This window comes from Gillisella terrae (genome assembly GCF_004801395.1).
Classification (GTDB): domain Bacteria; phylum Pseudomonadota; class Alphaproteobacteria; order Rhizobiales; family Rhizobiaceae; genus Allorhizobium; species Allorhizobium terrae.
Window position 1 is genome coordinate 57,672 of the sequence record NZ_SSOA01000003.1, and the last position, 115,343, is coordinate 173,014.

102 protein-coding genes, 3 tRNA genes, 3 pseudogenes, 1 CRISPR repeat array and 1 riboswitch (2 of these 110 cut by a window edge) are annotated in these 115,343 nt (G+C 54.1%); of the genes and pseudogenes, 46 read left to right on the forward strand and 62 right to left on the reverse strand.

The features are described 5' to 3' along the window. Positions 1–32, forward strand: partial view of a methionyl-tRNA formyltransferase gene (gene fmt / locus E6C51_RS07500; RefSeq protein WP_190235536.1) — the 3' portion only. Its footprint begins 904 nt before the window's first position; 32 of the gene's 936 nt are visible here — the last part of the coding sequence; its start codon lies beyond the left edge, outside the window; the stop codon is at positions 30–32. After that, positions 32–826: a tRNA pseudouridine(38-40) synthase TruA gene (gene truA, locus E6C51_RS07505; RefSeq protein ID WP_190235537.1), complete on the forward strand. Its 795-nt coding sequence runs from the start codon at positions 32–34 to the stop codon at positions 824–826. The genes fmt and truA overlap by 1 nt, the downstream gene beginning before the upstream one ends. Here truA and E6C51_RS07510 read toward each other — a convergent pair. The 3 genes from E6C51_RS07510 to dapD form a co-directional block, all read right to left on the reverse strand. Beyond that, the gene (locus E6C51_RS07510; protein ID WP_190235538.1) at positions 813–1,409 is read right to left on the reverse strand and encodes a hypothetical protein; all 597 of its coding nucleotides are present in this window, start codon (positions 1,407–1,409) and stop codon (positions 813–815) included. The two genes, truA and E6C51_RS07510, sit on opposite strands and share 14 nt — an antisense overlap. After that, positions 1,396–2,610: a succinyl-diaminopimelate desuccinylase gene (dapE, locus tag E6C51_RS07515; RefSeq protein ID WP_190235539.1), complete on the reverse strand. Its 1,215-nt coding sequence runs from the start codon at positions 2,608–2,610 to the stop codon at positions 1,396–1,398. Before dapE ends, E6C51_RS07510 begins: the two co-directional genes overlap by 14 nt. A 92-nt stretch (positions 2,611–2,702) precedes the next feature. Next, entirely contained in the window at positions 2,703–3,560 is an 858-nt protein-coding gene (gene dapD, locus E6C51_RS07520; protein WP_146932067.1) for a 2,3,4,5-tetrahydropyridine-2,6-dicarboxylate N-succinyltransferase, read from the reverse strand. Between the two features lie 249 nt (positions 3,561–3,809). On the opposite strand from dapD, the gene E6C51_RS07525 reads away from it, so the two are divergent. Further along, on the forward strand, positions 3,810–4,700 hold the full coding sequence (locus tag E6C51_RS07525; RefSeq protein ID WP_407920785.1) for an LOG family protein: 891 nt from the start codon (positions 3,810–3,812) through the stop codon (positions 4,698–4,700). Positions 4,701–4,789: 89 nt separating this feature from the next. Here E6C51_RS07525 and apaG read toward each other — a convergent pair whose 3' ends face one another. Beyond that, a complete protein-coding gene (gene apaG / locus E6C51_RS07530) occupies positions 4,790–5,182 on the reverse strand; it encodes a Co2+/Mg2+ efflux protein ApaG (RefSeq protein ID WP_146932735.1) in 393 nt (130 codons plus the stop codon). A 232-nt stretch (positions 5,183–5,414) separates the two neighbouring features. Continuing rightward, positions 5,415–6,599, reverse strand: coding sequence for an O-succinylhomoserine sulfhydrylase (locus tag E6C51_RS07535; RefSeq protein WP_146932065.1), 1,185 nt, complete (start codon positions 6,597–6,599; stop codon positions 5,415–5,417). Between the two features lie 49 nt (positions 6,600–6,648). Beyond that, positions 6,649–6,727: riboswitch (SAM riboswitch) on the reverse strand. Positions 6,728–6,798: 71 nt separating this feature from the next. Here E6C51_RS07535 and E6C51_RS07540 point away from each other — a divergent pair. Beyond that, on the forward strand, positions 6,799–7,896 hold the full coding sequence (locus E6C51_RS07540; protein WP_190235541.1) for a 2'-deoxycytidine 5'-triphosphate deaminase: 1,098 nt from the start codon (positions 6,799–6,801) through the stop codon (positions 7,894–7,896). A gap of 66 nt (positions 7,897–7,962) precedes the next feature. Then, positions 7,963–8,036: transfer RNA gene (locus tag E6C51_RS07545), tRNA-Gly, on the forward strand. Between the two features lie 30 nt (positions 8,037–8,066). Here the strand turns inward: E6C51_RS07545 and E6C51_RS07550 are convergent. Beyond that, positions 8,067–10,004 (reverse strand): glycosyltransferase family 2 protein, encoded by a 1,938-nt coding sequence (locus E6C51_RS07550; RefSeq protein WP_230987114.1) that lies wholly within the window; start codon positions 10,002–10,004, stop codon positions 8,067–8,069. A gap of 624 nt (positions 10,005–10,628) precedes the next feature. Here E6C51_RS07550 and E6C51_RS07555 point away from each other — a divergent pair. Further along, positions 10,629–11,540 carry a transporter substrate-binding domain-containing protein gene (locus E6C51_RS07555; RefSeq protein ID WP_146932058.1) on the forward strand — a complete coding sequence of 304 codons (912 nt, stop codon included), beginning with the start codon at positions 10,629–10,631 and terminating at the stop codon, positions 11,538–11,540. A gap of 69 nt (positions 11,541–11,609) precedes the next feature. On the opposite strand, the gene E6C51_RS07560 is transcribed toward E6C51_RS07555, so the two are convergent. From E6C51_RS07560 to E6C51_RS07570, 3 genes are all read right to left on the reverse strand, one after another. Continuing rightward, a complete protein-coding gene (locus E6C51_RS07560; RefSeq protein WP_146932056.1) occupies positions 11,610–12,023 on the reverse strand; it encodes a tellurite resistance TerB family protein in 414 nt (137 codons plus the stop codon). A gap of 488 nt (positions 12,024–12,511) precedes the next feature. After that, entirely contained in the window at positions 12,512–13,177 is a 666-nt protein-coding gene (locus E6C51_RS07565; protein WP_146932054.1) for a S24 family peptidase, read from the reverse strand. 292 nt (positions 13,178–13,469) lie between these two features. Next, positions 13,470–14,117: a response regulator gene (locus E6C51_RS07570; protein ID WP_146932052.1), complete on the reverse strand. Its 648-nt coding sequence runs from the start codon at positions 14,115–14,117 to the stop codon at positions 13,470–13,472. Positions 14,118–14,391: 274 nt separating this feature from the next. Here E6C51_RS07570 and E6C51_RS07575 point away from each other — a divergent pair, with 274 nt between their 5' ends. Further along, positions 14,392–14,739, forward strand: a complete 348-nt coding sequence (locus E6C51_RS07575; RefSeq protein ID WP_146932050.1) for a DUF952 domain-containing protein — start codon at positions 14,392–14,394, stop codon at positions 14,737–14,739. After that, the gene (locus tag E6C51_RS07580) at positions 14,736–15,827 is read left to right on the forward strand and encodes a quinone-dependent dihydroorotate dehydrogenase (RefSeq protein ID WP_190235543.1); all 1,092 of its coding nucleotides are present in this window, start codon (positions 14,736–14,738) and stop codon (positions 15,825–15,827) included. The genes E6C51_RS07575 and E6C51_RS07580 overlap by 4 nt, the downstream gene beginning before the upstream one ends. Here E6C51_RS07580 and E6C51_RS07585 read toward each other — a convergent pair. The 3 genes from E6C51_RS07585 to E6C51_RS07595 are packed head-to-tail and all read right to left on the reverse strand — an operon-like array spanning position 15,824 to position 18,055. Beyond that, positions 15,824–17,161 carry an MATE family efflux transporter gene (locus E6C51_RS07585; RefSeq protein ID WP_190235544.1) on the reverse strand — a complete coding sequence of 446 codons (1,338 nt, stop codon included), beginning with the start codon at positions 17,159–17,161 and terminating at the stop codon, positions 15,824–15,826. The two genes, E6C51_RS07580 and E6C51_RS07585, sit on opposite strands and share 4 nt — an antisense overlap. A gap of 44 nt (positions 17,162–17,205) precedes the next feature. Further along, entirely contained in the window at positions 17,206–17,787 is a 582-nt protein-coding gene (locus E6C51_RS07590; RefSeq protein ID WP_190235545.1) for a CAP domain-containing protein, read from the reverse strand. 1 nt (position 17,788) lies between these two features. Beyond that, positions 17,789–18,055, reverse strand: a complete 267-nt coding sequence (locus E6C51_RS07595; protein WP_146932042.1) for a DUF6460 domain-containing protein — start codon at positions 18,053–18,055, stop codon at positions 17,789–17,791. Positions 18,056–18,235: 180 nt separating this feature from the next. On the opposite strand from E6C51_RS07595, the gene E6C51_RS07600 reads away from it, so the two are divergent. The 3 genes from E6C51_RS07600 to E6C51_RS07610 all read left to right on the forward strand — a co-directional run bounded on the left by E6C51_RS07600 (position 18,236) and on the right by E6C51_RS07610 (position 20,976). Then, on the forward strand, positions 18,236–19,180 hold the full coding sequence (locus tag E6C51_RS07600) for a methyltransferase domain-containing protein (protein WP_190235546.1): 945 nt from the start codon (positions 18,236–18,238) through the stop codon (positions 19,178–19,180). Between the two features lie 113 nt (positions 19,181–19,293). After that, positions 19,294–19,932 carry a YitT family protein gene (locus tag E6C51_RS07605; RefSeq protein ID WP_146932037.1) on the forward strand — a complete coding sequence of 213 codons (639 nt, stop codon included), beginning with the start codon at positions 19,294–19,296 and terminating at the stop codon, positions 19,930–19,932. Between the two features lie 81 nt (positions 19,933–20,013). Beyond that, positions 20,014–20,976 (forward strand): alpha/beta hydrolase family protein, encoded by a 963-nt coding sequence (locus tag E6C51_RS07610; RefSeq protein WP_210234989.1) that lies wholly within the window; start codon positions 20,014–20,016, stop codon positions 20,974–20,976. A 95-nt stretch (positions 20,977–21,071) separates the two neighbouring features. Here E6C51_RS07610 and E6C51_RS07615 read toward each other — a convergent pair whose 3' ends face one another. From E6C51_RS07615 to E6C51_RS07625, 3 genes are all read right to left on the reverse strand, one after another. Then, a complete protein-coding gene (locus tag E6C51_RS07615) occupies positions 21,072–23,285 on the reverse strand; it encodes a 3-hydroxyacyl-CoA dehydrogenase NAD-binding domain-containing protein (protein ID WP_190235547.1) in 2,214 nt (737 codons plus the stop codon). 73 nt (positions 23,286–23,358) lie between these two features. Next, positions 23,359–24,567 carry an acetyl-CoA C-acetyltransferase gene (locus tag E6C51_RS07620; RefSeq protein ID WP_190235548.1) on the reverse strand — a complete coding sequence of 403 codons (1,209 nt, stop codon included), beginning with the start codon at positions 24,565–24,567 and terminating at the stop codon, positions 23,359–23,361. 181 nt (positions 24,568–24,748) lie between these two features. Further along, positions 24,749–26,542 (reverse strand): acyl-CoA dehydrogenase C-terminal domain-containing protein, encoded by a 1,794-nt coding sequence (locus E6C51_RS07625; RefSeq protein ID WP_190235549.1) that lies wholly within the window; start codon positions 26,540–26,542, stop codon positions 24,749–24,751. Positions 26,543–26,878: 336 nt separating this feature from the next. Here E6C51_RS07625 and E6C51_RS07630 point away from each other — a divergent pair, with 336 nt between their 5' ends. The 3 genes from E6C51_RS07630 to E6C51_RS07640 all read left to right on the forward strand — a co-directional run bounded on the left by E6C51_RS07630 (position 26,879) and on the right by E6C51_RS07640 (position 32,813). Then, the gene (locus E6C51_RS07630; protein WP_190235550.1) at positions 26,879–30,676 is read left to right on the forward strand and encodes a peptidoglycan-binding protein; all 3,798 of its coding nucleotides are present in this window, start codon (positions 26,879–26,881) and stop codon (positions 30,674–30,676) included. Positions 30,677–31,086: 410 nt separating this feature from the next. Then, on the forward strand, positions 31,087–32,007 hold the full coding sequence (locus E6C51_RS07635) for a sulfite exporter TauE/SafE family protein (protein WP_190235551.1): 921 nt from the start codon (positions 31,087–31,089) through the stop codon (positions 32,005–32,007). A gap of 5 nt (positions 32,008–32,012) precedes the next feature. Next, positions 32,013–32,813 (forward strand): TIGR02186 family protein, encoded by an 801-nt coding sequence (locus tag E6C51_RS07640; RefSeq protein WP_146932733.1) that lies wholly within the window; start codon positions 32,013–32,015, stop codon positions 32,811–32,813. A gap of 56 nt (positions 32,814–32,869) precedes the next feature. Here the strand turns inward: E6C51_RS07640 and E6C51_RS07645 are convergent, their stop codons facing one another. Next, positions 32,870–34,780 (reverse strand): diguanylate cyclase, encoded by a 1,911-nt coding sequence (locus E6C51_RS07645; protein ID WP_190235552.1) that lies wholly within the window; start codon positions 34,778–34,780, stop codon positions 32,870–32,872. Between the two features lie 342 nt (positions 34,781–35,122). Here E6C51_RS07645 and E6C51_RS07650 point away from each other — a divergent pair, with 342 nt between their 5' ends. Further along, entirely contained in the window at positions 35,123–35,728 is a 606-nt protein-coding gene (locus E6C51_RS07650; RefSeq protein ID WP_190235772.1) for a YitT family protein, read from the forward strand. 210 nt (positions 35,729–35,938) lie between these two features. On the opposite strand, the gene E6C51_RS07655 is transcribed toward E6C51_RS07650, so the two are convergent. Beyond that, positions 35,939–36,868 carry a bile acid:sodium symporter family protein gene (locus E6C51_RS07655; protein WP_146932021.1) on the reverse strand — a complete coding sequence of 310 codons (930 nt, stop codon included), beginning with the start codon at positions 36,866–36,868 and terminating at the stop codon, positions 35,939–35,941. 175 nt (positions 36,869–37,043) lie between these two features. Here E6C51_RS07655 and E6C51_RS07660 point away from each other — a divergent pair, with 175 nt between their 5' ends. After that, positions 37,044–37,814, forward strand: a complete 771-nt coding sequence (locus E6C51_RS07660) for a transporter substrate-binding domain-containing protein (protein ID WP_190235553.1) — start codon at positions 37,044–37,046, stop codon at positions 37,812–37,814. A gap of 7 nt (positions 37,815–37,821) precedes the next feature. Here the strand turns inward: E6C51_RS07660 and E6C51_RS07665 are convergent, their stop codons facing one another. After that, a complete protein-coding gene (locus E6C51_RS07665) occupies positions 37,822–41,334 on the reverse strand; it encodes a hybrid sensor histidine kinase/response regulator (protein ID WP_190235554.1) in 3,513 nt (1,170 codons plus the stop codon). 212 nt (positions 41,335–41,546) lie between these two features. Here E6C51_RS07665 and mscL point away from each other — a divergent pair, with 212 nt between their 5' ends. The 11 genes from mscL to E6C51_RS07720 all read left to right on the forward strand — a co-directional run bounded on the left by mscL (position 41,547) and on the right by E6C51_RS07720 (position 52,832). Further along, positions 41,547–41,978, forward strand: coding sequence for a large conductance mechanosensitive channel protein MscL (mscL, locus tag E6C51_RS07670; protein ID WP_146932729.1), 432 nt, complete (start codon positions 41,547–41,549; stop codon positions 41,976–41,978). Between the two features lie 122 nt (positions 41,979–42,100). Next, a complete protein-coding gene (locus E6C51_RS07675) occupies positions 42,101–42,898 on the forward strand; it encodes an NYN domain-containing protein (RefSeq protein ID WP_190235555.1) in 798 nt (265 codons plus the stop codon). 139 nt (positions 42,899–43,037) lie between these two features. Next, positions 43,038–44,207 (forward strand): pyridoxal phosphate-dependent aminotransferase, encoded by a 1,170-nt coding sequence (locus E6C51_RS07680; RefSeq protein ID WP_190235556.1) that lies wholly within the window; start codon positions 43,038–43,040, stop codon positions 44,205–44,207. Positions 44,208–44,365: 158 nt separating this feature from the next. Then, a complete protein-coding gene (gene galE / locus E6C51_RS07685) occupies positions 44,366–45,397 on the forward strand; it encodes a UDP-glucose 4-epimerase GalE (protein ID WP_190235557.1) in 1,032 nt (343 codons plus the stop codon). Positions 45,398–45,655: 258 nt separating this feature from the next. Then, a complete protein-coding gene (rfbF, locus tag E6C51_RS07690) occupies positions 45,656–46,426 on the forward strand; it encodes a glucose-1-phosphate cytidylyltransferase (protein ID WP_146932008.1) in 771 nt (256 codons plus the stop codon). Between the two features lie 2 nt (positions 46,427–46,428). Further along, the gene (rfbG, locus tag E6C51_RS07695; RefSeq protein ID WP_190235558.1) at positions 46,429–47,499 is read left to right on the forward strand and encodes a CDP-glucose 4,6-dehydratase; all 1,071 of its coding nucleotides are present in this window, start codon (positions 46,429–46,431) and stop codon (positions 47,497–47,499) included. Then, positions 47,496–48,059: a dTDP-4-dehydrorhamnose 3,5-epimerase family protein gene (locus E6C51_RS07700; protein WP_190235559.1), complete on the forward strand. Its 564-nt coding sequence runs from the start codon at positions 47,496–47,498 to the stop codon at positions 48,057–48,059. Before rfbG ends, E6C51_RS07700 begins: the two co-directional genes overlap by 4 nt. Then, positions 48,056–49,285, forward strand: coding sequence for a class I SAM-dependent methyltransferase (locus E6C51_RS07705; protein WP_190235560.1), 1,230 nt, complete (start codon positions 48,056–48,058; stop codon positions 49,283–49,285). Before E6C51_RS07700 ends, E6C51_RS07705 begins: the two co-directional genes overlap by 4 nt. Positions 49,286–49,404: 119 nt before the next feature. Continuing rightward, entirely contained in the window at positions 49,405–50,724 is a 1,320-nt protein-coding gene (locus E6C51_RS07710; RefSeq protein WP_190235561.1) for a glycosyltransferase, read from the forward strand. 93 nt (positions 50,725–50,817) lie between these two features. Continuing rightward, complete coding sequence (locus E6C51_RS07715; protein WP_190235562.1) at positions 50,818–51,678, forward strand: phytanoyl-CoA dioxygenase family protein; 861 nt, start codon at positions 50,818–50,820, stop codon at positions 51,676–51,678. Next, a complete protein-coding gene (locus E6C51_RS07720; RefSeq protein ID WP_190235563.1) occupies positions 51,675–52,832 on the forward strand; it encodes a class I SAM-dependent methyltransferase in 1,158 nt (385 codons plus the stop codon). Before E6C51_RS07715 ends, E6C51_RS07720 begins: the two co-directional genes overlap by 4 nt. A 41-nt stretch (positions 52,833–52,873) precedes the next feature. Here E6C51_RS07720 and E6C51_RS07725 read toward each other — a convergent pair whose 3' ends face one another. From E6C51_RS07725 to E6C51_RS07750, 6 genes are all read right to left on the reverse strand, one after another. Then, positions 52,874–53,416, reverse strand: coding sequence for a GNAT family N-acetyltransferase (locus tag E6C51_RS07725; protein ID WP_190235564.1), 543 nt, complete (start codon positions 53,414–53,416; stop codon positions 52,874–52,876). A gap of 99 nt (positions 53,417–53,515) precedes the next feature. Continuing rightward, complete coding sequence (locus E6C51_RS07730; protein ID WP_146931992.1) at positions 53,516–54,232, reverse strand: WbqC family protein; 717 nt, start codon at positions 54,230–54,232, stop codon at positions 53,516–53,518. After that, positions 54,229–55,023, reverse strand: coding sequence for a cephalosporin hydroxylase family protein (locus E6C51_RS07735; RefSeq protein WP_190235565.1), 795 nt, complete (start codon positions 55,021–55,023; stop codon positions 54,229–54,231). Before E6C51_RS07735 ends, E6C51_RS07730 begins: the two co-directional genes overlap by 4 nt. A 46-nt stretch (positions 55,024–55,069) precedes the next feature. Next, complete coding sequence (locus E6C51_RS07740) at positions 55,070–56,185, reverse strand: DegT/DnrJ/EryC1/StrS family aminotransferase (protein ID WP_190235566.1); 1,116 nt, start codon at positions 56,183–56,185, stop codon at positions 55,070–55,072. An 11-nt stretch (positions 56,186–56,196) separates the two neighbouring features. Continuing rightward, on the reverse strand, positions 56,197–57,339 hold the full coding sequence (locus tag E6C51_RS07745) for a hypothetical protein (RefSeq protein WP_190235567.1): 1,143 nt from the start codon (positions 57,337–57,339) through the stop codon (positions 56,197–56,199). Between the two features lie 317 nt (positions 57,340–57,656). After that, positions 57,657–59,183 carry an FAD-dependent oxidoreductase gene (locus E6C51_RS07750; RefSeq protein ID WP_190235568.1) on the reverse strand — a complete coding sequence of 509 codons (1,527 nt, stop codon included), beginning with the start codon at positions 59,181–59,183 and terminating at the stop codon, positions 57,657–57,659. A gap of 111 nt (positions 59,184–59,294) precedes the next feature. On the opposite strand from E6C51_RS07750, the gene E6C51_RS07755 reads away from it, so the two are divergent. The 5 genes from E6C51_RS07755 to E6C51_RS07775 all read left to right on the forward strand — a co-directional run bounded on the left by E6C51_RS07755 (position 59,295) and on the right by E6C51_RS07775 (position 65,093). Beyond that, positions 59,295–60,164: a helix-turn-helix domain-containing protein gene (locus E6C51_RS07755; RefSeq protein WP_190235569.1), complete on the forward strand. Its 870-nt coding sequence runs from the start codon at positions 59,295–59,297 to the stop codon at positions 60,162–60,164. Positions 60,165–60,889: 725 nt separating this feature from the next. Then, a complete protein-coding gene (folE, locus tag E6C51_RS07760; RefSeq protein ID WP_190235570.1) occupies positions 60,890–61,546 on the forward strand; it encodes a GTP cyclohydrolase I in 657 nt (218 codons plus the stop codon). A gap of 21 nt (positions 61,547–61,567) precedes the next feature. Further along, a complete protein-coding gene (locus E6C51_RS07765) occupies positions 61,568–62,080 on the forward strand; it encodes a 6-pyruvoyl trahydropterin synthase family protein (protein WP_146931977.1) in 513 nt (170 codons plus the stop codon). A 115-nt stretch (positions 62,081–62,195) separates the two neighbouring features. Beyond that, positions 62,196–62,639, forward strand: a complete 444-nt coding sequence (locus E6C51_RS07770; protein ID WP_230987117.1) for a molybdopterin-dependent oxidoreductase — start codon at positions 62,196–62,198, stop codon at positions 62,637–62,639. A gap of 36 nt (positions 62,640–62,675) precedes the next feature. Further along, positions 62,676–65,093, forward strand: coding sequence for a putative bifunctional diguanylate cyclase/phosphodiesterase (locus E6C51_RS07775; protein ID WP_186827682.1), 2,418 nt, complete (start codon positions 62,676–62,678; stop codon positions 65,091–65,093). 228 nt (positions 65,094–65,321) lie between these two features. Then, a CRISPR array of direct repeats spans positions 65,322–65,750; the repeat unit is 32 nt; unit sequence GTTTCAATCCACGCCCCTGCGTGAGGGGCGAC. A 204-nt stretch (positions 65,751–65,954) separates the two neighbouring features. Here the strand turns inward: E6C51_RS07775 and cas2 are convergent. The 8 genes from cas2 to E6C51_RS07815 all read right to left on the reverse strand — a co-directional run bounded on the left by cas2 (position 65,955) and on the right by E6C51_RS07815 (position 75,531). Beyond that, positions 65,955–66,245, reverse strand: coding sequence for a CRISPR-associated endonuclease Cas2 (gene cas2 / locus E6C51_RS07780; RefSeq protein WP_146931970.1), 291 nt, complete (start codon positions 66,243–66,245; stop codon positions 65,955–65,957). A 10-nt stretch (positions 66,246–66,255) separates the two neighbouring features. Continuing rightward, the gene (gene cas1c, locus E6C51_RS07785) at positions 66,256–67,290 is read right to left on the reverse strand and encodes a type I-C CRISPR-associated endonuclease Cas1c (protein ID WP_190235571.1); all 1,035 of its coding nucleotides are present in this window, start codon (positions 67,288–67,290) and stop codon (positions 66,256–66,258) included. Further along, on the reverse strand, positions 67,287–67,958 hold the full coding sequence (cas4, locus tag E6C51_RS07790; RefSeq protein WP_146931966.1) for a CRISPR-associated protein Cas4: 672 nt from the start codon (positions 67,956–67,958) through the stop codon (positions 67,287–67,289). Before cas4 ends, cas1c begins: the two co-directional genes overlap by 4 nt. Before the next feature lie 3 nt (positions 67,959–67,961). Next, on the reverse strand, positions 67,962–68,915 hold the full coding sequence (cas7c, locus tag E6C51_RS07795; protein ID WP_146931964.1) for a type I-C CRISPR-associated protein Cas7/Csd2: 954 nt from the start codon (positions 68,913–68,915) through the stop codon (positions 67,962–67,964). Further along, positions 68,912–70,654: a type I-C CRISPR-associated protein Cas8c/Csd1 gene (gene cas8c, locus E6C51_RS07800; RefSeq protein ID WP_190235572.1), complete on the reverse strand. Its 1,743-nt coding sequence runs from the start codon at positions 70,652–70,654 to the stop codon at positions 68,912–68,914. The genes cas7c and cas8c overlap by 4 nt, the downstream gene beginning before the upstream one ends. Then, positions 70,651–71,319 (reverse strand): type I-C CRISPR-associated protein Cas5c, encoded by a 669-nt coding sequence (gene cas5c, locus E6C51_RS07805; RefSeq protein WP_190235573.1) that lies wholly within the window; start codon positions 71,317–71,319, stop codon positions 70,651–70,653. Before cas5c ends, cas8c begins: the two co-directional genes overlap by 4 nt. A 274-nt stretch (positions 71,320–71,593) precedes the next feature. After that, positions 71,594–73,840, reverse strand: coding sequence for a CRISPR-associated helicase Cas3' (gene cas3 / locus E6C51_RS07810; RefSeq protein ID WP_190235574.1), 2,247 nt, complete (start codon positions 73,838–73,840; stop codon positions 71,594–71,596). A 665-nt stretch (positions 73,841–74,505) separates the two neighbouring features. After that, the gene (locus tag E6C51_RS07815) at positions 74,506–75,531 is read right to left on the reverse strand and encodes a hypothetical protein (protein WP_190235575.1); all 1,026 of its coding nucleotides are present in this window, start codon (positions 75,529–75,531) and stop codon (positions 74,506–74,508) included. Positions 75,532–75,836: 305 nt separating this feature from the next. Between E6C51_RS07815 and E6C51_RS07820 the strand changes: the two genes are divergently transcribed. Next, on the forward strand, positions 75,837–76,256 hold the full coding sequence (locus E6C51_RS07820; RefSeq protein WP_190235576.1) for an Arm DNA-binding domain-containing protein: 420 nt from the start codon (positions 75,837–75,839) through the stop codon (positions 76,254–76,256). Here E6C51_RS07820 and E6C51_RS07825 read toward each other — a convergent pair. The 13 genes and pseudogenes from E6C51_RS07825 to E6C51_RS07885 form a co-directional block, all read right to left on the reverse strand. Continuing rightward, positions 76,222–77,403: pseudogene (locus tag E6C51_RS07825) on the reverse strand (IS3 family transposase). The gene E6C51_RS07820 and the pseudogene E6C51_RS07825 sit on opposite strands and share 35 nt — an antisense overlap. 15 nt (positions 77,404–77,418) lie before the next feature. Beyond that, positions 77,419–78,180 (reverse strand): type VI immunity family protein, encoded by a 762-nt coding sequence (locus E6C51_RS07830; RefSeq protein ID WP_190235577.1) that lies wholly within the window; start codon positions 78,178–78,180, stop codon positions 77,419–77,421. A 30-nt stretch (positions 78,181–78,210) separates the two neighbouring features. Further along, entirely contained in the window at positions 78,211–78,432 is a 222-nt protein-coding gene (locus E6C51_RS07835) for a hypothetical protein (protein ID WP_190235578.1), read from the reverse strand. Positions 78,433–78,769: 337 nt separating this feature from the next. Then, entirely contained in the window at positions 78,770–79,183 is a 414-nt protein-coding gene (locus E6C51_RS07840) for a DUF4150 domain-containing protein (RefSeq protein ID WP_190235579.1), read from the reverse strand. Between the two features lie 161 nt (positions 79,184–79,344). Then, a complete protein-coding gene (locus E6C51_RS07845; protein ID WP_190235580.1) occupies positions 79,345–80,322 on the reverse strand; it encodes a type VI immunity family protein in 978 nt (325 codons plus the stop codon). Positions 80,323–80,334: 12 nt separating this feature from the next. Further along, on the reverse strand, positions 80,335–81,306 hold the full coding sequence (locus E6C51_RS07850; protein WP_146931949.1) for a DUF4150 domain-containing protein: 972 nt from the start codon (positions 81,304–81,306) through the stop codon (positions 80,335–80,337). A 4-nt stretch (positions 81,307–81,310) separates the two neighbouring features. After that, a complete protein-coding gene (locus E6C51_RS07855; RefSeq protein WP_190235581.1) occupies positions 81,311–82,243 on the reverse strand; it encodes a hypothetical protein in 933 nt (310 codons plus the stop codon). A gap of 119 nt (positions 82,244–82,362) precedes the next feature. After that, complete coding sequence (locus E6C51_RS07860) at positions 82,363–83,379, reverse strand: DUF2169 family type VI secretion system accessory protein (RefSeq protein ID WP_146931945.1); 1,017 nt, start codon at positions 83,377–83,379, stop codon at positions 82,363–82,365. Positions 83,380–83,388: 9 nt separating this feature from the next. Next, positions 83,389–83,640: a hypothetical protein gene (locus E6C51_RS07865; RefSeq protein ID WP_146931943.1), complete on the reverse strand. Its 252-nt coding sequence runs from the start codon at positions 83,638–83,640 to the stop codon at positions 83,389–83,391. Positions 83,641–84,053: 413 nt separating this feature from the next. Next, complete coding sequence (locus E6C51_RS07870) at positions 84,054–84,614, reverse strand: SMI1/KNR4 family protein (RefSeq protein WP_190235582.1); 561 nt, start codon at positions 84,612–84,614, stop codon at positions 84,054–84,056. A gap of 3 nt (positions 84,615–84,617) precedes the next feature. Beyond that, positions 84,618–85,991 carry an HNH/ENDO VII family nuclease gene (locus tag E6C51_RS07875; RefSeq protein WP_190235583.1) on the reverse strand — a complete coding sequence of 458 codons (1,374 nt, stop codon included), beginning with the start codon at positions 85,989–85,991 and terminating at the stop codon, positions 84,618–84,620. After that, complete coding sequence (locus E6C51_RS07880; protein ID WP_190235584.1) at positions 85,988–86,377, reverse strand: hypothetical protein; 390 nt, start codon at positions 86,375–86,377, stop codon at positions 85,988–85,990. Before E6C51_RS07880 ends, E6C51_RS07875 begins: the two co-directional genes overlap by 4 nt. A 10-nt stretch (positions 86,378–86,387) precedes the next feature. After that, the gene (locus E6C51_RS07885) at positions 86,388–88,544 is read right to left on the reverse strand and encodes a type VI secretion system Vgr family protein (protein ID WP_190235585.1); all 2,157 of its coding nucleotides are present in this window, start codon (positions 88,542–88,544) and stop codon (positions 86,388–86,390) included. A gap of 381 nt (positions 88,545–88,925) precedes the next feature. Here E6C51_RS07885 and E6C51_RS07895 point away from each other — a divergent pair. Beyond that, positions 88,926–90,060, forward strand: a pseudogene (locus E6C51_RS07895) (IS3 family transposase). A 99-nt stretch (positions 90,061–90,159) separates the two neighbouring features. After that, positions 90,160–91,115, forward strand: a pseudogene (locus E6C51_RS07900) (IS630 family transposase). Positions 91,116–91,535: 420 nt separating this feature from the next. On the opposite strand, the gene E6C51_RS07905 reads toward E6C51_RS07900, so the two are convergent. Both E6C51_RS07905 and E6C51_RS07910 read right to left on the reverse strand, forming a co-directional pair. Next, positions 91,536–92,492 (reverse strand): DUF4435 domain-containing protein, encoded by a 957-nt coding sequence (locus E6C51_RS07905; protein WP_190235586.1) that lies wholly within the window; start codon positions 92,490–92,492, stop codon positions 91,536–91,538. 2 nt (positions 92,493–92,494) lie between these two features. Next, entirely contained in the window at positions 92,495–93,880 is a 1,386-nt protein-coding gene (locus E6C51_RS07910) for an AAA family ATPase (RefSeq protein ID WP_190235587.1), read from the reverse strand. A 457-nt stretch (positions 93,881–94,337) separates the two neighbouring features. On the opposite strand from E6C51_RS07910, the gene E6C51_RS07915 reads away from it, so the two are divergent. The 3 genes from E6C51_RS07915 (at position 94,338) to E6C51_RS07925 (ending at position 98,250) form a co-directional block, all read left to right on the forward strand. After that, positions 94,338–95,924 (forward strand): DUF6119 family protein, encoded by a 1,587-nt coding sequence (locus tag E6C51_RS07915; protein WP_190235588.1) that lies wholly within the window; start codon positions 94,338–94,340, stop codon positions 95,922–95,924. Positions 95,925–96,835: 911 nt separating this feature from the next. After that, a complete protein-coding gene (locus E6C51_RS07920) occupies positions 96,836–97,405 on the forward strand; it encodes a tyrosine-type recombinase/integrase (RefSeq protein WP_190235589.1) in 570 nt (189 codons plus the stop codon). Positions 97,406–97,413: 8 nt separating this feature from the next. After that, on the forward strand, positions 97,414–98,250 hold the full coding sequence (locus E6C51_RS07925; RefSeq protein ID WP_190235590.1) for a hypothetical protein: 837 nt from the start codon (positions 97,414–97,416) through the stop codon (positions 98,248–98,250). Here the strand turns inward: E6C51_RS07925 and E6C51_RS07930 are convergent. Further along, a complete protein-coding gene (locus E6C51_RS07930; protein ID WP_190235591.1) occupies positions 98,188–98,619 on the reverse strand; it encodes a hypothetical protein in 432 nt (143 codons plus the stop codon). The two genes, E6C51_RS07925 and E6C51_RS07930, sit on opposite strands and share 63 nt — an antisense overlap. A gap of 113 nt (positions 98,620–98,732) precedes the next feature. Between E6C51_RS07930 and E6C51_RS07935 the strand changes: the two genes are divergently transcribed. From E6C51_RS07935 to E6C51_RS07950, 4 genes are all read left to right on the forward strand, one after another. Then, positions 98,733–99,200, forward strand: a complete 468-nt coding sequence (locus E6C51_RS07935) for a hypothetical protein (protein WP_190235592.1) — start codon at positions 98,733–98,735, stop codon at positions 99,198–99,200. A 352-nt stretch (positions 99,201–99,552) separates the two neighbouring features. Continuing rightward, positions 99,553–100,539, forward strand: coding sequence for a hypothetical protein (locus E6C51_RS07940; RefSeq protein ID WP_190235593.1), 987 nt, complete (start codon positions 99,553–99,555; stop codon positions 100,537–100,539). Positions 100,540–100,618: 79 nt separating this feature from the next. Further along, positions 100,619–101,374 carry a hypothetical protein gene (locus E6C51_RS07945; protein WP_190235594.1) on the forward strand — a complete coding sequence of 252 codons (756 nt, stop codon included), beginning with the start codon at positions 100,619–100,621 and terminating at the stop codon, positions 101,372–101,374. 64 nt (positions 101,375–101,438) lie between these two features. Then, on the forward strand, positions 101,439–102,104 hold the full coding sequence (locus E6C51_RS07950) for an AAA family ATPase (protein WP_190235595.1): 666 nt from the start codon (positions 101,439–101,441) through the stop codon (positions 102,102–102,104). A 3-nt stretch (positions 102,105–102,107) separates the two neighbouring features. On the opposite strand, the gene E6C51_RS07955 is transcribed toward E6C51_RS07950, so the two are convergent. From E6C51_RS07955 to E6C51_RS08005, 11 genes are all read right to left on the reverse strand, one after another. Continuing rightward, positions 102,108–102,956: a DUF2958 domain-containing protein gene (locus E6C51_RS07955; RefSeq protein WP_190235596.1), complete on the reverse strand. Its 849-nt coding sequence runs from the start codon at positions 102,954–102,956 to the stop codon at positions 102,108–102,110. A 254-nt stretch (positions 102,957–103,210) separates the two neighbouring features. After that, on the reverse strand, positions 103,211–103,657 hold the full coding sequence (locus E6C51_RS07960) for a hypothetical protein (RefSeq protein ID WP_190235597.1): 447 nt from the start codon (positions 103,655–103,657) through the stop codon (positions 103,211–103,213). Positions 103,658–103,787: 130 nt separating this feature from the next. Further along, complete coding sequence (locus E6C51_RS07965) at positions 103,788–105,095, reverse strand: tyrosine-type recombinase/integrase (RefSeq protein WP_190235598.1); 1,308 nt, start codon at positions 105,093–105,095, stop codon at positions 103,788–103,790. Positions 105,096–105,286: 191 nt separating this feature from the next. After that, positions 105,287–105,362: transfer RNA gene (locus E6C51_RS07970), tRNA-Phe, on the reverse strand. Positions 105,363–105,526: 164 nt separating this feature from the next. Then, entirely contained in the window at positions 105,527–105,736 is a 210-nt protein-coding gene (gene yacG, locus E6C51_RS07975; protein WP_146931934.1) for a DNA gyrase inhibitor YacG, read from the reverse strand. Positions 105,737–106,054: 318 nt separating this feature from the next. Further along, complete coding sequence (locus tag E6C51_RS07980; protein WP_146931932.1) at positions 106,055–106,675, reverse strand: Maf-like protein; 621 nt, start codon at positions 106,673–106,675, stop codon at positions 106,055–106,057. A 14-nt stretch (positions 106,676–106,689) separates the two neighbouring features. Further along, positions 106,690–106,908 (reverse strand): translation initiation factor IF-1, encoded by a 219-nt coding sequence (infA, locus tag E6C51_RS07985; protein WP_004435948.1) that lies wholly within the window; start codon positions 106,906–106,908, stop codon positions 106,690–106,692. A 122-nt stretch (positions 106,909–107,030) separates the two neighbouring features. Next, positions 107,031–107,510, reverse strand: coding sequence for an arsenate-mycothiol transferase ArsC (locus E6C51_RS07990; RefSeq protein WP_190235599.1), 480 nt, complete (start codon positions 107,508–107,510; stop codon positions 107,031–107,033). 13 nt (positions 107,511–107,523) lie between these two features. After that, the gene (locus E6C51_RS07995; protein WP_190235600.1) at positions 107,524–107,997 is read right to left on the reverse strand and encodes a UPF0262 family protein; all 474 of its coding nucleotides are present in this window, start codon (positions 107,995–107,997) and stop codon (positions 107,524–107,526) included. A gap of 3 nt (positions 107,998–108,000) precedes the next feature. Then, a complete protein-coding gene (gene hisD, locus E6C51_RS08000) occupies positions 108,001–109,299 on the reverse strand; it encodes a histidinol dehydrogenase (RefSeq protein ID WP_190235601.1) in 1,299 nt (432 codons plus the stop codon). A 41-nt stretch (positions 109,300–109,340) separates the two neighbouring features. Further along, positions 109,341–109,778, reverse strand: coding sequence for a DUF2948 family protein (locus E6C51_RS08005; RefSeq protein WP_146931923.1), 438 nt, complete (start codon positions 109,776–109,778; stop codon positions 109,341–109,343). A gap of 5 nt (positions 109,779–109,783) precedes the next feature. Here E6C51_RS08005 and E6C51_RS08010 point away from each other — a divergent pair, with 5 nt between their 5' ends. Beyond that, positions 109,784–109,933: a hypothetical protein gene (locus E6C51_RS08010; protein WP_186827681.1), complete on the forward strand. Its 150-nt coding sequence runs from the start codon at positions 109,784–109,786 to the stop codon at positions 109,931–109,933. Here the strand turns inward: E6C51_RS08010 and murA are convergent. Both murA and E6C51_RS08020 read right to left on the reverse strand, forming a co-directional pair. Further along, positions 109,923–111,215 (reverse strand): UDP-N-acetylglucosamine 1-carboxyvinyltransferase, encoded by a 1,293-nt coding sequence (gene murA / locus E6C51_RS08015; protein WP_190235602.1) that lies wholly within the window; start codon positions 111,213–111,215, stop codon positions 109,923–109,925. The genes E6C51_RS08010 and murA overlap by 11 nt on opposite strands. A gap of 141 nt (positions 111,216–111,356) precedes the next feature. Further along, the gene (locus E6C51_RS08020; RefSeq protein ID WP_230987122.1) at positions 111,357–111,584 is read right to left on the reverse strand and encodes a hypothetical protein; all 228 of its coding nucleotides are present in this window, start codon (positions 111,582–111,584) and stop codon (positions 111,357–111,359) included. A gap of 152 nt (positions 111,585–111,736) precedes the next feature. On the opposite strand from E6C51_RS08020, the gene E6C51_RS08025 reads away from it, so the two are divergent. Further along, positions 111,737–111,811 (forward strand) — tRNA-Thr (locus E6C51_RS08025). 217 nt (positions 111,812–112,028) lie between these two features. Further along, a complete protein-coding gene (locus tag E6C51_RS08030; protein ID WP_146931919.1) occupies positions 112,029–112,325 on the forward strand; it encodes a PRC-barrel domain-containing protein in 297 nt (98 codons plus the stop codon). Between the two features lie 113 nt (positions 112,326–112,438). Here the strand turns inward: E6C51_RS08030 and E6C51_RS08035 are convergent, their stop codons facing one another. Beyond that, positions 112,439–113,332, reverse strand: coding sequence for a MurR/RpiR family transcriptional regulator (locus tag E6C51_RS08035; RefSeq protein ID WP_190235603.1), 894 nt, complete (start codon positions 113,330–113,332; stop codon positions 112,439–112,441). Positions 113,333–113,595: 263 nt separating this feature from the next. On the opposite strand from E6C51_RS08035, the gene E6C51_RS08040 reads away from it, so the two are divergent. Next, on the forward strand, positions 113,596–115,343 hold the 5' portion of the coding sequence (locus E6C51_RS08040) for a TonB-dependent siderophore receptor (RefSeq protein ID WP_407920786.1). 400 nt of this gene lie beyond the right edge of the window; 1,748 of the gene's 2,148 nt are visible here — the first part of the coding sequence; it begins with the start codon at positions 113,596–113,598; its stop codon lies beyond the right edge, outside the window.

Here is a 115,343-nt window from a genome sequence, read left to right on the forward strand (position 1 = left end):
CGACATTTGCGCAAGGGACGGTTTTTGCCTGATGCCTCGCTATAAAATGACTGTTGAATATGATGGCACGCCCTATGTGGGCTGGCAGCGGCAAGACAATGGCCCTTCCGCCCAAGGCGCGCTGGAAGCGGCGGTTCTATCGCTCACCGGTGAAGTGGTGGCGGTGCGCGGCGCTGGCCGCACCGATTCCGGTGTGCATGCCAAGGGGCAGGTGACCCACGTGGACCTGAGCCGCGACTGGCAGCCCTATAAGCTGCGCAATGCGCTCAATGCCCATCTGGCGCAGGCCGGCCAAGCGGTGAGTGTGCTTGAGGTCGAGTGTGTGCCGGATGAATTTGATGCGCGCTTTTCGGCCCTGAAGCGGCATTATCTCTACCGCATCATTGCGCGGCCTTCACGCCTTGCGCTGGAGGCCAATCGCGCCTGGTGGGTGTCCAAACCGCTGGATCATGAGGCCATGCATGAAGCCGCCCAGATGCTGGTGGGCAAGCATGATTTTACCACATTCCGCTCGGTGCATTGTCAGGCGATCAGCCCGGTGCGCACGCTGGATCGGTTGGATGTGACGCGACACGGTGATTTGATTGAAATCCGCGCCTCCGCCCAGAGCTTTTTGCACAATCAGATCCGCTCGTTTGCTGGCACGTTGAAAATGGCGGGCGAGGGCAAGATGACGCCGGATGATGTGCGCAATGCTCTTGAAGCCCGCGATAGAAAGGCCTGCGGGCCTGTGGCCCCGCCAGAGGGGCTTTATTTCATGCAGGTGGATTACCCGACAGATGGCAATTGGCGGCCTTATTCCAACGCCGAGTCTAAAGCGGATTGACGTTCAGATAGCTTTGCAAAAATTCGGATAAAAGCGTGGTCGGCACCAGCATGATCATGGTCATGGTGGCAACCAGCAGAGTTTGCGGGCCGAAAATGGCAGCCATCAACCGAAAAACGCTATAGGCCAGTCCCAGCAAAAGCACCAGCCACAGCAGGATGATCACCTGTCCAAGGCTAGGGGCCACGACAGCCAGCGCTACCAGAGCCGCATTGGCATAGGCGATCGGCAGAGCCAGCCAATTGGTGGTGACCACAATCGCATTGAAATGCTGGGCCAGCGACAGGATCAGGCAGACAATTGCGATCAGCACCAGCGGCAAAAACCAGCTGGCCATATCAATCATCGCCATGCGCAGAAAAAACACGCCGCCGGTCTGATCTTCGCTGATCACACCCATCATCAAGGTTCGATACCAAAACAGCCACGAAACAAACATGGCTGGAAGAGACCAGAGGATAGACCAGAAGGACCGGCTGACACCGCGATCCGAGATGTCGAGATAGCCAAAACCCTTGTTGTCGCCTTTCAGCACCAACCAAAGGCCGGTCAGGTAGAATTCGACCTCTTTAAATCCCGGCATGGGCAAACCAGCCTTCGATGAACTCGGCATAAATGCCGGTCAGTGTTTCAAGGTCAGCCACCGCCACCCGTTCATCCACCATATGCATGGTCTGACCCACCAGGCCAAATTCCACCACCGGGCAGTAATCCTTGATAAAGCGGGCATCGGATGTGCCGCCAGTGGTCGAAAGGGCTGGCGTTCTGCCAATGGTTTTTTCAATGGCTGCGGTGAGCGACTGAATCAGCGCATCGTCGCGCGTCAAAAACACGTGTGATGGCCGATCTGCCCAGGTGATCTCATATCGGAGCGGATCGCGACCGGGCCGCAAGGTTTGATCAGCGGATGCTGCGTCAAGGCGGCGGATAATCTCGGCCTGAACGGTTTCTGCTGTCCATGTGTCATTGAAGCGGATGTTGAATTTGGCGCTGGCGCGGTTTGGCACCACATTGGTGGCCGGATTGCCGACATCAATGGTGGTGACTTCCAGATTGGATGGCTGGAAATTGTCCGTGCCCGCATCAAAAGGCGGACACATCAACGCTTCCGTGAGCTTGATAATGCCGCGCACCGCATTGTCAGCCAGATGCGGATAGGCGGCATGACCCTGCACACCATGAACAGTAATGTGACCGGACACCGAGCCGCGACGACCAATCTTGATCATGTCGCCAAGCGTGTCGGGGTTGGTTGGCTCGCCCACAAGGCAGGCGTCCCAGCGTTCGCCGCGCTCGGCGGCCCATTGCAACAGCTTGGTGGTGCCATTGATGGATGGGCCTTCTTCATCACCGGTGATCAAAAAGGAAATCGACCCCTTGGGGGCACCATGCGCTTCAATATGGCGGGCAACGGCTGCGACAAAACAGGCAATGCCACCTTTCATATCCACCGCACCACGGCCAAAAAGTTCGCCGTTCGAAATCTCGGCTGAAAACGGCGGATAAGTCCAATCGGCCTCATCACCCACCGGCACAACATCGGTGTGGCCTGCAAACATCAGATGCGGGCCTTCCGTGCCAAGGCGGGCATAGAGGTTTTCAACGTCTGGTGTGCCGTCTTCACGCGCAACCATCCGCGACACTTGAAAGCCCAGTGGCTCCAGCATGGCAGCCAGCGCCGTCAGCGCGCCACCTTCTGCGGGGGTCACAGAGGGGCAGCGGATCAGGGTTTGGAGATTTTCAACCGGATCAGAGGCGGGCGAGGTATTGGCAGGATGGGACATAAAACACACGGACGAAAGGCTTGTGAACATTGAAGTTCAGGAGCCAGACAGGGTTGCTGCCTCCTGATCGATCTCAAAATGTGGTGTTAAACTTAATCGCGCAGCAGTTCATTGATGCCGGTCTTGGAGCGGGTCTGTGCATCGACGCGCTTGACGATCACGGCGCAATACAGGCTTGGCGCTGGCAGACCATTGGGCATGGTGTTGGGCGATGGCATGGAACCGGCAACAACAACCGAATAGGGCGGCACTTCGCCATAGAACACGTCGCCGGTGGCGCGATCAACAATCTTGGTGGATTTGCCGATGTAAACGCCCATGCCCAGCACCGAGCCTTCGCGAATAATGCAGCCTTCAACCACTTCCGAGCGCGCACCGATGAAGCAATTGTCTTCGATAATGGTTGGGCCAGCCTGCAAAGGCTCCAGCACGCCGCCAATGCCAACGCCGCCTGACAAATGCACATGCTTGCCAATCTGGGCGCAAGAGCCAACGGTTGCCCATGTATCGACCATCGTGCCTTCGCCCACGTAAGCGCCAAGATTGACAAAAGACGGCATCAGAATGGCGTTTGGCGCAATAAAGGCCGAGTGGCGCACAACGGCATTGGGCACGGCACGGAAGCCGGCGGCGCGGAACTCGTTCTCGCCCCAGCCTTCAAACTTGGATGGCACCTTGTCCCACCATGTCGAATTGCCTGGTCCACCCTTGACCACTTCCATGTCATTGAGGCGGAAGGAGAGCAGCACAGCTTTTTTCAGCCATTGATGCACGGTCCACTGGCCATCATCGCCACGGGTGGCAACGCGCACCTTGCCTTCATTCAGCAGGTTCAGGGCTTCAACAACGGCGTCGCGGATCTCGCCTTTGGTGGCGATGTTGACCGTATCGCGGTTGTCAAAGGCGGTTTCGATGACTGACTGAAGGGAAGAGAGGTCCGTGGTGCTCATGAGGATTCCTTAAACTTCATTGGCTCACGTCTGGTTCCGACACCATCGGCCTGACGTTGATAACTGGCAAAATTCTCTACTGCATAATTGTGCAAATCGAAACCAATTTAAGCTGAAAATTATGCGGCATACAGTAAGGAATCCTTGAAGCCTTATGGGTGATGTTGTCTCTCACAGACATCACTTTGTCAAAACACGATGCAAAAGCAGAATGCGCGTGTTGCGTGGCAGAAGAAGAAAGGCTTGATCATGGCAAGAAATGGCAAAACAAGACGGCAACCCGATGAAACCACCCGAGGCCCGCTGAAAGACAGCCATAGTGACCGCCAGAGCGCCGCCTGTGTTCCTTTGACGCCGCAGACGCAATCGCCATCCTATCGCTTGGCCTATGCTGATGATGAATTTATGTGCCGGGAGGAATTGCGTCCGGTGCGTTTGCAGCTGGAATTGTTGAAAACAGAAATGGTGCTGGCGGAACGCGGCATCAAATCCACTGTGGTGATGTTTGGCGGGGCGCGCATTCCCGCTCCCGGTCAGGCGGCCTGGGCGGCCCGCAATGAGGTGCAAAAGCGCAATCTTGAAGCTGCTTCGGTGTTTTATGATGAGGCGCGGGCTTTTGCCCGCAAATGCTCCGAGTTTTCAGCCACACTGGATTATCAGGAATATGTCGTCACCACCGGCGGCGGGCCGGGTGTGATGGAAGCAGGCAATCGCGGTGCCGCTGATGTCGGCGCTCCGACCATCGGCCTCAACATCGTGCTGCCCCACGAGCAGGCCCCCAATGCCTTTGTCACCCCCGAGCTATCCTTTAATTTTCACTATTTTGCCATTCGCAAAATGCATTTTTTGATGCGGGCAAAGGCGATTGTGATTTTTCCCGGTGGTTTTGGCACGCTGGATGAAATGTTTGAGGCCATTACCCTCATTCAAACCAAGCGCATGGCTCCCATTCCGCTGATCCTGTTTGGCAAGCAATTCTGGCATCGGATTATTGATTTCGACAGCCTTGCCGAGTTTGGCACAATTGCGCCGGAAGATGTTGATCTGCTGAATTTTGTCGAAACAGCCGATGAAGCCTGGGAGGTGATTGCCCGAACCTATGGTATTGGTGCACCCGCAGCTGTTGAGCCTGCGTTGTAAATACCAAAAGACCCGCCGGATGCACACGCGGCGGGTCTTTCAATGTTGCTTTGGGTTGGGCGAGGTTTTTCTAACCCCGATGATGCGTCTCAGTTCAGAACGCGCCGCAAATTGGGCGTATCCAGCGAGAACGCCGGAATGGCAACATCAAAGCTCTCACCTTGATCGGTGACCATGTGATAATGGCCGAACATCATGCCCGATGGCGTATCGAGCGGGCAGCCCGAGGAATATTCATAGGTTTCGCCGGGTGTCAGGCGCGGTTGATCGCCAACAACGCCGGGGCCATTGACCTCATCAACCTGACCATTTTGATCGGTAATGTTCCAGTAACGGCTGACAAGGCGAACGCTATAGCTGGAATGATTGGTGATCACAACCCGGTAGCCCCAGACATAGCGATTGTCTTCCGGGTCAGACTGTTCCGCAAGATAATAAGGCTCTACACTCACTTCTATGTCCCGCGTCAAAGCGCGGTACATGAATGGGGCTTTTTCCGTGTTTTCATGAGCATACATGAGCGAAGCCGATAAAGTTGTCATGGGAGCAGAACTGATCGTGGATAAAACACCATAAAACAATTTAGAACATGAATAAAATTAATTTCTAGTAAAAGCGAGGCCGAGCCCGCGCTTTTTATGGTGCAGGCTTTGCTCGACTTTAGCACAGTGTTACAGCGCCGTGCACCATAAATGGCGCACGGCACTGTAAAAGTTACGCCGTAATGGCTTGCAGTGCCTTATCGAGATCTTCAATCAGATCATCAGCATCTTCAATGCCGCAGGACAGGCGCAAAGTTCCGGGCGAAATTCCCAGTTCTGCGCGGGCTTCGTCCGTGAGGTTCTTATGGGTTGTGGTGGCCGGATGGGTGATAAGGCTCTTGGCATCGCCAAGATTGTTGGAGATCTTGATGACCTGCAAAGCATTTTGCAAAGCAAAAGCCGCCTGTTTGCCGCCCTTCAACTCAAGTGCCAGCAGCGTAGAGCCGCCCTTCATTTGCTTGGCAACAATATCGGCCTGCGGATGGTCGGCACGGCCGGGATAGATGACACGGGCAATCTTGCTATTGTCGGCCAGAAAATCTGCGATTTTGCTGGCATTGGCTGTCTGCTGCTTGACGCGCAAAGGCAATGTTTCCAGACCCTTGAGCAATGTCCAGGCATTGAAAGGCGACATGGCTGGACCCGTGTGGCGGAAATAGTCTTGCAGGTTTTCCTGAATCCATTCCTTCGACGAGAGTACGACACCACCAAGGCAGCGGCCCTGACCATCGATATGCTTGGTTGCCGAATAAACCACCACATGCGCGCCCAGCTCCAGCGGGCATTGAAACAGCGGTGTGGCAAACACATTGTCGACCACCACTTTGGCACCGATCTGATTGGCGAGTTTAGCGACGCCTGCAATATCAACCACTTCGAGGGTTGGATTGGTCGGGCTTTCCAAAAACAGGACTTTGGTGTTGGGGCGAATGCCAGCTTCCCAGTTTTTCAGATCGCGGCCATCCACCAGCGTAAATTCCACGCCATATTTGGGTGCCAGGGTTTCAATCACCCAGCGGCAGGAGCCAAACAGCGCACGGGCGGCCAGAATATGATCGCCAGCCTTGACCTGACATAGGATGGCGGCGGCAACTGCTGCCATGCCGGAGGCCATGGCGCGCGCATCTTCAGCGCCTTCCAGCATGCACATGCGGCGCTCAAACATATCATTGGTGGGGCTGCCGTAGCGGGCGTAGATATAGCCTTCAGTCTCGCCTTTGAAGCGGGCTTCCGCAGCTTCCGAGCTGTCATAGACAAAGCCCTGGGTGAGATAGATTGCTTCGGATGTTTCTCCGTAAGGAGAGCGCAACGTGCCGCCGTGAACCAGTTTTGTTGCTGCGCGCCAGTTATCAGTCATGCTGTTTAAGCCTTCCCAAACACAAAAAAACCGGTCGCGAATACGGACCGGTAGCTTGCGCCCGGTCTATTTAGCCAATTATTTAACGTGGCTGCAAGCCGACCGGCCAAATCACCACGGGATAAGATTGGCTTACGCCGATCTTGCTCTTGCGTCAATTGTGTGACTTTGATTTTGTCGCCGAAAAGGAAAACGACTTATGAAGCGCAATTCAGGTATTTTGGCGGATCGTGCCATCCATGAACTTCTCAACGCTGGTCGCCTGATCACCGAGCAGGCTCTGGATGGTGATCAGATTCAGCCCGCCAGCCTGGATTTGCGTCTCGGCTCAAAAGCACTGCGGGTGCGCGCCAGCTTCATGCCCGGTCCCAACAGCACGGTTGAAGACAAGCTGAAGCGCCTGACCCTGCATGAAATTGATCTGGAAAATGGTGCCGTTTTGGAAACCGGCTGCGTCTATATCGTGCCCTTGATGGAAAGTCTGGATCTGGCGGATGATCTTTCGGCTTCGACCAATCCCAAAAGCTCCACCGGCCGCCTCGATATTTTCACCCGTGTGATGGTCGATTATGCGCAGGAGTTTGATAAAATTCCGGCAGGCTACAAAGGCCAGCTTTATCTCGAAATCAGCCCGCGGACCTTCCCCATCATCGTGCGGCGTGGCTCTCGCCTGTCGCAGATCCGCTTTCGCATTGGTCATGCGCTTCTGACCGATGCGCAATTGCTGGATTTGCATGCGGCGGAAACGCTGGTGGCCAGCGAAACGCCGAATGTGTCGGGTGGCGGTATTGCTCTGTCAATTGATTTGAAAGGCTCAGGGCCTGACGGGCTGGTGGGCTATCGCGGCAAGCACCATACCGCTGTGATTGATGTGGACCGCAAGGGTGTTCACGACGTGCTGGATTTCTGGGAGCCGCTCTACAGCCGTGGCCGTGATGAGCTGATTTTGGACCCGGACGAATTCTATATCCTCGTGTCACGCGAGGCGGTGCATGTGCCGCCGCTCTATGCCGCTGAAATGACCCCTTATGATCCGCTGGTGGGCGAGTTTCGTGTGCATTACGCCGGTTTCTTTGATCCCGGCTTTGGCCATGCACCTGCTGGCGGCTCTGGCAGCCGGGCCGTTTTGGAAGTGCGCAGCCATGAGGTGCCCTATATTCTGGAGCACGGGCAAATCATTGGCCGTTTGGTCTATGAGCACATGCAAGAGCACCCGCAAGGACTTTACGGCACGGGCCTCGGCTCCAACTATCAGGCGCAAGGGTTAAAACTGTCCAAGCATTTTCGCCTATCGTGAATGGGGCAAAGCTTGTGCTTTGATGCTTGACATCATGCATCAAGTGTAGGATTCCTCCCATCACAAGCGGGTGTAGCTCAATGGTAGAGCAGCAGCTTCCCAAGCTGAATACGAGGGTTCGATTCCCTTCACCCGCTCCAAACCCTCTCAAATGACCGATTTTTCATCGCTTATGCCGTGACCTGCGTTGTCGGCACGTCGCGCTTTGTTGGCATATGCGGTGTCTTGTTCCAGAAAAAGGGTTTGGTTTTAAGCTCAATTACAGCTTTCCACGCGGCCCGTGAGGTCATGAGCCAGTAAATCGGAATGGTCGCTGCACGCCAGCCGATGTGCTTTCGCTCTCGTTCTGTCATGGCAGCGCTTCCAAGCGCCAGAAACACCAGATAACTGCCCAGGATATTCATCATATCGATCCAGAACATGACGGTTTCCCGCAACGGAATATCCGTGATCGGTTTATCGAGCATGGCATAGAGTGTCATGCCCAGAAAAATGAGAATGGTGGGATGCAGGAGTGCCGAGATCAACATGCCGCCGATCAACAGTTGGAAGACCAGAAAGGCCTTGCCACCCATGGTGTTCCAGGCAGCGCGAGGGTGGCGCATCAACACCAGCCAGGTTTGCAGCCAGCCCTTGAACCACCGGCTGCGCTGACCAATCCAGATATGGGTCGATGTTGGTGCATCTTCCAGTGTCGCGCGCGTCAGTGTCTCGCAGCGATAGCCCGCCCGATAGAGGCGCAAGCCCAGATCGGCGTCTTCGGTGACATTGTAAGGATCCCATGCACCGATCTTTCGCAAAATATCCGTTCGAAAATGGTTGGACGTGCCGCCCAGAGGCAAGGGCATTTTATAATGGGACAGGCTGGGCAGAATGCCACGAAACAGAGCGGCGTATTCCAGCGCAAACAGACTGCTGATCCAGTTGTCAGCAACATTGGCAATAATCAGAGGTGCTTGCAGGCAGGCCACTTCAGGCGGAGCTGCGATGAAATGGGCATAGGCTTCGTTGAGCTGGTCGGGGTGTGGTCTGTCTTCTGCATCATAAATCACCAGATAATCACCACGCGCACCGGCAAGGGCATAGGTGAGGGCTTTGGGTTTGGTGCGCGGTCCAAGGGCTGGTGTCAAAACGATTTCGAAATGCGAAGGAAGGGGGATTGCACTCAATGCAGCCAATGTTTCAGCATCATCTTCCTCGCAGACGAGCTTGATATCCAGGCGCGAGGCTGGCCAGTTCAGCCGCTGCATGGCTGCAATCAGTTGCGGCACAATCGCACTCTCACGATAGATCGCAACCAGCACTGTGTAGGTTGGCAGAAACGTGCTGGCGGGTAGCAAGAGGGTTGGTGCGGCAGGTTTGCGGACTTTTTGCAACAAAAGCAGACTGCGAAACCACAATGTGCCCATATAAAGCAGTGAGAGCAAGGTATGAATGCCGATCCATGTTGCCCGTGTGGCGGTCACGGCAGCAAAGCAGGCAAGGGCAATCAGCAGGCCCGCAAAAAATGCTTGGCGTGCCGTGAGCACCGTGCGGGCCGACTGTTGGGGGCTGGCATGAAAAAGCTGTGCCGTGGCCGCCTCTGCACGTCTTCTGGCCCCCACTTTCCAGGCGGCGTCAGCGATGGCCTGGGGCGTAGCGATGGCGAGAGAGGCGGCAAATTCGGGTGATTGGCGCAAGCGCGCCTGAATGGCGGGTAGACGCCTCGCCTCCGGCGCAATCACAGTCACTGGTGGTCGTGTTTTGTCGTAGAGACGAATGATCGAAGGCTGGGTCAACTGGCTGTCGATAAATTCACTATCGAAAATCTGGCGTGTGGGCAGCGTTTCCAGAAAGGGCAGATTGAGGAGGTCTGCCAGCCTTGCATAATAGTCTTTCGCGCTCATGTAGTCGCAGGTCAAAAACTCTTGCTCAACTGTTGTGCCGTTGCGCAGTGCCTGTTGGGTCAATCGGCTCAATATTGTCGGGAGTATGCCAATCTGCTGAAGAACCAGCAGTTCGTCGCCAAAAGGATTGGCTGGGGTGCCGTGTTGAGACCGACACCCATGCCGGGGGGCGGGCCTGAGGAAGCGAATTGTGCTAACCTGCTGATCATCTTCACTGGGCACAGTCTTTTGCTTTCTTGAAATAAGATCCGTCATGAAAGTTGTTTTTGGACTGTGACGTCCAGTATTGGCAGCGAGGTGCCGTAACGCGGTCGAGGGACGACGGGCACGGATGGAGCGATCCGTGTGAAAGTCGCAATTCCGCCGCAGGCGAGAGGTTAAATTCGATAGAAAAAGGCCGTGTTTACAGCTTTGCTCCGAAAAGCGGGAGCCAGTTTTTGGAAAAATCCGATGCGAAAACAAACCCCTGGAGCATCGTGCCAATTCCAATTTTCTGCACGATGCTCTACAGCGCCTCTCACCATATATGGCGCACAAAGGCTCAAAGTAACACATTTAATTTGCTGCATAATTTTCTCCTTAAATCGATTCCGATTTAAGGAATTATGCAGTAGGGGTTTGCTTGGTATCGCAAAAGGCTCATAAATGTGTGCATCCCGCAGTCGGCTGGTGATCATGGTGATTGCACGGCTTGCAGATGAAAAAATAGTCAATGCTTGACTGATGTGAAATGGAGATGGGATAATCCCATAATATTTAGGGGGCATTCTTGTTTTCAAATCGGGCTTTGATTCTATTGGCACAATAAAACCTCAGTATTGTATAGAAAAACATGAGACGATGATAATGATATGCTCGAAAGTTTCATCCCTGAAATTGTGGGGGGCATTTTATATTGTATGGGGTTTGCTTGTCTCATCCGGCCTGGCGCATGCGGATGGCGCTGTGAAAATGCAAAAAATGCCGGTTTTGTTTGATGCCCATGAGCGGCTGGCAAAGCCGGATCTTTCGGTGTTGCTGCGGTTGAGGTTTCTGACAACGGTGGATTTTCCACCCTTCAGTTTTTTGGATCAAACGGGCCATCTGACGGGTTTCAACATCGATTTGATCCGCGAAGTCTGCAAGGAGCTGGGTGTCGAGGCCAAATGCGAGGTGCAGGCCATTCCGTTTTCGGATATTGAGATTGCACTATTGAGCAAACATGCCGATGCGGCTGTTGCTGGTCTGGCGGTGACAAAAAGCATTCGCGCCGATTTTGCCTTCTCGCGTCCGTATCTGATGTTGCCAGCACGCTTTGTTGTTCGGCGTGAAGAAAGCGGCGTGAAAAAGTCTGTGAATGATCTTGATGGCACATCCGTAGGCGTTGTGAGCGGCACGGCCCATGCGGCGATGCTGAAAGCGTTTTTCCCGGCCATCAAGCCTGAAGGCTTTGCCGATCAGGCCGCATTGATGCAGGCATTAACGCAAGGCAAAGTCCAGACTGTGTTTGGTGATGGGCTGCAATTGTCTTTCTGGCTGGCCGCCCAATCGGCAAATCACTCGAGTGGCCAAACGAGTGAAAAGCCAGCCAAGCCGTGTTGTGAATTTCTCGGTGGACCATTTTTATCCCAGCGCTATTTGGGCGAGGGCATGTCCATCATGGTGCGCAAGGAAGACGGCTTTTTGGCGGCCGCCTTCGATTATGCGCTTGCAGCACTGGCGCGCAAAGGACGTATGGATGAGCTGTCGCGTCGCTATTTCGCATCCGGCCTCTATTGAGGCTGCTTTTTAAGCTTTGCGGTGCCGCGCGATGGCCCTTTACGCTTTACGGTGTCGCGCGATGGCTCTTTATGCTTTGCGGTGTCGCGCGATGGCGCTGCGCTCAATGGCGGCGCAGGTGAGTTTATCCAAATTGAAGCGATCCCGCAGCAATTGCAAAAAGCGGATTTCTTCGGGGCGCACCGTGAGGTCCACGGCCGCAACCTCTACAGCCAAAGCATAAGCCGTATCATAAAGCCGCTCCGGCAGAGCATCGCGAATGGTTTCCAGCGCAATTTCCATGCCCTCCGGCCCCGCCACCAAGGCAGCACAGCGCGACGCAACGGTGATCAGGTTTTCAGCTGGAAAGTCTTCAAACACCGGTGCCTGTTCGACAAGATGCCCGATACGCTCCATTTCCTGATCGTTCATGGCATTGTCCACAGCAGAGACCATAACCATGGCGAAGATGAGAGCGTCGTGAACAGTTACCGTGGTGGTCATTGCGAGACTTTTCCTGTTGATGTTGTCTTGCAATAATGGAGATTGCCGAAAGCTGTTTCAAGAGCCGACAAGGCAAGATCGTTCCCTATACAGCTCTGCGCACCATATATGGCACCACAGTACACGACGCATAGGTTTTACCGTATAGCTCACCCCCCTCTGCCCTGCCGGGCATCTCCCCCACAAGGAGGGAGATCGACAAAAAGCAACCCTATTGCTCAACAGCATACGTCCTATGTGTTGGAAATCAGGATTTCATTGTGAGAAACGAGCGGGAACGCCTATCCGATCTCCCTCCTTTTGGGGGAGATCGCTGGCAAGCCAGAGGGGGGTAAACGGCACATAAAGGCCTTTGTGTCGTGTACTGTGATATGGCCCACAAAAGCTGCTGTAACACTTTTAATCTGCTGCATAATTCTCTCCTTAAATCGATTCCGATGGAAGGAAGTATGCAGCAAATGGAATAGACATCGCTGTGGCAAATATTCCTATTGGCTCACCCAGATAATACGGGCAATCCAGTCGATGTCGCTGGTCTCCAATGTGCGGTTGGCATGATCAGGATTGATGGAAATCAAATCCACGGTGCGGGCATTCTGCCGCCCAAGAATTTTCGCCATCACCTCACCATCCAGGGTTTTGACCACCACGCGGTCGCCGCGGCGCACTTGTGCTCCCGGCTCAACAATCAGCACATCGCCATCGCGATAAAGCGGCTTCATGCTGTCGCCTTGCACTTCCAGCGCATAGAGGCCGGTTTTGGATTTGGGCGATGCGGGAAAATCCACCAGATCCCATCCGTGACCTGCGGGAAAGCCGCCGTCATCAAAAAAGCCGCCAGCACCCGCCTGCGCAAAGCCCAGCAATGGAATGGAGCTGATCTGCGGCGGAAAATCGCCCTCGGGCAGCATGGTGTCGGCGTTATCCTCATCGAACAAGGCCGCAAATGTACCAAGGCTCGAGCTGGTGGCATCCAGAACTTTGGCAATGGACTCGGTCGAGGGCCAGCGCATCCGCCCGTCAGGGCCAATGCGCTTCGATTTGTTGAAAGACGTTGGGTCAAGGCCTGCGCGCCGGGCAAGCCCGGATGGCGTCAAGTGGTTTTGCTCGGCAAGCCGATCAATTGCACTCCAGATTGTTTCGTGTGAAAGCATATCCAGCTAAACCCCGGCATTCATCAACAGCCGTCAAAAACGGTTTCACCCACGGCTTATATATCGGACATATGGGGCGAAGAGTAAAGATGCAGAAGGAATAAAATCCTTATTTTCAGCCCATTTTATCGAAATAAAGGCGTTTTTTCCGCAATGGGCATTTCCCCATGGAACTGCTGCCTACCGCGCCGCGCGCCATTGATGGCGCACGGCGCTGTAATATTTGCTGCATAAGTCTTTAAGCCGATTCCGTTTAAAGACTTATGTCATAGATCACCGCGCTGTGGCGCAATCAGGCCACCATGCTCATGTTGAGCCTGCCAAGCTGAATGACGGCTTGTGTGCGGCTATCGACCTTCAATTTCAGCAGAATGGCAGAGACATGTGCTTTTATGGTCGCCTCAGACACGCTGAGTGCGTAGGCGATCTGCTTGTTCAAAAGCCCTTCGCACAGCATGCCCAGAACGCGGTTTTGCTGAGGTGTCAGCGTTTTCAGCCGGGCCATCAGATCGGCCAGTTCGGCATCCTGCTCAAGGCCGCTGTCATCGGCGATCGGACTGGCAATGTCGCCATTCAGCACGGTCTGTATAGAGCCACGAATGTCCTCGATGCCCGCAGATTTGGAGATAAAGCCAGAGGCACCCAGTTCCAGCGCGCGGCGAATGGTGGTGGCATCATCGGTGGCGGAGCAGATGATGATGGGCAGGCTGCAAAATTCTGCACGAAGCGCCATCAGGCCGGAAAAACCACTGATGCCTGGCATGGCCAGATCCAGCAACATCACATCTGTATCAGGATGGCTGATGGCGGCATTGCGCGCCTCGTCAAACGTGCCAGCCTCGATAATATGCTGCGTACCCTCCATGCCGCTGACGGCCTGCCGTAAGGCTCCGCGAAACAAGGGGTGGTCATCTGCAATGATGATTGTCTGTTCTGCCATCGGTTGCCCCCTCCCAAGAGCGTTTATCGATCAGTGTGACCGCAGTTTGGATCTGCGGTATGATTGTCTGGATCAATGCGGATTTAAACTGTGAAGCCGTGACACGTTTTTTTGGTGATACTGCCTATGCTTAACCCGGCCGATCATTGCACAATCCAGCTGATAATGCATTTTAGCGCCAAGCGCGTTGAGAAACAATGCTCTCTTTGGCGAGGATTGCACTTCGTCAAGATTGCGGCCCCTGATTGATAGCAATTTCCAGAAGGATCGTGCCATGGCACCAACAGTGTATAAGATTGTCCCCGCGCAATTGTGGTTGGAGACGCAAAGCAAGGGCCAATTTTCTGGTGCGCCGATTGATGTAGCAGATGGCTTTATTCATTTCTCCACGGCTGCTCAGGCCAAAGAGACTGCACGACTGCATTTTTCCGGCCAGAATGATTTGCTGCTGGTGGCGGTTGATGGGGCAAGCCTCGGAGACGCCCTGGTCTTTGAGCCATCACGCAATGGCGATCTTTTTCCGCATCTTTACGGCTCCTTGCCGCTCTCAAGTGTTTTATGGCAAAAGCCACTGCCCGTGGGTCAGGATGGCCTGCACGTGTTTCCAGAGGATATGCTATGATCAACCCTTTCAAGCATTTTGCCCGGCCCGGTCTGTTTCTGTTCGACGCAGAGACTGCGCATGGCCTCTCCATTGCCGGGTTGAAATCCAGCCTGATGCCCAAATGCCGCCTGAAGGATGATCCGCGTCTGGCGCAGACGGTGGCAGGTATCCGCTTTCCCAATCCGCTCGGCATGGCAGCAGGCTATGATAAAAATGCCGAAGTGCCGGATGAGTTGCTTGGTCTCGGCTTTGGGTTTGCCGAAGTGGGCACCGTGACACCAAAGCCGCAGGGCGGCAATGCCAAGCCGCGCATTTTCCGGCTGGTCAATGACGAGGGCGTCATCAACCGTTTGGGCTTTAACAATGCAGGTCATGCTGCCGCTTTAGTGCGCTTGAAGGCGCGCAGCGGCAAGTCCGGTGTGGTTGGGGTCAATATTGGTGCCAATAAAGACGCGACGGATCGCGTTGCGGACTATGTCGCCGGTATCCGCAGTTTTTATGCGGTCGCCAGCTATTTCACCGCCAATATTTCCTCGCCCAATACGCCGGGTCTTCGCGATCTGCAAGCCAAGGACAGTCTGGCAGACTTGCTGGATGCCGTGCTGAGCGCGCGCAATGATGAAGCGCAAAAGGCAGGCCGCCGCGTGCCGGTTTTCTTGAAAATCGCCCCGGATCTGACGGAAGAAGGCATGGATGACATTGCCGAGGTGGTGCTGGCCCGTGATCTTGATGGATTGATTGTCTCCAACACCACATTGGCCCGCGATGGTTTGAAAGAAACCCGTCTTGCCAATGAAGCAGGTGGCCTTTCCGGCAAACCGTTGTTTGCCAAGTCCACGGCGGTACTGGCCGGTATGCGTCACCGGGTGGGTAAGAGCCTGCCGCTGATTGGCGTGGGCGGGGTGTCGTCTGCCGAGACGGCGCTTGAAAAAATCCGTGCCGGTGCCGATCTGGTGCAGCTCTATTCCTGCATGATCTATGAAGGACCGGGATTGCCCGCCGAGATCGTCAAAGGCCTGTCAAACGTGCTGGATCAGCAAGGCCTATCGTCGCTGAGAGAACTTCGTGACAGCAAGGTTGATCACTGGCGTTCCTTAAAAGTCTAATCGGGAAAAGTCTGATTGGTTCTGGCCTTCAGACGGGTGAGCAAAAATACACCTCTGAAGGCCAGAAACAGATTGAGCGCCAGCCAAAGCCCGTGATTGCCAAGGCTTGGTACCAGCAGGGCCAAAGCGACAAGATAGCCGACAAAAGCCGCCAGCATCATATTGCGCATATCGCTGGACCAGGCGGCACCGATAAAAATACCATCCATTTGAAAGGCCAGGGCACCGGTCAGGGCGGTTATTGCTGCCCAGGGCAAAAACTGGCGGGCCATGTGTCGAACCTCTTCGGCGGTGGTCATGGCATCAATCAGGTGGCCACCAAACACCAGAAACACCAGCGTGGTGGCAATTGCAAAGCCACAAGACCAAAGGCCGGTGAGTTTCACTGCGGCATCAAAGCCCGGACGATACATGGCCCCCACGGCGCGGCCGGTAATCTGCTCGGCGGCATTGGCAATGCCATCGAGATAAAAACTGGCAATCATGAAAAAATTCATCAAAACGGCATTGGCGGCCAGCGTGGTTGCGCCAAAACTGGCTCCGATGCGGGTGAGTAACGTAAAGGCCGCCAGCAGCACAAAGCTGCGGATCAGAATGTCACGGTTGAGAGAAAACAAGGCCGAGAGCTTGGCGCGGTCGAACAATTCCGCCCATGTCGGCATCTGCGCCTTGCTCATGCGGGCGATGATAATCATCACCCCTGCCAGGGCGGCGCAGGCTTCACCAGCAACAGCACCATAGGCAACACCGGCCACGCCCCAGCCATAATGCAGGCCCAGCAGAATCGACAGGGTGATGTTGACGCCGTTGAGCAAGATTTGCAGGCCAAGGCCGATGGAGCCTTTGCCACGCCCCAGCACAAAGCCCATGATGGTAAAATTGGCCAGCGTCAGCGGCCCCGCCAGAATGCGAATGGAGAAATAGATGGCCGTTACCTCGGCCACGCGCCCTTCTGCTCCCATCATCGCCAGTCCACCGCGCAACAACAGCGGCGACAGCAGCAAAATGACCAGCCCAATGCTGACGGAAAGGATCATGGAGCGACACAGCACCGCCACCTGTTCGCGCGGGTCTTCGCGCCCATAGGCTTGCGCCACCAAGGCGGTTGTGGATGCCCGCAAAAAATTGAGGCTGGAGAACAGCAGGTCAAACAGCACAGCGCCAATGGCCAGACCCGCGAGTGCTGCCGCCTCACCGGTACGGCCAATGACGGCGGTGTCGGTGATGCCCAGCAAAGGCGTGGTGATATAGCCCAGCGTCATGGGCAGGGCGATGGCCAGCACGCTTTTATGCGTGACTGTGAAGGCTCTGCTATGCGGGAAGGTCTGTGTCATCGAAGGCTCCATCAGGGCAGGCGGTCCTCACCCTGAAAGCCTTTTTACCCGATTCTCAGCTGAATGCCATTGCGGATCGGAATGCCGGAAGATGGGCCGACATCCGGGCGTGGCGTGCCGGAGAGCACCATGGCCCAATAGGGCTTGTTGCCGCGCGATGGAATGCGCGCAACCGCCACACCAAGACCATGATAAGGCCCCAGCATGTTTTCCAGATGGTGCTTGGAGTTGATCCAAGCCTGCATGGCCGCTTCATCGGTCTGTTGCAGCATGGCAATGTTTTCGGCGGCGGGCAGCTGCACATTGCTGGCCCGCATGCGGGCCCCAAAGCTGTCGCCCATGCCCATCAGATGCGCCATTTTTTCGGCCTGCGCCATGCGATTGGCCTGAAACATCGCAGCCTTGGTGGCCGCTGCATCGGCCACCAGTGCGGGCTTTCCATTCTTGGCGCGCAGCGCATTGATCATCGGCAGAAAGGCGGCTGTTTCATCCGATATGTTGGAGGGGGCCGCAGGCTTGATGGGTGCTGTTGCGCAGCCTGCCAGCGTGGCCGTGAGGCCAAGGCCTGCGAGAGCGACAAACTGCCGGCGGCTTCTGGCAAAATTCAAGGTGTTTTCAAAGGACATGTTATTTCCGAAGATCAATGAGGCGCAGGATGATGAAAACAGGAATGACAATGCTGGCTCCCAGCAAAAGGTAATCGCCAACACGTCCCAGGGCTGAGAAGCCCTTGTGCCAGATGTCGAAGAAAAACCGTCTGATGCTCTCGATAATATCGGTCGGATAAATATCAAACATATGCATGACAAAGCCGACAATCACCGACACAACGATGAGCTTGACGATGGTGCGCGCAATAGAGTCGCCCAAAAATCTGTTTACGCCGTCTGCCATGGGTGTCTCCCGTTTTGCCGTCTCATAGACTCACATAAGCACAGGCCTCACATAAGCATAGGATTGTGGCGGCGCAAGCACGCGAAGGTGGGTAACTGCGGCGTTGCGAAAATAGCGCTTGCGTTTTTAAACGGTTGCGCCATTGCTCGCGCAGATATTCCTCCATTCGTTTGATGCCCTATGCACCCCATTCAGATGCCTTCCGGTAACGCTGTGGCTGACCGCCGCGCCGATTATGCACGTATGCTTTTTGAGGGTGGCGACTGTTCTGCCGCTGCCGAGTTGATGGAACAAGCGCTGGAGCTTGCGCCGCAATGGGTGGCAGGCTGGTTTTTGTTGGGGGAGTATCGCGTCAAAGCGGGGAATACCCTTGGCGGGGCGGATGCCTATCGGCAGGTGCTGGCGCTTGATCCCGAGGATCTCTTTGCTGCCAGCCTGAAGCTGGCGCTGATGGGGGCCGACGAGATACCGGCACAACCGCCCAGCCGCTATGTGGAAGCGCTGTTTGATCATTATGCCAACCGGTTTGAAACCTCACTTGTGCAAAAGCTCGACTATCGCGTGCCGCAAAAACTGGTGGCGATGCTGGCGGAAAACCTTGGCGAGGACATGCGCTTTCACCATGCCGTCGATCTGGGCTGTGGCACCGGCCTGATGGGCGTCGAGTTGAAGCCCTTTGTGAGCGTGCTCGAAGGCTATGATCTGTCCAGCGGCATGCTGGCGAAGGCGGCGGAAAAGAACATCTATGACCATCTGACAGAGGCGGATTTGTCGCTCAATACTGATACTTGCGGGTTGTTTTCGGGTGGCAAGACGCGGGCCCGTGCTGATCTGATCAGCGCTGCGGATGTTTTTATCTATCTTGGTGCCTTGTCTGGTGCCTTTTCGCTTTCCGCAGAACTGGCGGCCCCCGGCGGCTATTTTGCCTTTTCCTGCGAAAAATCGGAGGAAAAGGATGGTTTTTCGCTGGCCGATTCCCTGCGCTTTCAGCACAGCCACAGCTATGTCGAACAAGAACTTGCGCAAACCGGATTTGACGTGCTGCAAAGCCGCCCCACCACCATTCGCATGGATGGCGGAAAACCCGTCCCCGGCTTTCTGTTTATTGCGAGAAAAGCCCTGTAACGGATGGAATCTTGCGAAATCTTCGATAGGTCAGTTTTGCTGACCTATCCCTCTTGAAAGCCCGGTAATTTCAGGCATCCTTAGGGGATATTCACTCCGATGAGGGCAGGCCGATGGCATTGATGAACAACATGTTGGGCATCTGGAACAACAATCCTGCCCGCCACAGCCGCGCCGAAGATGTGCAGGGCATTCTCTGCGGCACGATTATTGCCGCCCTTGGCCTTTATTTCATCTCCACCATCGGTCTGGTCACCAGCGGCATCGCGGGCCTCGCCTTTGTGGTGCATTACTGGACCGGCTGGAATTTCGGCCTGCTGTTTTTTCTGTTCAATATGCCGTTTTATATTCTGTCGATGAAGCGCGTCGGCTGGGATTTTACCCTCAAAACCTTTCTCTCTGTCGCTTTGACCTCTGTGCTTGTTGACGTTCAAAGCCGCTTTCTTTCTATATCCTCGATCAACCCCATCTGGGGTGCCGTGCTGGGCGGCGTGCTGCTGGGCTTTGGCCTGCTTGCTCTCTATCGCCACCGCGCCAGCCTCGGCGGCATCGGCATTCTGGCCGTGTTTATTCAGGACCGTTTCGGCATTCAGGCCGGCCTTGTCCAGCTCGCCTTTGACGTGCTGGTCATGGCGCTGGCCTTTACCGTGGTCAGCCCTTGGGTGGTCGGCTGCTCGATCATCGGTGCCGTGGTGCTGAACCTGTTTGTGCTGATCAACCACCGCTCGGATCGCTATATTGCGCTTCGGTGATAAGGCTTTTTGCCTTGACCTCATTTGCTCAATATTGTGAATGCTCTCCTCAGATTGCGAGATCGGGTCGGAGGGGTTGCAATGCGCATGAAGACATTCCTGATTGCTTCTGTTTTCAGCTTGGCTGCTCATTGGGCGCATAGTGCCGGTTTGAAATCCTTCGATATTCCCGCAGATGCGCACAGTCCCGCGCTGAAAGCCGTGGAATGGTCGCCCTGTGCTGCGCCGGATGGCGAGATCAAGGCTGGTCCCTTTCTTCTCCCCGGTGTTCGAAATTGTCCGATTGATGGCGAAAAACGGCCACTGATTGTGATTTCCCATGGCTTTGGCGGCACCAATCTTAGCCATCATGACACGGCTGAAGCTCTGGCAAATGCCGGATTTGTTGTTGTGGCGATGAATCACCCCGACGATACCGCTGCAAACGAAGAGAGAGAGCATAATCTCAAGGCCTTGATCAGTCGCCCAACGGACGTGAAACGGGTCATTGATTTTATGCTCGGCTCATCCCCGGATGCAGGCAAAATTGATCCCAAATCTATTGGCTTTTTCGGGTTTTCACGCGGCGGATACACCGGGCTTGTTCTGGCAGGGGCTACCCCGGATTTTCAAGCTTTGCGCTCCCATTGCCAAGATAAGACTGGTGCGACCTGCACTCCCGTGAGCCAGAATGCCTTGCCGAAGGGCACTTTGCAGCATGATCAGCGGATCAAGGCATTTGTGATTGCTGATCCGCTGAGCAGTGTTTTTTCCGCGCCCGGCAGCGTGAAGAATGTCACAGCACCCATTCAGTTGTGGGGCTCTCAATATGGCGGAGATGGCGTATCTCCTGAAAACCTTCAGACTGTTGCGCATAACCTGCCGGTAAAGCCCGATTTTCATGTCGTGCCAAACTCTGAACATTTTGCATTTTTGACCGTCTGCCCGGCAGAACTGGTCAAAATCCTGCCAGAGCTATGCATCGATCGGCCGGGTTTTGATCGCGCTGCCTTTCATCAGGACTTGAACAAGCAGGTGGTGACATTCTTTAAAACGCATTTGTAAAGGTCGCAGGGCTACGGACTGTCTATCAAAGCAGTTGCAAAAAAAAGGACCGGCGTTTCCGCCAGTCCTTATCATTTTGATGGCAATCCGTTTCCTCAAGCCGCTGTCTTCACCGCACCATAGGGATCAAACCGCCCATAGAAGGTCTCACCCTTCTGCGCCATTTCTTTCAACAGTGGCGTTGGGGCAAAATGCGGACCATAGTCCTTGGCGAGCTTTTCGCACAGCTCAACAAAGGTTTTCACACCCATGCCGTCGATGTAGGAGAGCGTGCCGCCCGTGTAAGGCGCGAAACCGAAGCCGAGGATGGAGCCGACATCGGCTTCACGCGGATCGGTGACAATGCCTTCTTCCATGGTGCGGGCTGCTTCCAGCGCAATTGTTACCAGCAGGCGTTGCTTGAGCACGGTGACATCCACATCGGCTGGCTTTTTCTGCGCATAGAGGTCTTTCAGGCCCGGCCACAGCGATTTTTTCAATGGCTTGGCAGGGTAATCATAGAAGCCCTTGCCGTTTTTGCGGCCACGGCGGTCCAGTTCATCCACCATCTTGTTGATCAGGCTCATATGCTCAGGCACAACCGCGTCTGCACCCAGATCGGCGATTGAGGCCTTCATGATCTTTTGCGAGAGGTCCACCGCCACTTCGTCATTCAGCGATAGCGGGCCAACCGGCATGCCTGCCATTTTCGCGGCATTTTCAATCATCACCGCAGGCACGCCTTCAATCAGCATGTCATAGGCTTCGTTGATGTAGCGGAAGACGCAGCGGTTGACGAAGAAGCCACGGGTGTCATTCACGACAATTGGCGTCTTCTTGATCATCGAGACATAATCCAGCGCCACAGCCAGCGCCTTGTCACCGGTCTGCTCGCCCAAAATCACTTCCGTCAGCATCATCTTTTCAACCGGCGAGAAGAAATGCACGCCGATGAAATCGACCGGACGCTTGGAGTTTTTGGCAAGGCCGGTGATCGGCAGGGTCGAGGTGTTGGAGGCGAAAATCGCGCCTTCTGGCAACACGGCCTCAACCTTTTCAATCACCGCCTTTTTCACGTCGCGGTCTTCAAATACCGCTTCGATCACCAGATCAGCGTCAGACAGCGTGTTATAGTCTTCGGTCGGGGTGATCAGCGAAAGCAGCTTTTCACCGGCTTCCTTGGTCATCTTGCCCTTGCCGACGGCACCCGCAACGAGATTTTCCGCAACGGCTTTGCCCTTGTTGGCGGCTTCCATGTCACGATCAATCAGCACCACGGCAAGGCCAGCCGCTGCGGTCACATAGGCAATCGATGCGCCCATGAAGCCCGCGCCAACCACGCCGACTTTCTTGATATCGCTCTTGGGCTGACCGGCTGGGCGGCGCGCACCCTTGCCAAGCTCTTGTAGCGAAATGAACAGCGAGCGGATCATCGAAAAGGCTTCGGTGGTCTGTACGATTTGAGTGAAATAGCGCTGTTCAATGCGAAGGCCGGTGTCAAACGGCACTTGCAGACCTTCATACACGCATTTCAAAATTGCCAGTGCTGCGGGATAGTTTCCTGCGGTTTCACGGCGCAAAATGGCAGGGGCGGCTGGCCAAAGCTGGGCTGAGGCCGGTGTCCAGATGCCGCCGCCGGGGGCTTTGAAGCCCTTTTCATCCCATGGAGCCACTGGCTTCAAACCATCCTTGATCATCTGCTTGGCAGCGGAGATCAACTGGTCCGGCTCCACCACCTGATGCACGAGGTTCATGGCCTTGGCGCGCTGGGGCGTCAGGGTCTGGCCCGTGGTCATCATTTGCAGGGCGTCTTGCGCATTGGTCAGCCGCGAAACGCGCTGGGTGCCGCCAGCACCGGGGAAAATGCCGACCTTGACTTCAGGCAGGGCCAGTTTCACCGATTTGGCGTTGGAGGCCACACGGCCATGGCAGGCAAGCGACAGCTCAAACGCGCCGCCCATGCAGGTGCCGTTGATAGCCGATACCCATGGCTTGCCATTGGTCTCGATCTTGCGCCACAGCCAGCTCATGCGGCCAGCGGCATCAAACAGCTTTTGCACGGCGTTCGCCGGGTCTTTGACCTTTTCCTCATGCAGCATGGAGAACATGCCCTTGATCATGGTCAGGTCAGCGCCGCCAGAGAAAGACGATTTGCCAGAGGTGAAGACCACACCCTTCACGGCTTCATCGGCAACGGTGGCATCCACAATCGCTTCAATCTCGTCCATCACCTCAACGGTGAACACATTCATGCTCTTGTCGGGCATATTCCATGTCACAAGGGCAATGCCGTCTGCATCGGTCTCAACGGTGAAATTCTTATAGGTCATTGTCATCCCTCCCGAAGGATTTTTTGATCGTGGTTTCTTGCGGAAAACCGGTTCCCACTTTTCCTGAAACCACTCAGACGCGTTCGATTACAGTTGCCGTGCCCATGCCTGCACCAATACAGAGCGTGACCAGTGCGGTGTTGAGATCGCGCCGCTCCAGCTCATCCAGCACGGTGCCGAGAATCATCGCACCCGTGGCCCCCAGCGGATGGCCCATGGCAATCGCGCCGCCGTTGACGTTCATGACATCATGCGACACATCAAAATGCTGCATGAAGCGTAAAACGACAGCGGCAAAGGCTTCGTTCAGCTCAAACAGATCAATATCGGCCAAACTCATGCCGGTTTTCTTCAAGAGCTTTTCCGTCACATCCACCGGGCCGGTCAGCATCAAGGCCGGATCAGAGCCGATATTGGCAAAGGCGCGAATGCGCGCCCGTGGCTTCAGCCCCATGCTCTCGCCGCCAGCTTTGGAGCCCAGCAGCACAACGCCGGAGCCATCGACAATGCCGGAGGAATTGCCCGCATGGTGAACGTAATTGATCTTCTCGATTTCCGGATGTGCCTGAATGCCCACGGCTTCAAAGCCGCCCATTTCACCGGGCATCTGGAAAGACGGGTTGAGGCCCGCCAGTGACTGCATATCTGTGCCGGGGCGCATATGTTCATCATGAGCCAGAATGGTCAGACCGTTCTGATCTTTCACAGGCACCACGGATTTATCGAAATAACCGCTCTTCCACGCATGGGCGGCGCGCTTTTGGCTTTCCACCGCATAGGCATCCACGTCATCACGCGAGAAGCCATATTTTGTGGCAATCAGATCGGCAGACACGCCCTGCGGCATGAAATAGGCCGGGAAGTTGACGGATGGGTCCATGAACCACGCACCGCCTGACATGCCAAGCCCAACGCGCGACATGCTTTCCACACCACCGGCAATGACAATATCATCGGCTCCAGCGGCAATCTTGCCAGCGGCATAATTCACGGCATCAAGGCCGGAGGCGCAAAACCGCGAGATCTGAATGCCGGGAGCGGTTGTCGAGTAACCTGCCTCAAAGGCCGCAGCCTTGGGGATCACCGCGCCAGCATCCATCACAGGATCAACGCAACCCATGATGATGTCATCGACGGTGGATGTGTCGAGACCGTTGCGGTCGCGGATGGCTTCCAGTGCCTTGGCGGCGAGGCGCACCGATGGCACTTCGTGCAGCGCGCCATCCTTTTTGCCGCGGCCGCGCGGAGTGCGCACATGGTCGTAAACAAATACGTCAGTCATTGTCTCTCTCCCTGGTGCATCGATCCAAACGAAAGATTCATCTGAGTTTGGAAAAATCGATGCATAAACAAAAAACGAGTGCACTAGAGCATGAACGAAGTGAATGCGTCAGTGCACTAGAGCGCAAAGCTCCTGAATTTTGCAAATTGCCTCTCCCCGACAATGGGGAGGCCAAATTCAATCAAAACGCAGCGGCATCCATGGCCATCAGGCTGTCTGCGCCCGCTTCAATGCGGGTCTTGCGAAGCGCGGTTTCCGGCATGATTTTTTCCATGAAGAAGCGACCCGTCAACAGCTTATTGTTGTAGTAATCCGCATCGCTCGTGCCAGCGTCCAGCGCCTCATGGGCGGCCTTGGCCATCTTGGCCCACATGTAACCCAGTACCACCAGACCGAAGAGATGCATGTAATCGGTCGAGCCAGCGCCAGCGTTGTCGGGCTTGGCCATGGCGTTTTGCATAAACCACATGGTTGCGCCCTGAACGTCGTTCAAGCCTTTCTTGAGCTGCTTGGTGAAGAAAGACAGCTTTTCATCACCGCGGTTTTCTTCGCAGAAAGCGCCGATTTCATTAAACAGTGCCATCACGGCGCGGCCACCGTTGAGGCCCAGCTTGCGGCCGACCAGATCGAGCGCCTGAATGCCGTTGGCCCCTTCATAGATCATCGCAATGCGGGCATCGCGCACATATTGGCTCATGCCCCATTCTTCAATATAGCCATGGCCGCCGTACACCTGCTGTGCCATCACCGCATGGTCAAAGCCCTTGTCGGTCAACACACCCTTCAGGATCGGGGTCATCAGGCCGAGGATGTCATCGGCATTCTGCTTTTCCGCAGCATCCGTTGCACGGTGAGCAATGTCGGATTTCAGCGCGGTCCATAGCGTAAAGGCGCGGCCAGCCTCGTTAAAGGCCTTGATGGTCATCAGCGAGCGGCGAATATCGGGATGCACGATGATCGGATCGGCCTTTTTATCCGGCGCTTTGGCACCCGACAGGCTGCGGCCCTGAATGCGCTCATTGGCATAGGCGACGGCGTTCTGATAGGCCACTTCGGCAATCGACAGACCTTGCAGGCCAACGCCCAGACGCGCCTCGTTCATCATCACAAACATGGCCGAAAGGCCCTTGTTTTCCGCGCCAATCAGATAGCCGGTGGCTTCATCATAATTCATAACACAGGTGGCATTGCCGTGAATGCCCATCTTGTGCTCGATGGCACCGCAGGACACGCCATTGCGCTCCCCAAGGCTCCCATCGTCATTGACGATGATTTTCGGCACGATGAACAGCGAAATGCCCTTGGTGCCTTCTGGAGCACCCTCGATACGGGCCAGAACCAGATGGATGATATTGTCGGTCATCCCATGCTCGCCCGCCGAGATGAAGATTTTCTGGCCGGAGATTTTGTAAGTGCCATCGCCATTGGGCACGGCTTTGGTGCGCAAAAGGCCAAGGTCGGTGCCGCAATGAGGTTCGGTGAGGTTCATGGTGCCAGACCACACGCCTTCGACCATTTTCGGCAGGTATGTCTGCTTTTGGGCGTCAGAGCCATGCACCAGAATGGCAGCAATGGCCCCTTGGGTCAGGCCCGGATACATCATCAAGGCCATATTGGCCGATGACATATATTCGCCAACGGCGGCATGAAGCGTGTAGGGCAGGCCCTGGCCGCCAAATTCTGCGGGCACCGCAAGGCCACTCCAGCCGCCTTCGCAATAGGCGTCATAGGCCTGTTTGAACCCCTTGGGCACGGTGACGGAGCCATCGTCATGGCGGGTGCAGCCTTCCTGATCGCCAGACAGGTTCAGCGGAAAAAGCTGTTCTTCCGCAAGCTTGGCCGCTTCGCCCAAAATGGCTTCAATCATATCAGGCGTTGCGTCTTCAAAACCGGGCAGGTTGTTGTAGCGCTCAAGCCCCAGAACGTTGTTGAGAATGAAGAGCGTATCTGCGACCGGTGCCTTGTAAGCTGGCATGTCAATGTCCTCCGACGGTTTGGGCCGCATTCCTCCGCAGCCAATCTCTACCCTATAAAATATTGACGTGCGCGTAAACGTCAATACGCAAAAATGTGAATGTGATCTTGGAGTTTGATCCTGGCTGCCGCCGTTATCGTTGAATTTCACCGACTGCTTGAGAAAGGTTAAAAAATAGCAGTCATTCTTAACGACTTGTTTACCACGTTTCGTCGATTCTAGGGGCTAGTGATTTGCGCTGACCTCATGGGGATGAATATTGTCTCTGACCCAAGTTTAAACATGGTCATCGCGTGTAGATCGGTCAACCGGCCAAACGTGAAGCGAGCTTGAAATATGAACGGACAGCGGTCTCTTCCTTCCCGCCAAGTGGGACATTCATCGCTTGATGCCTTGAGCCGCACAATCGAGGGGCTGGAGGCGCGCATCGAAGGGCTGATGGGCGGTTTGCCCAAAAGCCCACAGAGCAGAAGCCGTGCCACCAAAAGCGCTGAGGTGGCAGAAACACGCATGCCTCAGGCCCGTCCTGCGGAGCGGAGCACTGTTGCAGATCGCCCAGATCGCCCAGATCGTATTGACCCTCTTGCCGAGATTCGCGAACGCCAGCGTGCGCTCGAAGCGGCCCGTCCGCATCGGGCGGATGCGTTTCGTGATAGCAGTGCTTCGATCAAAAATACGCCTGTGAGTGTTGAACCTGCTCGCAAAACCCGTCCCTTGCCAGCCGCGCACGTTTCGAAATCAGAGCCGCATTCAGAGCCATTCGCGCCCGATTTTTACGAAGCGCTTTCCAGTCTGCGTGCCGATATTCGTCTGGATATCAGCGAGAGCCTTGCTGGCGAAATCGGTGCCTTGCGGGCAGAGATTGCTGAAATTCGAAAATTGGCAGAAGAAAGCCAAAATGCCGAGGCCTTGCGCGACGATGTTTCGCGCATGGCGGAAAGCATTGAGCGCATTGGTCAGGCACCAACGACGGAAGCGCAGGGCCTACGCGCTGACTTTGAAGAGCTGCGGTCCTTGATGGATGGTCTGGTGCGCAGTGATAGCGTGCGGGCGATGGAAGAACGCTGGACCGCGCTGGAAGCGCGGCTTGAAACCATTGACCCAGAGCGTATTCAGCAGGATCTTCTGTCGCTGGCCTATCGGCTGGATGAGATCAAGCAGCAGCTTGGCTCGATCGGCGATGCGCGCTCCGTGCGGTTGCTGGAAGGCAAGCTGATTGCCATTGCCAAGGCGCTGGAAAATATCGGCGCGCATCTCGAGCCTAACAGTGAGGCGATTGTCGAGCAATTCTCCCAGCTGGATCGGCGCCTCGATGAAATCTCTCGCGCGGTTGCCGCCACGGGCCGTAGCAATGCACCTGCTACCGATCCACGTTTGGTGGAAAGGCTGGAAGATCGTATCAACACCATTGCCCGGCATCTGGAAGTGATTTCAGAGCAGACGGCAGATTTTGGCCGCGAGAGCGAGCTTGCGCAGCGTATTGAAGCGCTCTCCTTGCGCATCGAAGATCTGGCCAATCTGGAAACCACCCGCCGTCTGGAAGAGCGGTTGATTGAGCTGACCGAGATGCTGGATCGCTCGCAGAGCGAAAACCTGCAACCGGAATTGACCGGTTATCTGTCGGATATTTCGCGCAAGATCGATGCACTTGATCACGCATCGCTGAGCGATCATCTGGCAGAGCAGATTGCGCTGATTGGCCGTCGCATCGACGACATGGAACTGCCAGCCCCGGCTGTGGATGAAGCCCTGCTGAAAAGTCTGGATGACCGGCTCTATTCTATCGCAGCACGCCTTGATGAAACCGTTGCGGCCCCTCAAGTCGATCATGCCGGGATTGCCGGATTGGAGCAACAGATTGCCGATCTCTCAGCCCTGATCAGCGCATCACCCGTGGCAGACAGCGCCAATAGTGAGCGCATGGAAGGGCGCATGGCCGCTCTTGAAGACTATCTTGCCACCAGCGATGAATATATCGTCGAAGCAGCGAGGCAGGCTGCCGAAGCGGTGATGGATAATTACGCCCGCCAAAGCCCGGCACTCATGGCTGGCTCTGCACCCGACCAGACCGCAGAAACACTTGCGACGCTGGCCGATCACTTGCGCAATCTGGAAGAAATCAGCCGTGGCGGCGAAGAGCGCAGCCACCGCACGGTTGAGGCTTTGCATCAGACACTGGTGCAGATTGCCGAGAAACTTGACCAGATGGATCGCCGCGCCACAGCAGGTGCCAATGCTCCCTTTGCGGCTGCACCTGCGCGGGATGAGCGGGCTGAAGCATCAAGGCAAAAAGATGCATCGCCGGTGCAGGTTGCTCACCGCGAAATCGAGGCGGCTTTTCAGGCACCCACTCAAAATGCTGCATCGGTTCTTCAGGTGGAGAGCCCTCATGATGGGGGGCGTGATGATGTGGGTGTTGCCGAGGCCCGTCTTGATGCGACCCACCTCGACGTGGCACCGGCACGGCCCAGCCTGCTTGCCGGTCTTGGGCAGCGTTTGAAAGCGAAAAGCAAAAAACAGGCGTTGAGCGAATCGGTCAGCATTCCGCCTGAGCCTGCTTCGGAACATGTGCAGCACGGCCGTCAGGTGATGGAGACATCGCCCTCTATCGATCCCGCCGATGATCTTCTGCCGGAGGAGGCCAATGAATTGCTTGAGCCCGGCTCTGGCAAGCCGGATGTGCGCAAAATTCTGGAAAAAGTCCGTGCCCGTCAAGGCAATGGTGCCGCGAACAGTGAGCTGAAATCGGCTCCCGCGGCGGCGGCTGGTGATGAGCGCATGGATTTCATCGCGGCGGCGCGCCGTGCCGCACAGGCGGCTGTGAACGAGACAGATCGCGGTTCGCGCGCTCAAAAACTATCGATGGCGGAAGAAGTCACCAACGGCTCCACTTTTTCGCGCTACCGTCGACCGATCCTGATGGCGGTTGGCGCTTTGTTGTTGGCGGCCCTTGCTTTGCCTTTGGTAAAGGGGCTTAGCTCCAACACCACAACGGCACCGACGCCTGCGCCCGCACCGGCAGTGATGAACGCGCCAGCATCGACCCCAAGCGCACCCGCAAGCACCCCCTCAAGCATTTTGGCAAGTGCGCCTGAGGCAGAGAGCGCCGGTGACAGCAAATCGCTAGCCCCGACCGGCCCTGCCAATATGCAGGCCTCACCGATCGATGGGGGGCAGCAGCTTTCGCCGCTCTCGCCTGCCACCACCGTTGCACCAGCCTCGCAGGCCGGCTTTGCCGCACCTGTGACAACCCCGGAGCAGACCTCAAGCAAGCCCGCTTTTGATGTGCCTGCCGAGATCACCCCGGCCTCGCTGGTGTCTGCTGCGGAAGCGGGCGATGCGGCGGCTTTGTTCGAGATCGGTTCACGCTATGTTGAGGCGCGTGGCGTACCGGCTGATTTTTCCAAGGCGGCTGTGTGGTTTCAGCGCGCCGCCGATCAGGGTTCTGCCCCCGCGCGCTATCGATTGGCTGGGCTTTATGAAAAAGGCACCGGTGTGCCGCGTGATGTGGCCAAGGCCAAGGGGCTTTATTTGCTGGCCGCCGCCGCTGGAAACGCCAGCGCCATGCACAATCTCGCCGTCATGTATGCCTCTGGCACGGACGGCAAAGCCGATATGCAGGAAGCGGCCAAGTGGTTTATCAAAGCCGCCAATCTGGGCGTGACCGATAGCCAGTTCAATCTGGCTGTTTTGTATGCGCGCGGCACCGGCGTAAAGCAGGATCTGGCCGAGTCCTACAAGTGGTTTGCCATTGCTGCCCGCGATGGCGACAAGGATGCAGGGCAAAAGCGCGACGAAGTGGCCAAGGCCATGACGCCAGAGGCGCTGGAAAATGCGAAAGCCGCTGTGCAGCAATGGCAAGCTGCCCCGCTTGATAACGACGCAAACACCGTGAACATCCCCGATGCCTGGCAGGGCAAGGGCCTCACCACGGGCAGCGTTGATATGGAAAAGGCCATCCGCAACATCCAGGCCATTCTGAACAAGAATGGTTTTGACGCTGGTGAACCGGACGGCAAGCTCGGCGCACGCACGGTGTCGGCCATCAAGGCCTTTCAGACATCGGTTGGGCTTGAGCCGTCGGGCAAAGTGTCCAATGCCTTGGTGAAAGCGCTCCTGGCCAAAAACGCCTGACGCCCTAAAGGCAAAAAGCGTTTGCCTTGCAGACAAACGAAATAGTCATACAATCAGTCTAATCTCGGATTTGGTGGGGATATCTCTTCACCAAATTCTCTTTTTTGCGCCTCTTCCTAAATTCACCGTGATTGTTGGGATATTGGGGTAAAAGACGTTGTAACACTTTTAATCTGCTGCATAATTTTCGCCTTAAATCCACTCCGATTTAAGGAATTATGCAGTAAACCATAGAAGGACTGTGACCGTTTGCCTGACATGTTCTGCCCTCCATCACGATGATTAGATGGCGGGGAGGGGGCCAAGGGCAGAAGATGAAAGACAGGTTTTGCTCATGCGATGAGGTTCGTATGGCGTGAGACAACATGGTTTCACACACGGCAGCGGGATTTCGCATTTCGGGGACGATCGTGACACTTTATCTGCCCATCGCAGAATTGTCGGTGAATATTTTCATCATCTTCGGCATGGGCGCAGCCGTTGGCTTCCTGTCTGGCATGTTTGGTGTGGGCGGTGGCTTTTTGATCACGCCGCTTTTGATTTTCTACAACATTCCGCCCATCGTTGCCGTTGCCACGGGTGCCAATCAGGTGGTTGCCTCCTCCATTTCGGGTGCCATGAGCCATTTTCGCCGTGGCTCTCTGGATTTGAAACTGGGCTGTGTGCTGCTGGTCGGTGGTCTGTTCGGTGCCTCGCTTGGCATGTGGCTGTTCGTGCTCTTGCGCAAGCTGGGCCAGATCGATCTGTTTATTTCGCTGATGTATGTGCTGCTGCTGGGCTCCATTGGCTCGCTGATGCTTTGGGAAAGTGTGCGGGCGCTGCGGCGTTCGGCCCGCAATGAGCCAGCACCGGCCCGCCGTCCCGGCCAGCACAATTGGGTGCACCGGCTGCCGTTTAAAATGCGCTTCAAGAAGTCGAAAATCTATCTCAGCGCCATTCCGGTGTTGGGCCTTGGTTTTTGCATTGGCGTGTTGACCCCGATGGGCATTGGTGGCGGCTTTATTCTTGTGCCAGCCATGATTTATCTTTTGCGCATTCCCACCAATGTGGTGGTCGGGACATCGCTTTTTCAAATCATTTTCGTCAGCGCCTTCACCACCATTGCCCAGGCCACAGCCAATACCTCGGTCGATATTGTTTTGGCCTTCATGCTGATGATTGCAGGGGTGATTGGTGCGCAATATGGCGTGCGGGTTGGACAAAAGCTTCGCGGCGAACAGTTGCGCGCTTTGCTTGGGTTGCTGGTTCTTGCGGTGGGGATTCGTCTGGCCATCGAGCTGGTCGTGACGCCTGCGGATGCCTATTCGATCGTGGTGGGGGCAGGGCGATGATGGTCATGCGCTATGCTTCGCTTGTTGCGGCTGTCTTGCTATGTCTTGCAGGTTCGGCCCATGCCCAGATTCCATTTCTGACGCCAGACGCAACCGGCAAGGAAACGCTGGAAATTGGCACGTCCACCAATGAGATCGCCATTGCCTCCGATTTTCGCGGGGCCGACCTCACCGTGTTTGGCGCGCTGAATACAGTCGATCAATTGCTGTTGGCCATTGGTCAATATGATGTGGTTGTCACGCTGGAAGGCCCGCGCGAAAATGCAACCGTGCGCCGCAAGGAAAGGCTGCTCGGCATCTGGGTCAATCGCCAGTCCATGACGTTTGAGAGCATGCCAACCTCCTATTCGGTGGCCAGCACCCGACCGGTTGATGAAATTGCCTCGCGCCAGATGCTGAACCAGCTGGGTATCGGCGTCGATTACCTGCCACTTTCGCCGCTGGGCTATTTCAACGGCAATATCAATATTGGTGATTTCCGCGCCGCCTATCGCCGCTTGCAGCGCGGCAGCGGTCTGTATCAGGATGAAAATGCCGGCGTGCGGTTTGTCAGCACCAACCTGTTTCGTGCGAGCCTACGCCTGCCTGCCAATATTCCGGACGGCGTGCATGTGGTGCACGCTTATCTGTTTAAAAGCGGCGAATTTCTCACCCAAAAGGAATTGCGCCTGCGGGTGGTGAAAACCGGTCTGGAACAGGCAATTACCGACGCCGCTCACAACCAGCCTTTTGCCTATGGTGTTTTTGCGGTGTTGATTGCCGCCATCACCGGCTGGGGTGCCAGCATGGTCTTTCGCAAGGATTGACATCTGTGCAGACGGCGTAGCGGCATCATTCATGCTCCGGGGGCATCGAAGCGGATTTATCCGTGCGACGATCTCAATTCCGACCCATGGTTTTCGATGACCGAGGACGGCGCATGGGCCACTCGATAGCAGTCTCGACCTTCATGCTTGGCGCTGTAGAGCGCGCTGTCGGCATCACTCATCAGGTCTTCCGGCCGATTGTTCTGGGTTGGCTCCAGCGTTGCCACACCTATGCTGACGGTGACAATGCCCTTGTCGCTTTTGGTGTGGGGTATGCGCAGGCTGCGCACCCCAGTTTGATATTGGGCTGCAAGCTCGATTGCCCCCTTGGTATCGGTGTTGGGAAGAATTAAAGCCATTTCCTCGCCCCCATAGCGGGCGGCGCAATCGGTGCTGCGTTTGGCCACGGCCTTCAGCCGCTTTGCCACTTGTCGAAGGCATTCATCACCAACCTGATGGCCATAGTGGTCGTTGAACAGCTTGAAATGATCAATATCGACCATGATCAGGCTCAGTGGCTCTTTCGAGCGCCGGGCACGGGCAAACTCTTGCGCCAATTTTTCATCAAAGGCGCGTCGATTGAACAGTCCGGTCAAGCCGTCGGTGAAGGCTGCTTTTTCCAAGGCGCGATTGGCCGTTTTCAAGATGTCTTCCGCTTCTTTTGTGCGGGTCACATCGGTGAAAACAATGATAGTACCTCCGCCGCCAACGCTGCATGTGCGCGCTTCCAGTGTCCGGCCATCCCAAAGGTGAAGTTCGCGCGCGCCCGGCATGGGCACAGCCTGAATTGTCTGTTGTGCCATGTGCGGTGTCAGCACTTCCTCTCCGCGGTGGCGGGATGCGGCAATGATGTCAGCCAGTTTCGCGCCCGGAACGCGGATATCGGCGGTCTTGGTGAACATCGCATGATAGCGCGCGTTGCAGTAAACTAGGGTACCGCTTCGATCAAACATCACCAGCCCATCGGCCATGTTGGCCAGGGCATCTGAGAATTGTTGCTGGCTGATGGCCAGTTTTTTCTCCAGCTCTTTTTCGGCGGTGATGTCGCGATTGTGGGTCACAAGACCAATCACCTCGCCGGTGGCATGGTCGAATATCGGATTTTTCAGCGTTGAAAACCATCCAGTTCCCCCATCCGGTCGCTCATAGCGTTGCTCGATATGGGCAGGTTTGCCTGTTTCCAGCACGGCTTGTTCATCTGCCCAATAGCGTGCTGCGAGTTCGGGGGGGTGAAAATCAGCATCCGTCTTGCCAATCAACTCATCCGGCGAAGCGACATTGAGAGCTCGGGCCGTGGCCGGATTGGCAATGATAAAGCGACCGCTGCGATCCTTGGCATTGAGGCTTTCCGGCAAGGTTTCGGCAATGAGGCGATAGAATTTCGCCTTTTCTATCTTTTCGCGCAGACGCAGTTCGGCGCGGACAAGACAGGTGGCGAACAAAACGGCAAAGAAAATCAACGGTATCAGCAGCGAGAGCCACTCAACGGTGTTGGTGCGGACCTCCGCAGGCAAGACAAAAATTGCAAACTGCGGCAAGGTGGCTACACCAGCACTGAACACAATGATGCGGCGCGTGCTGAGAATGGCCCTTTCGTCATTCCAGCTCACACATATGCCAATGACGGCTGCGGACATAATGGTAATGGTGCCCGCGCCAGCCCCCACGCCGCCCACAGAGATGCGATAGATGATGGCCATGGTTGCCCCGATCAGGGTCGAGACCGGCCCGCCAATCAGACCTGACAGGGCGATCGATACCGTTCGAAGGTCGGTGAAGACGCCAGGCGCAATGTTGATGGGAAATAACATAGCCGAGATGGAGGCAAAGCCGGCGACAATACCAAGGCCAACGGGGCGCAGGGAGGGGTATGACTGCTCAAGCAAGGCATCAACCCGGCTCCAGACGGTGGTGAACAACACGGCCAAAGCGACGTTGACCAAAATCAGTGTGGCAATTCCACCCATGCGTCTGCATGCTCCTACAACAAAGCGCCTGCTGATCATTTCAATTTGATCACCAAGCGCTATTGTATGAAATATAAGTTAATCTTAACTTTCGAATTTCATCAAGCTACGCACTCTCTACAGCGCATTGCGCTTTATATGGTGCAAAGAGGGGCTGTAACGCTCTCAATCTGCTGCATAATTCCTTAAATCCATTCCGATTGAGGGAATGAGGCAGTCCTGTAAAAAAGAAGGAGCCTCTTGAGGTGCCGCTGGCTTGCGTTTACTGCCGATAAGGCAGTTAAAGCAGAGTGGGGCAAGAACGTGACAGCAGCAAAATACAAATCAGGCCTTCGAAAAGCCATGGCATCGACAGCAGAGCAGCACTCGCTGCTGGAGGATGTGCAAGGCGTGCTGGCAGGTAGCCTTTTGGCATCACTCGGGGTGGTGCTGTTGTCCAGCGCCAAGCTTTTGTCGGGTGGCACCGCAGGTGTTGCTTTCCTTGCGCATTATTTGACGCATATCGGCTTTGGGCCAATTTTCTTCGTTATCAACCTGCCGTTTTATTATTTTGCCTTTCGGCGCATGGGGTGGGCATTTACGCTCAAAACATTCGTCGCCGTTTTGCTGACATCGGTGTTCAGCGCGGTCCTGCCGCATTTTATTGCCTTTTCAACGCTCGATCCTTTGGTGGCGGCGATTTTGGGTGGTTTGCTGATTGGCTCTGGCATGCTGGCCCTGTTTCGCCATAAAGCAAGCCTTGGCGGGTTCGGAATTCTGGCGCTTTATTTGCAAGATCGCTTTGGCTGGCGGGCCGGGCTGGTTCAGCTCTGCTTCGATGGCGTGGTGCTGATCAGCTCGTTTTTTGTCGCCTCCCTTGGCACAATCGCCGTGTCTGTGGCGGGAGCGGTGGTTTTGAACCTTGTTTTGGCTATCAACCACCGCAGAGATCGCTATATCGCGGTCTAAAGCATGTCGCGTTTTATTGTCCTCAATAAAACGATAACGTACATGCGAAAAAGAAAGAGCTAAAGCCCGTCGCAGTGAATCCTATTCACTGCGACGGGCTTTAGAGTTTGTCAGGGAAAAGTGGTCACCGGTTTTCCCTAAAAGGCAAACGAAAACAAAAGAATCGAGAGTTTGTCTGGTTCAATCTGAACCTGACAGACTCCAATGGGGCTATTTCTCTGTCCGGCGTGAGAAATAATTGGCCAAAATAGCACCGGAAATATTGTGCCAGACGCTGAAAATCGCGCTGGGCACGGCAGCCACGGGCGAGAAATAGGCGTTGGCAAGAGCGGCCCCAAGGCCACTGTTTTGCATGCCCACTTCAATGGCAATGGCTTTGCGCTTGGTCAGGTTCAGCCCCAACGCCTTGGCGGCAAAAAAGCCGAGCAGATAGCCAAGGCCGTTGTGCAGAACCACCACGGCAAAGATCATCAGACCGGATTGGGCAATGGCGGCCTTGCTGGCTCCCACAACGGCAGCCACAATCAGCACAATGCCGATGACGCTGACCAGCGGCAGAACAGGAACGGCGGCGCGCACCATCTTTGGTAACAGTTTTTGCGCAAGAAAACCCAAAGCCAGCGGGGCCAGCACGATTTTGACAATGCTGATGAACATCGCCCAGGCATCCACCGGCAGGAACTGGCTGGCCAGCAGCCAGACCAGAAACGGCGTGACCAAGGGGGCGGCAAGCGTCGTCACACTGGTGCAGGCAACCGAGAGCGCCACATCGCCCTTGCTGAGATAGGTCATGACATTGGACGATGTGCCGCCCGGGCAGCAACCCACCAGAATGACGCCCGCTGCCACTTCTGGCGGCATGGGAATGACATGGGTGAGCAGCACGGCCAGCAAAGGCATGATCAGGAACTGGCAGATGACACCGATCGTGACCTCAAGCGGGCGGCGCGCCACCTCTTTGAAGTCATCAACCGACAGGGTAAGTCCCATGCCAAACATGATAATGGCCAAAAGCGTTACAATCCAGGGTGCAATCTGCTTGGCCTGATCTGGAAATAAAAATCCAAGAACAGCGCAGACAATGACCCAAAAGGCAAAGGTTTTGCCAACGAATGTGGAAAAAGCGGCAAGTGCTTTCACAATGACCTCCTCAAGAATAAATTGAGGCCGTCTTTAGAACCGATCACACCTAAGTCAAGCCATGGACCGGGCAGATGTGTCGTGTCGAAGAACATGGTATGAGAATTGCGATGCGGCAAGCCGATGGCGTAACCCATGCCATTTTAGCCAGATATGCTCAAGAAAGAGACAGAGAATGACGTTTTTTCGCTCCAGTTTGGTCTTCGCCCTGTTGCTAGGTGCGCCGCTTGCTCAGGCCGCTGATGGTACGCTTGCGACAATCAAGAAAGCGGGGGTGATCCGCATCGGCACGACCGGCGACTATAAGCCTTTCAGCTATAAAGATGCTGATGGCGTGCTGGAAGGTGCTGACATTGCGATGGGCAAAGAGCTTGCCACCGATCTGGGTGTGAAGCCCGAATTTGTCGCCACCACATGGAAAACCATGCTGGAAGACTTCAAGGCCGATAAATTCGACATGGTGCTGGGCGGCATCACCGTCAATCCGGCACGCGCCGAAGTGGGCGATTTTTCGGTGCCCAACGTTAAAGATGGCAAACGGCCAATCGTGCGCTGCGAAGACAAGGACAAATTCACCAAGCTGGAGGCCATTGATATGCCGTCTGTGCGGGTGATCGTTAATCCCGGCGGCACCAATGACAAGTTTGCCCATGAGCACTTCACCAAGGCCGCCATCGAAGTCTTTCCAGACAACAAGGTCATTTTCGACCAGATCGCGGCCAACAAGGCTGATGTGATGGTGACCGATGGCGTCGAAGTGGATCTTCAATCCAAGCTGCACTCCGGCGTGCTGTGCCCTGCCGCGGTCAAAGAGCCTTTCACCCATTTCGAAAATGCCTATCTTTTGCAAAAAGATCCGGCTTTCAAAGCGGCGGTCGATGGTTTCATGACCAAAGCTTTGGCAAATGGCGATTGGAAAGCCAAGCTGGATGCCGCGATGAAGTAAGCCTTTTTCACTCGGCAGCGCTGCGGCGCATTGATGAGGCTTGAGTCACAAAGGCTCGGAGCGCTGCTGGCTTCACCGGCTTATGCTGCACGATAATGGACTGGCGCTCCGCCTCATTGCGCACGTCCATGGTGCGGTCCGCGGTGATAAGAAGGCCGGGGAGTGACTGATGATACAGCGCGCGCAGGCGCAAAATTGCGCCTATGCCGCTGCCATCGCCGAGATGATAATCGGCAATAATCACATCGGGCGGCGTTGGATGGGCTTTGAACACATCATCAAGCTCTTGTACCGATCCAGCGCTGATGACCGAGCAGCCCCAACCGCTGAGAAGCAATCGCATGCCTTCCAGAATATCAGGCTCATTATCGATGCACAGCACCCGCACACCGTTGAGCAGTGAGGGCGCTGGCGTTGCGGCTGTTTGTTTCTGTGCGCTTTGCAGCGGCACAGCATCGGCCTTGGCCAAGGGCATCGTGACCCGAAAACTGGTGCCGCGCTCGGGCTGGGATTCCAGCTCCACCGGATGTTTGAGAACGCGGGCGATACGATCGACAATCGACAGGCCCAGACCCAGACCGGAAGCATTTTTCATGCCTTCATCCAATCGGGCAAACTCTTTGAACACGGTGCGAAATTTGGAGGATGGAATGCCGATGCCGGAATCGGTCACCTGAATAACCGCCTGATCGCCGCGTTTGCGCACCCCCACCAGAACCTTGCCCGATGGTGTGTATTTGATGGCATTCGACACCAGATTTTGCACCAGACGCCGCAGCAGGTTGGGATCAGACCGCACAGAGAGATTGGTGGGCATGATCACCAGTTTGAGGCTTTTCTCCCGCGCCATCGGCTCGAAATCGGTGCGGATACGCTCGAGAAGGTCGTGCAGGGCAACTGATGAAAAGCGCGGTTTCATGGCACCGGTGTCCAGCCGGGAGAGATCCAGAACGGCACCCAAAATCAATTCGACAGACTCCAGCGCAGAATCAATGTTTCGGGCCAAAACTGCCTCATCCGATGGTCCAATGCGCTCGACCAGAGCCGATGAATAGAGCCTCGCGGCATTGAGCGGCTGCAAAATATCGTGGCCGGCAGCGGCAAAAAAGCGGGTTTTGCCAATATTGGCCTCATCCGCACTGGCGCGGGCCTCAGCCAAGGCTTTGTTGACGCGGGTCAGTTCGGCGGTGCGGGCAATCACGCGCTGCTCCAGCGTTTCATTGGCCTGTTTCAAGGCGCGATCTGCGGCCACCTGTTGGCTGATATCGGTAAAGGTCGCCACCAGTCCTTTGTCTGGCATGGCATTGCATCGCACCTCGACAATGCGCTCACCATTGGCCAGAACCAGTTGAAATGGTGCATCCAGATGATGAAAATTGGCCAGCACATTGGCTTCCTGCCCCGGTGCAATATCACCACGCGCCCGCAATTGCTCAACAATATCATGTAAAGGCACGCCAACCTGCCCCATCTCGTCGGGCAGATCCAGCAGATGGCGAAACCGTCGGTTCCAGATGGTCAATCGACCGGATGTGTCAAACACCGCAATGCCCTGATCCATCTGGGAAAGCGCTGTTTGCAGCATGTCCTGGTTATAATGCAGCGCTTCGCTGGCCTGATCCAGCAGCCAGGCGGTGTCGGCCGAGGTATCCTCCACCTTTTGCAAAATCAGCGACAGCACCAGCCGGGCCGAGGCCGAGCCAATGGCGCTGCCCAGCAATTGCTCGGTAAAATGGATAAAGGCCATATCGGCGGGGGCGTGATCTTCCAAACGCCGTCCCGCCGTGCGCTCATAGCTTTTGAGCGAGCGTTCCATGCGCTCCTGCCCAAGGTAGCGGGCAATGGCTGTTTTTAAATCACCCGTGCTGACCCGCGTTTTCCAGCCGCGCGTCGCAAACTGAGAGCGTAAGTGACCACGCACAAAAATGCCGGATTGAATGCGCTCAACCGGCTTTGGATTGCGGCTGAGGCTGCCCAAAACGAAAGCAACCGTATTGATCAGCAGGCTGAGAATGGTTGCGTTCAAAAGCAGATCAGGATTGGAGCCGGAAAAGGCGCTCACGCCGGGAAACAGGAAGGATAAAATCTGCGGAGCCAGATCCTTATGGGCATCCAGCCCGAAGCTTGGCAGCAGCAGCATGTAAATCCAGGCCAGAAAGCCAAGGGTCAGACCTAAAATTGCCCCACGGGCATTGGCGCGTCGCCAGATCAGCCCACCCAGCAGGGGAGGTGCAATCTGGGCAATGGCCGCAAAGGCCAAAAGGCCAATGGAGGAAAGGCCGCGGTCATCATTGGCAAGCCGATAATAGGCATAGCCCAGCAGCAACACAGTCAGGATCGCCAGGCGCCTTATGATCAGCAGGATCTTGGCGAGGCTTTGCGAGGCACTATAGCGGTGGTTGAAGCCCCTGCGCAGCAGGATGGGCATGACAATATCGTTGGAAATCATAATGGCCAGTGCCACTGTTTCCACAATCACCATGGCGGTGGCGGCAGAAAAGCCGCCAAGAAAGGTGATGAGCGAAACCACCGGCAAGCCGTGGGACAGCGGCAGCGAGAGCACATAAAGATCGGCATTGCCTGCACCATTGAAAGCCAGAAGGCCACCAATGGCAGCGGGAAGCACAAACAGATTGATGGCAATCAGATAGGCTGGCAAAAGAAAGCGCGCCGCTTTCAGGTCGCGGGGGGTGCGATTTTCCACCACGGTGACATGAAACTGACGCGGCAACATCAAAATCGCAAAGCCGGACAAGGCAATCAGCAAAATCCAGCGGCTGATGGGCGTTTCATGGGTGAGGGCCGCCATCACCTGCGGGCTTTGGGTGGCTGTACGCCACAGATCCAGCGGTCCATCGAACAGGAAGAAAACCACCGTGATGCCGAGGGTCAGAAAGGCCAAAAGCTTGACGACGGATTCCATCGAAATCGCGAGAATAAGCCCGTCTTGATGCTCGGTGGCGTCCGTGTGCCGTGTGCCAAACACCATGGCGAAACAGGCCAGCGTCAGCGTCACCACCAAAGCCAGATCGAGAAAGTAGAGATTGCCGGTGCCAATGCCATAATCGAGCGGATTGACCATGACGGTGACGGAGTTCGACACCGCTTTCAGCTGGAGCGCGATGTAGGGAATGGAGCCTGCCAGCGAAATCACTGTCACCAACATGCCGACAATCGGATTTTTGCCGTAGCGGGCGGCGACAAAATCGGCCCCGGAGGTCAGCTTTTCTGCCTTGGCAATTTCGATCATGCGGCGCATCAGCGGCATGCCCAGCGTCAGCATCAAAATAGGGCCAATATAAATGCCCATGAATTCAAGACCGTGATCCGCCGCGAGACCAACCCCGCCAAAATAGGTCCAGGATGTGCAATAGACCGCAAGCGACAGACCATAGACCAAAGGCCGTCCACGCGCAGGCCCTCTGCGGCGGCGGCTTAGGCGATCACCAAAGCTTGCCACGGCAAAAAGCAGCAGCAGATATAAAATTGACGCCGTAATGATCAGCCATGCCGGAAGCACTGTTTTGCCCCTCCCATTCCAGCCATAAGCTTAGGTCATCTTGTTGCAATTTGAAATCGGCACTGTATTGGCAATAAGTCGAAACAAACAGCGATGTTGTGCGTTCTGCGATGGCAGATCAGAGTGTCTTTCGCGCAACGTTTGCTTGCTTCACTTTTGATCATTCTGCTAAGCTGAAGAAAGGACAAGGCATGGTGGTGAAAGGGACAAAAGTGCTGAACGAATTCAAATCCTTTATTGCCCGTGGCAATGTTATGGATCTCGCCGTCGGCGTGATTATTGGCGGAGCCTTTGGCTTGATCGTCACCTCACTGGTCAATGATATCGTCATGCCCCTGGTGGGCGTGGTGTTTGGCGGCTTTGATTTTTCCAATTATTTTATCCCGTTGAGCGATAAGGTAACTGCGCTGACGCTGGCCGAAGCCCGCAAGCAAGGAGCGGTTTTTGCATATGGCAATTTTATCACCGTGGTGATCAACTTTGTCATTCTGGCATGGATCATTTTCCTGATGGTCAAGGGCGTGAATACGCTTCGCAAGCAATTGGAGCGGCAGGAAAAGGCCGAGATCAAGGCCGCGCCACCACCAGCCGACGTGCAGCTTTTGACCGAGATCCGGGATTTGCTGAAAGAAAAAATGACTTGAAAAATACGCTGACAGAGTACATATATGGTGCATACGCCCTACCAATTAGGTCTCTCCAAACGATCAAGGAGATGAACCGAAAGGTAGGGCTTTTTATTTAAATTTCTTTTTTTGGATTTTAAATGGATAGAGTTCGAAAGGTTGCCATCCTTGTCGACGGTGGTTTTTTTCTCAAAAGATTGAAGCGTTGGCCAAAAATTGATCGAGAAAACCCGCAAGAGGTTGCTAAGGCAATAAGGGGCTTATGCAAACGCCATGTGCAGAAACTGATTGGTGAAAAGGCCTCCGAAAGAGATAGCCGCTGGCTTGATCACGTTTACCGGCTTTTTTATTATGACGCCGAACCATTTTCAGGCGTGCCGCATCATCCCTTCAAAAATCGCCAAATCAATTATGGGGTAACGCCTGAGGCACAATTTCGCCGGAACTTATTTAACGAGGTGCGAAAGCTTCGGAAGTTTGCACTCAGACTCGGCTCTGTGAAGCAAGATGGCTATTGGTCGCCTTACGATCATCACATGAAGGGGCTCTTAAAAATATGGAGTCATCGAGAATATCTCCTGTCTGTGCTTGAGGATCCCTCACGCCATGATTCAATGCGCAGCGAAGCAGCAATCAATGCGCTGCGTGTATGGGGTGCTCTGAGTGAAGATGATTTACAGTTACCATTGCGTCAAAAAGGCGTCGATATGCGCATTGGTCTCGATATTGCGACAATGACGCTGAAGCGCCAAGTGGATACAATTATTCTGGTGACGGGTGATAGTGATTTTATTCCGGCAGCGAAACTTGCTCGGCGTGAAGGGGTTGAATTTATTTTGGACCCACTGTGGCAAAGCGTGGAGGATGGATTGTTGGAGCATGTTGATGGGATCACGTCGGGTTTTCTGGAGCCAGCTATGGCTGACAATCGACCTTGAATTTCATAATGTGTAAATGTTGAGCGATTGCCCGGTGGCTCACACTCAACCATCACCAAAAACAATCAATCCGCCACGCTTTATCATGGGATTTCTTGCTGTGCTTCGGGTATGAACGAAGCAATGTAGGAGCTTTGCCATGTCCCTGATTAACAGCCTGAGCCAACGTGCCACCGATGCCCCAGAGAGCGGTATCGTCGAAATCATCAATTACGCCCGCGGGCGGGACAATCTTTTGCCGCTTTGGGCCGGTGAAGGGGACTTGCCGACACCCGATTTTATCAATCGCGCCGCAAGTGACGCGCTTTTGGGCGGCGAGACCTTCTACACGTGGCAGCGCGGCATTCCGGAGCTGCGGCAAGCCTTGTCCGATTATTATCATCGGCATTTTTCGGCATCGCTTTCACCGGATCATTTCTATGTCACCGGCTCTGGTATGCAGGCCATCCAGCTTGCCGTGCAGGCCATGACGCAGGCGGGTGACGAGATGATCTATCTTTCGCCCTGCTGGCCGAACATTGTCTCCGCCATCAATATTGCCGGAACAAAAGCCGTGGGTGTCGAGATCGATTATGTTGACGGCGGCTGGAAGCTCGATCTTGCTCGGCTGGAAAACGCCATCACGCCCAAAACCAAAGCCCTGTTCATCAATACGCCGTCCAACCCGACCGGCTGGACAGCAAGTCTGGAGGACTTGAAAGCCATTTTGGCGTTGGCGCGCAAGCATGGTCTCTGGATTTTGGCCGATGAGATTTATGCGCTTTACTATTTTGTCGGTGAGCGTCGCGCTCCGTCCTTTCTGGATGTGATGGAAGAAGGCGATCGGGTGATTTTTGCCAATTCCTTTTCCAAGAATTGGTCGATGACCGGTTGGCGGGTTGGCTGGCTGGTGGCACCACCGGAAATCGGGCAGGTTTTGGAAAATCTCATTCAATATTCCACCTCGGGTGTGGCGCAGTTCATGCAGCGCGGTGCCGTTGTGGCCTTGAATGAAGGCGATGCATTCGTGCGCGAAAACATCGAGCGCGCCCGCACCTCGCGCGAGATTTTGCTCAACGCTCTGATTGCCACCAATCGGGTTCGCTCCGCCAAGCCGGATGGTGCACTCTACGCCTTTTTGGAAATTGATGGCGTGAAAGACAGCCGCAAGGCAGCGCTTGATATTGTCGATAAAACCGGCGTAGGCCTCGCACCCGGCACTGCCTTTGGCGCGGGCGGCTCCACTTTCTTGCGCGCGTGTTTCTTGCGCAATCCGCTCCACATCGAAGATGCTGCCAAACGGTTGAGCGACTATATAGCCAGACTGTGAACTGTCCGGCACTGACGGTTGCGCTCGATCCGTTAAGATTGCATTATCCATCTGTCTAAAATGTCCCGCACTTGTTATTGTCCATTCGAAGATTTTAACGGGCTAAAAGGTGCGTTTGGGATAGGAGTACAAGAGATCATCTCTTGTTGGGGAGAGCAATGGCAGTCTTGGTAACAGGCGGTGCTGGCTACATTGGAAGCCACATGGTGTGGTCGCTCATTGACAGCGGCCATGAGGTTATTGTGCTTGATCGCCTCTCCACAGGCTTTCGCAGTGCGGTTTCTCCCCAAGCCACATTTTATTACGGCGATGTCGGTGATCGCGACGTGCTCAGGCAGATCTTTGCCGCCCATAAAATAGAAGCGGTTTTTCATTTCGCCGGTCTGGTGGTTGTGCCTGACAGTGTGGAGAATCCGCTGGAATATTACAACAACAACACCGTGAAGGCCTGTATTCTGATTGAAGAAATGGTGCGGGCCAAAATCGGCAAGTTCATCTTTTCCTCAACTGCTGCCGTCTATGGCGCGCCGCAATCGGACCAGCCGATGCGCGAGACCGATGCGCTGAAGCCCGAAAGCCCCTATGGTCAGTCCAAGCTGATGACAGAGCTTATTCTGGCCGATACGGCGCGCGCTCACCCGGATTTTCGCTATGTCGCCCTGCGCTATTTCAACGTTGCCGGTGCCGAGCGAAAAGGGCGCACGGGCCAGTCGACCAGAGGGGCCACCCACCTGATCAAGGTGGCGTGTGAGACGGCGCTTGGTCAACGCGCCAGCCTCCATATTTATGGGACAGATTATCCGACGCCAGACGGCACCGGTGTGCGCGACTATATTCACGTTGACGATCTGGTTGATGCTCATGCCATGGCTTTGCATTATCTCAGGGCAGGAGAGCAATCTTTGGTTGCCAATTGCGGCTATGGGTGCGGGGCTTCGGTGCTGGATGTTGTGGCGGCCGTGGAGCGCGTGGCGGGCGTGACGCTTCCTGTTACACTGAGCGGACGACGCGCCGGTGACTGTGCATCGGTGATTGCCGATCCGACGGTGGCGAGGAAAAAACTCGGCTGGACCGCCGTTCATCCCGGTCTGGATAGCATCATTGCCACGGCGCTTGCGTGGGAGCGGCGCAGGCCGGTTGCAGAAGTTGCACTTTTGGATGGCATCGTGCCGCTTCTTGCTACCGCATAATTCCTGAAATCGGAATCGATTTAAGGTGAAAATAATCCAGCAGATTAAACGTGCGACAGCGCCGTGCGCCAACTTTGGTGAGAGGCGCTGTCTTGGTTTATGATCATTTGATCATCAAGGCACAAGTTTGACGACAGTTTGCCCCGCTAGGTTTGGTCCAGTTTAATCTGAATTGGGGCAAGGAATGGCATTGATTGCTGTTTGCTCGGCAGCAGACCTCCATGAGGCTGCGCGCTCGGCAGCCCCGGAGTGGGCATAATGAAAGCAGTTATTCTCGCAGGTGGATTGGGTACGCGCATTTCCGAGGAAACGCATTTGCGTCCCAAGCCGATGATTGAAATTGGTGGTCGCCCCATTCTTTGGCACATCATGAAGCTTTATTATGGCCACGGCATTCGTGATTTCATCATCTGCTGCGGGTTTAAAGGCTATATTATCAAGGAATATTTCGCCAATTACGGCCTGCATACCTCGGATATTACCTTCGATTTTGCCGAGAACCGCATGGAGTTTCACAAGCAGAGCGCCGAAAGTTGGCGAGTCACGCTGGTGGATACCGGCGAAACCTCGATGACCGGCGGGCGTCTGAAGCGCGTGGCATCCTATCTCAAAGACGAGGAAGCCTTTTGCTTTACCTATGGTGATGGCGTGTCCGATGTTGATGTTGCGGCCACCATCCGCTTTCACAAAGAACACGGCAAGCTGGCAACGGTGACGGCGGTGCAGCCACCTGCGCGCTATGGTGCGTTGGCCATGGATGGCGTAAACGTGCGCGGTTTTGTCGAAAAGCCTGTCGGCGAAGCCGGGTATATCAACGGTGGCTTCTTCGTTCTCTCGCCCAAATGCATCGATCGCATTGCCGGTGACGATATACCGTGGGAAGCCGCCCCGTTGATGGGTCTGGCCGAGGATGGCGAGCTATGTGCTTATATCCACGACGGTTTTTGGCAGCCGATGGATACTTTGCGCGACAAAAACCATCTCGAAGCCCTTTGGGCAAGCGGCAATCCGCCCTGGAAGAGCTGGTAAAGATGATTGATCCTCACTTTTGGCGCGGCAAACGGGTTCTGCTGACGGGCCACACCGGCTTCAAGGGCAGTTGGCTGGGGTTATGGCTGAGCGATATGGGGGCGGACGTGCATGGCCTTTCGCTTGCGCCAGAAACCTCGCCGAGCCTTTTTCGCCTGTTGCACGAGGGTGCCATTGACACCTGCGAGTTGCGCGATTTTGCTGCGGTGAAAACGCGGGTCGCTAGCGTCAATCCAGAGATTGTCTTTCACCTTGCGGCCCAGCCTCTGGTGCGCCAGGGCTATCGCGATCCGGTGGCAACCTATGAAACCAATGTGCAAGGCACGGTGCATGTGCTGGAAGCATTGCGAGAAGCGCCGCGCGTTAAGGCCATCGTGGTGATTACCACCGACAAGGTTTATGAAAACGCCGAAACGGGCAAGGCCTTTATCGAATCTGATCCCTTGGGTGGACATGATCCTTACAGCGCCAGCAAGGCGGCGGCTGAAATTGTGGTTTCCAGCTATCGCGCCTCATTTTTTGCGCAAAATTCCATCGGTCTCGCCACGGCGCGGGCCGGAAATGTGATCGGCGGTGGTGACTGGGCCGATGATCGATTGATCCCTGATGCCGTTCGGGCCTGGAGCACCGGCCAGCCCGTGCATGTGCGCCGGCCAAACGCGGTGCGACCGTGGCAGCATGTGTTGGAGCCTTTGGCTGGCTATATCGCCATGGCGCAAAAGCTTTGGCTGGAGCCTCACGCCCTGACCGCCCTCAATTTTGGCCCCGACCATGCCAGCGCCGCCTCTGTTGCGCAAGTGCTGACGCTGGCTGCCAAAAGCTTTGGAGAAGGGCACGTTGAGCTGGGCGATGGCAGCGAAGGTCCGCATGAGGCTGGCTATCTGATGCTTGATAGCACATTGGCGATGCACAGCTTGAACTATCGTCCACGCTGGTCTTTGCAGGAAACCGTTGAGCGCACGATGCGCTGGTATGCGCAGCAGCATAATGGTGCGTCGGCACTTACGCTTTGCCGGGCTGATATTGCAGCCTATCAGGCGGCTCTGTCGCCAGAACTGGACGTGGCTTTATGAGCACACGGTTCCAGCCACAGCCGACCGCTCTTGCCGGGTTGACGCTTCTGACCCGCGCCCGCTTTGGCGATGAGCGCGGTTTTTTGAGCCGCCTGTTCTGTGCCGAAGACTTGCCAGCTCTGGGCTGGCCGGGGCCGGTGATGCAGGTCAACGAAACGGCAACCCGATTTGCAGGCACCGTGCGCGGCATGCATTTTCAGCAGGCACCTTTTGCAGAATGCAAGCTGGTGACCTGCGTGCAGGGCCGCATTCTTGACGTGGCTGTCGATCTGCGGCGCAGCTCACCGACATTTCTTCAGCACGTGGCCGTCGAGCTTTCTGAAGACAATGCGTGTTCCCTTTTGATCCCGGCCGGTTTTGCTCACGGCTTTCAGGCTTTGAGTGACAATGTGCGGATGATTTACATGCATTCAGCACCGTTTCGGCCTGAGGCAGAAGGAGGGCTGCATGCGCAAGATCCTCGCTTGAATATTGCCTGGCCGCTTCCGGTTCAAAATCTTTCTGCGCGCGACCAGAACCATCCCTTGCTTGCCCCGGATTTCGAAGGACTTATTGTATGAAATGCCGCCATTGCGCGTCAGAAATGATGCATCCTTTTGTTGATCTTGGCACGGCACCGCCGTCCAACTCCTATGTGAAAGCAAAGGATCTGGCCAAGCCCGAACTGTGGTATCCCTTGGTGATCCGGGTGTGCGCCGAATGTAAGCTGGTGCAAACCGAAGACTTCGCCTCCAGAGAGACGTTCTTCTCGGAAGATTATGCTTATTTCTCGTCGTTTTCATCAAGTTGGCTGGCCCATGCCAAGTCCTATGTTGCGGAAATAGTTGATCGGTTCGCGCTGACGTCGCAATCGCATGTGGTCGAGATTGCCGCCAATGACGGCTATCTTTTGCAATTTGTGAAAGAGCGGGGCATGTCCTGCCTTGGCGTGGAGCCCACGGCCAGCACGGCAGCGGCGGCGCGCGAAAAAGGCATAGAGATTGTCGAGGATTTCTTTGGTGTTGCCCTAGCGGAAAAGCTGGTCGCTGAGGGGCATGCAGCCGACCTCACCGCTGCCAACAATGTTTTGGCCCATGTGCCGGATATCAACGATTTTGTCTCAGGCTTTGCGCGGCTGTTGAAGCCTCAAGGCGTTGCGACCTTTGAGTTTCCGCATCTGATGAACATGATCGCTCAAAGCCAGTTTGATACGGCCTATCATGAGCACTATTCCTATCTTTCGCTTTTGGCGGTTGATCGCATCTTTACCGCCAATGGACTGACGGTTTTTGATGTGGAAACCACGCCATGGCATGGCGGCAGCCTCCGGGTTTTTGCCTGCCGCAAGGATACGCAGGCGCACGCGAGAAGTGCGCGCGTGGATGAGATGCTCAAGCGCGAAATGGATGCCGGTCTTGGCGACATTGGCACCTATGCGGGCTTTCAGGCGCAAGCCAATAAAGTCCGCGATGATTTTCTGGACTTTGTGATTGATTGCAATCGTCAAGGGTTGACGATTGCCGCCTACGGCGCTGCCGCAAAGGGCAATACGCTGTTAAACTTCGCCGGCATCAAGGCCGGTCAGATCGCCTTTGTCGTCGATAAAAATCCGGCGAAACAAGGCATGTTCCTGCCCGGAAGTCGCGTGCCGATTGTTTCCGAGCAGGATCTTAAAACCCATAAACCGGACAGGGTGGTGATTTTGCCATGGAATCTGACAGAAGAGATCAAACAGCAGCTTTCGTATATCAGCGATTGGGGTGGGAAGTTCGTAACGGTGGTGCCCAGCCTGACGGTGCATCCCTGAAAGAGGACGAGCTTCTGATGGTGGTGCCGCAAAAGCTGACGCCGCCGCCAGTTACACCTCTTTCGCCCAAATAAAACGCTTCATTGCGCCCCAAATTCGGTGTTTTCCGGAGACTTTCGATGACCACCAGACCCACGCTTTCAATTTGTGTTCCTTCGCGTAACCGTCAATTTTACTTTCAAAAGACAATTGAAGGCCTGGTGCGCAACAAGCGTCAGGATGTGGAGTTTGTCTTTACGGATAACTCGGATGATCCTTCCATCATGGACGATTTCATGAAGGAGATCGTCAAGGATAAGCGTGTGGTCTACATCCCGTCAGCGGATACAACGCTGTCGATGATCGACAACTGGGAACGATCCATTCGCGCGACAACCGGCGAATGGGTCACATTCATTGGCGACGACGACTTCATCGAGCCTGATCTGGCGGGTTTGCTGAATCGCGTCATGGTGGCAAGCCCCGATCTCGATGCCTTCACCTGGGGCTTGTTTGGCTATTATTGGCCGGAAGAGGGCGTTGAACCCAAAGTGTTTAATGTTGGCTTCGATAGCACGATCGTCAAAGTTCCACGCTCTGAAGCGATGCGTCGCATGTTTGGCTGGTTTGAAGCAAGCGCAATCCCCACCTCGGGCTTTTCTATCTATCACGGGGCAGTTCGCAGATCTTTGCTGGATACGATCTTTGAGGCCTACGGCGGTGTCTATTTTGAGCACGCCAACGTCGACTATGAAATGGCGATGAAGGTGATTTTTAACGGCCGCAATTTTGCGACATGCCTGCGCCAGTTTTCAGTCATGGGCGTATGCCCTTTGAGTAACTCCTATTCCATCGGCCGGGTGGAAGACACCAAAAAGAAGATCAAGATTTTCATGGAAGAACTCGGCGGCAGGTTCCATGATGATCCAATGCTGGAGGAGTTCCCGTTCAGCTACTCTCTGGGTGTGACCGCTTCTATTGCCCTGACCCAGCACTGGTTCAAAGAAAAATATGGTGTCCGCTATGGTGGATGGGAGCGGGGTTTTGCCGAAGCTTGTGCGCATAACACTCAACTCTATCATGGGGAAGAAGAGTTTGAGGTCGTCAAGGCAGGCTATGAGGCTGCCTTCAAGAAATGGCAGGGCGGCAAGTTTTTGAAATACTATGCACCGGAGCGCCAAACATTTGTTGGAAGCTCTGACGTTTTGGTAACGGGATTCCACAACAAGGGTGTTTATGTGCGCGCGGATATTGCCGGGGCGCAGACCCCTGCTGACGTCTGGGATGTCTACACGAGCATGGCTATTCCGGTTGACGATATTGTCGTTCCACGCAGAGGTTTGACACCAATGTCTGAAGCAAGATGGCTTGCCATCGAGCCGGAAGAAGACGTGGACTTGAGCAAAATGACGAAAAAAGAATTGAAGAAATTTGGGCAAAATAGAGCGAAATCGGCATGATAGTGTATGCGGCTGAGTTTCTCGTTCTTGGTTTTGTTTAAAACAGACAAGCGAAATGCGAAGGCGTGCTCCAGGGGTGTAGAGGATATTCAAATGGCTGAAGTGTGTGCGAAGACGGCTGAGACTGCATGTGAAGAATTTCCCCGCAAAGGTTATACGGTTCTGCCGAAATTTTATAGCGAGCAGGATGATGTCGAGCCGATTCGAGAGGGCATTCGTGTCATCCTGGAGCGGATTTGCCATAAATATGGTGTCGAGGCTTTAACCGATACATCGTGGAATGCGATGACCAAGGCATATCCTGCGCTGATTGCTCAAAATCGGGCTTGGGGTGGTGAGGTCTATGATGCGGTCAAGCAAATTCCAGCCTTCATGCAATTGGTGACCAAGGCGGCAAATCTGGACATTTTCCAGACACTTCGTCCCGGGTCGGTGCCAGGCATTGCGGCTGGCGGTTATGGTATCCGCATTGACAACCCTCATGAAGAAAAATTCCGCGCTCATTGGCATCAGGAATTTCCCACCCAATTGCGGAGCGTCGACGGTATTGTTTTCTGGACGCCGCTTTTGCCGGTCACGAGGGAGATGGGGCCAGTGCAGATTGCGGAAGGCTCCCACGCCGAAGGCATTATTCCGGTCTATTCCAATGATGGTGGTGCCAACAAGACCGGGGCTTACGCCTTGTTTATGGATCGGGTGGACGAGCGGCTGGCGCGTTACGATGTGGTCGCCCCGCTTACCACGCCAGGCGATTTGGTTTTGATGGACTTCCTGACAATGCATCAGGGCGGCCACAACGTGTCCACCATCCCGCGCTGGAGCATTCAATTCCGGTACTTCAATTTTGCTGATCCGGTTGGCACGCGCATCGGCTGGTGCGGCTCTTTTGCGGCCGGTATCGAGTTTGGCAAAGTCCTGCCGGAACTGGTGGCGAAGCCGGAGACGACACCATGATGGCGTGTCGGGTCTGTCAGGCCAAGCTCGACAAGCCGGTCTATGAGGCTTCGGCTCCAGCGCTGACGTCGATGATGACCTTTGTCGACAGCCCAACGGTGGTTTATGTTTGCGATACCTGCGGCCATGCGCAATCGTGCGACTTGCCTGATGTCGACAGTTTTTATGATACCGACTACCGCATCTCGCTTCAATCGGAAGACCATGACCAGATCGTCGGCACGGCAGACAATGGTGATCCAATTTTCCGCACGGATCACCAAGCAGCCCTTGGGCTTAGACTGCTGGATATACCGCACGGTGCCCGCGTTCTCGATTACGGTGCCGCAAAAGCGACGACTTTGCGCAAAATGGTGCAGGCGCGACCAGATTTGCACCCGCATGTTTTTGATGTCAGCAATGATTACGCATCAGCGTGGCAGGGCTGGGTGCGTGATGAAGATCAAGCCATTTATGCGCTTCCAGCCGCATGGCATGGCCGGTTTAACATCATCATAAGCCATTTTGTCATTGAGCATGTGCGTGATCCGATTGCCTTTCTGAAGACACTTCGGGATTTGCTGGCTCCGGGTGGGCGTATTCTTGTGTCTATGCCCGATGTGGCCGCCAATCCCGGCGATATGACAGTTGCCGATCACCTCAATCATTTCAGCGTATCATCGCTCAAATATAGTTTTGCGCTCGCGGGTTTTACCGTTGAGGTGATTGATACAACCGCTTTTCCGGGCGCGTTTTTTGCCGTTGCCGTCAGAAACGATGTTCTGGATGCGCCAAATGTTGATCCGGATGAGGTTTTGGCCGGAGCAGAAAAAGCGCAAGAAATTTGCCGCTTTTGGGAGCGTGCGACCCAGACGATTGATGCGGTTGCAAAGCGGCTGAAGGGGCGTAATGCCGTGATTTATGGGGCTGGTTTTTACGGCAGCTGGATCAACAGTCGCATTGTTGCGGATATTGCGCCGAGCGCTTTTCTGGATCTCAATCCAAACCTGCAAGGCTCAATGCATTTTGATCGGCCTGTTATTGTGCCGGGCGACATTGATGAGCGGACAGATGTGGTTTTTGTCGGGCTTAACCCGCTGAAGGCGAGAGCGATTATTGCGGGCCAGCCCGTGCTGAACAGGCCCGGTCTGGATCTTGTCTGGATTGATGACTGACGCGGTTACGCCGTGCGCCATATATGGCGCACGGCGCTTTATTATAACATGCGTTCCAGAATGAGCACGTCGTGCGCGTCGCCTTTTGTATCCACAAAATGCTGTTCCATCGTGCCGATGATCCGATAGCCCGCGGCGATATGAAGTTTTATTGAGGCGAAATTATCGGCCCGGATCTCGGCCACCAGCTTTCGCAGGCCCAGGTCTTCGCGGCCGAGCTGCACAATCATGCTCATGGCTGCACGGCCCAAGCCTTGGCCCTGGATATGTCGTGACACGGCCAATCCGCCGTGCCCGATCCGATTGTGGTGGTGAACCCCGCCGATTTGAATAAAGCCAACGGCAGCTCCGGTCTGGGCATTTGCGATGATGCGAAATAACCCGCCTGGTTCTTTGCGCCGTCTTTCAATCCAATCCTGAACGGCCTCGTCATCGGTCTGCTTTGGAATCGACATCAGCATATCATGCATCAACGGATCCCGCCGGATGTTTGCCAGCGTTTCAAAATCCGATGCCTGATAATCTCGAAAGAGAGCGGGTGCGATCGGTGGATTGCTTTTGTCTGACGGTGGAATATCCGACATCGTTTCAATGCCCAGGTTTGAATTTTTGCAAGGTCTTCAAGGCAAACGCGTTGTTTTCGGGTTTGCAATCCATCCCACCGCGAAGAGGGGTGGATCGATTTACCCGGGGGTGAAGGCGCGCCAATCAACGGTTGCCGGGCGCAGGTGGTCTTTGGCTTGATCGCGCGGGACAGCGGCAATCAAATCGAGGCCGGTCACGTAAGGCGTGAAATCTCCGTGTGGCTGAGGCCACGGCAGAGGATCGTAACGCATGTAGGATACCGAGATATTGGCATCGTTAAACAGGCTGTGATTGAGATAGGCCCATGCGCCGTGCCCGGTGATATAGTCTGTTCCGGAAACCGCTTGAACCAACTCGAACAAGCGCTCAGACGATGTGGTTTTGCAGCCCATCTCAGACGAGCGATACACACGAGGAGGCAGGATGCCGAGGTGATTGGCCTGGCTCTCGGCACTTGCGATCAACCGATCGCACAGTGACCCCTCCAGTGCCATGGTTTGGTCGAAGAGAGACAGGGCGTCGAGCTTGTGTGGATACCGGCTCAAAACCTGCGATAACAACACCCGGTGAGATTTTTCCCAGGTGTCATTGGAGGGTTCAAGATCAATGATCCTCTGGTCATAGCGACCTTTGCTGACCACCGGAATGGACATCCAGCACCGCTCACCCGCCGTCTTGACCTGAATTCGACTGGTGAAGCTGCGCTTGGAATATTGGACATCATCAAGCCAGATATAGACGTCGGCAAGTGCCATCTGGGCCATGAAGCCAGCCCAGGGAAAATACATGGGTTGAGAAATGACAACACGGGTCATTCAGAGGCCTGTGTTGCTGTCGCTGGTATTTCAGCCGTCACTTTTCGGCGCACATAGCCGCCCGGCGAGGATGACAGAACCAGTTTGCCGTTCAGCACGGCATCCACTTCAAAACAATCTGTTTCCGCCATGTAATCATGCAGGGCAGAAAGCGGCTCATTGCCCTGATACCAGATCTTGGAGCGTTTTTTGGGTGCCGTTTCTTCTGTCAGATGACCAACCACGGTATCGGCCACCACCAGATAGCAGCCCTCTGTCACCAAGGGGCCATAGGCGCGGCATTCGGCCAGAACGTGATCGCGGGAGTGATCGCTGTCCAGCACCACCATCACCTTGGCACCCGGTGGAATCAGGGCTTTCACCTTTTCCATGACGTCGTCGTCAACGGAGCCGCCTTCGATCAGCGTGATGTATTTCGACAGTGGGTGTTTCTCAATCGAATCGCGATTATGGGCGCGAATATCAATATCGACACCGATCACTTTTGCCTTGTCATTGCCCATGGCCGCCAGCAGGGACGCCATGAAAATCATCGAGCCGCCGCGTGCAACACCGGTCTCAATAATAATATCGGGCTTGGAATTCCAGATCACTTCCTGGGTCGCCATCACATCAGCCGGGAACTGAATGATTGGCACGCCCATCCAGGACCAGAGATAAGAGTAATCATATTGGTCAAGCGTCAACATCAGCTTGAGTGATTCGTCGAAGGCCTGGCTATCGGCTCCCAAGGCAAGGCTCATTTTGCGCTTGTTCTCTTCAAATTCGAGACGGTCATCAGGATGAGTCATGGGCGCTGGTGGCCTTTCCTAGCTGTGTTATCAGGCAAACGGGATGTCATTGCGGGTTTACCAAATGCTTGATCACATCTGCCACCCGACCAATCTGGTCGTCGGTCATATCGTGATAGCTTGGCAGGTTAATGGCCCGCTCCGGGATTTCATAGGCGTTACGGTTGATCAGAACCGGTTGGAACATTGGCAGGCTGGAGAGCGGGTGGAAAAACACTCGCGCATCAATGTTGGCCTTGGCAAAGGCGTCAATCATCTGTTCGCGACGAATGCCAAGCGCCTGATCCATCACCACGGTGGGCATCCAGGCACCATTGCGCGTGCCCGCAGGCTCTGGATTAAAGCTCAGGCCCTGAAGCGCGCCCAGCAATTCCTTGTAACGCTCGAAAATCTCATGCTTGCGGGCGGTGAGGGTGTCGATCCGCTCCATCTGGGCGCAGCCAATGGCGGCCTGAATGTTGGACATTTTATATTTGAAGCCGACCATATCAGGCCAGAATTGCTTCTTCTGGCCCCGCGCCCTGCCATGATTGCTCAAGGTCAGCACCGTCTCATACAGGTCCTCGTCATTGGTCACAAACATGCCACCTTCGCCGCAGGTGACGGTTTTTGTGCCATGAAAGGAATAGGTGCTAAACCGACCCATCGAGCCAGCGCGCCGACTATTGGTCCAGACCGAGCCAATGGCCTCTGCGCTGTCTTCAATCACGGGAATGTCGTGGGCGGCACCAATCGCCAGCAAGGCATCCATATCCGCGAGATTGCCGTAAAGATGGGTGGCAATGATGGCTTTGGTGTTGGGGGTGATGGCGCGCTCTACCAAGGCCGGGTCCACACACCAGGAATGGGCGTCGACATCGACAAAAATCGGCTTGGCACCCAGATGCACAACGGGCGAAACCGTGGCAACCCAATTGGTATCCGCCAAAATCACCTCATCGCCAGCACCGATGCCAAGGGCTGCGAGGCCGAGATGCAGGGCTCCCGTGCAGCTTGATGTCGCAATGGCGAAGCGGGTGCCAATATGTTCGCGAAACTGCTTTTCGAAGCGATAAATATAATCATAACATTTATCGCCCCAGCCATTGGCGGCGGCGTCAGCGGCAAAGCTGGTTTCAAGATCGGTAATCGAGGGCTTGGTGTAAAGAATACGATTTTGCACGATGGAAGCCCTTATTTCTTCTTTTTACTCAGATCGACAACCGCACCACCGCTCACAATCACCTCGATGGGTGTCAGCATAGCCCGCATTACCGCATAAAATTCCTGGGCGGTGACCGCATTGCCAATAAAGCGATCGACCAGCAGGATTTTGCCGAAAAGGCCTCGGCGTGCATCGGAAGGGGGCGTGGCAGAGTAGGGCGGCTGGAAGCCCGCCACAAAAGCAGCACCGCCCGGCATGGCAAGCAATGCCTTGCGATAGGCCTCGGCCTTGGCTTGAAATGCAGATGGATTATGCTCCGATGCGCAATCATAAAGGCATGCCGTGACAAAATCCTCGCCAAATCCGGCCCATTCACTGCCGAGTTCCGCCAGGGTCCGAACCTGAATTTCTGCGATTGCGGCCGTGATGCCTATGCCGGAATGAAGAGGAAAATTCTCGATCGCAGATGGGACATAGTGCGGCCTGAAGGGTTCCACATTGCAGGCAGACAGCGGCCTGTTGCTGAGCGCGAGCGCATCCGCAAAAATCAATACCCGCGCCGACCATTCATAGTGTGGCAACAGTGTCAGCCAGCTCAACTCGCCGCAGTTTCCCAAAATGGTTTCCACAAGGCTGCGCTTGATGGCACCATGAAACAGGCCAAAGGGCATCCGGGGCGTTTGCTGCGCCCCTTTCCAATAGAAAAAGGCTTCCAGCATGGGCGCCTTATCATAGGCCGTTACATTGTGCAGAACCGGCACGGCAACATTGCTTGGCACATAGCGCGGGGTGGACGGCGAGATCTGGAAAGCGTTCCAGCCCAGCGCATCAGCCTTTGGCTGCTCTTTTTCCAGATATGTCAACAAAGCTGGCAGATCAGGCTCTATCATGTCTTCGGGATAGATCAGCGTGACCCAATCGCCTTGCGCCGCTGCAACTGTGCCAACCCACAATTGGCCGGCCGAAATATTGTCAGGAGCCGGCGGCAAAAGCCGCAACCGCGTGTCGCGCTCGGCTATTTCGGTGATGTCCAAGGCATCCTGCAAGCGATTGCCGAAGGTGGACAGGATGATTTCCAAATCGGCTGCGTCATTTTTCAAAAGCTCACGAATGAGATAGGTAGGCAAACCATGACCGGGCTCAACTGGAATGCAGACGGATAGCTTGGGCATCAACAGCTCACAGAATACGCGCGGCAAAACCGCTGGACACATTTGCCGTGACCACGATCCAAACACGACAGCGCCTCTCACCAAATATGGCGCACAAAGGACGCTGTAGCACTTTTAAGCTGCTGCATAATTTTCTCCTTAAATCTATTCCGATTTAAGGAATTATGCAGGAGCCGGGCAACGGAACTTGGGCGGAATGTATCGTCGCAAGCTGGCGTGAGGCTTGGCAGTTGTCTTTCGATCGCTCTGCATCAAAACGTCGGTATACAGTCGCTTTGAGGTGCTATCGGTCCGGTCCTTTCTGTTCAGGTCCTGTTTCAGGCGCTCTGGCTTTGGCGCATGCGGGTCTCGCGCAGATGTGCGCCGACGCGTAACCCCTGCGCGGCAATGGTCAGGGCGGGGTTCAATGCCGCAGACGACGGAAAGAACCCGCCATCGACCACATAGAGGTTGGGATGATCATGGGCGCGGCACAGGGCGTCCAGCGCCGAGGTTGCGGGGTCATCTCCCATCCGCACCGTGCCGCATTGATGGGACGGTGCGCGAATGCCAAAGCCGTGGCGCAGCACGACAGGAAAACCCGAACGCCGCAACACACCCCTGACATGATGCACGAAACGATCGTGGGCGTCGGTGCTGCCGGGGCGATAGTCGACCTCGACCCGGTTGCCGGGCAACAGTCGCACGCGGCTATCGGCTTCAGGCGTGTCTTCCGACATTGCCAGCACATCAACAGAATGGTGCCCCAGCCAATCGGCAAGCATACGCGGCATGGCGGGGTAGGTGGCGCGGATCATGGCCCCCTGAATCTTGCCCAGCATCTGGATATTGCCGCGCGCATTGCTATCGCCGGGCAGTCCATTGTATAAATCGTTCACCGAGAGCGTCTTTGGAAATCTGGTGTCATTGCGGGCCAAGGGATTGATTGCCATCAACCCGGTCAGATGGTGGTTCATCAGATAGCGCCCGACCACGCCTGAGCGATTGGCCAAGCCATCGGGAGCTCCGGCACAGGCTGAGCGTAGCAAAATCAGGGCTGAGTTGATGGCACCCGCGCTCAACACAAACAGCGGTGCTTCAACCCGTGCGATAAGGCCGTCGCGCATAAATTCTGCGGCAAGGATGCGATGGCCCTGATCATCGGCAATCAGCCGGGTCACCTGAGCGTTGCGTTCCAGTTGCAGGTCCGGGTGGGTCACGAGTGGACGCAGCACCCGCGTTTCGGCATCGCCCTTGGCGCTGAACCGACAGGCAAAAGCATCGCAGGTGCCGCATCGTTGACAGCTGCCGCCGTCTCCGAAATCCACCGCAGAGGGCATGGGAAAAGGATGCAGTCCCTGGGCGCTCAATCGCTTGGCCAGCCGGGCAATGGTGGGCTCGTGCGGAATCGCGGCATGGGGAAATGCGTTGCGTGGCGGCTCGGTTGGATCGATGCCGGACTGGCCGCGCACACCGTAAAGACGTTCTGCTGTCTCATAATAGGGGGCCAGTTCTTCATAGCTGATCGGCCATGCCGGTGAAGACGCTCCGTCTATTGTGGTTGCCCTGAAATCCATAGGCCGGAAGCGAAACATCGCCGTGCCGTAGAATTTCGTATGCCCGCCAACATAATAATATTGGCCGGGGCGGTAGCGCTCGCCCGATGCGTCCTGCCATTCCTCGCGGGTTTTGTAGTGCTCTTGCAGAAATACGGCCTCGGCGTCACTGTTTTGCGGCTCATTTGGCAGAAAATCACCGCGCTCCAGCATCACAATCTTTGCGCCACTGCCAGCCAATTGATGAGCCACGGCGCTGCCGCCAACGCCCGAGCCAATGATCACAATATCCGCCTTGATCGTCTGCATTGTGCATTCCTCCCCAAACGCATGTCATGCCAAAGGATCGACGGGCGCACCATTCCACAGAGCCGCATCTTCTTGTATAATGGCCGCATATGGGGAGCGGAAGGGAAGGTAATGGTCATATCTCAACCCTATTTCGAGACCGTGGCCATTCCTAAAGGGCGGTCGCTGCTGGTTTTTGACCGGCAATTGCCGGAATTTCCCTTCAACTGGCATTATCATCCTGAGTTTGAGCTAACCTTGACGGTCAACAGCCATGGTATGCGTTTTGTCGGTGATCACGTGGCCCACTATGGCGATGGTGATCTGGTTCTGATCGCTCCCAATCTGCCTCATGCATTTCAGTCTCAAAGCCTGATTGGCAGGGCTGCGGCCCATCAGGCGATGATCTGCTGGTTTACGCAGGATTGGGCCAATGGGTTGATCGAAGCCGTGCCGGAGCTTGCGCCGGTGGGTGCTCTGCTGGCGCAGGCGCGGCGCGGCATTCAATTTGGCCCTGATACTGTGGCCAAACTCCGGAAGGAAATCCTGGAGCTGGGGCAGCTCAACGCTGCGGCGCAGGTCATAGCGCTGCAAACGCTGCTGGTTGAACTGGCCGCCGCCCCTGACCGGCAGCTTCTTGCCAGTGGCGAGGTGATGGTCAGCGATTTGCCGCGTGACCGGGTGCGAATGCAAAAAGTTCTTGACCATCTGCACGATCACTATGACCAGCCTCTGCGTCTCAAGCCTCTTTGCGATCTGGCCCATCTGACGGAGAGCCAGCTTCAGCGTATCTTCAAACGCAGCACCCGTATGTCGATCAGTGCTTATGTGGGGCAATTACGCTTAGGGCGCGCCTGCCAGTTGCTGGTTCAGACCGAAAAGCCCGTAGGGCAGATCGCCACCGAATGCGGGTTTTTCGATGCGGCGGATTTCGCCCGCCGATTTCGCAAAGTGCGCGGCGTGACGCCGTCTTCCTATCGCATGGCGTTTCGGGGTGGGTGACCTGTTGGGTGTCGCGACATGGCTGTCGTGCGACTGATATTGCATAATTCTTTAAACCGGAATCGGTTTAAAGATAAAATTATGCAACAGAAATAAAGAGCTACAGCGAACCTTTGTGCGCCATATATGGCGCACGGCGCTGTAGGGCATGGTTTTCAGCTATGATCGTCTGCACCCATTGTCGGCGGATTTCCCGTGAACTTTTAGGGGAATTGGTTTTTTGTTTTCGAATCTGCGAATGTAAGAGGGAATTCTTCCAGATTGATCCGTTTGCTTTTCTCTTCGGGCGACCCATATTTTGTTAACCACAAAAAAAGCGACAAGCCCTTTGCAATTCTGTGACTTAATCGGGCGATACTTAATGATTTATTTAACCAAATTGAAACAACTATAGGCCATCCATGCTCGTGGTTTGATCGTGACATTTTCTACCATCTGCGGCCGCTTTGATAGCAAATGTCACAATCATGCACCTCACAGGCAAGCCTATGATTCTCGCGGAGTTTTTGAATTTGACAGCTGCGCTTCGACATTGCTGCACGTGAGTATTACTGCATAATTCCTTAGATCGGATTGGATTTAAGGTGAAAATTATGCAGCAGATTTAAAGTGTTACAGCGTCCTTCGTGCGCCATATTTGGCGCACGGCGCTGTAATTGTGAAATCTTTTGCGCGAGACAATAACCGGGAGCATGATGATGTCGGGTCAAGCAATGAAAAACGAGATGGCTGCCCTCCAGGCAAAGACATCACGCTTCGGGAATGAAGCGGTCGAGGTTTTTTTGTCGGAGGCCGAGCGCGCCAAGGTCATGGCTGACGCCGCAGTAAAGCTGCAAGAATTGTTCGATGTTCTTCAGATTGACCATCGCAATGACCACAATATGCGCGACACACCGGCCCGCGTGGCAAAGATGTATGTCGAGGAAATCCTGCGCGGTCGCTTTGTGCCGCCACCGGCAATCACCGAGTTTGACAACGTTGAGCAATGTGATCAACTCATCGTAACAGGACCGATTGAGGTGCGCTCGACCTGTGCGCATCACTTGATGCCAATCTACGGTGAGTGCTACATTGGTATCGTTCCTGCACCGGATGGAAAGATCATTGGTCTTTCCAAGTATGATCGGTTGGTTGATTATTTCTCATCCCGGTTTCAGATTCAGGAGGAGCTGGTCAAGCAGATCGAGCGCCATATCGTGGAAGCTACCGCACCGCGCGGTCTGGCTGTTCGTATTTCGGCCGTTCACATGTGTAAAACCCATCGCGGCATTCGCGCCAGCCATGATGCGCGCATGATCACCACAACCTATTACGGCTGCATGGCACAGGACCGCGATCTTAAGGCAGAGTTTCTTCAGGAATGTGTCGGCTTGCAACGGTGAAGATGTCAAAGGGGATAAAGCATGAGCCATGCAGACGTCGCTGAAACGCCAGCACAAAGCAGTTTCGGTGCCTCGCCACCTGCGATCTATCGCTCGACCAAGACCTATGATCACTCAGAGGGCCTGTCCTGCTGTTTTCGTCAGTGGCGTGCCGAGCATTCTCACTGCAAATTGTTGCACGGTTATGCGCTGGCCTTTAAATTTGTATTTGCAACACACCAGTTGGATCAGCATAATTGGTGCTACGATTTTGGTGGAATGAAACAGGTTCGGCAATGGCTGCACGATCAATTTGATCACACGACGCTGGTTGCCGAAGATGACCCCGAATTGGCAACCTTCGTTGAACTTGCGAACAAGGGGCTGGTTGATCTGCGCATCATGCCGTCTGTTGGCTGCGAGCAGACGGCGCGGTTTTGCCATGACTATGTATCCGTATTGGTTGGACGCGAGACGGACGGTCGCGTCTGGCTGGAATCAGTAGAAGTCCGTGAGCACGGCGGCAACTCGGCCCTGTTCGAAATACCGCGATAAGCCACGACCGGACGTGGGGTCCGGTTCTGTCCATATTTGTTCATGAAGGCTCAAAGAAATGCAGATCACACGCAGAACACTGAACGCTGGCCTCCTCGGAGCAGCAGGCCTTTTTATGACAGGTTCCGTTCACGCAGAAACAAAGCCCATCCTTTCGATCAATGGTCTGATCAGCAAAAATGCCGTGGATGGAACAGCAAAATTCGACCGGGAAAGCCTGGAAGCGCTCGGCATGGTGAGTTTCGAGACATCATGCCCCTGGTACACCGGCAAGGTCAAGTTTGAAGGCCCGTTGATGTCGAGTGTTCTGGACCACGTTGGTGCCACGGGCAAACTCTTGGATGTTCAGGCTTTGAACGACTATACGACGGAAATTCCGATGGAAGATTTTACGCGTTTCCGCGTCATTCTTGCCATGAAACGCAACGGCGAATACATGCCGGTGCGCGATAAGGGACCGTTGTTCATCGTCTATCCTTATGACAGCGATCCTGAGCTGCAAAGCCAACTCTATTACAAGCGATCTGCCTGGCAGGTTGCCAAAATGACAGTGAAATAAACATGCGTCTTCGACAGCCTGGCGCAGGAGGCGATGATGCGGCCTAGCGGAGCAATTAGGTTTCTCCTGATTGGCCTCGTTGTTGTGTTCTTTGCTTTGGCGATCTACGTCATAGTCCTCATCCGCGAAGATCAAAACGAGACGCAGCAGCTCTCCAATTACAATATTGCCTGGATCGCCAGTCAGGCCTCGGTGGAGATCACGCGGTTTGAGCAACGCTTGACCGCTTTTAGCGCTGGCAGTCCCGATGTTGATGAAAATGAAGTCAACCTGAGGTTCGACATTCTTGTCAGCCGGGTCTCGACATTGAAATCAGCGGTGTTGCAGGATTTTGTCAACGGGGATCCTGAACGGCGGGAGTTCATTGACGACCTCGATACTGCTGTTCGCAAAATCGACAGCCTGATGCCTTCGATTTCCGATCGAAAGGTCGCATTGCAGATTATTGCGCTTATTGATCCGCTTGACCGGCGTGCGCCAAAACTTGCATCCGCAGCCTACACCTTCACAAGCGATACGCTCATTGAACATCAACTCAGGCTTCAAAGCCTGCAATTTCTTTTCATTGATCTGGTCACGGGCCTCATCGCCTGTGGCTTGGGTTTGATCGCGCTTCTTGTCTACCAAAACCGCCTGGCGAACAAAACCTCTCAAGCCCTTGAGGTGCTGACCACGGATTTGCGTGTTTCAAGCAACGAACTCATCAAGGCGCAGGGCGATCTGGAGGCCCGCAATACCGATCTTCGCATCCAGAATGAGACTTTACTGATCCGGGATATTCAACTGCGCACCCAGAATGACCGGTTCGATGCAGCGTTGAACAATATGAGCCACGGTCTTCTCATGCTGGACAGCGCGGGCAGGCTTGATGTGTGCAATACGCGCTTTTGCCAGATTCTGGGCCTCACCCTGAACGATCTGCCGTTCGGCCTCAGCTTTGTCGAGCTTCGGGATAATCCCAACAGCAAGTTTGCTGAAGCTGTGCGTGTTTTTCAGGCCGTCATGCGCGCCACATCCGAGCATGCCAGCGAGGCAGGCGCGACCCGTTTTCTGCATCATTGCGAGGATGGTAGGACATTGCTGTCGCTGTGTGAGAAAATGCCAAACGGCGGCTGGATTGCAACATTTGAGGATGTCACCGAGCGACGCCGGGTTGAAGCTCGGCTGGAATATATGGCGCGCTTTGACGTGCTGACGGATTTGCCGAACCGGGCCACCTTCATTGAGGCCCTTCAGGAGGCATTGGAGGAGGTTGGCGAGGATAATAGCGGACAGTTTGGTCTGTTGTGGCTTGATCTTAATAGCTTCAAGGCGGTGAACGACAACCTCGGCCATGACGCGGGCGACAAGGTTTTGCAAATCATGGCGGATCGGCTGCGATCATGCGCAAAACAGCACGATATCGTCTCGCGCTTTGGTGGTGACGAATTTGCAATTTTGCGGCGCGGGGTTCGCAATGTCGGCGATATGGAGGCTTTTGCCCAACGGGTGATGGACGCACTTGGCAAACCCTTCATCGTGCATGGGCGTGAAATGCCCCTCAGTTCCAGCATAGGAATGACAATCGCGCCAATGGACGGCAATGATCCGCAACAGCTTTTAAAAAATGCCGATCTGGCGCTGTATCGGGCGAAGGCGCACCGACAGGGCATGTATTGCTTCTATGAGCCAAAGATGGACGATCATGAAGAGATGCGTCTGGAGATGGAACTCGACCTGCGGCAAGCCCTGCCCAAGGATCAACTTGAGGTCTTCTATCAACCCATCGCCGAGATCGCGTCGGGCAAAATCATCTCTGTAGAGGCGCTGTTGCGCTGGCGGCATCCTGTGCGGGGCTATATTTCTCCAGCCGTCTTCATCCCGCTGGCGGAGGAGATTGGGCTTATAACAGCCATTGGAGAATGGGTGCTTCGCCGGGCCTGCGTGGATGCTGCTCAATGGCCGAAGACCATGAGTGTTTCGGTCAATGTGTCGACCATACAGCTGCGTGATAACAGTATCACCGCAGCGGTTGAGAGTGCGCTGAGTTGCTCCGGTTTGGAGCCATCCCGGCTAATTCTTGAACTGACTGAGTCTGCTCTTGTCGGCGATAACGAGGGGACCTTCACGATACTGACCAAATTGAAGCAGTCTGGCATTGGCCTTGCACTTGACGATTTCGGTACCGGCTACTCATCCCTGAGCTATCTCAGAAAATTCCCGTTCGACAAGGTGAAGATCGACAAATCATTCATTGATGAACTCACCGGCAATGCCGACAATCTCGCGATTGTCGAGGCAATCATCCGCCTGTGCGGCATTCTGAAAATGGGCACAACCGCAGAAGGTGTTGAAACACAGGACCAACTTGATTTGCTAAAGTCCATCGGCTGCGAACTGGTGCAAGGCTACCTCATTGGAAAACCACAGCCTTTCAACCCTGGCGTTGATGCATGGAGCCTGAATGAGCGATAATTCGCTCTTCAATTGCGCTGTTTAAGCGAAGATGCGTAGCCAAAGCTTTACACCACCTTCCACAGCGCTTCTCTCCATACATGGCCCATGGCGCAGTAAAGCTCCTCATCCGCTGCCCAGACAGCGCCTTCCCCTCGTCGCGGGTCGTCAAGCGGGCAAATCTCCCGCAAGACGTGTTTGTCAGCTTCGAGGAATGCCATTGGCCAGCTACAACACAGGCCCTGCTTCCTTTCAATCCCCGCCCCTGCGTGAGGGGCGACCCATCAACAGCGAGTTGATAACCGGCACCTCCCGGTTTCAATCCACGCCCCTGCGTGAGGGGCGACTAAAGGACTGCGCTTTTTAGCGCGAAATATAGGGTTTCAATCCACGCCCCTGCGTGAGGGGCGACACACAGGGCCAGGGGCCGTTGGATCTGCTGTCGTGTTTCAATCCACGCCCCTGCGTGAGGGGCGACATTGGAAGGTCTATGCTGGCGTCACGGCTCATTAGTTTCAATCCACGCCCCTGCGTGAGGGGCGACAAGGTTAACGGCTCTCCCGTTACGGTTACGGGCTGGTTTCAATCCACGCCCCTGCGTGAGGGGCGACCTGCCTGGACAATTGTTGGCGCACCTTCCAAAACTGTTTCAATCCACGCCCCTGCGTGAGGGGCGACTGCCTTCCATCTAACCCTTTTCACCGCATTAGAAAAGCCGTTCGATTGTGCGAATGGTTTGCTGTTTTGGCTTTCACCTGAATAAGGAAAGAAGGCAAAAATAGATTATTGAACAATTTCAAAAAACAAACTGCGGTCCGAACCTGCCGGGGTTTGGTGGCACGCTTGGGGTTCGCACGCGGTTTTATCGTAGAGTGCAGTGGATTAGATAATCAATGGGCCGTTCAGGTCGGTGGCGGGTTTTGCGCCGATATGCTCGACCTTTCGTTGCCAGTTGGAGCCGAGATAGTAGTAGCGCAAGCTGTCGAATTCCGGTTTGATAATGCTCTCCAGCCGGGCTTTCAGCTTTGTCCACTGGGCCGGGTCTACCTCGATTTCAAACACGGAATATTGCACCCGCTGGCCAAAATCGCGGCAGGCCTTGGCAACGGCGCGCAGGCGGGCGGCTCCGTTTTCTTCCGAGGTTCGCACGTCATAGGTTACGAGAACAAGCATGGGGCGCTCCTTATTTCCAGAACCAGGGCGGGTAGGCATCCAGATCGCCGCGCAAATGGCGGGCCAGCATTTGTGCTTGCAGATAAGGCACGAGGCCAAGCGGGGCTTTTTCGTCCAGAAAGGGGTGCAGGCGCTCTTCCTTTTTGCGTTCCTGCCAGGCGGTCAGCACCGTTTTGCGGGCATCATCGGTGAGAAACACGGCTCCGCCATCGCGGGTTTCAAAATCGCGGGCGCGCAATTGCCGCCGGTTGATCAGCGAGAGCGCCAGCCGATCAGCCAGAACCGGACGAAATTCTTCCATCAGATCCAGCGCTAAGCTGGGTCTTCCCGGTCGGTCGCGGTGCAGAAAACCCACGGCAGGGTCCAGCCCAACACTTTCGCAGGCGGAGCGGCAATCATGGGTCAGCAGCGTGTAGAGAAACGACAGGAGCGCATTGATCGGGTCTAGCGGCGGGCGGCGTGAGCGACCGCTCCAGCGCAGCTCTTCATCGGGTGAGCGGATCAGATGATCAAAAACGGAAAAATACAGATTGGCCGCTTCGCCTTCTGATCCGCGCATCAGCTCCACGCTGTCGTCGGCGCGTTCAACCCGGCGGATAATACGGGCCAGTCGCTCGGTTGCGGTTTCAATCGCCTCGCGGTCTTTGGCGTCATAGTCGTCGCCATAATCCCGCAACGAGCGCATCAGCACGGCCCGCTGGTTGGCAATTTTGCCAATCAGCATGGAGCGCACAATCTCCTCGGCGGCATCCGATGCCTTATATTGCGCGCGGCGCAGCAGCACATTGCCGCTGATCGGGCCTTCGATACGGGCCTGAAAGCGGCCGTTGCGCTCCAGCAGCACCAGCGTAATGCCAGCGGCGGCGCAGGCCCCAATCAGGGCCGGAGAGACATAAATCGCCCCAAACACCACAACAGATGCCAGCATGTGAAAGGGCACCCGTGCCCGCTCCACACTCTCCACCTCGGCCACGAGGTTTTCGCCATCCTTGCGTAAACTGGCTCCTTCGGTGGTGATGTAGACGGTATTGAGCAGTTTTTTCATGCAGATGGCTCCGCCAGCAATTTTTCCACCATGCGGCTGCGCCAGCTTTTCACCGGCTTGGCGACAATATCGGGCCGACATAGCTCATGCAGCGAACAGGCGCGGCAACGCTGCCGCTTGTCGGTTGGCGGCGGGGTTGTGCGGGTGCGCAACACCTCGGCCAGGGCGTGGATTGTCTCTTCCGTCAACTGTCGCAGATCGGCATCGAAAGGCACAACCACGCGCCGCTTGGTTTCGGCATAAAACAGGGCACCTTCTGGCACGCCGACGCCCGTCATTTCTTCAAGACAGAGCGCCTGCGCACAAAGCTGCACCTCATCGGCGCGGTGCAGTTTGGGCTTGCCGCGTTTGTATTCCAGCGGAAAGGGCACGTCTGTGCCGTTGCCATCGGGGTGAAACTCCACCACATCGGCCACGCCGGCAATATTGAGCCGACGACAGGACAGCGGCAATGCCATGGCCCGGCGCACCCCGCGCGCCTTGCGGCTGCCGCCTTTATCGGCCACGGCATGCAGCACCTGACCTTCGGCGGTAAAGCGGTTTTCGGCCCAGAGCCGCTCCAGATGAATCAGCGCCGCTTGCCGCAGGCAATAGACGGCGTGCTGCAAGGCCGAAAGCGGCAGAGGCTCACTCCGTTCGTCTTCCGGCCCTGCAACAGCTTCCGTCATGGCTTACAGCTTTTCGATGATCTCGACACCAGCGGGCAGATTTTCCCGATCAATTTCAATGATGTAATCGGAGAATTTGCGCGCAGGTGGTTCATTGCCGATGCGCTTGTCATCAATGGCGCGGAATTCACCATCGACATTGCGGCCAATTTTGACCCGATCAAACAGGGCGTGGGCAGGGGCGTTGCCCAGCGCATTTTCATGCTTGAACACAATCAGCTTGCGGGTGGCCATTTCGCCACGGGCAGCGGCGCGGTCATGCTCGAACATATTGATCAGCGCATCAAACAACAGGTCCAGATCGCTTTGCGAAAAGCCGGTGCGCTCGGCAAATTTGGCCGAGATAAAGCCATGGGCTTGGTAAAGACCATAGGGCACAATATGCTTGCGGCCCATGGTGCGGTTGTCCACGCGATCACTGGAATCGTCGCCCTCGGCCTTTTGCTTCTTTTCGGCCTCGTTGGTGGCAGCCATGCGGGTGATGGAAATTTCCAGCGGCATGATGGGCTCAACCGAGCTGGCAAACGTCAATTGCACCGGACCTTTGACCTGTCCGCAATTGATGCCCGTGGACATGACCGCGCCAAAGGTGCGCACATCAAAGAAATTGGCGCACATGAAATCGCGCAGTTTGATGGCTTCGGCATCATCCTTCGGGTTCAGTTTTGCGTCTTTTTCGGCCTTGGCATCGCCGGGGCGCAGCGCCTTATAGGCAAGGCGGTGCTTTTCATTGAGAATAGCCCCTTCCTGCACATAAATGTGAAAACTGTCCTCGCCGCTTTTGGCAAGCTCGATGTAATTGCGGATTTTGCGCTTGAGGCTGACATCTGACACCAGACCCTTATTGGTTTCCGGGTCCAGACGCGGCAGATTGCCCGCATCGGGATCGCCATTCGGGTTGCCATTTGTGACCTCGAAAATCAGCGTAAAATCGTAGCGGTTGGCAAGTGCGGTCATTGGGCAGCCTCAGAGGTTTCAGTGGTTTTCTTAAAAAATTCATTGCGTTGATGGTAATATCCAAGGCCAAACAGTGCCTGCTCTTCAGCATTCAGCGCGGCGGGAAAGGGATCGGAGCCCGGCTCCATACTGTCCATGATGCCGCCAATCAGCTTTTCGAGATTGACGCGGCGTCCCGGTGATTGTTTGCCAATCTTGGAGAGATGGTTGGCGGAGCCGCTTTCCAGCAGCGCAAACACCTTGCGCGGCTGAGCCGAGGCCGAGCCATAGAATTTATCCTTGATGGTGGCGTTGACCTTGGTGCCAAGCGCTGCTGTTTGTGCCTGCTCATAGGCGGCAAACAGCCGACCCAGCAGATAGCCTTTGTTTTTATTGTCGGGGTCCAGTGCCACAGGGGCCTCCCTTTTAAAATTACGAATGAGAAGGGCTTTCAAAATGCCAACACGCAGTGCGTTGACATCGCCATCGGCGCGGATGCGCATCAACACGCTGGACAGCAATGTCATCGGATAATGTGCGCCGGAGAGAATGGCGCGCATCCACTCTCCCGCCAGATTGGGCGGCACGTTTTCGGATTTGCCCAGCACGGCGGTTTCACGCAAATAACGCCACAGAGGCGGATATTCATCGCGCGGCGCTGGCTCAATGCGCATTTCGCTGATGAAGCTTTGATAATGGCGGGTCAGTTCACCAAAGCTGCCTTCATAGAAAAACCGGATGGACAGCCGGGCGGCATTGGGCGCAAGGCCCAGCACGTAAAACTGCACACCCTGTTCCAGCTTTGGCTCAATGTCGCTCAGATGATCGCCCTGGCGGATACGCGCCAGTTGAATGCCAATCTTTTTGGTGGCCTCTGCATCATCGGCTTGCGGATCGACAAAGAAGGAAAACAGACTTTCCGCTTGCTCGGCCACCTCAATTTTTTCCGCATCTGCCCAGAACACGGTGGAGGCATCGCCAATCTGGATACGATGGCTGCTGCCTTTTTCCAGAAAGCGGTTGAGCACAGTGGTATAGGCAAAGGCCGCCGCTTCAGAGACGGGAGCGTTGTCGCCTTGCTCATGGCCGTAAGAGGTGAAGGCGTCGAGATTGAAGGAAACCAGCGCCGCCCCAGAGGATTGTGCGCCCCAAACACCCTTGATGGAAGGGTGCAGACGCGCCACAGGCCTCGCTTCACCCGTGACAAGGCAGATTTGCGCCGCGCTCGCTGCATCGTTGCCGCGCTTGCTCCACAGCGCTTTGGCTGCCGGGCGATCATGCAGCATTATTCTGTTGAGACGGTCGCTTTCCAGGCAGAAGATAATGTTCTGATCCAGCATCTCATCCGGCCATTGCCGTGCGGCAAACTGCTCCGGTGTCCAATGCGAGAGAAAAAGCCGAAGAGCCTGAAGCCCTGCATCATCATTGCCGTCCAGCATATCCAGATGATGTTTGACAAAGGCTGCGTGCTCATCTGCTGTGCGCTTGCCCTCAGCGGCTGTAACGCCCAGTACATAGGAGGTTTTATCCCAAAACGTATTGGGAGAGATGCCCGCCGTGCGCTTGACCGGCTGCGGCACCAGCATCATGCGGGGTTGCTTCTTCTTGCCTTCCCCGTCAAGCAGAGGAATCGGGTCATGGGCAACTGTGCCATCATCCTTCAGGGAAATCAGAAAGCCGACTTTTTCCGATGAAAAGCCAAAGGGTGGTGCATCCGGCAGCCGATCATAGGCGCGGACCAAAGAGGCCAAAATGCTCATCGGCGAATCTCCGGGGAGGTCGGTTGCGGCACCTTGACCACGCCGTTTTCCATCACGGCGCGGAAAAACAGGGCAGGGCGATCCTTGGCCTGATGGTCAATATCCCACAGCATGAAGCCAAGATCGCGGCTTTCTGCAATGGCCTGCGGCAGCGGGGTGCCGGGCGGGATCAGCTCAAAACTTGCGGCAAATTCGCGGGTGCCAAGACAGGGTTGGTGAAAGCATTGGCCATTTTTTGCACGGCGGTTGAAAATATCCAGATGCTTGCCTTCGTTATCCTCTGGCCCGGCTCTGTCGGTCAGCTCAAAATGCGCCTCGATGATATAGGCGGGCTTGACCAGCACGGTGGAGGCCCGCTGCTGGCGGTCTTCATCGACCAGCAATTGCAGATCGGCAAGATCGCCGCGCTTCATGGCACTTTTGATCTTGCCCGCAGGCGCTTTGCCACCCACCTCATTGCGGCGGATGGATTGGAAGCGGATGGGTTCCAGCACATGAAGGGTATCCACCACCCAGCGAATGGCGGGCTTCCAGTGAATGGCTTCCAGAATGCCACGCGCCGCCGAGGGTGTGATTACGTCATAAGAGACCCTCTCTACCTTCATCTCTGGGCGCGTAAAACAGGCGTGGTCGCCCCATATTTTTAATCGAATTCCGTAAGCCAAAGGTTGCCCGCCCCTTTTTGTATTACACGCCTTAGCATCTTAACGCTTGTTTCAATCCACACCTCTGCAATCGAGGCGACTTTGGTGGGGCGGGCTAGCTAGCCAATAAACCAGCTAGCCACCTTTACCAAGATCAAAACAATTATAGCGCCCACTGAACTCCAAAAGTCGTGGTCATTCATATCTGGAACACGCATATTGACACCCTTCGCTGTCTGCACAACGAAGAGATAGTATGTCTATCTATAGACTTCAAGCGTTAAGAGGCTAAAGATCAAAAAATGCTCTGTTCCGCCGCCAAATATTCCCCATCATCCCACATTAGCCCCACGTCGGCGTGATACAGACTGGCCGTCTTCAACACCGCAAACTGATCCCCTCGCAAATCCGCCCGCGCAAAGTCCACGTGGCCATTGCGGATTAAAATGTCCCTTGCCTTTGGTGGTACTTGCACAACGTAGGTTTGCAATTTTCGAGCGAGGGTGCCAGAGAAGATCCCTTCAACTTCCAGTTCATCCACTGCCTTTTGCGCTATCGCATCCAGCGGTATGATCACGGGCGTCATGCCGCTTTCGATCATCTGGAATTTTTCGGCCACGGTGCGATAGGCGAAATCGGTGCCGCTGCGGGTGACGGTGAATTGGCCCAGAATGCCCTTGGCATCGAGCTTGTCACCCATGCGCCAATAGACCTCGCCAAAGTAATCCTCAATGGCGGCAAGCGAGAGCAGATCCTCATGCTTGCCCAGCACCCGTTTCATATCGCTGGCAAGTTTGTGCAATTCCGATGGGGGCGGATAATCGCGTGCGGAAAACACGCTGACCACGCTCTCTTCCACATCCCACTTGCCTTCGCGGTTGCAGCGTCCGGCGGCTTGCACAATCTGGTCCAGCCCCGCTTCGGCCCGCCACACTTTGGGAAAATCCACATCAACGCCCGCTTCAATCAGGCTGGTGGCAATCACCCGGCAGGGTCGCCCCGCCTTCAGCCTGTCGCGCACATCGGCCAGAGTGGTTTTCCGGTGGGCGGCGCATTGGCGTGTGGTGAGGTGTACCAGGCCTTCAAGACCTGCCTGCTGCGCCTCACGAAACAGCTCCAGCGCATGTTTGCGGCTGTTGACAATCACCAATGCCTGAGGCTCCTCCGTCAAGGCATTGATCAGTGCGGCATTGTCCCTGTCGCCAAGATGGACAATACGGGCGCGGCGCAGGCGTTGCGCCAGATCATGCGGGTCTGGGGCCAGTTCGCGCCCTTTCAGCGGCAGGCCGCCCTCCAGCCTGTCCTGATCGAGCGCCGGTTGTGTGGCTGTACACAGCACGATGGTGCAGCCATAACATCTCGCCAAAGCATCCAGCATCCGCATGCAGGCCTTGAGCAGAGGGCGCGGAATGGTTTGCGCCTCGTCCAGAATAATTACACTGCCTGCGATATTATGCAGTTTGCGTGCCCGTGAGGTTTTGGCGGCAAACAGGCTTTCGAAAAGCTGCACATTGGTGGTGACAACCACAGGGGCCGCCCAATCCTCCATCGCCAGTTTCAGCTTGTCGCGGCTTTCCGAGCGCATTTTGGGGTCGAATTTTTCCTGATCAATGGCGGAATGGTGCTCCAGAATATGGTCTGCGCCCAGAAGATCGCTGAAAATGGCCGCCGTTTGATCAGTGATCGATGTGAAGGGAATGGCATAAATAATGCGCCGATGGCCGTGGGCTTTGGCGTGGTCCAGCGCAAAGCCTAAAGACGCCAATGTCTTGCCGCCGCCGGTGGGCACGGTGAGGGTGAACAGGCCGGGCTGCTCCAGCGCCTTGCCGCGCACATGGCTGAGAATATCGGCACGAAGACGGTTCAGGCTGCTGTCGCCTTTGCTTTTTTCATGCATGTGGGCGTCGAAGCGCGCCAGAAAATCAGGCAGGAGAGTTTGAAGAGATTGCCAGTTTCTGTCAGCCTCCCGGCCTTCGAGCGCCGTATAAAAGGCTTCCGTATCCTTGAAATCGGCATCGACCAGACAGGAAAAAATCATCCGGCCCATCAGGCTGAGTTCAAAATGCGCCGTTTTGGGTGGGATGCTCCTGGCAAACTCCGGCATAAGGTTTTGGGCGTCATAGACCAGTTCTTGCTTCCAGATCGGGTCAAGCGTCGGTAACTTTGCTTCAACTCTGCGGTCCAGACAGGCTGGCGTTTCGTTGCGCCGATCCGGCAGACCAGCATGGTGACCGGCGATGCAATAGGCAATCACCTCTCCCATGGGCCAGTCTTGTTTGCTGATGATGTCGCCCAGCACGAGAAGTGCGCCAGCGGTGGAATGATCGACGGGGATGGCTGCTCCCTCAATCCGCCGCTGAAAATCGGCTGTATATTTGCCCAGATCATGAAACAGGCCGGCAAGATAAGCAGCCTTTTCCAAACCAAGTGGCCGCGCCATCTCCGCAGCCAATTTTGCCACAGCAAGAAGATGTTCTTTCAGACCCTGCCAATCATGTTTGTCGTTTGGCGTTCCTGAATGTGCGTAGAAAACCTTTGCCAATGGCCCCTCCCGATTTTTTGGCCAATTCTACAGTGGGTTCTCTACCAATTGAAACAAGTTCAAGGCAAGATTGTTGTTTATAAAATTAAAATCTTGGATTGATGTTTGCGATATTGTGGGTACCCGGTTGCGACTATTCTCGCTGGGATGGATAGGACTTATGGAAAGATTGCACTGGGTCGTGCGACTAAAGCGATGGCCAAACATTCGCATGATAACGCGCGCGACGTTTGCAGTGCTGACTTTCAGGCAGAGCTGAGTAAACAAAAACGTAAGTCGTTAAACCTGAAGTTTTGAAGTGCCAAAATTAATAGGTCTTTTCTGTCAAAACACAATTTATTCGATGGAGTAAATGGTGCCCGGAGGCGGATTTGAACCACCGACACGCGGATTTTCAACAGGACTGGGGATAGTGGTAGTTAAGGTCATCTCGTTTCGAATGGTTTCAGTAAGTTATTGAACTGTTTATATTTCAAGCTGCCAATCTTCGTCATCTAACCTCAGCGTTCCACATTCTAGATCAATAACTTTGGCCCCCATATGATACCCGTGATGTATAACCGAAAAGTTGTTTGACGGAGGCAATGGCCGGCTGAAGGCAGTTAAGGTGGGGAGCACGCTTTCGGCTTTAAACTTCAACGATGCGGGGCTCGGTAGACTTTCTTTTATTTTAAACGTCCGTAAGCTTTTAGAATGTGGGCAGTCTCTAAACCGTCAATAATGCAGTATTGGCGTGGTTGCCTGGGATCGTAAGCCAAAGCCTCCGCAATCCGGACGACCGAATTTGCAATCTTGTTCCAGTGCTGCACGACAACAAGATTTACGGGTTCATCAAAAACTCGCACCAATTGATCTCCGCGTTTTCCCATATTTGCTGGGTGCATTTCGCCCTTCACCGACGGGCCTTTAAATATAAAGGCAGTCGGATGTCTCTGACCTGCCAACGTTATCTTGGTGGTCGTCAAGTCCGATTTCTCACCGCCCCAGTCCTTAGGGACATAATGCTCACCTATGATGTCAGCAAAAGCCTGCTTCACGTCATCCTCAGGCATAGCTTCCAGAAGTCGTAGCTCTTCTTTGCTAGGCAAGGGGACTTCTTTAATCCTAGCAAATTGATCAATCATATCAGGGAAGACGCGTATACTCGATGAAAGAGAGTTGGCAAAATATCGGTCTTCTACCAACTCACCCATAAGATAAGGCGATACGATCACATTGTCTTCATCACTAAAATCGAAATGACCGAGGATGAACATCCTTCTTTTTTTCGTCAGAACAGTTATGGAGCTGTCAGAGTAGTAATGCTCGTTGTGCATTTGCCCCGACATACGGTATTCGCGGTCGCCCAAGGGGATCGAGCCAGAGAAACTACCGTTGACTATTGGCTTACCTTTGAGTTCCAAGTCTAAGGCCTTAGATGCCCCGCGAAAGGTGAAAACGCCCCAGACGAAACTGAGCACCCGGTCGTGGACGATCTCCCGAGAAACGAGGCTTGCCAAATTCGGTACTTGACCTGAGTACATTAGGCGTTTCGAAGCCCTCAAAGTTGCATCCATTGCGCCAACTCTGGTACTGGAATTGTTGTTCAGTGATGTTTGGCTCGCCAACGGAAGGCGCTCTCCAGTGATGTCTGCAATACGTCGGCTATTCAAGTAATATGGAAAAAAACGGAATTCCTTGAGCTTATCCATAGATTATGTCTCTGGTTGTTTTATATGGTAAAGCAGCAACTAACGCGTTTGTCTTCTGCGAAGCGTAATCTGCGCTCATTCATTCACCGTTTTCAGTCGCACAAGCACGCTGTTTCAGAAACCAACCGAAGCTCGCAGATTCAATTCGACTGCACTCGAACGGCAACAATAAATGCACCTTGCTACCAAGAATCAGACATCCGGATATCTCAAATCCTTCAATTCTCGTCTTCTAGAACTACTTCATCAATTTTAGCTCCAAATCGCACCATGACACGCAGAAGTTGCAATCTTATTGTTGCGTCATGCGAAAAAAACTCACACCCAAACTCCTCGACAATCTCCCTCCCGCTGAAGGCAAGCGGTATGAGGTCCGCGACGAATTGGTCACTGGATTGCGTATCCGCATATCCAATGCGGGCAACAAGGTTTGGTATCTGGCAACCCGGGTTGATGGCGTATCGCGCCGCATCAAACTCGGAACCTATCCAGTTCTGTCGCTAAAGGATGCGCGTGAACAAGCGCAAAGGATCCTGCGCGACATTCAATTGGGCACGTTCCAGCAGCGCGACGTTGAGCCAGCGCCGGAGGTTTTGACGCTTGGCGATGTCATACCTCAGTTCATCACACGATACGCCCAGCGGCACACCAAGGTGGCCTGCTGCCGGTTTTTCGGACACTGGGTTAAGCTCATCCTACCTTGTTTTCAAATTCCATCGGGCTGAGATAGCCCAGTGTCGAATGCCGTCGTTTCGGATTGTAGAAGCGCTCGATGTAATCGAACACATCCGCCTTGGCATCATTCCTCGTTCGATAGACCTTTCGTGCTGTCCTTTCTGTTTTCAGGGATGAGAAGAAGCTCTCCATCGCAGCATTGTCCCAGACATTTCCAGAGCGGCTCATCGAGCAGGTAATACCATGATCGGTCATGAGGCGTCGGAACTGTTCGCTCGTGTATTGGCTCCCCTGATCAGAATGATGCAGAAGCGCTTCCGGCTTCCTCTGCGCCAGATGGCCATGATTAGCGCATCGGTAACCGGTTGGGCCGTCATGCTGACATTCATTGACCAGCCAACAACGCGGCGGGAGAATAAGTCGATCACGGCGGCCACATAAAGCCACCCTTCCGCCGTCCAGATGTAGGTGAAGTCTGCGACCCATTTCTGGTTGGGTCGCTCGGCATAGAACTGATGATCGGGCACATTCGGTCCGATCACCGAACGCTCGCCCGCATCTTTCGGCAGGCCACGCCGCCTGGGACGCGCCCTCAGAGCATTCTGGCGCAGCATCAGCCGTTCAATGCGATGAAGCCCGCAGGATAGCCCTTCCGCCAGCACGTCATGCCAGACACGGCGAGCACCATGGGTTCTGTCGCTTGAGCGAAAGCTCTGCCCGATCGTGTCGAAAAGAACTTCATCATAGCGAGCATGATCACTCGGCGAGCGGTTAAGCCAGGCATGGAAGCCCGAACGTGAGACACCCAGCGCTTCGCAGAGCCATGCCGCAATTCTAGTTTCATGGCCAGATCGAACGGTGCTTTGCAATGAACGCGAAATTCGCTGCTTTGCGCGGCCCTTCGGGTCATATCACGTCCTTGGCAAAGTAGGCTGCGGCCTTTTTTAAGATGTCACGCTCCGCCTTCAGCTTGCTCACTTCACGCCGCAGATGCTCGATCTCAAGCTGCTCTGGCTTCATCTGACCGTTACCAGTAAATGATTCAGCTGGATCTGCACCGAATTCGCGCACCCACTTTCGAAGCATCGTCTCATGAACATCAAGATCGCGGGCCGCTTGAGCAACGCTGACACCGCGCTCCTTGACCAGCTTCACAGCCTCAATTTTGTATTCCCGACTGAACTGTCGTCGTTGCATTCATGCTCTCCGGTTTCATGCAGAACACCTTAACTCAGTGTCCACAAAACCGGCAGCAGGCCAGACGAATACGTCATCGAGAATGGTAAGCCAATTGATGGTTCTAATCCACCATTTGTCAGCCTCTTCCCCAACTTCAATAGTCCAGGTGCCGAGACGAGGCACATCCATGCCCGGAAATCTTGTGAAAACAGGAAAAGCAAGCACGCATTGGCTACTGGTAAAACCGCCGGTATCGAAAAGCACCGATACGCCAAATGTTCCGTGACTAGGCTTAAGAATATCGCACCATGACAACAACATCTTTCGCAAGAACTCGTGGCCTTGAGTCTCCACCCAGGAGGCACGGAAATAAGCATCCACGTATGACCACCTGTCAAATTTTGACGAACCGACGTTTCCTATTGTATATGGAGTCGCTCCATTTACATGGTATTCTGCGTTAAACCCATACAATCCGGCTCCATAGGTTTCAGCATCGGAAATTTTATCCGTAGACTTATTGTAATAATCAATTGGATCGATTTTATCGATTTTTCGGCGATGTCGCGCACCAAACGGATGAAAGTGGCTGACTTCCTTGGGAAATAAATCACGGTATCGCGATAGTATTTTATTACCCCGAATACGTCCTTCTTTCGTTGATCCGTCCTCATAGAATAAATTTGCAGAAAATCCGAATATAACGTCCTTGTACTCGCCATATGATAAATATATTTTATCAAAATCGGAGTATTTCTTGATGGCGCCTGTATCTATAACATGAATCTCTGTCATTGAATTGAATTCCTCTCAATCATCCCGGCTTCAGTAAGCAGGTGAAGGTGTGAAAAGCATATCCAGAAACAGCCCAAGTGGATTTCTTCTCGCGGCAAAACTGGCTATCGACATAAGCGTTTGCGCAACACTCAAATCTTGCGTTGCCTGTGCTGCTTCTCTTTTTCTGACCTCTTTGGATCTGCCTTTTCCGTCACAATTACAATCGTCAAAATCTACCTTTTCAAAAGTAAGACCATTCTGCTTTGCCATTCTTTAATAGTCACTCTCCTGCCCGGGATTATATCTGTCCTTGAAGCCGGTCTTCGGGTTACTCAGTTTCCCCTCGACGATCGATTTATTATCAAGGTCAGTCACATCTGGGACTCTCGAGCCCGGTGGACGACTTGTACGCAAGCTGCCGTCAGCGCGTTCCCCTAACAGACGCCACTCGCCTTTTGGACCGCTTCGAACATAGCTAGCCTCTGGATAAACATTTCTCCCGTTGGCCTTGGCCCATTCCTTTAGCTTGGCTGCGACGCAACGCTGATTCATTGTCCCAGCAGCCAGGCATGCACAAGCAGCCTTGCAAAACTCTTCCAATAGATCTTCATTTTTTATCGCGAACTGGCCCGGTAAAATACCCGCCTGCCGAAATGGTGTTGCCCTTGTTGAGCAACATACGATCCGTCAGCCGGGTAACATTACGCCCTTCCATAAATACATTCGGCGACCAGGAGAGCCATGTCGCCCGGTCCAGATGCGCGCCGGACTTAACGCCCCCGCCGTTGCCCGGTTCATCGCCGAAGGAGCGGAAAAATTCGGAACCCTTGATGCCATTCATGGCTCCGCCGTGCGAGAACACCGTGGTTGTACCCTTGGCAAGATCGCGGGCGTAAGCCGTATTGGTATAGGGCACGGGTTTATCCGGGCTTTTGCATGCATCCGGCAAAGTAGAGCGAACCCAACCGTCGGAATGCTTGTGGCAGAGGGTCAAACCATTGATGGAGACAGTTTCCTGCATGGCCCTCAGTTCTCCCTTTCATAGCGCTCGAGCGCAATGACGCAGCGTGGTCCCTCAAAATGCGAGATCGATACGACCGACAGAAGGCTGCGCATTGGCTCTTGATTGTCCGATGCAGAGCCGCCAGGTTCGATGGTTGTCTACAGGCGGCCGAAAAAGCCTTAGTCAAAGCGCTTAAGCCATGTTAGGGTTTCTTGCACACTGTCATAGGGGTCCGGCAAGGCGAACAATCCGAGTTGGTAATCCTCGAATCGCACAGGCTTTAAAGCTTCTGCCACACGACGATAATCATCCAGCACAATACCGCGATTGTTATCCCCCAGTTGTGGCTCCTCACCAGCTTGCACCACAATCCCTCCATCAAAATCATGGATAGGGCAAAATGATCCGAGCTTTTCCCGCAACGCAGTTTTGTCACCAAGACGGTCGGCGACCTTATCTCCAAGCACTGTTAACCAGTTGATAGACTTAAAAGAGAGACCATCACTTTTTTTAGATCGAACCTTGAAACGTCCAGGATCTGAAAAGTCCAAGCCGGGAAACCGTTTCAGTGCTGGTAGGACTGTGAGCGCCTCACTACCGGAAAAAACACCATGCTCAAACAACAAACTATATCCGGCGCTACCGTGAAGGATGTTGATGGCAGACGACCAACGCAAGGCTAAGTCGAGCAACGCACCATATCCGTGCTCGGCAATAAAACTTGCAGAGAAATATGCACAGATACTAGATCGGCCGAGTGTCATAAGCGGATCTGGCCCAATAGCGGTAAAGGAGATACTAATGGGGGTAGGTTCATCAACGATCTTCTTTTCCGGATAGCCAAATACCATCGCGTCCATGGCTTCATCTGGCGGCAGTGATCGCGCTTGCTCCTCATAATAATCGAGATAAGCCTCGCCATCGGCTTTTGTGAGACGGTTTGCATCCACTTTCAGATAATGCGAGATCCTATCTGCAAACAGGGTATGATATTCGCGCAGCATTTTGCAAAGCGCCAGGCGGGTTTCCACTTTCTCTCCGCCCAGGAAATAGAGTTCAAGCGCAAAACCAATTCGACCAACGACGAAACCATCATCTGACAATTCGACCTTGTCCAGTTCGCTAGCAAGCTCTGGTGAAAGGTGCATCTTAGCCATCAGTTTTCCTCCTTAATTTGCCGCGGCCAACGAAGCTGCACCACCAAGCCCGAGCGCTCCAAGAGCGACCGCACCGCAAGGCTCTATAATTGCACAAGCGATTGCTCCGACCGTCGCTAGAGCTGCGGCACCAACGCCAATTTTCTGTTGTGTTGTCATCGGTTGAGGTTGGGTTTCTGGGACGCTCTTTTTCTTTTCGTTGTCATCATCACATTTGCAGTCTTTCTCGATCAATATTATTTGCAATTCTTTTTTATGTTCCCCGGCGATATCAGTATATCTATCAAGCTGATTTCCCCGAAATCGGTCACCCTTGAACTTCATCTCTATGAATTCCGTAGGCGAACCACCAGTCATCTTTGTTACATCAAGTCGGGATCCGGGCACCCCCATCCGTGTTATCGGTGAACCATCCGGTGCCCTGTACATATTTCCAGCCGGATCAAAAGTGACTTCAGAATATAAACCATCTAAGGGTGTCTTTGGCATGGCTTTAATGGCGGCATCGACACAGACCTGTTTTTCTCCCTTGCAGCTACACGCAAGATTGCAAAGAAGATCTGCAGTTGCTTTGTCCGTGCCGGTTAGCTTGCCTGTAAAATACCCGCCTGCCGAAATGGTGTTGCCCTTGTTGAGCAACATACGATCCGTCAGCCGGGTAACATTACGCCCTTCCATAAATACATTCGGCGACCAAGAAAGCCATGTCGCCCGGTCCAGATGCACGCCGGACTTAACGCCCCCACCGTTGCCCGGTTCATCGCCGAAGGAGCGGAAAAATTCGGAACCCTTGATGCCATTCATGGCTCCGCCGTGAGAGAACACCGTGGTTGTACCCTTGGCAAGATCGCGGGCGTAAGCCGTATTGGTATAGGGCACGGGTTTATCAGGGCTTTTGCACACATCCGGCAAAGTTGAGCGAACCCAGCCATCGGAGTGCTTGTGGCAAAGCGTCAAACCATTAATGGAGACAGTTTCCTGCATGGGCTCAGTTCTCCCTTATAGAGCGTTCAAGCGCAATGACACAGCGCGGTCCCTCAACATGTGAGGTTGATAGGACCGACAGAAGGCTACGCCTTGGCTCGTGATCATCTGGTGTGGAAACATCGGGCTCGATGGTCGCCTCAGGCGTCGATAAAGCAAATGCTGTCATCACCAAGCCGTTGGCGGCACCGCAATCACCGGTATTCGAAAGAGGCGTTTCAAAGTCCGAGAGCAACGTGTCAGGAATGAGCGCACCCGACAGCGCGAATCCGAGATCTTCCGAGCGCCAACGTTCACCATTAAGGTCGACCAGAAAACGATCGGGCTGAAAGGCTTCAAAGGCCTTGCGTAACGGCTTGGCGAGGCCTCTACCGATAATGCCTTGCGGTTTCGCAAGATTTTCAGCCTCGAAACCGTTGAAAGCTGATCTTATCGTCCCAACGGGTGGCGCATCCGGGAATGTTGCACTGGAGCCGAGCATGACAATCACCGCTGCCTCACCCGGCACGAGGCCGTGGGGCGTGCCGCGCTTATAAATGCGGTCGCTTATTGCGAGCATGTCGAGGAGTTCGGCATCCATATAGCTATCGAGTGCAGCAACAGCCAGGGCGGGGATTTGCCCCTCGGCAATATCCTGCAATCCCTTGACCAGTTCATAGACGGCCAAAGTGTCACCATCAGCGAGTAAGGCAACATCTGTGAACAGAGTGGGCCAGGTCGCGACAATCCAGCTTGCCAAGTCTTGGCCGATTTTATGTCGAGCCAGCCAGCGGGGGACGACAAGACGCATCGAAACCGCGCTATCGCTGACATCAAGCGTCTTAACCAAGTCATCGACAGCGCCTTTGAAAAGCCGCTGCAAGCGCAGTTCGAAATTTCGGACTTCCTCAAAAGGCATCACACAGGAAAGCGTGACCGGCGCGCCATCCACCCCCACGGGTCCTCTTTCGGATTTTACAAAGTTATGATCATTTGCCGCATAGGCCTTGGACGCATCCTCAAGGGTTTTGCCCAGTGGGCAGCAAAGACCGATGCCGTACACTTGAGCAAACGCTGTCATCGCTCAACTCCCGCCATCTGTTTGACGTGAACGCGGCAGTGCGAGACCGACATGTCACCAGTCGGACATGGCAGATTGCTGTTCCACACCATCTCAAGTGTCTTGTCAGAGCCATTCAAAAGGACGGAAATCAACCTTGGTCTTGTTTCGACTTTCTGGCCCCTGATCCAGGTGCTGCAATCCATGATCACCTGTGGCAGGCGGAAGCCGTAGTCTCCGTCCTCGTGCATGCCAAAGATGCGGCCTGTCTCGCCACCCTTGAGATCGAATATCTGATCAGCGGGTGCGACCTGATAAAATTGCTCAGAAAAATCCGATGGCAACAGGGGTGCTTCGTATTTCCTCCAATCATCATCATAGGTTCCAGCATGAGATGCCCTTGGCCGCCATGATGGTTGGATCGCGCCAAAGCCAATCGGTGCGGGTAGGGGACCTGAATCGATGAACCGTTCTGGATTTTCAATCAGCGGCAAGTGAACTTCCGTCCCATCGGGAATATCCGGCCATTTCGATGACCAGCCCATACCTATCGGGTTATCTTGATTTGGGTCCGCATCAGGATCGAGAAAGTCTGGTCCACCAAGGCTATGTCGCCAACTCAAAGGACATGTCTCAAACGCCTCATAGCCGTCTAGGTTTAGTTTTCCGTCCTTCTGACGCAACTGCCTTTTGCCGAAAACAACTGCCCGTTTGCTCCGTCCAGCCAAATCGAATCCAACCTCGACCTTATTGACCTTGTGACCGGCAGGAGCACGCGACTCACCGGTCAAAAGCACGTCGGTTTTGGGTTTGAAAGCGCATAAGTCACCTTCGGCCAGCAACTCGAGTCCTTCGCCATCTGCATATTCCGGCTTGATCCGAATTTCACCTTGATCCTCCAACAAGGCGCTCAACTGGCTTGGAAGAATATGAAACCGTGCACGGATTGCGATAACCCAGTGCTCAAGACCGGCCCGATCTCGAGCAAAATAGCCGAGCACGGCAAACGGTGTTTTATTGTCAACCTGCCACATGATGGACTGTCAATTCAAATCAATGACGGCCGCATCGAGAGCAATGGACCGCTCCGCCTGCTGAGTGATCGATACACCTTTGACAGAGATGCGGCCGTCCTTGCGCAGTGTGAGAGACGATTTGCCGTTGGTTATTGTGATCGTCCCGGTACGTTCGTCAATCTCCAATAGGTCGGCCAATGCCATCAATTTCGACCAGCGATCACTGCTGTCCGATGTATCAGGCAGCAAAAATGCAGACTTATCCTGTATTGCATTCATTGAAGTACTCCTCAGATGCCGACTTCGATTTTATTAATTCACGTTAAATTTTTACAAAAAAGCTTTTTTAAAATATATCGTAAATAAATGTAAATAAAAATACTTTCAATTGTAATGAGAAAACTCAAGAAAGATAACAAGTCAGTCATAAAGTAAATATACTGCGGCAGTGAAATTAAAACGAATAAAATTATCCAAATCTTTGATTTGTTTTTCATATCGCAGAGTGTAAACATTTTCTTCCTAGGATCGAGAGCCGAGCAAAATTCCTCTTGATATTAGGAATATATCATATTCTCATATTTCACCGATGGGTCGAATATTTAAAAATGGCCTTGGTTAAGAGGTGCCAGGCTGATGTTTATGGTTTCCCCTGAGAAAGAAGCATCATTGTTCTTCGAAAGCTGGATATATCAAGAATCGAAATCCTTCGATCTATCCTTCCAATATTGACTACGTTGCGACTTTGAGTCCTCAAGATTTGCCTCATCAGCCTCATCATTAAGACCCTCAATAAGGTTTCTAACTTCCGTCAAAAGAAAATCGCCGAAGCTATCCGCTATTCTATCTTTTCCATGGGATACGCCATTCCCAGGTGCCTCCCAAACAGGCGCTTCGCCACGATCGTCTAATTCGCCACAGTCGATGAAATAGAACGGACCATAACCACTCGTTCCAATTCTGACCATTGTTCCAGAGATTAGCCCCTCTGCCCTGTCTTTCTCCGTCGCAAAAACAATATTGCTTGCTGTCTTACCTTCCAATCCGGAGTTACCGATGCCAGCAATATCAATTGACTCGACCTGCAAAAGCCCCAGCTCAAGAAGCATCATGCGATATGAATTCGGGAGCTGCACGTTTAAGCGCTGTTCCAAACGCATAATGTCCTCATACGACGGGCGCTTAACCGGAAGAGGGTTCAGTCCGTTTTCTTTCAAAAGCTTGATTGCTTCTCGGTAGGCTTGCTCAGTCATGGTTCATTCCTTAGATGAATTAGCAACGAAATCGTTCGAGCGGGTTTTCCAATATCTTCGTCGGTAATTATCGTATCTCTTCGCATTTTCTGGATTTGTTTTCCGCCAACTAACGTAATCAGGATCACCTTTCCTGTAAATGTGGATTGTATCATAATTGGTGGAATGAAATGTCTTCTCTACTTCTGCAAGAGGGGCCATGCCATTATTAAGCGGCAAGCCTTCCTCTTGTATCATATGATGAAGTTCTACAGCTTCGCCGTCAGGTCCAATAGGCGGCCGGCCAGCACGCATTCTCTCAAGGTTTGATAAACCAGTATCAGGATCAATAAAGTCGGGATCGATTAAATCGTCTCGCTGATACACTCTCCGGCCATTTACTTCTCGGGGCTTCCACCGTTTCGCATCTCCGGTCCGCTTTGAAGCAGGTGAATCAGACTGCCCTTCCGCAGCTTTTGGCTTTTCAACGGGCTTAACAGGTAGTTCAGCACGCCTACCCACATCAGAACGTTCAGTGCCAACGCCCAATTTTTCTTCGTCAAAGACCTCTTTGATAATCCTTTTATTTATTTGAGAATCCGCTATCTCCTGGGTGAAGAGCACACCAGCTCTTTCTGCTGTTCGCTCGCCCGCACGTGCCAAACCTTTGACAACGACGCGAGTTACGGTTGCACTCACACGCTCCCCAACTATCCGCAATCCGGACAGCGCTAGTGCCGCTGCACCCTCTGTAACGACTGAAAGTGCTACTGTTATTCCAATTTCGGCAGCAAGAAAGGCAGCATCAATTTGTGTCTTTCGGATCGCGTAGAGCAATCCTTTTTCGTCGACATCTTTCCAGAAATCGTCCCAAGCTTTCGTCAAATCATTCCACAGAGAAGAGACAAAGTCTCTTATCATCTGACTCACTGCTTGATTGGCTTGATGGTTTGCTCTACCAGCATCCTCTATCGATTTTCGAGCTCCGTCCAGACCAAACCACTTGGAAAGCAACCATGCGGTCGCCATACCACTGCTATCAGCGCCATACGCACTTTCAAAATAGATGGAATTGGTGGAATCATCTACCTTAATACTTTCAAGGTATTTGTTAATTGCGCGCGTAAGCGCTTCTCGGGCATTTCGCTGTTCTTCCGCGGATCCAATTGCTCCAGCAAGAAGCCCCAGCATATGTAGTGTAGCGGCATAGCCCATCAGCTTTTGATAGACATGTTCTCCCAAATCAGTCTCCACGTTAAGTAAAAACTGTTCTAGAGGAATATCCATGTTCTTTGCGCCTCGAACCAAAGCGTTGGCACGCTGCGCGAGGCTACCCGGACCACCGCTCTTATCCGCCTGCTCGTAAAATATCTGCGGAAATCCAGAAATACGCATCATCCGCCCATAAATTCACCTTCACGGCGACCCTCAAATTTATAATTTACTGTAAAGAAATGCTCTAGGGATTTGGTATGGTAATTGTTTAAATCGTCAATATTCTCAACAACCGGCCCCATAAATCCTCGCCCGAGACCGTTCAACTTAATTGCGCGGGCGATAACTGCGAGGAATTTTTTTTGTGCATCGTCAGTCACAATATCGCGAGTAACCTGAAGTAACCGAACTAGAGGTAATCGCTGTGAAACGGGTGCAGCTTCTACGGCGCTGCGCTCGCATTCTGCAAGCGCGCCAACTTCTTTCCAGAAGGCGCTGTGAACCTCATCACGGACCGATCTCCGTTCAAGAGATTTATTAATCCAGTCATCCTCGCAAATTTGCGTCATTCGGGGCCTTTCAATTTTGGTCGATACGTTTTGCTTTAAGGTGGATCGACTCCTCGGCCTCCAACGTGATCTTGACGCCAGAAATGTGTACTACGCCATTTTCAGACATCAAAATTTTAGATTTTCCAACACGGACTTCATATAACTTGCCGACGACCGTTGACTTATTATGACCGACTTCCTCATAAGCGCCGATACCAATCGACTGGTTATGTACGCCGCCGACAACGAGTTGATAACCGCCTCCCACAGTGGTAGCTTTACCCGCACCCACCACTTCAGTCGAAGACACCATCACAGTTTCCGCCTTGTTTTTGGCAACACCCACTATCATATTGCCTTCTCCCATCGTCGCTTCTGACAAAAAGCCTAGCTTATCCGTGAAAGATCCAAGTTTAGTAGTGAGGACATCTCCAACGGCGCTTTTTAGTACTCCCATTGCTGCCGTCACACCTTTTTGCAGTATATTGGGTCCAACCATCAGCGTCATATTTCCACCAATGACCTCATGATGGTTGTTTCCCACTTCGATCATTTTATTATGACCAATGGATTCAGCCTGGTTGTTATCGATCCTTTTGGAGTGGGAGTTTTCAACGTGAATGCGATGATCTCGCTGCGCATGCAAATAAATTTCTTCCGAGCCTTTTTCGTCTTCGAAGGACAACTCGTTAAAACCTTTTCCTTTATGCGTATTTGTCCGAAATACACTCTTCGTCTTGTTCGCTGGCAGACTATACGGGGCCGGATTCTTCGGATTGGGCACCACGCCCGTTACCAACGGCCGATCCGGATCGCCGTCGACGAAGGCGACCATCACTTCCATGCCGATGCGCGGGATGATCTGGCCACCCCATTGTCCACCCGCCCAGTTTTGCGCCACCCGCACCCAGCAGGTGTCGGAACCATCCTTCTTGGCGCGCCGGTCCCATGGATACCAGACCTTGATGCGGCCATACTGATCCGTGTGGATTTCCTCACCTTCGGGTCCGGCAACGATCGCCACCTGCGCACCCTCAATACGCGGACGTTTGGTGTTGCGATGCGGGGTCAGCGGCACGCGTGAAGGAATAGCCTCAAACTCGTTGCGATACTCCGGCTCGTTCTCCGTCGTCTCATAGGAACGGTCCACTGCCCAGTGGGTGATGCGGGTAATCACATGCTCTTCGTATTGATGTTCCGGATGCGGTTCCTCATAAGGCGTAAAGCGCCGGCCTGCTTCAAGGAAGCGTACATTTGACTTGCCCGTCACTCGCTCATGATCGGCCTCCGCTGCCTGCATGCGGAAGGTCTCGGCCTGCTCGGCTTCCTTTACATCGCTGATGCGGGCTGGATATTCGTAAAGCTCACGTTGTTTTGCACCCGGCATCTGGATAAGCGACGGCGTTACATTCAAAGGTACGGTGCTGGGAGTTTCGAAATTCCAGTCGGCCCCGGCGCGCTGGCCGGGGATGAAGGCAAGCTGCCGCATCCAATCGTTGATGTGATTGCGATCGGAAGATCCTTGCGCTAATCTCACTTTTTCGACACCTTCCGCCGACGCCGAAGGCTGGCTCCAGGCGATTTTATGATCGCTGACTTTGATGCGGTGGACGCCCACTTCATGTTCGAACCAGTAAAACAACCCATCCTCTTCAAACCGGCGCAGCAAATAATCGAGATCTGTCTCATTCCATTGAACGCTGTACTCGCGCTCAGGCGGTTTCTTGTGCATTGGCGCGTAAGATGCAGCGGGAAGACCATGTTCCGACAGCAACGTTTCCAAGACCTGCATGGAGGTCACGTTCTGCCAGATGCGACAATCTGAGCGCCTAGACAGTAGCCACAACTGCGGACGGATGGTCAGCGTGTAAGACCGCAAGCCGCGGGTTACCGGCGGCCCCTCGGATAGATTGGTCACCAGCCCATTGAACGGCCGGCGCACGCCGTCCTCATCGAACTCGCCCTGGCGGATCTCCAGGGATACGTCGACCAGCTTGCCGATCAGTTCCTCTGCCTTGATTGCCTCGCGCTTGGCGCGGACCGACAGCGTGATGTCGAACAGACGATTTACGCCTTCTTCGACCGTCAACCGCTCTGGCAGAAGTTGATCATCACCCAACGGCGACGATACATTCAAAACTCGGCTTGCTTGAATAAAATCCACGGTTGAGAATTCGTCATCCATAGACAGGTCCCCAAAATATCGTTTTTAAAAATTAAAAGACCGTATCGGTGGTCACTGAATGCGCGGTTCGATCACTCTAATAACAGAAAACTAGGTCACATTCCCAAAAGGTCAAGGTCTGGATTGTTTTTTTTAAGGGGATGGATCTGGCTTGCGGTAAAGCATGCTTTGACCTGCGATCTTTGCTTCGGCAATCTGTTTCCGATTGGTCAGCGTTCGGATTCCTTTTTTTCTCGCGCACGCTGCAGTGGATCGACGCTCGCGCGAACCGGAATTGTTGAGGTGTGGCCTGCTGCCGGTTTTGTGGACACTGAGTTAAGGTGTTCTGCATGAAACCGGAGAGCATGAATGCAACGACGATAGTTCAGTCGGAAATACAAAATTGAGGCTTTGAAACTGGTCAAGGAACGCGGTGTCAGCGTGGCGCAGGCGGCCCGCGATCTTGATGTTCATGAGACGATGCTTCGAAAATGGGTGCGCGAATTCGGCGCAGATCCAGCTCAATCATTTACTGGTAACGGTCAGATGAAGCCAGAGCAGCTTGAGATCGAGCGTCTGCGGCGCGAGGTAAAGCAAGCTGAAGGCGGAGCGTGACATCTTAAATTGAAGCCGGAAGAGCAATCGATCCAATGAATCGATTGCCCGGCGGAACGCCGCAGCCTACTTTGCCAAGGACGTGATATGACCCGAAGGGCCGCGCAAAGCAGCGAATTTCGCGTTCATTGCAAAGCACCGTTCGATCTGGCCATGAAACTAGAATTGCGGCATGGCTCTGCGAAGCGCTGAATGTCTCACGTTCGGGCTTCCATGCCTGGCTTGATCGCTCGCCGAGTGATCATGCCCGCTATGATGAAGTCCTGCTCGACACGATCGGGCAGAGCTTCCGTTCCAGCGATCGAACCTATGGTGCGCGCCGTGTCTGGCATGATGTGCTGGCGGAAGGGCTATCCTGCGGGCTTCATCGCATTGAACGGCTGATGTGCCAAAATGTTCTGAGGGCGCGTCCCAGGCGGCGTGGCCTGCCGAAAGATGCGGGCGAGCGTTCGGTGATCGGACCGAATGTGCCCGATCATCAGTTCTATGCCGAGCGACCCAACCAGAAATGGGTCGCAGACTTCACCTACATCTGGACGGCGGAAGGGTGGCTTTATGTGGTCGCCGTGATCGACTTATTCTCCCGCCGCGTTGTTGGCTGGTCAATGAATGTCAGCATGACGGCCCAACCGGTTACCGATGCGCTCATCATGGCCATCTGGCGCAGAGGAAGCCGGAAGCGCTTCTGCATCATTCGGATCAGGGGAGCCAATACACGAGCGAACAGTTCCAGCGCCTTATGACCGATCATGGAATCACCTGTTCAATGAGCCGCTCCGGGAATGTGTGGGACAATGCTGCGATGGAGAGCTTCTTCTCATCGCTCAAAACGGAAAGGACGGCGCGGAAGGTCTATCGGACGCGGAATGATGCTAGGGCGGATGTGTTCGATTACATCGAGCGCTTCTATAATCCGAAATGACGGCATTCGACACTGGGCTAGAGCATCGTTCACAAAACGTGAATCATTAGATGTTTGATTTCGATTGCTTTCATGATTCTCTTTTGAGTGTAGGTGTTCATGGGCAAATCACATTCACTGGATATTCGCGAGCGTGTTGTGGCCATGGTTGAGGCTGGCCATTCCTGCCGTGCGGCAGCGCGCTGTTTCGCCATTGGCGACAGCACGGCCATCCGCATCATGCAACGCTGCCGTCAAACGGGGGCAATATTACCGCCCCGTCAGGGTCGTCCATCTTGTAGCGGCAAGCTTTCGTCATATCGGTCCTTTCTGATTGCTTAAGTCGAGGCTAAACCTGATATCACCGTGCCTGAATTGGCTGACAAGCTTGAGGAGATACATGGTGTTCGTGTGCTGCCCTCGTCCTTGTCACGGGTTCTGGTGGCAGAAGGGTTCCCATATAAAAAGCCCTTATGGCATCGGAACGCGCACGCGCAACGGTACGTCTGGACCGTGATATCTGGATCACGAAGCGCCGGCCACGCATGCAACTCGAGCCGCATCGCCTTGTCTTTATTGACGAAACATCCGTGACCACGAAGATGGTGCGCCTTCGCGGTCGTTGCCCACGCAGAGAACGATTGTGCATGGACGCACCGTTTGGACATTGGGGAACGCAGACCTTTATCGCAGGGCTTCGATGCTTCGGATTGACCGCGCCATGGATACTCAGCAACCCCATGAACCTTGCTGCCTTCGACTGTTATGTTGAAACCCAGCTCGCTCCCACCCTGTCACGCGGCGATGTCGTCATCCTTGACAATCTGGCCGCCCACAAAAGCAAAAGAGCTGCCGAAATCCTTCAGGATCACGGCGCATGGTTTCTCTTCCTGCCGCCCTACAGCCCTGACCTGAATCCCATCGAGATTGCATTCACTAAGATCAAGGCGCATCTCAGGGCCGCTGCAGCCATAACTTTCGACGCACTCTCAAATACACTTGGATCAATCTGCAATCTCTTCAACAGGAACGAATGCTTCAACTTCTTCAAGGCCGCAGGATATGCGTCATATTAATCGCACGACGCTCTATCTCAGCCCGATGGCATTTGAAAACAAGGTATAAGCTTAACCCAGTGTCCGAAAAACCGGTAGCAGGCCAGCACTGGTGCTGGGTCATACTACAGAGGCAATGGCGAAACACTATTCACGACGCGCGCAACGTCAGTGGTGGCTCATTTCGAGGCAGAACTGAACAAACGAAAAACGAAAGTTGTCAAACCCGAAGTTTGAAAGTGTCAAAATCGCCAATTCATGGAATTATTCAAATATGGAAAAACACAACTCTAACAATGAGATAGAATGGTGCCCGGAGGCGGATTTGAACCACCGACACGCGGATTTTCAATTGGGTGAGAGAGCCGATAAATTATTGTATTTCAATGCGGCACTCTCTAGTGCGCTAGAACTGTGCTAAGGCAGTGTCCGGAAAGCTACTTAGGCACGCATAGCAGCTAAATGTCTCATTCTTTGATCAAGAAAGGATGCTAGATGCAACGGTGTATCAGCGTACGGGCAAAGTTCAGCAATAATCTCCTTCTTTGACAATCTAGCCGAACATTTTCTTTTCGCCTTGAAAGGAGCCTCCGATTTCTGAGCTCGTTCAGCGAGCCATTGTAGAAATGCAACTAGAAGCTCGGCTTCTTGCTTCCCGCGAAAATGTAATTGAGTGCTCCGTGTAGAGAACCATTTGGCCGCCGTCTCGATCTCTTTGGATGTGACCGGCTCGCGGTCAGGTGCCAATGCATTCAAAGATGCCAAGTCGTACATTGACTTCGCTGTACCAGTTCCAAAATCCAATTCGACGAAGTTTTTTAGAGAGAACGCATCCAAGTCCAATTTTCCATTGCGAGTACTATGCCGCTGCGCCCAAGCCCAGTAGTTAAACAGTGCCACTTCTAAGTGCACATTTGCCTGCAAGGAGGTGAATGCTTCGATAATCTCATTCACAGAGGCCTCGTCATCCTCTGTGTGCACGGCATCTGCAAAAAACAGTGATCGAACCGCCGCCGACATAGCTGCCGCAGTTGTGTAATAGTTCTCTATTGAATATCCGCTCGTTACAAAAGCGTCTCCAAATTCGATTTGAACAGCATCGTTTTCGTAATCTCTATCGAAAAAAAGGAAATATTGAAGGCGGATCAAAGAAGAATTAGCGCGAATAGCATTCGCCAATTCTTTCAAATTCTTTTTTCCATCGCAGTTTTTGAAGGCGGATTTCGTGCTTGCAATAGGGATCTTCCCATTGATACGCGGGCGATAGTACGGAGCATCCTTTCCTTCAACAAGAAAAAAGAATAAATCTTCATCTCTCGAGAACTCTCGGATTATTCCTTGCAAAATTACTGCGTACGATTTTCGGCTCTGACGAAGGCTTTCTGGCGTGATTGACATTGTTATTCCACAGAATTCTTGACTGGCCGGAAGCGAACATCCAAAGCCCGCGCAAACGGATCAAGATCATTCTCAAAAACGAATGGCGAGTGGGTCGCGGCTACTAAAAGCTTGCATTTCTCCGAAGCCGCCACATCTACAAGAATTTTCTTCTGCCATTCCACGGAAAGAGACAATTCTGGCTCGTCAAATATAACGGCGTATGAAGCATCGTCGCCAAGATATAACTCTGCCATCACTCCGAGAATTTGCTTCTCCCCGGAAGAGAGATGTTCAAGATCGATCCTGTCGCCGGTAATTTCTTCGAACAACCCGAGCGTGGCATTCAAGCTGTCATATCGCATTTTCTTGTTGATGAGATAGCCGTTGCAGACACTCGCATATCTTAAAAGTGCCTTATCAAGTTCGCGGACTTGATCGTATTCCTCGATTAGCCGAGAAAGGAAGAATGACAAATGCCTGTTTTCCAACAGCGAGCCGCTGTCCATCGCATCCAATATCAAACCGCGCTGATGGGTAGTCACGTTCTCGCCCACTCTCGCGAGCACAAGCTCTACACTGCCACGATCGGTTAGTCGGCCGATCATTTCGGCCGAGAGGGCACTGTCTTCGGCCAATTGACCCAGCATCTGTCCACTAATCTGTCCGTATGACATGATAGAGTGATCGCGGATTTGGCTCGTTACTCGCTCGATCTTCCTCTTAACGTCACCCATGCCGAAGTGGATGCTAACGCCTTCTTCTTCATTGCCATCATCATCATCATCAACATCGTGCTGCATGTCTTGTTCAACACGTCGATAGGTAGGGAGATACAGAACTGAAGCATCTATATTATTTGAAAGATATGATCTTAGCTGTAGTATAGGTGAGTTTTCCATTTGATCAACGAGATCTGGTTCGCCGTCAGGGCGATAATCAAACCTTATTAATCTGTCGTAGAACACTTTACTTGGCACCCTCAGACGCCGAGCTACCGAGTTGAATAGCGTTTCTTCTCGCAAATGCGAGTAAGGTAATTGTCGAACCTGCTTCGCCAACTGAAAGATTTCGTGGGATTTGACATCTCCTCTGTGAAGCCACGTACGAAGCATTGAGGCGTTTCTGCTCTTTTCGAAGTCATCCGGCGAAAAGGAGACAGGCTTAGCATCGCAGAACTTAATCTCAATACGTTCATATTCAAATTTACTGATTTGGCTAAACTGCTTGCGTAAGATCAGCTGGAGAATGAAAAGCGCCGTTGTCTTACCCGATCCGTTGTCTGCAATAAATATCGTAGTTCGGCCGGCAAATTCGAGAAATACATCGTGTTTTTTGTGCAAGCCGTAGATGGCCAGGTAGTCAACCACCCCATCGGGTTCACCTGTGCTGTAAAATTCGTCAGTCATTAGCTCATTCTGCCCGTCTTCTTTGAAACGCTCGAACTTTTGCACACATAGGTTTACCTTCGGTTGACGGAGGTCGCCAGTGCAGATTTAGACTACAATCTGGAACCGAAGGAACGCACATTTTCTGATGTTCTGTCGAAATTGCTGATAGAATTTACCCTGAAGACTGGCGGGTTGTACGGACGCGCGCTTGGCGCAGGTCGCCCCCCGTTATGGTACATCGCCCTGCTAGGAAAGCCGCAAAGGTTAACGGTGACGCGTCCAATTTCGTCAGCCTCCTACATACAACCAAATTTTCCTAAGCGTCACAGACCTCGATTGCGATTAAGGCGACGGTTAACTGCGTCTTACTAGCCATATTCTTGCGGAATTTGCCACTGGCGCAGAAATTCCTATGAAAGTCTTTTGGTTGATGTATTAATCTGTCAACTACCTTGATTTGCATGTGAGGGTGCAGATGGCAAAGAAGGCATACTCGTTTCGGCTGTTAAAGCAGCACATTGTCGATCCAGCAGATGCACTGAAAGATAATAATAAGCTTCAGGAAAAGCAGCTAAGCGACGCTCCCGGAAACAAGCGCCTCTTTGCCGGTCAGGCCTATGGCGCACCGCCCGGATGGATTAGTTTCTTCGCAGAACCTGACCGCGCGCATTTCAATGGATTATTCGGGGGGCAGGCTGCAGCGGTTCTCTTTGTGCGTGTCGAATTGCCGATAGACGGCGATCAGGCTCCAGAAAGCCGTTGGCTAGCGTTGTGCTTTGGCATGGGCTTTCAGGACCTTCGACCGGAGGCACTTGAAAGCCAGTTCGGACTTAGGGTCGCCCTAAACAGATTGGGCCGCGAGCGCATCAAGAGCGTGGATACCAGACGGCCTGAGGACGCGACTATCCAGACGCGCTCCCAAAATAACCGCGCCGGGGAGATTTTCGATTTCGGGATCGAGATGAACCGGATCATTCTCCAAGCCATTACCGGAAAGTCGGGAGAAGACAATTTCGGCGGAACGCTTACAGGGGCCGATGGGCTAAAATTAAGCTGCGATACCAGCTATCACGAAATCGACGACAAAGCTCTTCAGATCGTGACGTCATACGGGGACAACGCATTCGAGGAGATGTTCCCCTGGTACGGGAAGATTACGCCGATTAGAGACAAAGCTCGGATAGGACAGCTCGACAATGAGTTGCTAGCTCGTTTGATCGCTGGCTTAATTGATGGCATTCACATGGCACCCCCCGAAATCGTCGACTACCAAAACATTGACCGATTTAAATTTTCGGGGTCTGGTCGTGGCGACGGGCACGACGAACTGCGCCTCGGAGACTATCTGGATCTGTTTAGCAACGAGCGTCCCCTCACCCTCACGCATTTGAAGGGCGACAAAGTGCGGGTTGCATCCGATGAGGGGCAGTTCTTTGATCGTTGGGTGGTATTCAAATGCCTTTCCGCTGAAATCCACATCGACGGGATACTTTACATTCTCGCAGCAGATGAATGGTACGCGGTGCGTAACGACTTCGTAGCCGATATTAACGAGGCTATTGCCGATATTCCCGTAATTGACATAGGCCTTCCAGCCTATGTTCCCGGTGAAAGAGAGGGTGATTACAATGAGCGGGCCGTCGATGGCAGGGATGATCTATTCCTTTACGATAAAAACCTCGTGGCATTCGAGGGGGAACGTGGACGGGTCGAGTTTTGCGATTTGCTTGCCGCGAACAGGGACCTAATCCACGTTAAACGGAGAAGTAGGTCGCAGACGCTCAGTCACCTCTTCATGCAAGGGCACGTCTCGGCTGAAGCGTTTCTCGACTATCCTGCCCTGCGCGATCAGATACGTGCCGCAATGCCGGATGTTGGGCTGATAGTTCCCGCAGAACGCCCAGACCCGGCGCAATATCGGGTTGTTTATGCCTTGCTTCATGAAGGTAACGCCACGTTGCCGTTTTTCAGCAAAGTCGCTCTTTCGAGTATTAGTAAGCAGTTGCGACGCATGAACTACCGTGTGGCATTGTCTTGGATTGGGCCTGTAGTGGCTATGTGACGCGGCGACGGGAAGCTGCAAACAATCCGTTCAGGCAAACCGAGAAAAACAGTGGTGGCTTTAAGCCGTGTTGAGATGCTGAGACCTTCAGGAAGGAACTAAGGGTATGGCCTGCAATGGGAACAACCATGCTGATGATTGCCAATGCAATTTCGGAAAAGTTGGGCGTGCCACGATCAGAAATTTTGTTTGGAAAGGTTGGAAGCCTCAGTCCATACGAAGTTACTTCAATGGCCCGAATGCTACTTGTCCAGATTGTCGCAAAGCTGTTTTCTATATTCCTTTTAAAGCTGGTGGTGGCACTTATTTCGACGCCTTTGGCCCACCGTGGCCAAAGCATCCTTGCACGAACAGCCCTCCGCAGTATTCGCCTTATACGGCATCGGGCAAGCCTAGATTGCGAACCTTGCCGACGAGTTTGGAGAGAAATGGCTGGTTTCCATTCATCGCGCGAAATGTCGAGAGACTGGCCGGAGGAACTATAATCCATGGCGTGGGACTGGAAAATCCAACGACATTCCATTTCGGCACTCTGATCGATTTGATGATCGACTTGACGCGCCCTGTATTCGTTAGGCTATTGCCTGATAATCGAGCGCAGATGGATTTTTTTCCTATAGACCGGACCGAACCATCAACCATCGACGTATTTCCTGACTGCCTCAATGACTTGGACCTTGTATTGCTTCGTACGCAGAAGCAGTAGGCCAGCGGTACAAGCGTCTCTTCCAGTTCAGTTCCCCGCCTCAGCTGGGACATCACAAAACACACGTTTTCTTACGTTTGCGCTCCTACCGATATTAACACATTGATCCCGCAGAACATTTTCGCCGCTTGAACCAGCGCTCGCCCTTTCTGCTCATTGGAAACATAACGAACGGCATGAAAACGCTGTTTTTTATGAGGTTTGAATGAAACAGGCTCGGGTTTTAACGGACGCAGAATTTAAACGGCTGCTGGCGGTTACCGCGCAAATGAAGCACGCGGGACGAAATCGGCTAGCGTTGATGCTGTCGCATTTCGCCGGGTTACGGGTGGGTGAAATCGCCGCCCTGACCGTCCGCGACGTGTTCGACGGCGAAGGTAGGGTGCGAGAGCAATTGCGGCTTCGGGCTGAAATCACCAAAGGCGGTCATGCCCGTGTTGTCTTTTTAAATGAAAGGCTGCGCCGCGAGATCGAACGTTACAGTGTGGATTGGCCCGAAGGTTGGGACGGCGATGCGCCGTTGCTCCTGACACAGAAGCACTCGCCGTTTTCCGCAAACACGCTTTGCCAGTTGATGGGACAGATTTACAAGCTGGCGGGGCTTGAAGGGGCGACCTCGCACAGTGGCCGCCGCTGGTTCATCACTCGGCTTGCGCATTCCGGTGTTAGCCCGAAGGTCATCATGACGCTGGCGGGGCATCGAAACCTCACCACCACTCAACGCTATATCGATGTGCGGGACGACATGATGAAAGCCGCCGTGGATTTGTTGTGAGGTCGAACATGCTACATCTGATTGTTTTCATATTGGTCGTATTGTCCACTTGGGTAGGTGGTGGCTCCTTCTCCCATATGTTCGGCTCTTTTTACATCGTGATCCTCGTGGTCATAGTTGCCGTCGGCGTCGTTGCGATCCGTGTTGCCGTATGGGCGGGCCTTGGCGCGTATTCGTGGCTGATCTTTTGTGCACTCATTGGGTTGTCTTATATTCTCGGAGCGACCTTCCGTTTCTGGGCGCTTGATCTCCCCACGTATAAGGTCACCGAAAACGTGCCGATCAGGGTGGAAATCCTGCGTAATGAAGGACAGGTAACCGGCTCTGTTCGGATCACCAATGCAGGCAAGGACCCGATGCTTGCCGCTGGCGTAGCCTGTCGCATCTTTTATGATAACGGCGAGCCGGTCGCAAAATTGTTCACAGGCGGCTTTGGCAGGTTGGCGCAGCTGGACACGGGGTATGGCGCAACGACGCTTGTGGTAACACCATCAGATTTCAGACAATACCGCAGCGACCCGAACCTGATGCAGTGCTGGGCAACCGATGCCACCTTCGTTAAGCCGTTGCCATTTAAGCTTGATCTGCGCTTCGAACGGAATGCTAAGGACCGCAGAACTGATTTTTACGTCACCAATCGCGATCAGGTGCCGCTCAAGAACATCCAGTTCAATTGCGTCAACGACAAGGAACAGCAGATAAAGGTCGATGCCTATCCGGCTTACCAACCCAATGGTTTCAGCGAGACGATTGTAGAGCCCGGAAAAACCGTGAAATTTGTGTCAGACAGCGCGGTTTGGAAATTCCGCAGCTGCCGCGTTTCGAATGCGGTAAAGGCCGATTGAGTGCAACAGGGGCCGTAATGCGGACAGCCAAGCACGAGCACAAACTCCCGGCCTTGGCTCGTCCGCCGACAGCCGTTCATGTAGCAACTCAGCAACCAGCTTCCGTTGATATTGCTGAGCGCGGCATCGCAGGTGCTCTACCTCAAGTTCCTTGATGCGACATTCCGCCGACTTCTGATCAAGTTCAATGCGTTCAAGCAGCGAATGAAAGACCGCCTCGGGAACATGACGCTCCCGCGCGCTCATTGAAGTCAGGTAGCTCGCGCCTTTGCCTAATAGCTCAGTCGAAAACTCCACCTTGCTCTGCACCAATCCGGCCTCCAATAGCCGCTGATACAGCGTCTCAAGCAACTCGATATCCAATCCCATAACGTTCTCCGTCCAAAACACTTCCTTCCCAGCGTGCCGCCATGTGCTGCTGAGGCATAAATAGCTGAGTTATTTATCAAAATTTGCTGCTGACGGAGCAGCAGGGAGATGGCATGGCACAGAACAATCAGGAACGTCGTCAACGACTACGAGAGGGTTATATTCAGGTTATTCAGCAGATGACGCCAAATGCATTCATCACCTTGGCGACAAACGACACCGGTGACATGTCAGAGATGACGCGGCTTATCGGCAAGTTTTGCGGAATGATGGACCGTGAAATCTGCGGGCATAAGTTCCACACATACTCTTCCGATAAGCGAACCAACGGGATTTTTGTTATCGAGCATACGAAGACGAACATTCATGCCCACGGATTACTCAGATTTCCGGACAACTCGACGGTTGATCTTCCGCTCCTGACAGCCCGTAAATGGAATACTCTGACCAAGGCGGGGACCACTAATTTCCAGCCTATGTATGATGCTGTTGGCGTCGCTGGCTATTGCACCAAAGAAATGAGGAGCTTTTTGTTCGACTGGGATCAGGTCGTCGTCGCCAGCCAGTTTATAAAGCATTGAACCATAGATACGCGCAAACCCGTGTGGCCACGCCTACGTTGCATTTGCGCGCATTGCATGTCTCCAACGTCCTTGCTGCTTCAAAAGAGCGGCAATGGAATTCTACCAACAGATGATAAGGTTCAGTGGAACCGAAAATGTCGTTTAAAAGGATGCGACTTGTATCACATAAGAAGACATTGAATAATCAAACATCGACACAAAAAAATCCCACCGATTGATCCGTCCGGGTCCAAATTCCCCAGCTAAGACCACCGTAATTTCTCCTCACTTCATCGCCAAAAGGGCATATAAGATATTGATAGATGCCTCGGTATTTCACGTGTAAAACGACAAATCAGAAATTACTGACATGAAAAACGCGACACCTTCAATATTCGATCTCATCCGCCGCGCGCGACTTGTCCGCAGAGCATTCCGCATCGACACCAGCGCGGAAATCTCTGAGAATACGGCGAAATTTCATGAACGACTTTGGCCTATTCGTAGTTTGAAGCCGGACGACAGCGGATATTTTCTCGATATTTTCACCCCAGACCCGTTCGAAACGGATCCCGATGAAATCAAGCGCCAGCAGTCTTTGGAGGCAATGACCCTCGTTTGGTTCAAACTTCTTACACCGGATTTTAACGAAGCGAAAATGCGTGAGAATGCAGCCGCTTATGAGCGCGGTGTTCGCCTCAGGCCTGCCGAGCGCGATGCACTCCGTAAGCGTACCCGCTCAGATGCAGAAGGGCTGAAACGCGACGGCCTTTTGCCATCCGAGCGCCGCCAATACGAAAGTTTGTCCCCCTTTGAGAAGAACCGCTTTAATTTCCTTATCAGCGCCGAGACCTTGGAGCATAACACTCATCTCACACGGGCAAAGAGAGCGAGGTTCTTCAAAGACTACGACGAGGGTCTGTTAGAAGGTGGCGATCCGAACCACACTGGGCTGGTGCGCTATCGGACACGGTGGCGGCGCGATCACATCGTATCCGCATGTGCGATGATCGAGGATATTGCCGATTGGATCGATAAGCAGATGACTTTACCATTCAGCCGCCGCGATAAGGAAATCGACATTCTTCAAGAGCGTTATGCTCGTGAGGAATTGCCGGATACGCGGAGCACTATAGTAACACGCAGAGAAAGCGTTTGGCTTGCCGTCTCCGCCACCACGGCCGAACAAGTGGACAATGGAAGTGCGAAATATGAAGCGCGGCCGCAAGTCGCCATGAACGCGCTTATGGCCTTCGGAAAATACGAATTGGCCAAGAAACGGGCCATGAAAAGCAAGATATGGTCAAAGACAGCCTCCCTGAAATCCCGTAACCTTTTGATTTCACGGTTTTTATAGCTGTCCAGCTGTAGGGCTAAATTTTCGTCTTCAGCCTAGAAATGTCCTTGTGATTAACGCCGAACACAAGGAGTTTACAATGGCTATCATCACCCTCGACAAAATCACCAGTAAGACGATCAAGGCCGCCCTTTCGGAGGCTGACGAACACGTCCAGACCTACATGGACAACCTGCGAACGACAAATAAGACGCTCTACGTGGCAATGCAGGATGCTTACCGTCTGAGCCAAACTCACGACAAGGTTGCTCTGCACAAGGCCGCAAAGGAAATCGGCATTAAGTTGCAGACGCTTGCGCCGGGTGAGCTTGCTGCCGCCAAGTTGGTGTTCCGCAACGCTGATACTTCCAAGGCCAGTGCCTATACCGCAGTTATGATCAAAGGTGCTGCTTTGAAGATTGGCGTAGATGTCTTCGCCAAGTGGATCGAAGACAACCACGGCGTCGAAGCCATTCGGCGTGCTGACTACGAAGAGCTCAGCAAGAAGAACAAGGTCGACAAGAGCGCTGCCATCGCCAAGGCAAACAACGCAATGAAGGACGAACGGAATGATGCGTTCGTCATCCCACGCCCGAAGGAGAGTGCATGGGCGCTTCCAGTTCATTCCGGCTCCAAGAAGGCTGTTTGGTTTGTAAGTGAACGCTCAAACGGTGATTTTGAAGTGGTTGCGGTTCAGACAGGCAACGGCGCTATCGAGGCGATGACCAAGCGTGTCGGTGAAGCGCTTGCCAACCCGGCAAACGTCAAGGATTTCAAGGTCATCTTGACGCTGACAAGCCCGAACACGGACGAGCAGGACGCTGCTAAGGATCGTCTTGCTGGCAAGTCCGAGTGACTTGGCATGCGGTGGTAGCTTTCAAGCACCACCGCACTCTCCCCATAAATGAAGGATTTTTCCCATGACAATCAACTTGTCTTCGCTCATGTCGAAGTACGAGCCCAAGAAGCTTGCCGACTACACGACATTCAACATCAAGACGATGACCGTCATTCACGGTTATCCAAAGGGTACGCTTACGCGTCCATTGTTGCTGGTCGGCCCCGCTGGCAGTGGCAAGACGCAACTCGCCAAGTTGCTCGCGGCTGAGATCATCCCGGATATGACGCCCTATGATATCCGTTTTGTCGATGCGGCGGAGGACCCGAGCGTCAAGATGATCAAAAGCATCAGCCAGACCGTACACACATACGCACGCAACGCGCAAAACCTGCGAGTGATCATATTAGACGAGGCCCACGACTTCACCACACAGGCGATGGCTTCGCTTAAGGGGCTGATGACCAAGTTCCCATCCGTGGACAAGGGTGTGTTCTTCATCCTGACAACGAACCATCTTAGCGGAATTAGCGAGCCCGTTCGTGACCGCTGCCTTGTGCTCGACGTTCCCGCGACAACCGTGGATGATGTGCTGCCTATGGCCTGTCGCGTCTTAGATGGCGAAAGCATTCCTTATGCCATTGATGACCTCCGCATCGCGCTGACCAAGGATAGCAGTGGCCTCGCTACGTTCCGCGATATGTGGGGCGTTATCGAAGACATCATTACGCGCAAAAACATGCGGTGACCTTTATGCAGGCGAATAGTCCTCATAAATTGAGCGATCTTGCAGGTTCGTTAGTGCCGGGTTTTCCCGGCACTCTTGCTCAAAGATCCTGCGAACGACCTGTGAAGATGGCGGTATTGCGAGCCGAGGCACATTGCCCAAGAGAGGTAAACTGGAAAGCTCACGCTCATCGACAATCCGGCCAGTCATTGCGGCGGCTTCCAGATAGGCACCGATCGGCCTGCTGGTCGAGAAGGTTTCATCGCGCACTAGCTCGATGCCGAGCATTGGACGCAAGGCCATGATGTCGGAAATCCACAATGGCTGGAACACAGGCTTGCCATCAGCAAGATTGTGAAGAGCATCGACGGCATGACCGCAAAAACGGCTGCGGGTTAGTAACATGACAGACTGTCCGTTCGGATCGTAGAGGCGGGCAACGGGTGGGAAATCCGCGTTTGGGCGCGCATGCCAATACAATCGGCGCATCAACGTTCTCGGAAAGAGCCGTCTGTACCGACCCGGCCTGTCCATCTCGTGAACATTGACTGTTTTGCCTTCGTTGAGCGCAAACAGCATGATCGCCCGCCATGATAACGGCGACATGTAGCTGCGACGATGAAAAACATCGTCGATCTCGTAAGTGAGGTCGAGCGAGGAGCGCTTGGCTCTCTGTTTATAGAAGGGCAAGCTTCCCACATGCAGGTCGGTCGTGAACAGAAAGGCCAGATCGATTTGCGCTTGCGTAGGTTTCTCGTTGCGATTGTTGCTTGAATGGATTTGCATCTGGTCTCCGCTCGATTTCGGCAGAAACAAAATTCCAGATCGGCCAAAGGGCGAGCAAAGAGACGGCGTGGTGGCCGCAAACCCCAAGCACAGGTTCTGCGAGTTTCATATCGGGTAGCGATGAAGAAAGTCAGGTGAGCAGGTGCGCGCGCCGGGTGCTATCGTGCAGAAGCATAGACATATCAAGGAGCAAGGCCAAGATCGAAAGTGCTGCCGTGCAGCGGCCAGCGCAAAGCGCTTGCTGTTGACGCTGCATTGGACCCGAAGGCAGAAACGCGAACCCCATGAGATGGTATCCATCTCATGGGGTTCGGCTGTACGTTCTAAAAAGATTGCGCTGCTTACTTTGCTTTGCGCAGCATCTGGCCGCGTTCTGCGGCGGCAGCGGTCAACTGCGCGTCAAGCTCGCCAGCGCGTACGGCCTCGACCAGCGTATCGATGACCTTCGGCAGTGCCGCCATGTCGCCAACCTCAATCGCGTTCTTGTCCTTCGCGAACTCGATGGGCTTACCGGCATAGCGGGTTGCAAAAAACACCTTGCCGCTTGCATCGCTGAACCAGCCCTGCCGGACACGCTTCAGCGTTTCCATCTCAATGTGCTGCCCCTCGGCATTCTTGCGACGAACGATATGCGTGGGAGCAAAAACCTGACCGGCGATCTTCGCCTCGGCCATCTGCTTCTGCTCGGCCAGTGCCGCGACCATCTTTTCCCTTGCACGCTGCACCGGATCAACGGTCGCGCGAACCGGTACGGCAGATGTGAGCTTGAGTGCCTTGAGGTGAGACATGCTGTGTCCTTTCTGAAACCGTTGAACGTGTTTCCCGGATACAGCCGTCTACAGAAAGGGCGAGCAAAGAGTTCGTTAGAGCATGTCAACAGCCAGCTTTTTGCGGCAATCGGCAACAGTGGAGTTTGTTTTAAAGGTCTTTGTCAGCAAGCTGATCGCTGAACCGACGCGCATCGACCTGTCCGTAGAAGTTCTCGATCATTTTGATTGAGGTGCGTGTATTGGTTTTGATGGCGTATATATCCGTCCCATCGGCTAGGCGTTCGCTGATGTAAAAATGCCGGAGGCTATAGGTCGTTCGCGCCTTGCCCTCGTTGTTTGTTTTCAGACCGGCAGCCAGAAGTAATTCGTTAAAGCCGTTTTTGAAACTCGCGATGCGATTTCCATTGTGATCTGCAAATACAGGATCGGTGTCTTCCGGCTCGCTCCCTGTCTCTGCTTTAAACAGGTCCCAAAGACCATGCAGTGCGGTGATAGCGCCGAATTTGGGAATGGCTTTCCCCCGTTTACCTTTCCCGTGCACTTCTAGGACGACGCTCTGGTCTTTCAGAGGCTTGGTCCTAATATCCCTCCAACCGCTTACGTCTCCCCAGTTCAGATTTTTCGCCTCAGGTGGGCGTAAGCCCGAAGCAGCCATGAACTCGATAAAATGATGCAATCTCGCGCGATCGCGCAGGACATGGCCGTTTTGCCGTTCGTGCCGCTGGGTCTTGCCGTCGTCTCCGACAACCATCTTGCCTTTGCCAGTGAGATTATGAGGTAGCATGCGTTCAAGAGACGTGTTCAGAAGTTTCTCGAACTCCTGCGGGGTGAAGCTGGGACGCCTGTTCTGGCCAGCCGACTGCTTGACGCTAAGCTTTGGCATTTCAAGACGTTGAATGTATTCCCAGTCATGGGCTTGGTCGAAGACAGCCTTTACGATCACTAACTCAGCTTTCAACCGGCTGATGCTGGGGATCGTGTGCTCAACCTTTCGAGAAAGGGATTTTCCATTTCGAACGTAATGAATGCGTTCGATATCTTTTCCAGGACCTGATACCCAGTATTCTTTACGCCACTCGATGAACCTAACCAGATCTGATTTTCGTATAGTGTCGATCGGTTTGTCGCCGAAAAAGCCCACAAGATAGCGGCGGATCACCGGTGGGAAATCCCTTAGCTGATGGTTGCTTTTCTCCCCGCGACGGACCCGCCCTTCAAAGTATGTGATGAATTCTTCGGCGACTTCCTCAAATGTTTTCTTCACAACGGAGATGCCGTTCTGGGCCTTGTAGTTTGCTTCTCCCCAAAGCGTCCACGCTTTCGTGGTTGCGGCCATTTCGTCGGGTGTGCCGAGCGTGGCTCTTATTTGCCGGCCGTTGAGAGAAAAACGTACCGACCAATTCCCGGTTCCTGACCGGCGGAATAGGGTAAAGGGTATAGACTTCTGTTTGCCCATGCGCTGCTGCTCCTACTGTTACGTCGGTAGCACAGCTGCGCTAAAATTGTGCTAAGGCACATCCGGTACAAAACGGTGAGCCTTGAAGGAAAAGAGCAATTTTGCGGGCTGTGCTAGACGTGCGCTAGCGTAGCTCCAGCATACTCAGGCTCAAAGACCTTTTAAAAAACCTAGCGTTTTCAGTAAATTAATGGTGCCCGGAGGCGGATTTGAACCACCGACACGCGGATTTTCAATCCGCTGCTCTACCAACTGAGCTATCCGGGCACTTGAAGCGAAGGTCTCTTGTGAGCTCTCTAAGCTGCTTCAGTTGACTTGTTTTCCCCTGAAGCAGCGCGGTTATAACATCTAATTTTTTTGTGTCTAGCGCCAAATGGCAGTTTTTTGACAACCTACGGAAAAAGCTTGAAAGTTCTTTTGGAACAATGCTTTCAGTCGCGAAATTCGTCGTCGGGTTTGCTTTCATCTTCAGCCACGGGGATCGCATAGGAGCCTTTTAGCCAGCGGGAGAGGTCTGCGGTGCGGCAGCGATCCGAGCAGAAGGGGTAATGATCGCGATGAGAAGGGTGTCGGCATTCGGGGCAGGGGACGGGCTTGCGCAATGGTGCTACGTTTGCCGTGTTGTTCGTGTCGTCACTCATGATGTCGTCCTGAGAGCAAGTTTGCCTTCTTTGCGCACCATACAGGGCGCACAAAGGATGCTGTAAGCGCATTTCTGACAATGTGAGCACGGATGTCTCGTTGGAAATGCGCAAGATCACGTGAAAAAAGCATTGTACTGATTCGGTGAAAGTAAATGCTCTTTGTTTTTAAGATGATGCGTCATGGCAGCCAGCCGCACCACTCTACAGCGCCGTGCGTCAAATATGCCGCACAAAGGACGCTTTAAGACTTTTAATCTGCTGCATAAGTTTGCCGTTAAATCCACTCGGATTCAAGGAATTATACAGCAAGGTGTATCAGCCTTCAGGCCAGCGGGCGTGAACGTTCATGCCTTCGCCTGTGAGCAATTGCACGGTTTCATACAGCGGCAAGCCCACCACATTGCTGTAAGAGCCCGTCAGGTTCTGCACAAAACTGCCTGCATAGCCTTGAATGGCATAGGCTCCCGCTTTGCCACGCCATTCACCTGATTCAAGATAGGCGGAAATTTCGGCTTCGGAAAGGCGCTTGAAGCGCACTTTGCTTTCCACCACCTTGTGGCGCAGTTTTTTATCAGGCGTGATCAGGCAAACGCCGGTAAATACCCAGTGGCTGCGACCCGACAAAAGATTGAGGGCAGATAAAGCCTCATCACTATATTCTGTTTTGGGCAGCACCCGGCGGCCAACGGCAACGACCGTGTCGGCGGCCAGAATGTAGCTGCCTTTCCAGTCCGGCTCGTCGGAGATCGCGTGAAGGGCTGCCTTGGCCTTGTCTGATGCCAAACGGCGGGCCAGAGAGCGAGGCTGCTCGTTCTTTTCCTGGCTTTCATCAAGATCCATCGGCATCAGCCGATCTGCCTCAACACCCACCTGCCGCAAGAGTTCGACGCGACGTGGTGAGCCAGAGGCTAAAATCAGCTTGCGTTTGACCGCCATGGGGATTCTGTCTCTTACTTGAAGCGGTAAGTAATACGGCCCTTGGTCAGGTCGTAAGGTGTCATTTCCACCAGCACCTTGTCGCCTGCCAGAACGCGGATACGGTTTTTGCGCATGCGGCCTGCGGTGTGGGCAATGATTTCATGTTCGTTTTCGAGCTTCACCCGGAATGTCGCATTGGGGAGCAGTTCGGTCACGACACCGGGGAATTCGAGGACTTCTTCTTTAGCCATTGACGCTTTGTCTTTCTGTCTGTTTCATCGGAGCAGGATTCCGCTCCGGTCAAAATGTGGCCGGAAACTACACAATCGCCAGCCCTTTGTGAACCTTGTAGATGGGGCTTTTCGTCTTTGTTTCAGGCCTCGTCAAGGGGTGCTGGCGTTGGGCGACCGAATCGCTCCTCAATCAGCGCGCTCAAACGGTCGCGAACATCGCGATAAGCGGCCAATTGCTGGTCGCGTGTATCGGCCTCAACGGTGGGGTCTGGCATCGGCCAATAGACCACCTCGACGGATGATGCGCGTGTCAGTTCCAGTGCAGCGTGGTGGGCCTCCGGCGCAAGCGTGATGATCAGATCAAAGAAATCATCTTCCAGATCATCCAGCGTTTGTGGCTGGCGCTTGCCAAGCGAAAGACCAATCTCCTCCAGAACCGCATCGACAAAAGGGTCGCGCTCGCCAAGGCGCACACCAGCAGACACAACGTAAACACCTGGTAATGCAAGGTTTTTGGTAATCGCTTCCGCCATGGGCGAGCGAATGGCATTCATGCCACACAAAAAGAGAATGGAGGAGGGCAGCGCGCGGTCCTTATGGGTATCAGCCGGATTGTCCATGCGATCTCCGGTCTCAACCGCGCCAATAGAGCACGCAGACCAGCGTGAACAGCCGCCGTGCCGTGTCCAGATCCAGGCCAATCTTGCCCTTCAGGCGATCCATCAGTGTTTGTGAGCCATCATTGTGAATGCCACGTCGGCCCATATCGATCGCTTCGATCTGGCTGGGGGTCGAAGAGCGGATTGCTTCATAATAGCTTTCGCAAATCATGAAATAATCCTTGATGATACGGCGCAAAGGCGTCAGCGAGAGGATGTGGGTGGCAACATCGTCGCCACTTTCCGTTTTTATGGTAAAGACCAATTTGGAATCGACCAGCGATAAAAACAGATGATATGGCCCGCCAGCATGGCCCGCCGGCGCAAAGCTGTTTTCCTCGATCAGGTCAAAAATGGCGACCGCCCGCTCGTGCTCGACATCGGGCGTTGAACGGCCGATTGTTTCGTCGAGAACCACATCACTGAGCCGGAAGTCGCCTTTTGCCATGGCTTAACTTTCGAGATTGAGGCGAATAGCCACGGAACGGGCGTGAGCATCCAGACCTTCGCTTTTGGCAAGGGCTATGGCCGCCGGTGCCAATTGCTTCAACTGTTCTGCGCCAAGCCGCAAAATTGAGGTGCGCTTGACAAAATCCAGCACCGACAGGCCCGACGAGAACCGGGCTGAACGCGCCGTGGGCAACACATGGTTGGAACCGCCAACGTAATCGCCAATCACTTCTGGTGTGTGACGGCCAATGAAAATAGCACCTGCATTGCGAATACCAGCCATTAAAGCGTCAGGATCGGCAACGGCCAGCTCAAGATGTTCGGCAGCGATGCGATTGGCCAGCGGCACAGAGGCGGCCAGATCGGGCACGATGATGATGGCACCAAAATCCTTCCAGCTGGCTGTGGCGGTCTCGGAGCGGCTGAGTGTTTTGAGCTGACGCTCGACTGCGGCTTCCACCGCTTTGGCCAGCTCCACGCTGTCGGTGATCAAAATCGATTGTGCCCCGCGGTCGTGCTCGGCCTGCGCCAAGAGGTCGGCGGCCAGCCAATCGGGGTTATTGTCGGCATCGGCAATCACCAATACTTCCGACGGACCGGCAATCATATCAATGCCGACGGTACCAAACACCTGACGTTTGGCAGCAGCAACATAGGCATTGCCGGGGCCAACGATTTTGGCAACAGGCGCAATGCTTTCTGTGCCATAGGCCAGAGCCGCCACAGCCTGTGCGCCGCCAATGCGATAAATTTCGTTGACACCGGCGATTTTGGCGGCTGCCAAAACGGTTGGGTTGATGGCACCCGCAAGCGCTGGCACCACCATGACCACACGCGGCACACCGGCGACACGCGCGGGCACGGCATTCATCAACACCGAGCTTGGGTAGCTGGCGGTGCCACCCGGCACGTAGAGGCCAACGGCATCGATGGCCGTCCAGCGCGAGCCGAGGCCAACGCCAATGGCGTCTTCATAAATATCATCCTTGGGCATCTGGCGGGCATGATGCTTTTCAATGCGGGTGGCTGCTAGCCTCAGCGCGTCGAGAACCTCCGGGGAGACTTCTGCTTCGGCCGCATCAATCTCTTCAGTGGTGACCCGCATGGGGGTGAGCGCAAAATCCAGCCCATCGAATTTGCGCGAATAATCGGCCAGAGCCGCATCGCCACGGGTGCGCACATCATCGATAATGGTTTTGACCACCGCGTTGACATCTTCCGACACTTCGCGCTTGGTTGTCAAAAACGCAGCAAACCGCGCTTCAAAATCATCCGATGCCTTGTCTAACCAAACTGCCACTGGTCTTTTCCTTTTACGTCCGTCTTCGCTGCCCGTGTCCGTTATGCGTCGGAATGGTTGGGCCTTGATGTCGTTTCCCATGCGCCGCCAACATCTGCAAGCTGAACTTCAATACATTCAATATCAAGCGCAATGGTGGCACCGGCGGCGCACACCAGCTCCAGCGTGCCGTCAGGGCCTTCGCCCTTCTGATTGAAGTTGAGCGCAAGCAGGTTCAAGACCTGCTCTTTATCTGTGCGGTCAAAGCCAATGGAGCGCACCGCCTGCACGCGCTTGATGGTCAGCACTGCCCGGCGGCGCTCAAAGCTCTTGTCTTTGCGCTTGGCCTTTTCCCAGACAAAGCGGTTGACGGCCACAGAAAAAATGCCAGCGCGCGGCGTATAATCCACATCACCAGGTTTGAACACCGCATCCTGCATGTGGGCAGACAGGATTGTCAGGTCATCGTTGTCGAGTGATAGCAGCTTTAAATCAGTCATGAGCCATGTCCCTGGTGGTGCGTGCAGAATTGACGTTTGCCGCCGGTTTCGCAAGCCCACTTTTGCCAAGAATGTTGCAACTGCTCTATGAGATGGGCGTTGCGCCACCCGCAAACAATGGCGCAACGACGATGGATGGCGATGTTAGTCGCTGATGCGCTGCACAATCGCGCCGCAACGGGTCAGCTTTTCTTCAAGCTGCTCAAAACCGCGATCAAGATGATAAACGCGACTGACGATTGTTTCGCCCTCAGCCGCAAGGCCGGCAATCACCAAAGAGACGGAGGCGCGCAAGTCTGTTGCCATCACCTGTGCGCCGCGCAGGCGCGAAACCCCTTCGATTCGCGCGGTCTGACCATTGAGGGTGATTTTGGCACCCAGCCGCGCCAGCTCCTGCACATGCATGAAGCGGTTTTCAAAAATGGTTTCCGTCACATGGGCCACGCCTTGGGCACGGGTCATAAGCCCCATAAACTGCGCCTGCAAATCGGTGGGAAAGCCGGGGAAGGGCTCCGTGACAATATCCACAGGCCGGATGGCATCGCCATGGCCAATCACGCGAATGCCATCGGCAACCGCCATCACTTCGGCACCGGCCCGGCGAATCGCTTCCACAGCGGTGTCCAGCAGCGTGATGTCGGTGCCTTCCAGCGTCACGTCGCCGCCGGTCATGGCAACAGCCATGGCATAGGTGCCGGTTTCAATGCGGTCTGGCAAGACGCGATGGCGCGCGCCGTGCAGGCTGGTGACGCCTTCAATGGTGATGGTAGCGGTGCCAGCACCGGAGATTTTGGCCCCCATGGCAATCAGGCAATTGGCCAGATCGACCACTTCCGGTTCACGGGCCGCATTGTGAATTGTGGTGGTGCCGCGCGCCAAAGATGCCGCCATCATCATCACATGGGTGGCACCAACCGAGACTTTGGGGAAGGTATAGCTTGCACCAATCAAGCCGCCTTTGGGGGCGGTTGCTTCAATATAGCCAGCGTCGATTTCAATGGTAGCACCAAGGGCGGCGAGGCCGTCAATAAACAGATCAACCGGGCGCGTACCAATGGCGCAGCCGCCGGGCAGGGATACGCGGGCCTTGCCCTCGCGGGCCAATAGCGGGCCAAGCACCCAGAAGCTGGCGCGCATTTTCGAGACCAGATCATAAGGAGCGGTGGTATCAACAATGGTGCGGCAGGTGAAATGAATGGTGCGGGCATAGCTGCCGGACTGACGCTCGCGACGGCCATTGACGGCCACATCCACACCATGGTTTCCCAGAATTCGCATCAACAGCTCGACATCGGCCAGATGCGGCACATTTTCCAGCGTCAGCGTGTCGCTGGTCAGCAGCGAGGCAATCATCAGCGGCAGAGCGGCATTTTTTGCGCCGGAAATGGGAATGATGCCATGAAGGGCGTTGCCGCCGACAATCCTGATACGATCCATTGATGTTGTTCAGGGGGCATAAACGTCTGCCTGCCCCCACCTTTCTTGGTTTGAATAAAAAGCCCGCGCTTATCGGGATAAAAGAAGGCGCTGTTTAAACGAAATCAGCGCCGCATTCAATTCGGCCCAATGCATGGCTGCTTATTTATCTGCGTCCTGATCAGGCACAGGTGCTTTGGCCGCAGGCAGGCCATCGGTTTCATCGGCGTCGCCCGCGCGGCGCGCGCGCGCCTGATTTTTACGGCGCAAAAGATTTTCGCGCAGCTTGGCCGCTGCCCGCTCCTGACGCTGGGCAGACTGATCTCGGCTTTTTCTCCGGCGCTGGCTCTCGCCAATGTCCGGGGTGGCTGGTTCTTCAATGTCACTCATGGGGGTCTGATAGCGTGTTTGTGGAAAAACCGGAAGATAGCACAGCTTTTCAAATTTTATTGCCTGATTTTCAAATTGCCGCTTGCGCTCCCGCATCAGCTATGGCAATAGCCCCCTCGTTCCGAAGCGCACACGAAAGTGCTTCGCCAGATGCTGCTATAGCTCAGGGGTAGAGCACTCCCTTGGTAAGGGAGAGGCCGAGAGTTCAAATCTCTCTAGCAGCACCATTTTCCCAAATAATATCAATTTCGCATGTGTATAATGGGTGCGATTGTGCCGCATTTGGGAATGCACTTTATTGCCATGAAGAATTTGCTTTTAGCTAAGATGTGTCTTTCACACACTCTTCGAATTGATGCGTCTCCTATGACATGGCTGTTTCAATAGGGAACAATATACGCCTCTGTTGGTTGTATTAGCAGTATCAACAAGGAGGATCAAACAATGGATCATACGAATCACGTTCGTCTTAGCCCCGCCGAGCTGACGCCCGCCGTTCTGGATGGTGCGACAATTTATGGTGCCGATGACCATAAGGTCGGTACGCTGGATCACTTGCACGGCACAGGCGCAGGTCGCACCGCGATCATTGATGTTGGCGGTTTCCTGGGCATCGGCGCAAAGCCTGTTGGCGTGCCTCTGGTGGATCTCGAGTTCATGCGCGACAGCGATGGCGACGTACACGCCGTGACAAACTGGACCAAAGACCAGTTGAAGGAAATGCCCGAGCATCGGGACTAAGATCTTCACACCATCGAATTTGAGGCCCGGCTAATTTTTGCCGGGCTTTCGCGTTTAAACCTCGATATTGACCTAGAATTCAAGGCGAACACGATTTCAAGTCGAAAATGCGATTACCTTTTATCCGGCCTTATCGCCCCCCTCAACTCCACCAGCCTATTCAGCGTTTCAAGCGTTCGCTCTTCCGCCGTAGCCGCAAGGGCAAGGGCTATCGTTTCCATCACCACCAGCGACGGGGCGTGTAGGGCGACGTGGTCGCTTTTTGCGCGGGGCATGATCAGGCAGGCGGCGGCGTGTTGGCGCAGCACGCTTTCGCTTTGGCTCAAGACGAGGATCACCGGCACATCCAGCCGTTTGGCTTCGTTGATGGCGGCCAGCGCTTCGCGGTGGGGGCGGCCGTGCAGCAGCATGAGGAGGGCGTGGCCTTTTTCGATCATGAGCAATTGTTCGGCCAGCGCTATGCCGGTGTTGTTGAGCGCGTAAGAGCGAAAGCCGGAGCGGGCAAACAGCCGGGCGGCGTAATCGGCAATAATGCCGCTGGCACCAATGCCAAACACGCCAATTGCCTGTGATGTGGCCAGCAATTGTGTGGCAAGCGCCAGGGCGGCGCGATTTTCGGGTGTTGATAGCGCATCCATGGCGGCACGTTGATTTTCCACCACGAAATCAATGGCGGCATCGCTATTGCCGTTCAGCACATCGGTGGTGGCCGCCATTTTTTCAATCGGCGAATCGGTCTGGCCCAGATAGGCCTCAAGCGTGTCTTTCAAATCGACCAGCCCGCGAAAGCCCAGCGCCTGAAGGGCGCGAATGACCGTTGCATCAGACGTGCCGGTGGCAAAGCCGATTTCCAGCGCCGATTTGCTCAAAACCGAATGGCGGTGGCCATCAATATACTCCGCCACACTGAGCAGGCTCGGCGACAGTTGATTGCGACGCTTGCGCAGCCGCTCGCCATAGCGGTCAATGCGGTGCATCTTGCTGGGGCCTTTGGGCTGCGTGCTCATGGTTTCGGGTGGTCCTTGGTGTTTGTAGTAGTCACGTTTGCATGCATCTTGCCCGGTGCAAAATACCGCGCAGGCGGGCGATTTTACGCTTTATACCCACCTCGGCCTTGCTGTGGCAGGCCTATGAGCGGATGATTCATTGTTTATGTCGCCAGTTTAAAGTTGACTACTACATTCATCAATTCGAAAAGCCCAGTTAGTTTCAGCGGATGTGTGCAGGCATGGCCGCTGATTGGGGATTTTTGGACTGGTGAGTGAATATGATGATGGCGGCGGGACGCATTTCGAAACGGGTGATGATAACAACCCTTTTGGCATCAGTGGCGGTGCCAGCATGGGCGCAAGAGGGTGATTCAAACAAAACCACCACATTGCAAACCATCGCGGTGGATGGTGCCGCCCAAACAGACACGCGCGGTTATCAGCCCGTTTCCACCAGCACGGCTACGCGCAGCGATACGCCCCTTTTGGACATTCCGCAGGCGGTCAATGTTGTCAGCAATCCGGTATTGACTGATCAGGCTGCGACATCGCTGGATGATGCGCTGGCCAATATCAGCGGCATTACCCAGGCCAACACGCTGGGTGGCACGCAAGACGCGGTTATTCGTCGTGGTTTTGGCGATAATCGTGATGGTTCGATTTTGATTGATGGTTTGAAAACCACCATTCCGCGGGTTTTCAATGACACGGTGGACCGGGTGGAAGTGCTGAAAGGTCCGGCATCGACGCTTTACGGCATTTTGGACCCCGGCGGTCTGGTCAATGTGATTACCAAAAAGCCTGAGGATCATTTCTCGGCAACCGTCTATAGCCGTTATAGCAATTATGGCGCTGGCCGCGATGGGGCTCGGGCCGGGTTTGATGTGACCGGGCCGATTGAAGGAACGGATTTTTCATACCGCTTTATTGGTGAGGGGCAAAGGGCCGATTACTGGCGCAATTTTGGCCATAATAACAATTGGATGCTGGCCCCATCGCTGATGTGGAGCGGTGAGGATACCGAGGTCACGGTGTCTTATATGCATGAGAATTACAGCGTGCCGTTTGATCGGGGCACGATTTTTGATCTCACCACCGGCAAAGCCGTTGATTTGAGCCGCCGGACCCGGCTGGATGAGGCCTATAACATCACGGACGGACACTCGGATCTGGCCAAAGTCTCGATTGATCGTGATTTGAGTGACGATTGGAAACTGTCGCTCAACTACGCCTATAGCCGCAATGAATATTCTGACAATCAGGCCCGCGTGATGGGCTATAATGCCAAGACCGGTGTGGTGACCCGCCGCGCTGATGCGACACAATATTCCACCATGGAGAGCCATGCGCTTCGCGCTGATATAACCGGCGAGGTTGACATCGGTGGTTTTCAAAATGATCTGCTGTTTGGCACGTCTTATGACTATAGCGACACGCTGCGCACCGATATGCTGCGGTGTAAAAATTTCAGCAACTTCAATATCAACAACCCGGTCTATGGCAATCTGGCGCAATGCAACACGGTATCGGCCTCTGATAGCGACCAGACAGAGCAGCTCTCGACCGCTTCTGTTTACATGCAGGATTCGCTGCATCTCAGCGATCAATGGATCGTGGTGGGCGGGCTACGCTATCAATATTACGATCTTTATGCTGGCAAGGGGCGTCCGTTTAACGCCAACACCATGAGCAATGGTGGCGCTTTGATCCCCAATGGCGGCATTGTCTATAAGTTGTCGCCATCGGTGTCGCTCTATGCCAATGCGGCCAAGACATTCCGGCCGCAATCCTCTGTGGGCAGCTATTATGGCAATCTCGACCCCGAAAAAGGCACATCCTATGAAATCGGCACCAAGCTGGAGCTAATGGAGGGGTTGAGCGCCAATATTGCGCTTTATAACAGCCGCAAGAAAAATGTTGCCTATTCCGAATCGATTGGCGGCGAGAGTGTGGTCAAGGCCGCTGGTCTGGTGCGCGCCCGCGGCATTGAAGTGGATGTTGCTGGCCAGTTGACCGACCACTGGCAGAT

Coding starts and splice junctions, on each gene's coding strand:
- E6C51_RS08035 (WP_190235603.1), bottom strand. CDS start 113,332: ATGAGCACGCAGCCCAAAGGCCCCAGCAAGATGCACCGCATTGACCGC.
- E6C51_RS07600 (WP_190235546.1), top strand. CDS start 18,236: ATGCACCCCATTCAGATGCCTTCCGGTAACGCTGTGGCTGACCGCCGC.
- E6C51_RS07730 (WP_146931992.1), bottom strand. CDS start 54,232: ATGACCCGTGTTGTCATTTCTCAACCCATGTATTTTCCCTGGGCTGGC.
- E6C51_RS07510 (WP_190235538.1), bottom strand. CDS start 1,409: ATGCCGGGATTTAAAGAGGTCGAATTCTACCTGACCGGCCTTTGGTTG.
- E6C51_RS07860 (WP_146931945.1), bottom strand. CDS start 83,379: ATGTGGCAGGTTGACAATAAAACACCGTTTGCCGTGCTCGGCTATTTT.
- E6C51_RS07615 (WP_190235547.1), bottom strand. CDS start 23,285: ATGACCTATAAGAATTTCACCGTTGAGACCGATGCAGACGGCATTGCC.
- E6C51_RS07565 (WP_146932054.1), bottom strand. CDS start 13,177: ATGCTTTCACACGAAACAATCTGGAGTGCAATTGATCGGCTTGCCGAG.
- E6C51_RS07995 (WP_190235600.1), bottom strand. CDS start 107,997: ATGGCAAAAGGCGACTTCCGGCTCAGTGATGTGGTTCTCGACGAAACA.
- E6C51_RS07945 (WP_190235594.1), top strand. CDS start 100,619: ATGGCTATCATCACCCTCGACAAAATCACCAGTAAGACGATCAAGGCC.
- folE (WP_190235570.1), top strand. CDS start 60,890: ATGGCTGCCCTCCAGGCAAAGACATCACGCTTCGGGAATGAAGCGGTC.
- cas4 (WP_146931966.1), bottom strand. CDS start 67,958: ATGACGGAAGCTGTTGCAGGGCCGGAAGACGAACGGAGTGAGCCTCTG.
- E6C51_RS07630 (WP_190235550.1), top strand. CDS start 26,879: ATGAACGGACAGCGGTCTCTTCCTTCCCGCCAAGTGGGACATTCATCG.
- E6C51_RS07700 (WP_190235559.1), top strand. CDS start 47,496: ATGAGCACACGGTTCCAGCCACAGCCGACCGCTCTTGCCGGGTTGACG.
- E6C51_RS07930 (WP_190235591.1), bottom strand. CDS start 98,619: ATGGGATTGGATATCGAGTTGCTTGAGACGCTGTATCAGCGGCTATTG.
- E6C51_RS07660 (WP_190235553.1), top strand. CDS start 37,044: ATGACGTTTTTTCGCTCCAGTTTGGTCTTCGCCCTGTTGCTAGGTGCG.
- E6C51_RS07935 (WP_190235592.1), top strand. CDS start 98,733: ATGGCACAGAACAATCAGGAACGTCGTCAACGACTACGAGAGGGTTAT.
- E6C51_RS07950 (WP_190235595.1), top strand. CDS start 101,439: ATGACAATCAACTTGTCTTCGCTCATGTCGAAGTACGAGCCCAAGAAG.
- E6C51_RS07720 (WP_190235563.1), top strand. CDS start 51,675: ATGATGGCGTGTCGGGTCTGTCAGGCCAAGCTCGACAAGCCGGTCTAT.
- E6C51_RS07585 (WP_190235544.1), bottom strand. CDS start 17,161: ATGACACAGACCTTCCCGCATAGCAGAGCCTTCACAGTCACGCATAAA.
- E6C51_RS07540 (WP_190235541.1), top strand. CDS start 6,799: ATGAAGCGCAATTCAGGTATTTTGGCGGATCGTGCCATCCATGAACTT.
- E6C51_RS07575 (WP_146932050.1), top strand. CDS start 14,392: ATGGCACCAACAGTGTATAAGATTGTCCCCGCGCAATTGTGGTTGGAG.
- E6C51_RS07915 (WP_190235588.1), top strand. CDS start 94,338: ATGGCAAAGAAGGCATACTCGTTTCGGCTGTTAAAGCAGCACATTGTC.
- E6C51_RS07870 (WP_190235582.1), bottom strand. CDS start 84,614: ATGACTGAGCAAGCCTACCGAGAAGCAATCAAGCTTTTGAAAGAAAAC.
- E6C51_RS07830 (WP_190235577.1), bottom strand. CDS start 78,180: ATGACAGAGATTCATGTTATAGATACAGGCGCCATCAAGAAATACTCC.
- E6C51_RS07750 (WP_190235568.1), bottom strand. CDS start 59,183: ATGCAGACGATCAAGGCGGATATTGTGATCATTGGCTCGGGCGTTGGC.
- E6C51_RS07535 (WP_146932065.1), bottom strand. CDS start 6,599: ATGACTGATAACTGGCGCGCAGCAACAAAACTGGTTCACGGCGGCACG.
- E6C51_RS07610 (WP_210234989.1), top strand. CDS start 20,014: ATGCGCATGAAGACATTCCTGATTGCTTCTGTTTTCAGCTTGGCTGCT.
- E6C51_RS07880 (WP_190235584.1), bottom strand. CDS start 86,377: ATGACGCAAATTTGCGAGGATGACTGGATTAATAAATCTCTTGAACGG.
- E6C51_RS07965 (WP_190235598.1), bottom strand. CDS start 105,095: ATGGGCAAACAGAAGTCTATACCCTTTACCCTATTCCGCCGGTCAGGA.
- E6C51_RS07745 (WP_190235567.1), bottom strand. CDS start 57,339: ATGCCCAAGCTATCCGTCTGCATTCCAGTTGAGCCCGGTCATGGTTTG.
- E6C51_RS07835 (WP_190235578.1), bottom strand. CDS start 78,432: ATGGCAAAGCAGAATGGTCTTACTTTTGAAAAGGTAGATTTTGACGAT.
- yacG (WP_146931934.1), bottom strand. CDS start 105,736: ATGAGTGACGACACGAACAACACGGCAAACGTAGCACCATTGCGCAAG.
- E6C51_RS07555 (WP_146932058.1), top strand. CDS start 10,629: ATGATATGCTCGAAAGTTTCATCCCTGAAATTGTGGGGGGCATTTTAT.
- E6C51_RS07775 (WP_186827682.1), top strand. CDS start 62,676: ATGCGGCCTAGCGGAGCAATTAGGTTTCTCCTGATTGGCCTCGTTGTT.
- E6C51_RS07845 (WP_190235580.1), bottom strand. CDS start 80,322: ATGGCTAAGATGCACCTTTCACCAGAGCTTGCTAGCGAACTGGACAAG.
- E6C51_RS07580 (WP_190235543.1), top strand. CDS start 14,736: ATGATCAACCCTTTCAAGCATTTTGCCCGGCCCGGTCTGTTTCTGTTC.
- E6C51_RS07735 (WP_190235565.1), bottom strand. CDS start 55,023: ATGACTCATCCTGATGACCGTCTCGAATTTGAAGAGAACAAGCGCAAA.
- E6C51_RS07570 (WP_146932052.1), bottom strand. CDS start 14,117: ATGGCAGAACAGACAATCATCATTGCAGATGACCACCCCTTGTTTCGC.
- E6C51_RS07770 (WP_230987117.1), top strand. CDS start 62,196: ATGACAGGTTCCGTTCACGCAGAAACAAAGCCCATCCTTTCGATCAAT.
- E6C51_RS07625 (WP_190235549.1), bottom strand. CDS start 26,542: ATGCCAGCTTACAAGGCACCGGTCGCAGATACGCTCTTCATTCTCAAC.
- E6C51_RS07620 (WP_190235548.1), bottom strand. CDS start 24,567: ATGACTGACGTATTTGTTTACGACCATGTGCGCACTCCGCGCGGCCGC.
- E6C51_RS07920 (WP_190235589.1), top strand. CDS start 96,836: ATGAAACAGGCTCGGGTTTTAACGGACGCAGAATTTAAACGGCTGCTG.
- rfbF (WP_146932008.1), top strand. CDS start 45,656: ATGAAAGCAGTTATTCTCGCAGGTGGATTGGGTACGCGCATTTCCGAG.
- rfbG (WP_190235558.1), top strand. CDS start 46,429: ATGATTGATCCTCACTTTTGGCGCGGCAAACGGGTTCTGCTGACGGGC.
- E6C51_RS07595 (WP_146932042.1), bottom strand. CDS start 18,055: ATGGCAGACGGCGTAAACAGATTTTTGGGCGACTCTATTGCGCGCACC.
- E6C51_RS08010 (WP_186827681.1), top strand. CDS start 109,784: ATGTCCCTGGTGGTGCGTGCAGAATTGACGTTTGCCGCCGGTTTCGCA.
- E6C51_RS07850 (WP_146931949.1), bottom strand. CDS start 81,306: ATGCAGGAAACTGTCTCCATTAATGGTTTGACGCTTTGCCACAAGCAC.
- E6C51_RS07765 (WP_146931977.1), top strand. CDS start 61,568: ATGAGCCATGCAGACGTCGCTGAAACGCCAGCACAAAGCAGTTTCGGT.
- E6C51_RS08020 (WP_230987122.1), bottom strand. CDS start 111,584: ATGAGTGACATTGAAGAACCAGCCACCCCGGACATTGGCGAGAGCCAG.
- E6C51_RS07865 (WP_146931943.1), bottom strand. CDS start 83,640: ATGAATGCAATACAGGATAAGTCTGCATTTTTGCTGCCTGATACATCG.
- E6C51_RS07840 (WP_190235579.1), bottom strand. CDS start 79,183: ATGCAGGAAACTGTCTCCATCAATGGTTTGACCCTCTGCCACAAGCAT.
- E6C51_RS07940 (WP_190235593.1), top strand. CDS start 99,553: ATGAAAAACGCGACACCTTCAATATTCGATCTCATCCGCCGCGCGCGA.
- E6C51_RS07715 (WP_190235562.1), top strand. CDS start 50,818: ATGGCTGAAGTGTGTGCGAAGACGGCTGAGACTGCATGTGAAGAATTT.
- E6C51_RS07525 (WP_407920785.1), top strand. CDS start 3,810: ATGGCAAGAAATGGCAAAACAAGACGGCAACCCGATGAAACCACCCGA.
- E6C51_RS07605 (WP_146932037.1), top strand. CDS start 19,294: ATGGCATTGATGAACAACATGTTGGGCATCTGGAACAACAATCCTGCC.
- E6C51_RS07640 (WP_146932733.1), top strand. CDS start 32,013: ATGCGCTATGCTTCGCTTGTTGCGGCTGTCTTGCTATGTCTTGCAGGT.
- murA (WP_190235602.1), bottom strand. CDS start 111,215: ATGGATCGTATCAGGATTGTCGGCGGCAACGCCCTTCATGGCATCATT.
- apaG (WP_146932735.1), bottom strand. CDS start 5,182: ATGTACCGCGCTTTGACGCGGGACATAGAAGTGAGTGTAGAGCCTTAT.
- E6C51_RS07645 (WP_190235552.1), bottom strand. CDS start 34,780: ATGGGTGGAATTGCCACACTGATTTTGGTCAACGTCGCTTTGGCCGTG.
- E6C51_RS07910 (WP_190235587.1), bottom strand. CDS start 93,880: ATGACTGACGAATTTTACAGCACAGGTGAACCCGATGGGGTGGTTGAC.
- E6C51_RS07875 (WP_190235583.1), bottom strand. CDS start 85,991: ATGATGCGTATTTCTGGATTTCCGCAGATATTTTACGAGCAGGCGGAT.
- E6C51_RS07885 (WP_190235585.1), bottom strand. CDS start 88,544: ATGGATGACGAATTCTCAACCGTGGATTTTATTCAAGCAAGCCGAGTT.
- E6C51_RS07925 (WP_190235590.1), top strand. CDS start 97,414: ATGCTACATCTGATTGTTTTCATATTGGTCGTATTGTCCACTTGGGTA.
- dapE (WP_190235539.1), bottom strand. CDS start 2,610: ATGTCCCATCCTGCCAATACCTCGCCCGCCTCTGATCCGGTTGAAAAT.
- infA (WP_004435948.1), bottom strand. CDS start 106,908: ATGGCTAAAGAAGAAGTCCTCGAATTCCCCGGTGTCGTGACCGAACTG.
- E6C51_RS07705 (WP_190235560.1), top strand. CDS start 48,056: ATGAAATGCCGCCATTGCGCGTCAGAAATGATGCATCCTTTTGTTGAT.
- E6C51_RS07590 (WP_190235545.1), bottom strand. CDS start 17,787: ATGTCCTTTGAAAACACCTTGAATTTTGCCAGAAGCCGCCGGCAGTTT.
- E6C51_RS08030 (WP_146931919.1), top strand. CDS start 112,029: ATGGATCATACGAATCACGTTCGTCTTAGCCCCGCCGAGCTGACGCCC.
- E6C51_RS07905 (WP_190235586.1), bottom strand. CDS start 92,492: ATGTCAATCACGCCAGAAAGCCTTCGTCAGAGCCGAAAATCGTACGCA.
- E6C51_RS07710 (WP_190235561.1), top strand. CDS start 49,405: ATGACCACCAGACCCACGCTTTCAATTTGTGTTCCTTCGCGTAACCGT.
- E6C51_RS07650 (WP_190235772.1), top strand. CDS start 35,123: ATGGCATCGACAGCAGAGCAGCACTCGCTGCTGGAGGATGTGCAAGGC.
- E6C51_RS07725 (WP_190235564.1), bottom strand. CDS start 53,416: ATGTCGGATATTCCACCGTCAGACAAAAGCAATCCACCGATCGCACCC.
- cas8c (WP_190235572.1), bottom strand. CDS start 70,654: ATGAGCATTTTGGCCTCTTTGGTCCGCGCCTATGATCGGCTGCCGGAT.
- galE (WP_190235557.1), top strand. CDS start 44,366: ATGGCAGTCTTGGTAACAGGCGGTGCTGGCTACATTGGAAGCCACATG.
- dapD (WP_146932067.1), bottom strand. CDS start 3,560: ATGAGCACCACGGACCTCTCTTCCCTTCAGTCAGTCATCGAAACCGCC.
- E6C51_RS07990 (WP_190235599.1), bottom strand. CDS start 107,510: ATGGACAATCCGGCTGATACCCATAAGGACCGCGCGCTGCCCTCCTCC.
- E6C51_RS07960 (WP_190235597.1), bottom strand. CDS start 103,657: ATGTCTCACCTCAAGGCACTCAAGCTCACATCTGCCGTACCGGTTCGC.
- E6C51_RS07680 (WP_190235556.1), top strand. CDS start 43,038: ATGTCCCTGATTAACAGCCTGAGCCAACGTGCCACCGATGCCCCAGAG.
- cas7c (WP_146931964.1), bottom strand. CDS start 68,915: ATGACCGCACTTGCCAACCGCTACGATTTTACGCTGATTTTCGAGGTC.
- truA (WP_190235537.1), top strand. CDS start 32: ATGCCTCGCTATAAAATGACTGTTGAATATGATGGCACGCCCTATGTG.
- E6C51_RS07755 (WP_190235569.1), top strand. CDS start 59,295: ATGGTCATATCTCAACCCTATTTCGAGACCGTGGCCATTCCTAAAGGG.
- cas1c (WP_190235571.1), bottom strand. CDS start 67,290: ATGAAAAAACTGCTCAATACCGTCTACATCACCACCGAAGGAGCCAGT.
- E6C51_RS07820 (WP_190235576.1), top strand. CDS start 75,837: ATGCGAAAAAAACTCACACCCAAACTCCTCGACAATCTCCCTCCCGCT.
- E6C51_RS07815 (WP_190235575.1), bottom strand. CDS start 75,531: ATGGATAAGCTCAAGGAATTCCGTTTTTTTCCATATTACTTGAATAGC.
- E6C51_RS07560 (WP_146932056.1), bottom strand. CDS start 12,023: ATGACCACCACGGTAACTGTTCACGACGCTCTCATCTTCGCCATGGTT.
- E6C51_RS07675 (WP_190235555.1), top strand. CDS start 42,101: ATGGATAGAGTTCGAAAGGTTGCCATCCTTGTCGACGGTGGTTTTTTT.
- E6C51_RS08005 (WP_146931923.1), bottom strand. CDS start 109,778: ATGACTGATTTAAAGCTGCTATCACTCGACAACGATGACCTGACAATC.
- cas2 (WP_146931970.1), bottom strand. CDS start 66,245: ATGCTTGTTCTCGTAACCTATGACGTGCGAACCTCGGAAGAAAACGGA.
- E6C51_RS07980 (WP_146931932.1), bottom strand. CDS start 106,675: ATGGCGGTCAAACGCAAGCTGATTTTAGCCTCTGGCTCACCACGTCGC.